The sequence below is a fragment of the Candidatus Pantoea bituminis genome, from assembly GCF_018842675.1.
Taxonomy (GTDB): Bacteria; Pseudomonadota; Gammaproteobacteria; order Enterobacterales; family Enterobacteriaceae; genus Pantoea; species Pantoea phytostimulans.
Genome location: NZ_JAGTWO010000004.1, coordinates 3,687,596 through 3,802,938, shown reverse-complemented (window position 1 = coordinate 3,802,938; position 115,343 = coordinate 3,687,596). Strand labels below are relative to the sequence as shown.

Sequence of the window (115,343 nt, the reverse complement as noted above, 5' to 3'; positions counted from 1 at the left end):
CGGTATCGAACGTGCCTGGCAGGAAATTGAACAGGCCGACCGCGTGCTGTTTATGGTCGATGGCACCACCACCGACGCCACAGAAGCCGCCGCCATCTGGCCCGATTTTGTTTCTCGTTTACCCGCTGAATTGCCGATTACCGTGGTACGTAACAAAGCCGATGCTACAGGCGAAACGCCGGGATTGAGTGAAGTAAACGGTCACTCATTGATTCGGCTATCAGCGCGCACCCGTGAAGGTGTTGATGAGTTACGTGATCATCTGAAACAAACCATGGGATTTGCTGGCAACGTGGAAGGCGGATTCCTTGCTCGTCGTCGCCATCTGCAAGCGTTGGAGTTAGCGGCGACGCACTTACTTCAGGGTAAAGATCAGCTGCTGGGTGCATGGGCGGGTGAATTGTTGGCAGAAGAGCTTCGTCTCGCGCAGCAGGCATTGAGTGAAATCACCGGCGAGTTTACCTCTGACGATTTGCTGGGGCGGATCTTCTCCAGTTTCTGTATTGGTAAGTAGCATTCAAATTCCTTCTCCGGCGGTAAACGGCCGTCGGAGACCCTCACTTGAGCGCTAGCCTTCCCCTATTCAACGTTTTTCCTACATTCTTGCGTAGCACTTATGACGCAGCGACAAGCCTAATGGCTTTGGTCAGTGTCTTGAGATGCCCCATCCTGCGCTCCTTCGCTGTGGCTTAATAGCCCTTTCTCTGCATGCATTATTGCGACAATGTTATTTGGCTGCGCCGAAGCATTGCAGTATAACGATCAGTGCCTTGGGCGGTTATTTGTTCACTGCGGCTGTCACTGTTCTTATTGCTGCTTACGCATAGCGCGTGAAGTCATGATTAAAAGCAAAAGCGCACCGGCTAACCTCGGCGAGCCATTTATTGTCGTAAACATGGGTCTTAATTTTGCTGTTAATAAGGAATGTAGAATGAGTACACCGCTTGATACTGCTGCATTAGACACGCTGTTTAACCAAGCCCGCACACACAGTTACTGGCAGGATAAGCCGATAGACAGCGCCTTGCTGGAGCAGCTTTATGCGCTGACTGCGCTGGGCCCGACTTCGGCCAACTGTTCACCGGGACGCTTTGTGTTTGTTACCTCGGCTGAGGGTAAAGAGAAGCTCAAACCTGCACTCTCTTCCGGCAATCTGGAAAAAACCCTGGCTGCGCCCGCGACAGTCATCGTTGCCTGGGACAGCGAATTTTATGACCAACTGCCCACGCTGTTTCCACACGGTGATGCGCGCAGTTGGTTTACCAGCAGCCCGGATTTAGCAAAAGAAACGGCATTTCGTAACAGCAGCCTACAAGCAGGTTATCTGATTCTGGCGGCGCGTTCGCTGGGGTTGGATGCAGGTCCAATGTCTGGTTTTGATCCAGCAAAAGTTAATGAAGCCTTTTTCTCCGGCAGCAAATGGCAGGTTAATCTGCTGATTAATCTCGGTTATGGTAATGACAGCAAACTGCATCCGCGTTTACCACGCCTGAGTTTTGAACAAGCCTGTAAATTCGCATAATGAGCAGGGCGTCGCGGTAGACTTCGCGACGCAATATTAGCGGCTTAACGCACACCTTGCTTTTCACTTCGCCTGTTTTGATCCTCTGTTTCGATAGCGCCAGGCACGTTTCTTTAATGTCATCATGATCAAGCGACACGGTTATTTGATGACAACCGTGCGCAAAAACAGGCCGTAGCCTTCGTCCTTTTCCTAATTTGTTCTATTCCGGCTTGTGCTGGATGCAATCAGCTCAGAAAATTCTTACAATGTAATTGATGATTATCTGACCATTTTCACGGAGCGACAGATGGCGGGACATTTTGTTCGTTGGACCGGCGACCCCGGATTTTTAGCCGAAGGGTTGCGCATTTCTCAAGACGTATTCGATACAGCACAACATTTTGCCGACAAGCGTCGTGGGCGGTTTCTTGCTGCCCGTGCGCTGTTAGCGCAATTAATGCTGCGGGTTTATGGCATTAATGAACTTCCAGCTTTGATCACCAACAGCAACGGTCGCCCCGCCTTTGCCGACCGGGATTTGCCTGATTTCAGCATCGCCTATGCGGGAAATATGATTGGCGTACTGTTGGCGGAAGAGGGTGGACGCGCAGGTCTGGACATGGAAATTGTGCGTGCTCATAGCCGACAAACACAAGAACAGCTCATGCAGGAGTTAACCTCCGGCGAAGTTGCCTGGATCAATGCCCAGCAAGATTTTATGGAAGCGGTAACGCAAATCTGGACGCTGCGTCAGAGCATCCTTAAATTAACCGGCGCAGGTGAAAGCGGGCTGGATTCGTTGCGCCTCCTGCCCGGCGCGGGTCGTTTGCGCTCAACGCTTTATCCCGACATTCAGGTGGTGTGTGATGCAGAACCGACGCTGGTTTGGGCCTGTGCATTATCGCCAGCCACACAGCGTTTGCATCTGTGGGAGATGGACAGCTCGCATCAATGGTGCGCGCTTCGTGAAGTCGAGATGAGCAAACCCAATATCGGTCCGCATACGTTGCGTTTGACCAGTTTGCCGCACGAACGAAGCTTGCATCCTGAAATGTAAAAAAGGCCGCTATTGCGGCCTTTTTTCATTAAACGTGCAGCGATTTGTGGTTAATGTGCGTCGATAAAAGCTATTTTCAACACAAAAAGCAGTGCGACGATAACCACACAAGGGCTGATTTCACGCCAGCGTCCGGTGCCCAGTTTCATCACGCAGTACGCAATAAAGCCCAGCGCAATGCCTTCGGTGATGGAGAAACTGAACGGCATCATTGCTGCGGTCACAAAGGCAGGAACGGCTTCCGTTAAATCATCCCAACGCACGCGTGAAAGGCTGGATGTCATCAATACGCCAACGTAAATTAACGCGCCTGCGGCGGCATAACTGGGCACCATTGCCGCCAGCGGTGACAAGAACATCACCAGCAGGAATAAAATACCGGTCACCACCGCCATCAACCCGGTGCGCCCGCCGATCGCTACGCCGGAGGTACTTTCAATATAAGCCGTGACCGAGGATGTCCCGATCAATGCGCCGCTTACTGAGCTGATGCTGTCGACATACAGCGCCTGCTTCATGCGCGGAAAAGTCCCTTTTTCGTCGGTTAATCCGGCTTTGTCCGTGACGCCAATCAGCGTGCCGGAAGAGTCGAACAGATTCACCAACATGAAAGAGAAGATCACGCCCGCCATGCCAATGTTAAAGGCACCTTTGATATCCACCTGGCCGACCACCGAGGTGACTGATGGCGGAGCAGAAAACAGACCAACAAATTTCACGTCGCCCAGTATCCAGCCAATGGCGGTTGTTACCAGCATTGAAATCAATACCGCAGCATGAATATTACGTGACGCAAGGATAGCGATAATAAAGAAACCGAGCGCGCCAAGCAGCACGCTGTGCGAGGAGAGATTCCCCACCGCCACTAACGTATCAGGATTCGGCACGATGATGCCGGCGTTTTTCAGCCCCATCATGGCGATAAACAGGCCGATACCTGCGGTGATACCTACGCGTAAACTCAGCGGGATATTGGCGATCATCCAGTAACGTACACGCAGCAGCGTCAGGATCAACAGCCCCAGCGCACCCCAGAAAATGGCGCCCATGCCAATCTGCCACGAATAACCCATCGCACCTACCACCACAAAGGCGAAGAAGGCGTTCAGGCCCATCGCCGGCGCCAGCGCGACGGGCAGATTTGCAAATAATCCCATCAAAATACTGCCAAAGGCAGCGATCAGGCAGGTCGTTACAAACACCGCCTGGGTATCCATGCCCGCCACCCCTAAAATCTGCGGATTGACGAAGACGATATAGACCATGGTCAGAAAAGTGGTGATACCGGCAATCACTTCGGTACGCACCGACGTGCCGTGTTCCTGCAGCTTGAAGATGCGCTGCAAAAGGCCTTGTTTGTTCATTTCATCCATTCCAGAAGAAAAACTTTCGGCGCGTATCCTGGCGATTTTAACAGCGCAATACAATGATTTTTCGCAACCGATTGCCAATGGTAGAGTGTGAAGGTACCCACAAATCAAAGGATAGAGTCTGATGTCTATAGAATGTGTATTTTTTGACTGCGATGGCACGCTGGTAGACAGCGAATTGCTCTGTACGCAAGGCTATGTAAACACCTTTGCCCGCTACGGTATTACGCTTTCACTGCAGGAGATGTTTGAGAAGTATAAAGGCATCAAGCTTTACGACATCATTCGCGACGTGGGAGACGCGCATCAGGTGACGTTGCCCCTGGAAGAGGTTGAAACTGCCTACCGGGCTGAGGTTGCGCGGCTGTTCGATCTGGAGCTGAAACCGATTCCCGGTGCGAAAGCGTTGGTTGATCAGGTGAAAGTGCCGATGTGTGTGGTATCGAACGGTACGGTGAAGAAGATGCAGCACTCGCTGGGCCTGACCGGCATGCTGGCGCATTTTGAGGAGCATCTCTACAGCGGCTATGACATTTTGCACTGGAAGCCCGATCCCGAACTGATGTACCACGCCGCTGAACAGATGCAAGTACCGATTGAACGCTGCATTTTGGTCGACGATTCTGAAGCTGGCGCACGCGCGGGCATTGCGGCAGGTATTCCGGTATTTTACTACTGCGCTGATGCGCACAATCCTGAACTTGACCACCCGCTGATTACGCGATTTGAGGATATGGCACAGCTGCCCGCGCTGTGGCGCGCTCGCGGTTGGAACCTGGTTTAACCTTTAACATCAGAGACAATGGATGCCGCAAACCGTCTGGTTCTTAACGCTGCCCGGTGTCATGACGCTGGATGTTGCTGGCCCCGCTGAAGCTTTCACGCTGGCGGACGGCAACTTTACGCTGCGCTACATCGGTCCGCAGGAAAACGTGCTCTGCTCAACGGGTATGACGATTGGCAATATCGAGCCGCTGCCCGACACGCTGCCGCCTGAAAGTTTGCTGGTGGTACCCGGCGTCTACGATTCACGCAGTTGCTACGACACGCCGCAAGCGAAGCAGGCGCGTGACTGGCTGCAACGTCAACAGGCGGCAATTCAGGCGCAAACGCTTATGCTGGTTTGTGTCTGCTCGGGGGCTTTATTGGCGGCGCAGGCGGGTTTGCTCAATGGCATTCAGTGCACCACGCATCATGACGTGTTGGAACGCATGAAAGCCACCGCGCCTCAGGCAGTGATCAGAGAGAACCGTGTCTTCGTTGAAGATGGCAGCATCTGGACCAGCGCGGGTATCACCGCAGGCATCGATCTCGCTTTGCACTTGATCACCCGTTTATGTGGGGCACAAACCGCGCTAGCCGTGGCGCGTGAAATGGTGGTGTGGTTTCGCCGTTCTGGTGATGACCCGCAACTTTCACCGTGGCTGCGTTACCGCAATCATCTGCATCCGGCGATTCATCGAGCGCAGGATGCGATGATGGCTCACCCGGAACATAGCTGGTCGTTGGGGGAACTCGCGATGCGTGTCCATGTGAGCAGCCGGCATCTGGCGCGGCTGTTTCGTCAGCATTTGGGTATCAGCGTGCGGGAATATCACGAGCAGCTGCGGGTCGGCATTGCGCGTCAGCGCCAGCAGCAGGGCGAAGCGGCAGAAAAAGCCGCGCTGGCGGCGGGATTTTCCTCGGCGCGCCAGTTGCGTCGTGCGCGCCAGCGCTGGGACGATCAGCTCACCAAATGATGTTTATCGACACGTTTTAATACCATTGCCAGCAACAAGCTGCCACCTAAGGTCACGCCAAATACCCACGGCAGATCCAGCCACGGGCGCGACATATCGTCATAGTGATGAGTGCGGAGATAATGAATAAACAGCGCGTGGAAACCATAAATCGGCAGTGAATAGCGCGCAATCATCGCCATGCCGGGCACTGTGCGACTATTGAGGACATTTTTAAACAAAACCAGCAAGCTGATGGCAGCGATAAATACCAGCGGGCCACAATAGAGATACCAGGTGTCGTTGAACGCGCCGTTGATCTTCAGTTCTTGCTTAGTGCCCAATGCAATGCCAATCACACAGGCGATGAATCCGCCCGCAGCCAGCCAGCTTGCGCGGCGCCCTTGGGTTTCCATTGTGCCAATCGCGCGACCCAGCAGCGCATAGAGCAAATAATAAATACTGTCACCGCTGACATATAAATTCACCGGTAGCCAGTGAAATCGACCCAACGACTGACTCGCGGTGTTGGGATTAGCCAGCACCGCCAGAACCACTACCAACAGCACGACGTAGCGCGCCTGCACCGCTTTCACCTGAATCAGTGGCGAAAGCAGATAAATACCAATCAGCGCGAAGAAAAACCACAAGTGGTAGAACACCGGCTTTTGCAGCATTTTCAGCAGCGATCGGCCTTCACTAATCGGCGTTAACCAAGTGATATAGGCCAGCGCCACCGCGCTGTAAAACAGCAAACAGAGCACCAGCCGCAGCATATGACGCGGTTGCGCACTGCGCTCACCGAAGAACAGATAACCCGAAATCATAAAAAACAGCGGCACGCAGACGCGCGACGCAGAGTTCAAAATGTTAGCAATATCCCAGTGAAAGCCCGTCACCGCTACCGGGCCGGTGATGTACCAGGTTGTGGTGTGAATCACGATCACCATCAAGCAGGCAATGGCGCGTAAATTATCGATCCAGTAAATCTTTTGCTGCATGGTTTCCTCTTGCGCGGCGCTCCGTGCGAAGAAGGTTAGCCAGTCATCGTCGCGCCAACAACCTTTGGCTCAAGGATTCAGAGCCATCCGGAACGTAGTTACCTAAACGTAGTCACGAACGACGAATTTCTCGATCACAGTGTCATCGGGTTCGACACCTAAACCCGGCTCACTCGGCAGCCAGGCATAGCCGTCTGTGATGCGCACCGGATTTTTCGCCAGCGATCGACTGATTTCGCCCGGCTCGACGCAGTATTCCATTACCAGCGCATTCTCGATTGCACAGAGAAAATGCAGCGAGGCGGCGGTATTAATATCCGTGGTGAAGTTGTGATTGCAGACTTTACGGCCACGGCTGTGGGCGTAGCTGGCAATTTCCATCGCCTGCGTAAAGCCGGTGCGCGTCAGGTCGATCTGCACGATATCAATGCCGCCTTCGTCGATCAGGCGCTGGAAACCTACCACCGAGCACTCTTGCTCACCGGCAGCAATGTGCTGCTGACAGGCGGTGGAAACCTGGCCATAGCCGGCGTAATTGTCTGGATGCAGCGGCTCTTCTATCCAGAATAAATTGAGATGTTCATAGCGCTGACTGCGACGAACGGTGGTTTTCGCATCCCAGACGTGGCCCACATCTAACATTAAATCAATGTCGTCGCCCACGGCTTTACGCAGTGCTTCAAGGTAACGTAAATCCTGAGCTTCATCGTGGCCAAACGGTTCCCAGCCAAATTTTACGCCGCTGTGTCCGGTATCGACGGCGTGACGCGCACGCGCCACCGTCTCTTCAACACTGAACTGAAACATGTTTGAAGAATAAACCCGCATCTTGTCGCGCATTGCGCCGCCGAGCAGTTCTACGATCGGCTTGCCAAGTGCTTTGCCTTTGATATCCCACAAGGCGATATCAATGCCCGCCATCGCCTGCAATACCGCACCGCTGCGACCGTAATAGATAGTGGCTTTGTGCATCTTCTTCCACAAACGCGTCGTTTCCAGTGGATTTTCGCCAATGAGCAGCGATTTCAGCCCGGTAACCATCGTGTGTGAATAGGGTGCTTCAATAATGGCTTTGGTGACGTAAGGGCTGCCATCCACTTCACCCCAACCGGTGATGCCCGCGTCGGTGGTAATTTTGATCAGCAGCGCATCCTGAGAACTGTCGGTACGCGCTTCGATCACGGGAAGCCGCAAATAAAAGGCTTCAACATTGGTGATTTTCATCGTGCTTTTCCTGGTGTTAAAAGGTCAAACAAAGGCGTCAACTGGCGGAAATACGTTGCTGTCGGCGCTGAGTAATAATCGATTCGTAGTCCACATCCAGAGCCTGAATGCGCACGTGGTTTTCAATTTCGGCTGTCATTTTGTCGATATCGCCTTCAGCGAAGACGTTAATCAGCCGTTGGTGCTCTTCAATGATGTCGCTCATCGACTTGCCCATAGTGGAAAGGCCAAATATCACCGTTAGCTGGCGAGCAATCGACTCCCATAAATTGCTGAGCACCGGATTGTGGCCAAAGCTGCACAGCGTGCGATGAAAGTCAGTGTCGGCTGAGGCGAAACCGTAGACATCGTCGCGCTGCATCATCATCTGCATATCAGCCACGGCCTGATAAAGACGGGTTAACTGCGGTTGACCGTTGCGACCAGCCTCAATTGCACGGCGGCAGGCCAGCGTTTCCAGTGGGATGCGTACATCGATAATCTGTTCCAGCCGCTGATGAGAAATCTCCATCAGGCGAATGCCTTTATAGGGTTCGCTGGTCACGATGCCTTGGCTTTCCAGGATGCGCAGCGCCTCGCGAATCGGCACGCGGCTCATGCCCAGACGCGAGACCAGGTCCGGCTCGGCGATGCGATCGCCAGGTAAAATTAATCCACGCGAGGCGGCGGCAAGAATAGCGTCCACCGCGTGATCGACCAGCGTTCGTGGGCGGGCGACACGCCATTGATCTGGCGACTGCTCTTTAAGCGCGAGCGGTGCGATATTTTTTTGCTGCGGCCCGTCTGGGTAGTCGACTTTCCTGCCATGGTGTTGTCCTGTTAAGCCTGCCGGGTCAGAAACTGGCCGAAGCCGGGTTCAACCTGTATGTGATTGTCGTGATAAACCGTCACGCCGCGAATGAGTGTACGCATCACTTTACCCTGACAGTGCATCCCTTCAAATGCGCTCCATTTGCCGAGACCCTGAAAATCAGCACCGCGCACCGTCCAACTGACACTGGCATCGTAAAACACCAAATCCGCATCAAAACCCAGGGCGATGGCGCCTTTACGGCCCCATAACTGAAAAGCTTTCGCCGGGCCGCTGGCGGTCAGACGTGCAAACTCGCTCAAAGAGACGCCGTGTTTGACGTGTGCTTCGCTGAACATCATTGGGCTGAGTGTTTCAATACCGGTCAAACCCATGCCGGCATCCCAAATACTGTCGAGTCCCGCCCGTTTTTGTTCAGGTGTGTAAGGACAATGATCTGAAGCCACCATGTCGATATCGCCGCGTTCCAATAGTTGCCACAATGCATCGACAACCGAACGTGGACGAAACGGCGGCCCGCATCGTGCGTTCGGCCCGATGCGTACCAGATCTTCTTCGTCGAGAATCAAATAGTGCGGACAGGTTTCAAAGGTGGCGCGTACCTTTGGTTTGGCGGCGATGATGGTTTCAGCGGCGCGGGCCGAGCTGACATGCACGATATGACAGCGTGCGCCGGTCTCTTCGGCAATCGCCAGCACCCGACCAACCGCTTCTATCTCAGCAATTTCTGGGCCTGCCAGCGCATGAGCACGAATATCTTTGCGGCCTGCGCGGCGCAATTCGCCTCCCGCGCCGATCAAAATGTCATGATTCTCGGCATGTACGCCAATCAGTCCGTCAAAGGTTTTGAGTTCGCGCATGGCGCGCAGCAGGCCATCGTCGTCCAGCCGTGGCAAACCCTTTTCATCGGTAGCTTCGCCATTGGGCGCGCCGCTACACAAAAAGGCTTTAAAGGCGAGGGCACCTGCGTTATCCAGCGCGGCTAACTGATCGACGTTGCGCCCGTCTAATCCGGCCCACATCGCAAAATCCACCGAGCAATTTTGTGTCAGCCACTCACGCTTGGCGACAAAGTTATCTAGCGTGGTAGCGGGCGGCAGCGAATGGGGCATTTCAATAATCGTGGTCACGCCGTGCGCAGCGGCACCCGTGTTCCTTCGCGTAATTCTTGCTGCGGAAAGTCATGCGAACCGGTGAAATGGGTGTGCACATCAATGGCGCCTGGCACGATGATCATATCGCTGGCGTCGATCACTTCATCCACCGCAGGGCGGTCGCTGCCACGAGCCATAATGCCGCTGATCTTTCCTGCGTCAATCAACAGGTCGGCGGCCAGTTCGCCCTGCTCGGTAATCACCCGACCATTGATAATCAAGGTTTTCATTGGATCTCCTCTGGTGAAACCACCAGCGTGGCGTAAGGCACGGGCAGCTTGGGATTGAGCCAGCCGATGGCACTCAGCAGCTGGCTGAAGTGTTCAAATTCGCTGCGAGGAATTTGCGGCTTGCGGGCAAAAATATTCGCCTGTTGGTAGGCGTTAATCCCAATAATCAATGCGTCAAAAGCGTAGTCGGGATAATACGCCTGGACTTTTTCTGCTACCTCACGCGCATCAAGCTTTTCCAGCAAGCACAGTGCGTGAGCAATGGCGCGGGTAAAGGCGTTGAACGCAGTGGCTTTGTTTTGCATGACATTAGCGCGGGCGATATAGGCGCTCCACGGCACGTTGCCGCATAAAGCCGCCAGGCTGGTTATGCTAAAAAGTTGACCTTGTGCAATGGCCGGTGCCAGCGCATGCATGGCGTGTAGCGCGTAATCGGCCTCGCCATTCGTAATGGCGGCGTAATCGCGTTCAGCGTCACCGCTGCCAGGAATGAGAGTGACCGCATCGGTCAAATTCTGTTGTGCTAGCAGCCAGCGGAAAGTCAGGGTAGCGGTGCCGACATTGCCGACGTCGATCACCCGTTTGCCACGTAATTGCGAGAACACAAAGTCAGGTTGGGGCTGTGCGGCGGCTAAGAACCACGGATTTGCCGCCACCGAGGCACAAAAGCAGCGTAAGTCAGGGCCGTTTTCCTGGAAATTTTTCATCACCACCATCGGACCACCCAACGTGAGATCGGCTTCGCCGTTCATCACTGCCGGAACCTGGCCACCCTGAACGGTATGTCCACCGGATTCGCTGGTGGTAAAGGTGATGCTGAGACCTTCATCGGCAAACAGGCCCATGCTGTCGGCCAGATAATGTGCGCAGTAATATATGCGTGATTCGCTGGCGTCGCCTTGGTTAAAAATCAGATGCATACGCGCGCCTCCGTCAAATAGCTGCCGTTCAGCTCACACATATTGCTGACGCCACACCAATGGCTAACAGCCGCGATCTCGTTCTTCCAACCCTTCAGTAACGCGAAAACGGCCTCTTCACCGCCCGCGACCAACGCACTGATCACCGGACGTACGCTGAGAGAAAGCTGTGCACCGAGGCAGCGCGCCACCACCGCGTCACTGCCGCTGCGAACGCTACCATCTAACAGCAGCGGCAATCGCGTTACCGCCTGAAGATCGGGTAATTGATCGACGGGGGTGGACCAGCGTGCGCTCTGTCGCAGTCCAATATTTGAGGCGATCAGCCCGCTGACGCCGTGCTGCGCGGCGGGAGCCGCATCGTCATGATGCAAAATGCCTTTCAGCAGCAGCGGCAGATCGCGGCTGGCGCAAAAGGCGGCGACTTCATCAATCTGTGTCCAGTTCCAGACCGGAAACGCAGGCAGAGGAAAAACGCCAGGCTCAGTGCCGCCAAGGGTGATCATGCCGCGCTTTTTCAGCGCCTCGCCGATGGAAAAACCGCCCGGTTGCAGGCCAGACACCGGATGCACTGGCGCAAGCACCGTGAGCACAATGCCTTTAAATCCAGCGTCTGCGGCCTGGTCGATCAAATCCTGAATGCGGCTAACGTCGCCAGCGGCTCGCAGTTGTAACCAGCAGCGGTCATATTCAGCGCCAATATCGCGCATCGGCGTGACGGTTTCTTCCGAGATCACTAATGGCAGTTGTAGGCGTTTACAGGCGCGAGCAATCGGCAGTAAACCTTCTTCATGGAAAATCTGGTCGCCCGCAAAAGCGCCAACGCCAATCGGCGCGGCCCAACGTTGCTCGAAAAGCGTCACCTCGGTATTAATCTCTTCATTACCTTGCAACACCCGCGGCAGCAGACGAAAGCGTTGCAGCGCGAGGTAATTGCTGTCGCTAACCTTGCCATACGCATCGGCAGGCTGACCGATCATATAGCGAAACAGGTCATCGCCCAGTCGCTGTTGGGCTTCCTGCTGGAAAGGCAAATCAGGCATGGACATGGTGCGCCTCCTTTTCATGCTCCAGAAAGGTGGCAAACTCAGGTGTGCTGGGGTGTTTAAGGATGGAAGGTGGGCCTTCTTCAATCAGCGCACCGTTTTGCAGAAACACGACGCGATCAGCCACACCCGCCGCAAAGGCGATGTCGTGCGTACTGATAACCATAGTAATGCCGGTTTGCGCCAGGCTGCGCATGGTCTGATTTACTTCACGCACCAACTCTGGATCGAGTGCTGAAGTGGGTTCATCAAACAGCAGGATTTGCGGTTCCGCCGCAAGGGCACGCGCAATACCAACGCGCTGTTTTTGACCGCCTGACAGTTCGTGCGGCAATGAAGCGAAGAAATCACCCAATCCAACCATCTTCAAAGCCCGCATCGCTTTTCCACGCGCGATTTCTGGTTGAGCACCCTGTACGCGCAGAGGAATGCTCATGACGTTTTCCAGCGCGGTCAGATGATCGAATAACGCAAAGTGCTGGAATACAATGCCAATCCCGGAACGTGCCCGGTTGACAGGCAAGTGACGCGCCGCCAGTGGTCGACCCCGGTCATCGCTGCCCATAAAATGGCCTTCGGTCTGAATAGTGCCCGATTGGCGTGGCGTTAAGGCGAGAATCGATTTCAGCAGCGTACTTTTACCTGAGCCAGAGCGACCCAGCAGCACCACCACTTCACCCCGACGCACGCTGAGCGACAGCGATTTCAGCACTGGCTTGCCCGCGTATTCAACGCACAGCTTGTCAATCTCCAACACCGGCGCGGCTGTTTGTGTTTCCCAACGACGTTTCGGTAGCTGCATTTGCACCACCGAGACATCGGGCACCATTTTCGCTATGCGCAGCCGGGCGCGGCGTGCACGCTCATCAAGGTTATAAAATTTTTCCAGCCACCATTGTCCGGCAGCCAGCAGCGTCGACAGAATCAGGTAAATGCCGCCCGAAGCGACCAGCACCGGAATAAACAAGAAGTTTTGCGACACAATGGCCTGACCGCGCATGGTCAATTCATTCACACCCACCACGGAAGCCAACGACGTAGATTTAAGCAGGCCAACCGTTTCATTGCCCATGGTGGGTAAGATGGCGCGCAACGCTTGAGGGATGACAACGTGGATCATCTCTTTGGTGCGTGAATAACCAAAAGCTTGCGCTGCCATACTCTGATCGCGATCGGTCGCCATAATCCCACCACGAATGATTTCGGCACAGAAGGCGGTTTCGTTGATCATCAACGCTAACATGGCGCTGGCGAATGGGCTGAAGCGCAGGCCAAACTCCGGCAGCACGTTGTATAACAAAATCAATTGCAGCAGCACCGGCGTGCCGCGCAGGGTGTAAATATAAATCTGCACCGGCAAGCGGATCATTCGATGCTTAGAGGTGCTGGCGAGCGCCAGGAAAAAGCCAATAAAAATGCCACCCGCTAATGCGCCGACCAGCAGTTGCACTGCGATTACGGCACCTTGCCAAAGATAAGGCAGGGTTAAATATTTTAGAAAATCATCCAAGGTGCTCTCTCCGGCAGGAGGTTAATACCCGTCATTTTTCGGGTTGCGGATGCGTTGGCGGCATCGGTTTGCCGCCTTCCTGCACGCCAAATTATTCAGGGTATTGATAAAAACTATCAGCCACGTGAAACCGCTGGTCGCTCAGCGCTGCTGCCCTGGCCCCAGTAATCCAATAATTTTTTCTGTGCGCCGCTTTCCTGAATCACTTTCATGGCATCCAGTACCGCGCTGCGCATGGTGACGTTGTCTTTAGCGATCGGGAAACCGACCATGATCGGCAGATCAACAGTAAAGGCGCTGGCGAGTGTGGGATCGGCTTTCGCGATAGCGCGGGCGGAGCCTGCTTCAGTGAGATAAATATCCGCACGACCGCTTTTCACTGCCTGAATGCTGTTATCGGTGTTCTGCACCATCAGCATGCTGACTTCTGGCTTACCAGCAGCGCTGCATTTCTGACTTTGCTCAGGCACCAGTTTGGTGGCTTCGTAGGTGCCTGCAGCAGCGGCAACGGTTTTGCCACAAAGATCATCGACACTATTAATTTTCTTAGGATTACCTTTGGCGACCACGGAACCATCCTGCACTTGCACGGAGGCAACGAAAGCGATCTGCTTCAGGCGCTCATCAGTGACGTATAACATCGGGCCAATATCAGCACGACCGCTGGTGATAGAGGTCAATAACACGTTGAATGAGCCGTTTTGATAGGTATGTTTGAAGCCAAGGCAGCTGCTGATGCGCTCAAAAAGGGACGGATCCAAGCCTTCTATAATACTGGGATCTTTTTCAGATGGCGCTTCGAAGCCTTTGGTGTAGCCCCAAGGCCGACAACCACCTCTTTACCAACCAAAGAGGTGTATTTCGTTTGCAACGTTTTGCACTGCGTCATGGCGGCAAAGTCGCTGGCGGTGGGTGTAACAGGATCGGTGGCAGCGTGTGCGCTGGATAAGCCAGTAAGTAACGTACCGGTGATACCGGATAACAACAACGCGAGACGAGCAAATTTCATAATAAGGTTCCCTGGTGCTGATGAATGAGTAAGCGATGACCTTGATACTTATGAACGTTTAGGGCTTTTTCTTGATGGGTGTGTGCTATCCCCCATCCCAACCTTCCCCTGCATGGGAGAGGAATGAAGTCGGGGGCGGTCAGCACAATGTTGCTAAACAGCCTGCACAATCTAATATCCGCGCACCGTATCAACCTGATTGCGCAGTGGCGTTTGCTGGCGATAGCGCGCCAGGTTATCAATAAAAACGTCAAGACAGCTTTCGAGATAGGCGCTGTGATCGTCCAAACTGCAATGTGGTGTCATGATTACGCCCGGCGTGCCCCACAACGGATCGTCCTGCGGCAGCGGCTCTTGCGGATAAACATCCAGCACTGCACCGGCTAACTCGCCTGCGGTCAGCATTTCGCGTAGTGCGGTGTAATCAAACACATCTGCACGACCCACAATCACCACACCAGCATGCGCAGACAACAGCCCCAAACGACGGCGATCAAACAGCTGATGTGTTTGAGGTGTCAGTGGCAGCGTCGAAACCAAGACATCGACCTGCGGTAAAAAATCGTCCACGTCATCAATGGTGATGCAGCCCGCTACGTCAGCCTCACACTTGCCGCTGCGCGTCACGCCCAGCACGCGATAACCTTGCGCGCTTAGCAAATTAGCGGCGGCCGCACCGATGCCACCAACACCTAGCAGCATCACGGTTTTACCCCGTGCGCAGCCGCCAAAGCTGGGACGCCACAGACGCAACGTCTGATCCTGTAAAAACCCCGGCATGCCAAAATTGAACATTAGCGACGCCATCAAAATAAATTCAGCGCCTTTATCGCCATGCACACCTGAGGCGTTAGTCAGCGTGATGCCGTCGCGCCAATGCGCCAGCCATTGCTCTACACCGGCTGACATGACCTGTACCCAGCCGAGGCGCGGCGTGTCGAAGCTATCAATCTCCAACTTGCGTCCAGACCACAGAATGTCGCTCTCGACAAGAAAAGAGGCGGTTTGTGTGGGATCGCTGTTTTCGGTCAGGGTAAATTGATCTTTCAACTGCGGATGATCGTCCAGCGCCTGACGCAGACGCGCGAGCGTCAGCTGTAATGCACTGACAGCGTTAGCATCGTTTTCAATATGAATATTCATTAGCGCATCGCCGTGACTTCCATCTCGACCAGTAGGTCAGGATGGTTGAGTTGAATACCCACAGTGGCGCGGGCCGGGAAAGGGAACGTGAAAAATTCGCTGTAAGCGGCGTTCATCTCGCTGAAGGTGGTGAGATCGGTTAGATAAATGGTCACGCGGACGACGTTATCGAACGACATCTTGGCTTCGCCTAACAAATCGCCCACGTTTTTCATGACCTGACGCGTCTGGCTGGTAATGTCGTTACCGACGATGCTGCTGCTGTAAGGATCGATAGCAACCTGTCCCGAAATAAACAGCATCGGTTCGTGAAGGACGGCTGCAGAAAGCGGCGCTGGACCCATCGGACGGTCGGCGGCGTTCATACCTGGATAAGTAATCGCGGTTTTCATGGTCGTTTTCCGAACAAAACTGTTTCACCGCAATTTCGTATACGATCATACCGGTGTCAATGTTCGATTTTTGACCATAAGGTCAAAAAGGTGATTTATGTCACATATCAAGGAAGGGTGTGTTTAATTTTAATTGTTTGAAAATATTGTATTTAATCTGAATTCGGATGCTGAAGAGTCGAGTGGATTTATTTCGTATACGATTTTCTTATCTTAAACCTATCGACACCGGGGAAGGGTTCCAGGCCGCTCAGGATTTCCGGCTGCACAACACGCGGTCAAAGGGTATACTGGCGCACTCTTTTTCATCTAGCCGAATCGCGTGCGAATTCAACATGCAAAAGTTTGATACCAAGACCTTTCAGGGCCTGATCCTGACCTTGCAGGATTACTGGGCGCGTCAGGGCTGCACCATCGTTCAACCGCTGGACATGGAAGTGGGCGCTGGCACATCTCATCCAATGACTTGCCTGCGTGCTATCGGCCCGGAGCCGATTGCTACCGCTTATGTGCAGCCGTCACGCCGTCCAACCGACGGTCGCTACGGTGAAAACCCGAACCGTTTACAGCACTATTACCAGTTCCAGGTGATGATCAAGCCTTCTCCAGACAACATTCAGGAGCTTTACCTTGGGTCGCTGAGAGAACTGGGTCTGGACCCAACGGTGCACGATATTCGCTTCGTTGAAGATAACTGGGAAAACCCAACGCTGGGCGCATGGGGATTGGGCTGGGAAGTCTGGCTCAACGGCATGGAAGTGACGCAGTTCACCTACTTCCAGCAAGTGGGTGGCCTGGAATGCAAACCCGTTACCGGTGAAATCACCTACGGCCTTGAGCGCCTGGCGATGTATATCCAAAGCGTCGACAGTGTTTACGATTTGGTGTGGAGCGATGGCCCGCTGGGTAAAACCACTTACGGCGACGTGTTCCATCAGAACGAAGTAGAACAATCTACTTACAACTTCGAATACGCCGACGTCGATTTCCTGTTCTCCTGCTTCGAGCAGTATGAGAAAGAAGCACAGATGCTGTTAGCGCTGGAAAAACCGCTGCCGCTGCCCGCTTACGAACGCATTCTGAAAGCCGCACACAGCTTTAACCTGCTGGATGCGCGCAAGGCGATCTCAGTGACCGAGCGTCAGCGTTATATTCTGCGTATCCGCACCCTGACCAAAGCCGTGGCTGAAGCGTATTACGCTTCCCGCGAGGCGCTGGGCTTCCCGATGTGCAAAGACAAAAAGTAAGAGGCAGCCATGACAGATAAAACCTTCCTGGTGGAAATTGGCACCGAAGAGCTGCCACCGAAAGCCCTGCGCAGTCTGGCGGAAGCCTTTGCTGCTCAGGTCACCGCTGAACTGGATGCAGCGAATCTGGCTCACGGCGAAGTGAGCTGGTTTGCTTCGCCGCGCCGTCTGGCGCTGAAAGTCGCCACATTGAGTGCTGCACAGCCAGATCGTGAAGTTGAAAAACGCGGCCCGGCGATTGCCGCCGCTTTTGATGCCGAAGGCAATGCCACTAAAGCGGCTGAAGGCTGGGCGCGTGGCAACGGCATTACCGTTGATCAAGCAGAACGCTTGAGCACCGACAAAGGCGAATGGCTGGTTCACCGTGCGCAAGTTAAAGGTGAAACGGCGCAAGCGCTGCTGCCGGCGATGATCGCCACGGCGCTGAGCAAGCTGCCAGTACCAAAGCTGATGCGCTGGGGTGCGAGCGACGTACAGTTCGTGCGTCCGGTGCATACCGTGACGCTGCTGTTGGGCGATGAGCTGATTCCAGGCACCATTTTAGGCATTGAGTCTGCACGCATTATTCGCGGGCACCGCTTCATGGGCGAGAAAGAGATCACGCTTGAGAATGCCGATCAGTATCCAGAAATTTTGGAAAAACGCGGCCAGGTGATCGCAAATTATCAGACGCGTAAAGCGATGATCAAAGCGGATGCCGAAGCGGCGGCACGTCAATTGGGCGGCGTCGCGGATCTGAGCGATAGCCTGCTGGAAGAGGTGACTTCGCTGGTGGAGTGGCCGGTGGTGCTGACCGCAACCTTTGAAGAGAAATTCCTCAAGGTTCCGGCTGAAGCGCTGGTTTACACCATGAAAGGTGACCAGAAATATTTCCCGGTTTACGACAATGACGGCAACCTGTTGCCGAACTTCATTTTCGTCACCAACATCGAATCCAGCGATCCACAGCAGATTATTTCCGGTAATGAAAAAGTGGTTCGCCCACGTCTGGCGGATGCGGAATTCTTCTTCAATAACGATCGGAAAAAGCGTCTGGAAGATAATCTGCCGCGCCTTGAAACCGTGCTATTCCAGAAAGATCTGGGCACGCTGCGTGATAAAACCGATCGTATTCAGGCTTTAGCAGGCTGGATTGCTGCGCAGATTGGCGCAGACGTTAATCATGCGACGCGCGCCGGTTTGCTGTCGAAGTGTGACCTGATGACCAATATGGTGTTTGAGTTCACCGACACGCAAGGCGTGATGGGCATGCACTACGCGCGCCATGATGGCGAAGCCGAAGACGTCGCGGTGGCGCTGAACGAGCAATACCAGCCGCGTTTCGCGGGTGATGAATTGCCATCCAGCCCTGTTGCTTGCGCATTGGCGATTGCTGACAAAATGGACACGCTGGCAGGTATTTTCGGTATTGGCCAGCATCCGAAAGGTGATAAAGATCCGTTCGCGCTGCGCCGTGCCGCGCTGGGCGTGCTGCGTATTATCGTCGAGAAGAACCTGCCGCTCGACCTGCAAACGCTGACCGAAGAAGCTGTGCGTTTATATGGTACCAAGCTGAGCAATGCCAAAGCGGTTGATGATGTTATCGACTTTATGCTGGGACGTTTCCGCAGCTGGTATCAGGAAGAGGGTCACAGCATTGATACGCTGCAAGCGGTGTTGGCGCGTCGTCCAACGCGTCCGGCTGACTTTGATGCGCGCATGAAAGCGGTATCGCATTTCCGTACGCTGGAAGCTGCCGCAGCGTTGGCAGCAGCCAACAAGCGTGTGTCTAACATTCTGGCTAAATCGACGGAAACCCTGAACGACAGCGTGCAGGCTTCGCTGCTGAAAGAGAATGAAGAGATCCAGTTGGCGACCTTCGTGACCGCTTTGAGCAGTAAACTGCAACCTTACTTCGCGGAAGGCCGTTATCAGGATGCGCTAATTGAACTGGCGCAACTGCGTGAAGCGGTAGATAACTTCTTCGATAAAGTCATGGTTAATGCAGAAGATCCCGCCGTGCGCGTTAACCGTTTGACGCTGCTGTCGAAATTGCGTGAACTGTTCTTACAGGTCGCGGACATTTCACTGTTGCAGTAAGCTGAATTCATAATCTAAAAAGGGAGACGAAGATCATCGTCTCCCTTTTTTATGGTGCATTCTGGCTTTAATCATTTTTAAAAAAGCTTTCCTGTCCCACTCTTCTGGCTCACCACTTTCCACCCCTTCTTTTAATCGCGCTTTTAGGGTGTCCAGTTGCGTATTAGCCTGCTTTTCACGTCCCGTCCCGCACCATTTCGCTTTGCGTACGGCAGTCGCCTGATTCATTCAGTGATTCAACAAACTTACGAAGTTCATCAGCTAAATCAAACGCCTGGTACGCACCACTATCGTTATCTGATGTAAGAGTATTTCTTACATCCTGGCTTATTTTTGGGCAAGGCTGAACAGGCGATGTGTTATGGATCAGGCTGAAGGTGGCGTAGTGCGCGCGAAACTTTCGCGCTTAAACAGCGTTTCGGCCAGCTTGACCAGCGCCGGGCGATTCACGCACCAGTTAGGCACCACACGGCGGAAGTTGAGATAACCAATCATGCAGCCCACAGCGATATCGGCGAGGTTAACCTGCTCACTGTTGAGGTGTTTTTTCTCGGCGGCATTTTTTCCAGCATATCGAGGCCACGCTGAATTTTCTCACGGTTGCGCAACAGTACCTCTTCAGATTGCAGATCGCCGGGACGCAGTTGTTCCCGCACGATCACCAAAGCTGCATCGCTGACACCGTCCGCCAGCTTTTCCAGTTGGCGAATGTGTAAGGCTGCAAGGGGGTCATCAGGTAATAACGCAGGTGCGTCGCCACGGAGTTCGAGGAATTCGGCAATGATTGAGGAATCAAACCAGATCTGATGATCGTCAGCTACCAACGCAGGCACTTTCCCTAACGGATTGTATTGAGGAACGTGGCTTTCATCGCTGTAGGGCGATGCATTTACGAACTCAAATATGATGCCTTTTTCCAGCATGATGATGGAAATCTTACGTACAAACGGGCTGGTATAGCTGCCAATCAGTTTCATTAAGGGCCTCCAATAGACGTTTAACTACCTACACGACTTGCCTGAAAATTACTGTTCACCCGGAAATAAGAACGGATTGAGGCTGCTACGAGCAAAACCTTCCTGTTCCATGCGTGCATCTAACACCAGCGAGGCGAGATCGTCCGCCACGGGGTCAACCGCAGGATTTTTTCCTGATACAACAGCTTGAGATAAGTGCCGCAATCACCACAGCTTTCCGCTTTCACTGCCGCTCGCTCGCTGTCCAGCGACCAGTAATGCAGATCGCGTGTTTGCTCGCAATAAGTACATTTGTTGTGCGTAACATACCATTCGCTTTCGCACAGATTGCAGTGCAGATAGCGTGAACTGTCGTTAGGGTCCATGTGAACGACGCTGGCAACGGGCTTGCTGGCGCAAACCGGGCAGAACTGACGCTGTTCGCCATATTCGGCACGCGCTTTGCCAGGGATCAGCGATGCCATTTGCGCCCAGTAAATCGACAGCGCTGCCCAAATAAACGGGGATTTGTCGCTGCTGACCTGCGCAAATTCACCGGCAAACAGCGCGCTGGCAAGCGTTTCCAGCTCGCTTGCCGACGCCTTTTCCAGATTCTCCAGCACCGCCAGCGCCTGACCGCTCATCTCTGGTTTAAGTTCGGCAATCAGCGAGTGCAGCAAACGGTGCCAGTGCAGGTCACGCGGCAAAGTGTGAATATCCAGCGGCGGTTTCTCTTCGCTGGCGCTTTGTACCAGTCGGGCATGCAAATCCATGTGGAGCGGATGATCATAAAGGACAATCTCTTGCGCCTCGGCAATGACCGCGGCAAAGCGCAGATAGTCACCCAGTGGATTTTTTGCCGCCAGATCGCGCAATCGCGCCGCGCGTCGACTGTATAAATTTTTCAGCCTGGGGAAAAGTAATGGCGGAATCATCTCCGCCGTCGTTTTATCGCTCTTCTCCGGCTGGTCTTGCGGGATTATGCGAATACTCATCAGGGGCGTATTTCCTGTTTTTTGGCCGATTACGCTGCTTACGATACCCGCGAGGATGCTGCTGTCTCGCCCAGTTTAACGAGACCCAGCCTTCCGTCATCGCAGTAAGGGTGCCTTTGACCCAAAGCGCGGCATAAATGTGCACCATAATGACGATAATCAGTGCCGCTGCCGACACCGAATGCACCACCAACGCCAGGCGAATCAACGGAATGGCAAACGCGCCAGCAAAGCAAGGGCGTCAGATGACAATGCCGCTGACAAGCAGCAGGACTAAGCTGATGATAGCAGCCCAGAACCGACCTTTCTGACCAAAGTTATCTCTACCGGTGTCACCGTCCTCTTCGTTCAGGACGATTTTATCGATGTTTTTTGCCCAGAACCGATCTTTCCAGTTAACCGGGTTATGTTTCCAGTAATACATAAACATCAGTATGAATGCAGTAAATATCACGACACCAACACCAAGCAGAACGCCAGAATTTAGTGATTAATGCGCGGTGTAGCGTACAAAGCGATCGCGCTTTTTCATGACGGGTTTCTTTATCGTTACCGCTTTGTGCTGTTAGCTTGTCGCCGTTGCGGTGTGGGTTCAGAATAAGCGGTGGCTTGAAAAGCGACGCGATAATGCCTTTTATTCATTGTGGTTTTAGTCGGACAAAGACAAAGTGAAACGAAACGAAGCGGAAAGTGACATGAACGAGATCGAGATCGTGGGGCTGCAAAAAACCCAGGTCTGGCAGCGCAGCGATTTAGCGCAATCACAAGCCGATTGGTTAGCGGAAGAGGTGCCGATAGCGCTGGTCTACAACGGTATTTCGCACGTTGTGATGATGGCGACACCCAAAGATCTTGAGGCATTCGCGCTGGGCTTTTCGCTTTCAGAGGGCATTATTGATGCGCCCAACGAGATTTTTGGTCTGGATGTGGTGCCGAACTGCAACGGCATAGAAGTGCAGATTGAGCTTTCCAGCCGCCGTTTTATGGCGCTAAAAGAGCAGCGCCGAGCGTTAGCTGGCCGCACGGGCTGCGGCGTGTGCGGTGTCGAACAGTTGGATCAGATTGGTAAACCGGTCACGCCGCTGCCTTTCACGCAGACTTTTGAACTGGCTAATTTGGATCGGGCGTTAGGGCAGCTGAAAGATTTTCAGCCGGTTGGCCAGAGAACCGGCTGTACGCATGCAGCGGCGTGGATTCAACCCAACGGCGAACTGGCGGGCGGGAGTGAAGACGTTGGACGTCACGTGGCGCTGGATAAGCTGTTGGGCTATCGCAGCCAAACCCACTGGAATCAGGGCGCGGTGCTGGTTTCCAGCCGCGCCAGTTATGAGATGGTGCAGAAGTCAGCGATGTGCGGCGTTGAAATCTTGTTTGCCGTTTCTGCGGCAACACGCCTTGCCGTTGACGTGGCGGAACGATGCAATTTAACACTGGTTGGCTTTAGCAAGCCGGGTCGCGCGACCATCTACACCCATCCACAGCGGCTGATTTAAACCATTAACACCTGCGGCAAAACCTGGTGTAGCGCCTCAAGCGCCGCAGGTTTGTCGCCGCCATTATCGGTAATCAACAGATCAATCTCTTGCGGTGGCGCGTACACCGTGCGGCTAACCACGCCTAACTTGCTGTGATCGGCCAGCAAATAGCACTGTTTTGACTGGTTTACCATGGCGCGGGCAATGGCGGCTTCATGGGGATGAAAGCTGGTTGCCCCGCTTTTTGCGTCAATGCCAACCGGTGAAAGCAGGGCGACATCGGCACGATAACGCATGATCTCGCCAACGGTAATCTCACCGCGCGTTTGATGTGCGCCTGCGCTCATATTTCCGCCCAATAAAATAATCTGATTATTCAGGCTCTCATGCTCTTCTCCCGCGCTAAGCGCCAGCGCGGCTTGCAAGCTGTTGGTCAAAATGGTCAGGCCGGACATGGTGCGTAACGCTTCTGCCAGTAACGTGGTGGTGCTGCCAGCATCCAGAAACAGCGTTTGGCCTGGCTGTAATAATTGCGCTGCCGCTTGAGCTATCGCCTGTTTCTCTTTCGCTTGTGCTGCTCGACGCACGGTTAGCGGCGGCTCCGGCTGCGTAGCAATGGCCACTAAACCACCATGTACCCGGCGCGCCAGCCCTTGGGCTTCCAGCTCAATGATGTCGCGCCGCGCCGTCTCACGTGAAATGCCCAGCTCTTTGATGATGCGCTCAGTACTGACTTGATTGAGCGTACTCAACAAGGCGCGAATACGGTGAAGGCGCGTTTCCTGCAACATGAAAAATTCCTTATGAAGCGTTCAGAGATACCTTGAACATCTGCCTAAGCTTACCTGAGCGCACTAACGGCGTCATGTGTATTTAGTTGTATTTGTGTATTTGGTTGCATTTAAAATAAAAGCAGGCAAGATGGCTTTATCAGCTGCATCCCTTTTACCTTCGCAACGGGAGTGATCATGGTTACGCGTTCTACCATCATGGATACCAACAGTTTTCGGGCAGAAGATGCTGAGGCGCTGGACGTCGATACGCGAAAGCTAACCGATAAACGCAGCAAAGTGCTGGGCGAATCGTATCGCCTGTTCTACCGCAAACCGGTGCATCTGGTGCGCGGCGAAGGGCAATATTTGTGGGATGCGGCGGGTGATAAATATCTCGACGTTTACAACAACGTGGCGAGCATCGGGCATTGTCATCCCGCAGTGATTGACGCGGTCACGCAGCAGATGAAAATGCTGAATACCCACACGCGTTATCTGCATGAAAACATTCTCAACTACAGCGAAGAATTGCTGGCGACCACCCCGGATGAGATCGATCGCGCCATGTATATGTGCACGGGTTCAGAAGCCAACGATTTGGCAATTCGCGTAGCGCGTGCCTTTAGCGGCGGAACTGGCATCATTGTTACCAAAGAGGCGTATCACGGCACCAGCGAACTGACATCAGGCGCGTCGCCCGCGTTGGGAAGCGGTCAACCTTTGGCAGCGACCACGCGTTTAGTGATGCCGCCGGATGCGTATCGTGTCGATGCGCCAGATTTAGGCGAATGGTTCGCCACGGAAATTCAAAAGCAAATCGATGACATGAAAGCACACGGCATTAAATTTGCTGGCTTCCTCGCGGACTCGATTTTCTCCTCAGACGGCGTGTTGCCTAACCCGCGTGGCTTCCTGAAAAAAGCGGTCGATGTGGTACATGCCAACGGCGGTATTTTTATCGCTGATGAAGTGCAGCCAGGCTTTGGGCGAACCGGTGATGCGTTCTGGGGCTTTGGTCGTCATGATGTAGTGCCAGATGTGATTACCACCGGTAAACCGATGGGCAACGGCATTCCTGTTTCTGGCTTGCTGGCGAAAAGTGATGTGCTGGCGGCGTTCAGCGACGAGATTCCTTACTTCAACACCTTTGGTGGCAATCCGGTGGCGATGGCGGCGGCGCAGGCGGTGTTGAAAGTGATCAAAGAAGAAGGGTTACAGGAGCACAGCCGTATAGTGGGCGCGAAGTTACACGCTGAGTTGAGCAAATTAATGGCGCGATTTGAATGCGTCGGTGACGTGCGCGGTGCCGGATTGTTTATCGGCTTTGAGCTGGTAGAAGATCGCAGCAGCAAAAAGCCGGACAAAACACTGGCATTGAACGTGATTGAGAAACTCCGTGAGCATCGCGTGTTGACTTCAGTAGCCGGGCCTTACGGCAACGTATTGAAGCTGCGCCCACCGTTGGCATTTCAGGAAAGCGATATTGACTGGCTGGTTGGCGCATTAGACAAATCACTGCGCGAATTAGGCAAATAACAGAAAAATGTAAACCGGCGGCGTAATTGCTGCCGGTTTACTGTTACGCCGCCGTCTCGCGGGCGAAAATCGATTCCATCTTCTGCCAGGCTTCCGCGACATCATTATCCAGATTGAATAAGCCGGATGTCCCCACGATAAACACCTCTACGCCAGAAGCGGCGACCTGTTTAAAGGTTTTGGCGTTGCAGGAACCGTCTATCTCAGTCAAATAGTGGAAGTCATGTTCTTTACGCATTTCAATCAATTTGCGAATTTTATCCAGCGTTTCCGGGATGAATTTTTGTCCGGCAAAACCGGGATCAACTGACATTACCGTCACTTTATCTAATAAATGTGCATATTCTCGAATGCTATCAGCGGGTGTTGCCGGGTTTAATACCACGCCGCAGCGCCGACCCGCCTCTTTGATCTGCGTTAATAAGCGAAATATTTTATTGTTCGCGGTTTCCGGGTGAAAGCTAATGATATCTGCACCGGATTCAATGCACAGGGGAATAATATCTTCTGGATGATTAACCATTAGATGTACATCAATCGGGACGTCTGTGATTTTTCGCAGATTCTCAATAAAGAAGGGGGACAGCGTAATATTTTTAACGTAGCTGCCATCCATAATATCAACATGATAAAAAGCTGCGTGATTATTCATGGCTTCAATCTGTTCGCGAAAGCGGGTTAAATCCATGCACATCAGCGAAGGGGAAAATTTGGCGATCATAGTGATTCCTCATTATATGAGCGGCTTAGGGCCGCTCATCACCTCAATGGAAGAAAGAGATAATGTGGCCGAGAATAATGCCGACAATACCGAAGTCTGCATCACCAAACGTGGTGGAAGCGAAACCGAGATCGCCCATGAGCGGCAGCAAAATGGCGGGCAGGAATGAGATCAGTAACCCCTGAACGAAGGAGCCGATTACCGCACCACGGCGTCCACCGGTAATATTGCCGTACACGCCTGCAGTGGCTCCGCAGAAAAAGTGCGGAACAAGGCCGGGAACAATGACGCTCAAACCAAATAGCGGGCAGAGAAACATGCTGATCAGGCCAGCGGCAAAGCTACACAGAAAGCCAATAATCACGGCGTTTGGCGCAAACGGGAATACCGTTGGGCAATCCAGTGCGGGTTTCGCGTCTTTAACCAGTTTGTCAGCAATGCCTTTAAAGGCTGGCACGATTTCGGCAATTACCATGCGTACACCAGCAAGGATGATATAGACGCCTGCGGCAAAAGTGATTGACTGAATGATGGCGAAGACAATGAAGTTCTGCCCGTCACTGACTTGCGTTTCCGTGAACGTTTTGCCTGCCACCAGCACCAGCGCGATAAACAGAATCATCATGGTCAGCGAGATGGCAACGGAAGAGTCACGCAGGAAGTTCAGGGTTTTCGGTACTTTTAGCTCTTCAATGGAAGGGCTGCCTTTACCCACCACTTTGCCGACCAGCGCAGCCAGCAGATAGCCGCTTGAGCCAAAGTGACCCAGTGCCAAATCATCTGAATTGGTAATTTTACGCGTAAACGGCTGCAAAATGGCGGGAGAAACCACCATCATGGTGCCGAGAATCAGCGCACCTATAAACACCAGCCAGAAACCACTGATGCCGCCCACCGACAAAATCACCGCCAGCATCGCTGACATATATAAGGTGTGATGGCCGGTCAGGAAGATATATTTCAGCGGCGTAATGCGCGCCAGCAAAATGTTCACCAGCATACCGAATACCATGATCATTGCGGTTTCAGTGCCGTAATTCTTCTGCGCCAGCGCCGCCATTGCATCGGTATTTGGCACCACGCCCTGAATCGAGAAGGAGTGTTCAAACAGTTGGCTGAAAATGGTGAGCGTGGCGGCAATTAAATTGGCCCCGGCAATAAGAATAACAAAACCCATGATGGTTTTTAGGGTGCCTGAAATAACATCGCTGATCGGTTTCTTTTGCAATAATAAACCGATCAGTGAAAACAGGCCGACAAGTATTGCAGGTGTTCCAAGAACATCCTTAATAATAAATTGCAGCATAAGCGGCTCCATGCAATATCCATCATAATTTACGTTGCATGTGCATTGGCCTCGCCCATTTAGCGCATTAACACGTTTGTCTGTGTGATAAGCAGCGATGGGCTTGCCGAATTATTGCAGCGAAAAAGAGTCAGGATTTTGAAAATAAGGTAATTACAGGTTTTCAGCCAGGATCTCTTTAATACGTGCGTTATCCAATAAATTGGTTAAACCAAATAGGGGGCGCTGTGGCCTGCGAGTTGTTCGGCAATATCCTTGGCAGCAATAATCAGATCAGCCTGTTCTGATTTGGCCGAGGTTAAATCGGTATGGCTGACGTCAGCTTCTTTACCTAATTCCGCCACAATCTTTTTCACGTTCATTTCAACAATAAAGCTGCTGCCTAAACCGTTGCCACACACAATCAGTACTTTTTTCATGTTCGTTATCTCTGGTGATTTACGAGTGAATAACCGCCTGAATGGCGGGTAAGGTATTTGCCGACAACAGCTGTTGCAGGCGTGAATCATCGCTGAAGAGTTCAGCCAACGCGGTAATCATCTGGATATGCTCTTCGCCAGAGAAGGCGCACAGCATAATCACCACGTAGACAGGATCGTTTTCATCCGCATCAAAATTAACGCCGTTCTTCACATGCAGCAGCGACAGGCCATTTTTATGTGCGCCCTGTTCTGGTCGCGCATGCGGCATGGCTAATCCTGGCGTCAACACGTAATAGGGGCCGATTTCAGCATGTGACGTAAAGATAGCGTCGAGGTAAGCGGGCGTAATCGCGCCTTGTGCCAGCAGCGGTTCAGCAGATTTACGTACCGCGTCTTGCCAGTCGATAACATCGTCAACGATATGAATCGCATCAACGTTAAGCCATTGAGTAAGCATCTTGAGTTTCCGTTGGTGGCTGAATGACCTGCATTCTGGGTGATTTAGTGAACGACTTTCTGTGATGGTAGTCGCAAAAGTTAGCGCTAACACGAATATTGTTAAAAACTGTGTTATCGCTAACATTTTCTGTGATCGTGATTGCGTTGTTTGCAGCACGCTGACAGGCTGAGTTTTTCTGATTTCCTGTTACTCACTCAGGGATAACCAAAAGTGTGGCTTTTAACATGGCGCGACGCCCTAATTAATCTTAAGCTGCGTCCAGTTGAAAAAGGCTAGCCAGTCAGGAGAACGCATGGCAGAGAAGCGACGGCGCAGTACTGGCAAAAGTACGTTAGCCGATGTTGCCCGTTTAGTGGGTGTGAGTACGATGACCGCCTCGCGTGCGTTGCGCATGCCAGAAAAAGTCTCTGCTGATATCCGTGAAAAAATCGATGCGGCAGTAATTGAGTTGGGCTATGTGCCTAACGTGCAGGCACGTAATTTGGCTTCAGCATCCTCACGATTAGTCACGATGGTGGTGCCGTCTTTTGCCACGCCAGGCTGCGCGGCGGTATCCGAAGCCTTGCAGGAAGTGCTGCGTCCGCAGGGATACAACATGATGTTGGCTGAAGCGAACCATTCGGCGGCCGAAGAGAGCGAGCTGATAGAGATGCTGCTTTCCTACAACCCAGCGGCAATGGTGCACTTTAACTTTGATAACGCTTCTGACGCGCATCGGCTGCTGAGTAATTCCGGTTTGCCTGTGATTGATATTGGCGGTGTACATCATGATTCCACCGGGATCAGCGTCGGCGTTGATTACGCTAAAGCGATTCGCCAACTGGTGCAAAATCTGGTTGATCGCGGCTATCGCAACTTAGGTTTACTCTGCACCCAAACCAACAGTACCGTTTTCAGACAACTGCTAAATGGCTGGCACAGCGGAATGTTGGCGATGAATCAGGCACCGCATCGTGTTGTTACCTCACCGAAGCCGCCAACCTTCGCCACCGGGCACGCACTGCTGGCGGAGATTCGTTTGACGTGGCCTGAACTGGATGTGCTGATTTGCACCACTGAAGAGGTGGCTTGCGGCGCGATGATGGCTTGCCACGCGGCGGGCATCGCCATTCCCAGCCAGCTAGCGATCGCCAGTATTGGCGGCGGACAGTTATCTGCGGTCTGTTCGCCACCCCTGACCAGCGTAGCGCTGCCCTATGAAGAGATGGGGCGAATGGCGGGTAAGCGTCTGTTAGCTGCACTCAACGGCGACGAACCGCCCGTTTTCAATGAACTTCCCGTGACGCTAAAAATGCGCGCCAGTACCGGCAAGCCTTAAAAACAAGGGATTGCTTTTGCCAGCCCATTCAAATCCTTATGCTTAATGGGGCATTGATTACCCTTTTATGGATCATGAATTTAACTATAATGATTCGACTGCTTACGCGGCACGCTCACAATCAAGTGCTGCTCAAACACTAAATGGAGAGGAAGAACATGAGTTATTCACTGCCATCCCTGCCTTACGCATACGACGCACTGGAACCGCATTTCGACAAGCAGACGATGGAAATCCATCACACCAAACATCACCAGACTTATGTCAACAACGCCAACGCGGCGCTGGAAGGCACTGAATTTGCCGATCTGCCGGTGGATGAGCTGATCACTAAACTGGATCAGCTGCCAGCAGACAAAAAGGTCCACTGCGTAACAACGCAGGCGGCCACGCCAACCACAGCCTGTTCTGGAAAGGCCTGAAAATCGGCACCACGCTGCAGGGCGACCTGAAAGCCGCCATCGAAAAAGATTTCGGTAGCTTTGAAAAATTCCAGGAAGAATTCGAGAAAGCGGCAGCGACCCGTTTCGGTTCTGGCTGGGCGTGGCTGGTTAAGAAGGGTGATAAACTGGCTGTGGTTTCAACCGCAAACCAGGATAACCCACTGATGGGCGAAGCGGTTGCCGGCGTGTCTGGTTTCCCAATCATCGGTCTGGACGTGTGGGAACATGCGTACTACCTGAAGTATCAGAACAAACGTCCTGATTACATCAAAGCATTCTGGAACGTGGTTAACTGGGACGAAGCAGCAGCACGCTTCGCTTCAGCGAAGTAATTTAACCTTAGGTTAAATTCGCCATGATGAACCGGTGGAAGAAATTCCATCGGTTTTTTTATGTTCTTTATCGGGCTAAAGCCTGCCATAACCTCTGTGCATTGCATTTTACGCCGACAAAATGCCCATCCAATCCCGCTGCGCCAATTAAAGTCTTGTCCCGTCCCAACCGATAGAAGATTTCAGCAGCAACTATTATCCGCCTCAGTAAATTTTTGTGCGGAACTGCCAACACTATCCTCATCATGCAATTGAGCAACGGGACTTCAGATCATCATGATTAAGGCATTCAGACGACGTATCGAGAATTTACGAGTAGGGAAGAAGCTAGGCGTTGGCTTTGGATTGGTTTTGATTTTAGCCGCAGTCATTGCAGTGGCTGGCATCGACCAGTTTCGCGACATTCAGGACCGGAATGCGAAGATCAATTACAGTCTGGAGATTAGCGCTGCTGTTAACCAGGCATTGGCTGCGCAGCGCCATTATCAGGCTGATTACGCTGAAGAAAATATCGCGCAAAGCCAGAAGTATCTGCAACAAGGCCTGGCGTCTTTCAATGAAATGGAAAACACCTTGTACTGGAACGCGGAGATGCGTGCCTGGCTCGACACGTTTCCTGGCCTGGTCAAGGCGTATCAGCAATCACAGCAGCAGTTCGTTGCGGCTGTTAATGCACGCCAATCGATCAGAGAGAGTTGGAATTTGTCGAAAAGCGAAGCCGCTTTTCAGGACATAAAGCAGGAATTGAGCCTGGGCGCTGACTTGATGTTGCAGTTGCAGATGAGCAAGCTCGATCACGCGTTGCTTGATGTCCACTATACGGTGCGCGGTGTTGCGGCCGACCCAAATGAAAACAGCGCTGCGAGGCTTTCCACTGCAGCCGATAACGCCGCCGTGATGCTGGACACGTTTGCCAGCCTGGTCACACCGCAGCAGGAGCAGGCGCTGCAGCCGCTGAAAAGTCAGCTCATTCGCTATAAAAAAGCGTTCTCTCCTATGTTCCTGCTTCTGCTCAGCAGCAAAAAGCCGCAGCGGACATGTCGCAGCAGGCGAAAAAGATGAACGATTTAGTCGAGCAACTGGTGAAGCGGGAAGTGGACATCGCCTCCAGCAGCGTTAAAAAAGGCATCAATATGATGGTATTGGTGGCGTTAATTGCTTTGCTGATCGGCTGTATCATCGCTTTTTGGATCTCCCGTCAAATTACCCGGCCGCTGCGCGATACGTTGCAGGCAACCCAGCGCATTGCCGAAGGCGATTTAACCCAGCAACTCACCACCGATCGACGTGATGAGTTAGGATTGCTGCTCGCCGCCGTAGGTGCGATGGGAGACAGTTTGCGCACCATGATCGGTGAGATTCGCTCGGGTGTATTGGAGGTGTCTCACGCTGCAACGGAAATCAGCGCGGGCAATATTGATCTCTCTTCGCGTACCGAAGAGCAGGCCGCGGCTGTGGAACAAACCGCTGCCAGCATGGAACAGCTGAGCTCAACGGTGAAACAAAATGCTGATAATGCTCATCAGGCCAGCAAATTAGCGGCAGAAGCGTCAGACACGGCGCAAACCGGTGGGCGTCAGGTGGCGGCGGTTGTCGAAACCATGCAGCAAATTACCCAAAGTTCGAAACGTATTGCTGATATCACCAGCGTTATCAATGGCATCGCTTTCCAGACCAATATTTTAGCGTTAAACGCAGCGGTTGAAGCTGCGCGCGCAGGCGAGCAAGGGCGTGGATTTGCCGTGGTGGCCAGCGAAGTCCGTAATCTCGCCCAGCGTTCAGCCCAGGCGGCAAAAGAGATTGAAGCGTTAATCGCCGAGTCGGTTGAACGGGTTAATAGCGGTGAGAAATTGGTAGAAAGCACCGGTAGCACCATGCAAACCATCGTGACGTCGGTAAGTCACGTGCGTGACATCATGGGTGAAATCGCGTCTGCCTCTGATGAGCAGAGCCGGGGAATCAGTCAGGTTTCGCAAGCGGTAGTGGAAATGGACAACACCACGCAGCAGAACGCCGCTTTAGTCGAGCAATCGGCGGCTGCGGCCAGTTCGCTGGAAGATCAGGCTGCGGCATTGGCGCGTGCAGTTTCTGTTTTTCGCCTAACAGAGCAGCCAGAACCGGTATCCGCACCGCGCAAGATCGCTACCCCGATATTAAAGCGAGCACCCGCTTTGCCTGCGCACGTCGCCGCTGATGAAGGTTGGGAACAATTCTAATTTTATAAACTAAACGTAAACAAAAGGGAGAATCTTACTTCTCCCTTATTAACTTCGCCTGGCATTAACTCGCCGTTGATAATTCTCGCCGTACTCTTAGCGACATTGCCATTTAAAGGTGTGACGCTACCATGTCTATTATTACCACGCATGAGGCGAATAAAAGTTCGTCCGCTTCGCTGTTTTTTCCGTTAATCAGTGGGAAATATATTCCAAATAAACTGTGGCTGAGTAAACGCTTCCGTTTTAAATTTGCCTTAAGGTCGTTAATTTCACCGATAACAACGTTACGTTATTTACATCAGCTTTCACATTTGCCACAGATCGATCAGATGATGAACCTGCAAGGCCTGTTGCCCGCTAAGCTGCATCGTCCTTATTTGCGGGCGGGATTCAGCGTGGCGGCGCGTGCGCAGGCTATCCTTGATCATTATCAGTTTATTGAACAGCTGAAAAATATGCCATTGCGTCAGCTGCTGCAAAGTGCCGGAGATAATGTTATCGCGACGTTTTTGGGCAAAACTGGCGAGACGTTTTTAATGACTTGTAGCCCAGGTTATTACGATCGTGAAGGTGAAGTCACGCTAGTGTTGCGCTATCAACAGCAGGTGATTGCCTCGCTCTCGTTTTCAATTATTAATGAAAATCAACAGCGAACCTTATTAATTGGCGGGTTGCAAGGCCCACGAAAAAATATCAGTAATGAGGTTATTCGTGAGGCGACTAAAGCGGCACACGGCGTATTTCCTAAACGTTTATTAATGGAGGCGGTGTTTATTTTTGCAGAACAATGTGAGGCGAATAAAATAGCCGCTGTCGGAGAAAATACGCATGTCTTTAGCAGTATGCGTTACCGTCACAGCAAAAGTGGCCATTTTTTTGCCAGCTACAGTGAGTTTTGGTTATCACTCAATGGCGAGGCGCGCGCAGATGGCTTGTTCACGCTGCCGTTAAACTTGCCGCGTAAATCTTTAGAAGATATTGCCAGTAAGAAACGTGCCGAATATCGCCGTCGCTACGAACTGTTAGATGGTCTGGCGGTGCAGGTTTATGCCGCCGCCGGACAGTGCAAAGTCGATCAGGCCGCAGCCTGATCCAAACTCAGAACGCGTTTTTAGCGAAACCTGTCATGACTTTCAGGTCCATTTCACGTCCCAGCGCGGTCATTGGATGCACCACAACCAGGCCGCGCACGCTTTTCTTCAGCGCGCCTAAGTTCGCCTGCTCTTTCTTGGTAATTTCGCGGCTGAACGGCAGCTTTTGCAGCTTCTGTGCTTCCACACTCAGCTTCTCGACGCGCTGGTTACGCAGACGCTCGATCTCAATAACCAGGGTTTCTTTCTCTTTTAACAGCGCACCCAGCTTCTCTATATCACCCGATTCCAGCAGCAGCGGCTCTTTACGGTTCAGGGCGTCCAGCTGATCGCTGAGGCGTTTGATTTCGTTCTTTTCTAGCTCTTTCATGACCACAACTCGTTGAGGAAAACAGGCAAAGGATACACCAAATTCGGCGCATATTCTCGGTGAGGTTAGGGTGATAACAGGCGGCAATGCGCCTGTTGAGGTTTAGCCGTTGGGCTTTTTAAACGCCTGCTTCAGGCTGATGCGGGAAATCAGCTCGGTGAGCGACAGCACCATGGTGGAACGCACCATCTGTAAATAGCGCTGCTGCTGCATGGCGCGAAGCTCCGCGTCATCGGGATGAAAGGCCGGTACGGGCGGCCACGCCGTTACGCAATGCAGCTCGCCAAAAGGGCCGAGAATCTCATCGTCAGTGAAGCGATAATCACCCATGTCGTGATTCAGCTCTTCACGTAAGGCGATCAGCAGTTCACAATCTTCATACTCATGGCGATTGATCACGCCAAGGCCGTAAATCAACTTGAGCCGCACCGGCAACTCACCCAGCGGACCATTGCCGAGCAGCAACGGTTCAACTGCGTATTTTACGGCGTAGTCGTCTTTACGAAATACCTGTAATACCAGCAGATTAACCGCTTCGGCCAACAGCTCGACAGCGGCGATCAGAAAGCTTCTCACCGAGCGACCGGCGTTCAGGCGCTCTAGCACCCGGTTTTCAAAAGCTTGCTTCTCTTCCATTATTGCCTGCATGGGTTCAATACTGCTGTTGGGCGCAGGCGAACTGCGCCCGACTTGCTTCGCTAACACGCGTGCATCATGCCATAGCGTTATAGGCGCTCACCACCGAAGCCACCACTTCGCTGTCGGCCTCAAGGCCTGAAATCTCTGCCAGCGTAGTTTGCGGACCTTTCTCCTGCAACAGCGCGGTTAATTCTTGCGCCTGCGGATCTTGCTCGCTGCGATAGTGCATGGCAGCAGCAATGCCCTGAACCAGATTGGTGTGCGGCAGTTGATATTCCAGCGTGCCCAGTGTGGGCTTGATCAAACGATCGCCTGCGCTTAGTTTACGCAGCGGTTGGCGACCTACGCGTTCAACATCATCTTTCAGATAAGGATTTTCGAAACGCCCAAGAATTTTCTGGATATAAGCGGCATGTTTGTCGGCTTCAAAACCGTAACGCTTGATCAGCACCGCACCGCTCTCTTCCATCGCACCTTTCACCACGGCGCGAATTTTTTCATCCAGAATGGCATCGCGAATAGTTTGGTGGCCGGCTAACTGGCCGAGATAGGCGGTAATCGCATGTCCGGTATTCAGGGTAAAGAGTTTGCGCTCGACAAATGCCATCAAGTTGTCGGTCAGTTCCATACCGGGAATAGTAGGCAGATCGCCTTTGAACTGGGTTTTATCAACAATCCACTCGCTGAAGGTTTCAACGGTGACTTCCAGGGGATCGTTGCTGCCCGCTTCTGAAGGCGGCACGATGCGGTCTACCGCAGAATCCACGAAGCCGACATGCTGCTCCAGCCATGCATGATATTGCTCTGGCAGCGCCTTGAGCACATGCTGTTTCAGCTGGCTGGTGCCGCGCACCATATTTTCACAGGCGATAATGTTTAATGGACGGGTATTACCGTTGTCGCTGCGCTTGGCCAGGCCTTTCGCTACGCTGCCGGCGATACGCTCCAGAATCTGTGGGCCAACCGCCGTGGTAACGATATCAACCTCTGAAATCAGCGTAATGATCTCATCACTGGTGCTGTTGACCGCGCTTACGCCCTTGACGATTTCGACTTTAGCCTGCTCGCCTACAACATGAACGGGATACTCATGACGCGCGTTTAGTGCATCCAGCACCGCCTGATTCACATCTGCAAACACCAAGTCGATGCCTGCATCAGCTAACAGTTTGCCAATGAAACCACGGCCAATGTTTCCTGCTCCAAAATGTAACGCTTTCATAATGTTGACCCATTTAAAAGACGATGGGGCGAGCATGTCCACCCGGAATTCGGGGCGGGCTTACCCACCCCAGGGAAAATAATCTGTCAGAACGCTGCGCTAACTATACGGTTGCCGTGCTGCCGGAAAGCAGATCCAACACTTCCTGGACGCTGGTCGTGTTGGCCAGCTTCTCGATCACCGTGTCGTCGTCCAGCGCATTGGTCAGGCTGGTAATCACCTGGATGTGCTCGTTATTGCGGGCTGCAATGCCGATGACTAAACGCGCAATATCTTCTGGCTCTTCACCAAACAGCACACCCGCCGGATATTGGCAGAACACTACACCGGTTTTCAGTACGCGATCTTTGGCTTCCACGGTACCGTGCGGCACCGCAATAGATTCACCCAGATAGGTTGGCGTCAGTTTCTCACGCTCCAGCATCGCTTCAACATATTCAGGCTCAACATAACCGCCTTTCACCAGCTGTTCACCCGCAAAGCGAATGGCCTGCTCTTTGTTGGTCGCGCTTTTGCCAAGGAACACGTTGTCTGCGCCCAGTTTGAACAGATGCGCATTGCCTTCATCGTAGCTATCAGCCAACGTTTTTTGCACAGTACCGCGATGGGTTTCGCTGCGATTAGCTGCAACCAATCGCTCAGTCAGCGTGGCGTACAGCGCGCTGTCGAGGAAGTTATTCAGCGAGATATGCTGCGCATGCGGCGCCTGACGAATGGCACGTTCAGTTAGATCGCGGTGAGTAATCACCAGATCCACATCGCCCGGCAGGGCGTTGATCGCGGTATTCGTTACCGACACACTGCTCAGGCCAGCGTCCTGCACTTTCTTACGCAGTACACCTGCGCCCATGGCGCTTGAACCCATTCCCGCATCACAAGCGACAATGATTTTACGTACGTGGTTCAGGTCAACGCTCATGGCATCGCTCGCGACAGCCGCTCCGGCTGCACCCGCAGCGCCCTGGCCTTTAGACTGCGCTTTCATGTCCTGCATGCGCTGGGTTGCCGCTTCAATGTCGTCGTCTTCTTTCACTTTGCTGGTTTTCAGCAGAATGGCCGATACCACGAAGGAAACAGCAAAGGCAGCAACGATCGCAGCGATGTTAGCGAAGTAGGCTCCTTTTGGCGTCATGGCTAACACCGCCAGGATAGAACCGGGTGAGGCGGGAGAAACCAAACCGCCATTCAGCAGAGTCAGCGTGAACACGCCAGTCATACCGCCGAGGATGACCGCTAACAGCAGGCGCGGCGCCATCAACACATACGGGAAGTAAATTTCGTGGATACCACCGAAGAAGTGGATGATTGCCGCACCGCCCGCAGACTGTTTAGCACTGCCACGACCAAAGAACATGTAAGCCATAAGCACACCCATTCCTGGGCCTGGGTTCGCTTCAATCAGGAAGAAAATAGACTTACCGGCTTCACTGGCCTGCTGGATACCCAGCGGCGAGAAAATACCGTGGTTAATCGCGTTATTGAGGAACAGGATTTTCGCCGGCTCAACAAAGATGGAGGTCAGCGGTAGCAGGTTATTCTGCACCATCAGATTCACGCCAGCGGCGAGAATATGCGACAGACCTTCAACCAACGGACCAATAGCCATAAACGCCAGCAGCGCCAACAACATACCGATGATACCGGCAGAGAAGTTGTTAACCAGCATTTCAAAGCCGCTTTTGATCTTACCGTCAATGGCGCGGTCGAATGATTTGATCGCCCAGCCGCCCAGTGGACCGGCAATCATTGAGCCGAGGAACATCGGCATATCCGCACCAACAATCACGCCCATGGTGGTAATTGCACCGACCACACCGCCGCGATCGCCGCCAACCAAGCGTCCACCGGTAAAACCGATCAACAGTGGCAGCAGATAGGTGATCATTGGGCCAACCAGCTTGGCCAACGTTTCGTTTGGAATCCAACCTGTTGGAATAAACAGCGCGGTGATGATGCCCCAGGCGATAAACGCCCCGATGTTTGGCATCACCATATTACTCAGAAAGCGACCAAAGCTTTGTACTTTGACCTTCACCGATGAGGACATAAACCCACCCCTTATTGAGACGCGCTGCAATAGGAGAGCGCGTTTGTTTTTGTTAAGTGACCACGGCGGGGAGCCGTTGGTATTACTGTATGCACGCGGACTCTATCACGCGAATATGACGCTGCGTAGCACAGGGGAAAAGTGTGATTCATATCACGCAATTACGGTGGCGTCAGGGGTGATTTAAGTGATGGCGATCACAAAAAAGTGCTGTAAGAAAAGTACGATGGCGATTATTTGAACGGAAACAGGGTCGTTATGTGAGTTGTGTCACCTTTTGGGTGGTACGGTTTGTTGCTGTTATGTGATTCAGATCACAAACAATCGTTGGTCGAAAATGCGTCAGTTCACACTTTGTGGGGGAGTCATTTTGAAGAGAGGAATTTGGAAAGAAAGGACAGAAAAGAGAGCAGGGCAAACCTCAAGATTTGCCCTGCTTGATATCTTATTGCGGGCTGCCCTGCACAGCATTTTGTGCCTGGGTCAGTGCTTGTGCATTCGCTGACAAATTGCTCATTAATGTATTGTATTGCGTGGCCTGATCCTGCGTTGGGAACTGGACGCCGCCATCGTTGAAGCTCACGCGATTACCTTGTGTCTGCAAGAAGTCACCGGTTTGCACCGCGCCCTGGCTCAACGCTTGCAGTTTCGGCAGTAACGGAATCAGCACATTAGCGGGCTGCGTTACCACTTTGTCATAAGCGCTGTCGTAAACTTTCTTCAAGTCGTCCGACTGTTTCAGCGAGGCTTTGCTGCTGTCAGCTTGCATCTTAGCGCTTTCAATCTGCTGCGTAACAATCACTAACGCGCTGTTAGCCTGACGCAACGAATCACGGCGAGTGAGATAATCTTGCGGCACGCGAATCGCAGATAACTCATCAACCACGGGGCGCATGCCTTGTTCAACCGCTTTGTTCGCCTGCTGAGAGAAACCATAAATGATGGCGTAATCGCTCGCGAATTTACCGAAGGTCTGCTTTTGGTTTTCGCTCAGGCTCGGTAAGTGCTCACCGCTGCGCATCACGGTATTTTGGAGAAAATCGCTGAAGGCTTTGCGCTGATCGCCTTCTTTATCACCACATGCGGTGAGTTGCAGCACGATAAGCGCGCCAGCAAGCATTATGCCGCTGCGCGTCCAAAGGCGGGAAAGTCCTGAAGCCATTCGTTCAACTCCTGTCAGTAAACGGGCTGATGTCTATGTAACAATGGCCTAAAGAATAGAACAAACAAGGGAGCGCACACAACGTGAAACCCGCGCGGTTGATCAGGAGAGAGCCACACTTCATCCCTTCCTTGTCTAATGCGCAAAGGAAGGGATGCTTAAGGTGCTTAATAATCAGCGTTAAAGATGCAATGCTGGGCGCTTTTCAGAGCAGCACACCAGACGATTAATAAACCAGCGCTTGACCATCTTTACGGCTTTCGGTTGCGGCAATATAGAAACCTTGCGGATCGCGCACAATCACTTGCGCACCGCCAAAGTTATAGCTGCTCAGCGGATCTTCCAGCACCACGTTGTGTCCCATGCGGCGTAGCGTACTTAACGTATTGCGATCGATGGTCGATTCAAACACCACTTCACGCCCTTGCACCACACGCCAGCGCGGCGCATCAATCGCGGCCTGCGGGTTTTGTTTATGTTTCATAATGCGTAACGCCAGTTGCAGATGTCCTTGTGCCTGCATCGGTCCACCCATCAGACCGAATGACATCAGCGGTTGGCCCTCAGCATCCAGCGCAAAGGCGGGAATGATGGTGTGGAACGGACGTTTATTTCCTGCCACCACATTAGGATGATCGGCATCCAGCGAGAAGCCTGCGCCACGGTTTTGTAGGCTAATGCCGGTTCCCGGCACGACTACACCTGAACCGAATCCCATGTAGTTTGACTGAATAAACGACACCATCATGCCGCTGGCGTCGGCGGTTGAGAGATAAACCGTGCCGCTCTGCTGCGGTGATCCAAAGGTGAAGTCACCCGCTTGCCTTGGATTAATCAACGCCGCACGCTGTTTAAGATAACCTTCGCTTAACAGCAAATCGGCTGGGAATTCGAGGTGATCTTCATCAGTGACGTAACGCTCTAAATCCACCAATGCCAGCTTCATCGCTTCAATGGAAAGATGCAGCCACTGCGGCGAATCGGGGGCATATTGTCCAATATCCCACTCTTCCAAAATGCCGAGCGCGATCAGTGTCGCAATGCCCTGGCCGTTTGGCGGCAGTTCCTGTACAGAACCGCCAGCAAAGGGATGCGACAGCAGCTTCACCCAATCAGCACGATGATTTTTTAAATCTTCCAGCGTCAGCGCGGCGTTGTGCTCGCGGGCAAAAGCAGCAATCTTTTCCGCCAGCTCACCGCGATAAAAACTTTCACCGTTGCTTTCGGCGATCTTTTGCAGCGTCTCAGCTTGTGCTGGATTACGGAACAGCTCACCGATGCGCGGCGGGCGGCCTTCCGGGGCAAAACACGCGGTGAAGCCTGGCTGGTCTTTCAGTTTTTTGTAGCCGCGCTGCCACAGCTGACCAATCAGCGGCGAGACCGGAAAACCGTCGCGCGCGTATTCAATTGCCGGTTGTGCCAGTGTGGTCAGCGGCAAGGTGCCAAAACGTTCAGCCAGCGTAACCCAAGCCGAAACAGCGCCGGGCACGGTGACGGCATCCCAGCCGGTTTCGGGCATTTGGCTGTGACCCGCAAATCGTTCTGGGCTCCACGCCGCTGGAGCGCGTCCTGATGCGTTTAATCCGTGCAGCTCTTTGCCGTCCCAGATAATCGCGAAGGCGTCGCTGCCAATGCCGTTGCCGGTTGGCTCCAGCACCGTCAACGCAATGGCGGTGGCGATCGCGGCATCGACTGCGTTGCCGCCTTGCTGCAACATGCGAATACCCGCTTGCGCCGCTAGCGGCTGCGAAGTGGCAACCGCATTGCGGCCCATCATTGGGGCGCGATGAGAGGGATAGCTGACATCAAAATCTAATGCTTCTTTCATAATGATTCCTTTTATTCAGTCGTTACGCGGATCAAGCGCATCGCGCAATCCGTCGCCGAGCAGGTTAAAGCCCTGCACGATCAGAAAGATGGCAAGCCCAGGGAAAATCGACATCCACGGCGCTTGCTCCAGATAGCCTTTGGCAGTGTTGAGCATCGCACCCCACGAAGGCGAGGGCGGTTGTTGTCCCAGCCCGAGAAAGGAGAGGCTGGCTTCAGTAATAATGGCGGAGGCGATGGCTAAGGTAGCCTGCACCAAAATCGGTGACATAACGTTAGGCAGCACGTAGCGCAGGATAATCCAGCGATCCGGCAAACCAATCGCTCGCGCGCCGTCGATATACTCTTCATGACGAATGGCGATCACCTGACCCCGCGTCAGACGGGCAAAGATCGGCATCGCCGACAAGCCAATGGCGATCATCGCATTAGTCAAACTCGGCCCAAGAAACGCGCCCAGCGCAATGGCCAGAATCAAGAACGGACAGGCCAGCAGCGCTTCGATAAAGCGTGAAATAATGCCGTCACACCAGCCTTGCCAGTAACCCGCGATCAGCCCAAGCGGCACGCCAATCAAAATAGCGATCAGCACCGAAATACAGCCCGCCAGCAATGAGGTACGTGCGCCCCAAATCATACGCGACAGAATATCGCGGCCCAATTCATCGGTGCCAAGCCAAAACAGTTCCGACGGCGGTTTGCGCACCGCCAGAAAGTTCGCCTTGATCGGATCGGCGGGTGCCAGCCACGGCGCGAAAATGGCTATCGCGACAAACAGCGTGACGATCACCGCGCCAATCAGCGCGCTTTTGTTACGCAGAAACTTCTTCAGCACCCGGCTGTTAGCACGTAGCAGCGGTTTTGCGGCGCCTGCCGTCAGCACTTCGCTCATGATTAGCCTCGCATTTTCGGGTTGATTAACACATACAACACATCGGCGAGCAGGTTGAGCAGCAGGAAGCCAATCGCCACCACCAGCACCACGCCTTGTACTACCGCGTAGTCGCGGTTAAACACCGCATCGACAATCATTTTGCCAAAGCCAGGCAGGGTAAAAACTTGCTCAGTCAACACCGCGCCGCCGAGCAACTCGCCGAACAGCAGCGTGGTCAGCGTAATCACCGGCACCAGCGCATTACGAAAGGCGTGTTTCAGCACCACCTTCTTGCCCAATAATCCTTTGGCGCGCGCGGTGCGGATGTAATCCGCTTTCAGCACGGCAATCATCGAGGCGCGCGTATGACGCATCAACGTAGCGGCTAAACCGGTGCCCAACACCAGCGCAGGCAACAGCAGCGTTTTCAGGTTTTGCGGAATGCTCTCACTCAGCGGGACATAACCGGATGCGGGTAACCATTGCAGGTGCACCGAAAACAGCAAAATCAGCAAGATACCCAGCCAAAAGTGCGGCACTGAAATCCCCGACAGCGCGACAAAATTGCTGGTGTGATCCACCCACGTATCTTTGCGCACCGCCGCGATAATGCCCATGCTGATGCCAATCACCAGCGCGATAATCATCGCCATCAAGGAAAGCTCCAGCGTGACCGGCAGCTTGCTGGCAATCAACGACGTTACCGGCTCTTTGGTGCGCAGTGATTCACCCAGATCGCCGCGTAACGCATTGCCCATCCAGTAAAAATACTGGCTGGGCAGCGGATCGTTGAGATGATAAGCCTCACGCAGTTGGGCGATAACTTCCGGGTCGCGCTCTTCGCCCGCCATCGCCAGCACCGGATCGCCCGGCAGCAGTTTCTGCAGGGCGAACACCATGATGCTCACTAACAGCAGCGTTGGGATGGCGAGCAGCAGGCGTTTAACGATCAGTTCCAGCATCTTTATTCCTCAAAGCATTTACTGCGCCATGCTGACGCCAGCCAGACGCACTAAGCCGTCCGGCCAGGCTTTAAAGCCCTGCACCTTTTTCGACAGGCCAAATATACGTGGCTCGAAGTAGAGGTAAGCAATTGGCATGTCGGTTTGCAGCTGTTTCACCACGTTGTCGTACAGTGTCTGACGTTGTGCCGGATCGTTGGTAAGACGTGCCGCATTCAGCCATTCATCAACCTGCGGATTGCTGTAGCGTCCGTCGTTGAGCGTGCCTTTGCTGTTAATAAACGAATAAATGCTGCCATCGGGATCGGGACGACCCGACCAGCCAGACAGGCTGAGCTGGTAATCGCCGCGCTGCTGGCGATCCAATAAGCTGGCAAATTCGCTCATTTGCAGATTCACGTTGAAGCCCGCTTCGCTCGCCATCGCCTGAATGACCTGCCCAACCTGCTGTGAAGTCGGGTTATTCGTCACCAGCAATGTCACGTTAAGCGGTGTAGTGACGCCTGCTGCTTTCAGCAGTGAAGCGGCTTTTTCCACATCGCGGGCTGGGACCGGCAACTTGACGTGATACGGGCTGACCGGTGACAGCGCCTGATTAGCTGGGGTGTAAAGCCCTTCAAACGCGACCTGATTCAACGCATCGCGATCGATAGCCAGCGAGAAAGCTTCACGTACGTGTGCATCTTTGAAGGGGCTTTTCGGATCGACTTTGCCGTTATTGATGTTGAAAGTAATGCCCTGATAACCCAAACCGGTGACTTTGGCTAAGGCGAGTTTGCTGTCGCCCTGCACGGTTTTCACGTCGCTGGCTGCGATACCCTCGGTCAGATCGAGATCGCCAGCACGCAGGTTAGCCAGACGGACAGAAGCATCAGGAATCGGCAGGAAAATCACTTTATCGAAGTGATAAGCCGCTTTGTTCCAGTAATTGTCATATCGTTTCAGCACAATACGATCCTGCTGTACGCGACTTTCGAACTGATACGGGCCGGAACAGACCGGATGGGTAATGAAGTCCGGTTTTTTCGCCGCTTCTGGCGCTAACATTGCGCCAGCGCGATCGGTTAACTGGCTGAGCAAGGCGGCATCAGGGTTTTTCAGATGGAACTTAACCTGGAGCGGGCCGGTGACTTCCACGCTTTGAATCGAAGAGATCTCACTTTTACGCAGTGAACCCGGCAATGTCAGGGCGCGTTCGATATTGAATTTCACGGCGTTGGCATCAAATTTTTCACCATCATGGAACGTAACACCGCTGCGTAGGTTCATGGTGAGGATTTTCGCGTCGTCGCTCCATGACCAGTCGGTCGCCAGGCCTGGGATCACTTTCAGATGTTCATCCACATCCACTAAGCGATCACACATCGCAGCAAACACAAAGCGGCCATAGTAGGTTCGCGCCAAATGCGGATCGAGCATGTCTGGATCGGCACCTAAACCAATGCGAATCACGCTTTCAGCCTGGCTGTGCGCGCTGGCGCCGAGCAGCATCAGGCCGCCGAGTGCCGTTAATAACGTCTTGCGGGCTTTCTTCACGACATATCTCCAGAGATTAGGACGGTTGATTCACCGCGTGCTCGAACAAGGCACGGCGGCGTAAAAAAGCGGCAGACGGCGGCGCGATAAGAATGGCGCTGCGATCGCGATTAATTTCCTGCCAGCGGTGGCAGGCGACCTGACGTCCGCCGGGTAAAACCTGATTGATCGGCTCTAACTGGCGGCACTCATCGGTGACATAGGGGCAACGGGTATGAAAGCGGCAGCCGCTCGGCGGGGATGCCGGATTAGGCAAATCGCCCTGCAGCAGCGGCTGCGTGCGTGGCACGCCTGGCTGCATTTGCGGTGCCGACGCAATCAGCGCTTGGGTATAAGGATGCAAGGGCGCATCAAAAATTTCGTCAACGCTGGCAAGCTCAACGATTTGCCCGAGGTACATCACCGCAACGCGATCGCTCATGTGGCGAATCACCGCCAGACCGTGCGCGACGATGATCATCGTCAGACCAAACTGCTGTTTCAGGCTCTCCAACAGATTCACCACCTGCGCCTGCACTGAAACGTCCAGTGCCGAAACCGGTTCGTCGCCAAGTAACAATGTCGGTTCAGACGCCAGCGCGCGCGCGATGCCGATGCGCTGGCGCTGACCACCAGAAAATTCATGCGGATAACGTTGCGCCCAGGCGGGCGGCAAACCCACGGTGCGCAACAGCTGATGCACTCGCGCCTGGCGATCGTCACGTGTGAGTTTGGTGTGCAACCACAACGGTTCACCCACAATGCTTTCAACCGTCATACGCGGATTCAATGAAGCAAACGGATCCTGAAAGATGATTTGTAACTCGCGGCGCAGCCGATTGAGATGCGCGCCATTCGCATGGGTAATCTCTTCACCCTGATAAAAAACCTGACCCTGACTGGCGGCCAGCAGGCGCAGTAGCAGGCGGCCCAAAGTGGATTTGCCCGAGCCAGATTCGCCCACGATCGCCAGAGTTTCACCCGCTTTTACCTGCAACGAGATGCGATCCACCGCTGTCACCTGTTTATTACGTTTGAACAGTTGAGTGGGGCCAGCAAAGGTTTTGCTCAGGTCGCGGCATTCCAAAATCGGTTTCATGCAATCTCTCCCAGCGTGACGTGCTGTTCCAGCGGCGCGCGAAAGCAGGCCACCTGATGGGCGGGTGCCAAAGCGTGCAGCGTAGGACGCGTTTGATGGCAACGCGTTTCAGCGAATGGGCAGCGCGTCGCGAAGCGGCAGCCGGCAGGCATTTGCTCGGGTAAAGGCACGTTGCCCGGAATGGTGGACAGCGGGCCGCTGCGGGCAGCAAGACTGGGAATCGAGCCCATCAAGCCAATGGTGTACGGATGTTGCGGATCGTTGAAAATCGCCTCGACTGAACCGGTTTCCACCACTTGTCCGGCGTACATCACCGCCACCTGCTGCGCAACTTCCGCCACCACGCCAAGGTCATGGGTGATCATCAGAACCGCAGTGCCGGTTTCTTTTTGCAGGCTGTTTAACAGCTGAAGGATTTGTGCCTGAATAGTGACGTCGAGCGCGGTAGTCGGTTCGTCAGCTACCAGCAGCTTGGGATTGTTGATCAGCGCCATGGCGATCATCACGCGTTGACGCATACCTCCCGAAAGCTGATGTGGATAGGCTTTGAGTCGCATTTCCGGTGCGGGAATTTGTACTTTTTTCAGGATTTCCAACGCGACGTCCATCGCTTCACGACGACTGACGCGGCGGTGCCTTAATACCGCCTCGCTGAGTTGATCGCCAAGCGTAAACGCCGGATTGAGTGAGGTCATTGGCTCCTGAAAAATCATTGCCAACTGATTGCCGCGTAAACTGGCGTAATCGGTGTTGCTGAGGTGACGTAATTCACAATCGTCGAAGCGCATTTCACCTTCAAGAATCTGCGCACTGGCAGGCAATAAACCCATTAGCGCCAGCGAGGTAATGCTTTTACCGCATCCTGATTCACCCACCAATGCCAGCGTTTCACCGGCGTTTAGCGTAAGCGAAATGCCATCCAGCACCGTGACCGGCGAGCCGCGAAACTGCACGCGTAAATTACGTACCGCCAACACCGGGCGGCAAGAACCGTCACTCATAACGTCTCCTGATCGGGCTGATGAAGGGCTTCCATTAACGCTTGTTGCAGCGCTAATAGGTGCTCGCGCATGGCGGCGGCGGCTTCTACAGGCTGACGCTGCGCGATATGCGTGACCAGCCGCAAATGATGCACATCGTAGGTATCCAGCCGCGCAGGGTGCGCGCTTGTACTCGCAGATGCTGCCAGCCGGGATCGCGGCGAATGGCGTCAATGGCATCGAATAAACCCAGCATCAAGCGATTGCCCGCAGCTTCAGCAATCGCACGATGAAAGGCGCTGTCCCATAACTCATGTTGATCGCCATCACCGGGTGCGACCTGATGCATGCGCTCCAGTAAGCGATGCAGCAGCGAGATCTGCTCTTTGCTGGCGCGTAGCGCAGCTAATCTCGCCAGGCCGGGTTCAAGCTGCAAGCGCGCCTCCATCACTTCCAGCAAATTCGATTGCTGCGGCAAAGCGTGCAGCACCAAGGGCTGAACCGGCGCGGATGGGCCAACAAACGTACCTTTGCCTTGCTTACGCCAGATGCGACCTTCTTCTTCCAGCACATCAAGCGCTCGGCGGATTTCACGTCGGCCTACGCAAAAACGCTCCGCCAGCTCTCGCTCGGTGGGTAAAGCGAGTTCAGGTGTGCTGTCGTGCTGCTGAAGCAGCTGCCGCAGTTTTTCCAGTGCTGAACTGGAGTTGGCTGAGGTTTCGGGCGTATCACTCATTATTGGTTCGCCTGTCATCTATCAGAAAAAGATGGGGTAAAGCCGGTTTTCATAAGTTTTTGTTTATGAATTAAACAGTTGGGCTCTATGTAGCGTAGGCAAGAACTGAACCAATTTTTAATTGGTTCAGTATGATTAAGGGTAAAAATGAGGTATTCCATTGATTAATAACAATGAAATAATTGCAGTGATCCCTGTTGTTTTACTTACCCTGGCGAATAACGACCAGGTGAGGAAAAGCGCATTGCGCCAGAACAGTGCGTGATTGCTGTAAAAGTGTGCAATACTGCGCGGGTTTACGTCAGTGCGCGCGACAAAACTTCGCTTAATCCGTGAAGCATTGAAACGAATAACCGCCCGCGCTGGGAGCAACATGCGACAGCCTGTTGATGCGAGCGCAGGCGTCGTGGAGATGGCGTGGAAATTGCAGTGACTTCTGTGAACAGGATGAATGCGAGCCTGCAATGCTATTGCAATATTGACTCGCCACAATGCGTAAGACGATCTTTGAATGCGACGGTGTTATGAACGCCGTTTAGTGTCTTTTGACGTGGATGATGACATTTGCCTGAAAAAAGCTGCATTCATAAGCATTATTTTTCAATTTAAGCCAACAGAAACCCTCTTTAAATCGTATTAAATTCAATCGGTTAGTGAATTTTGGCCGAAAGTGGCAAAGCATAGATAAAAAAATTATAAATTGCGCAGCAAATCGTCAGGACTCTATCCATACTTAGCTTCCCGACTTTTGTTGCATTGTTCTGACACCTTTTAAAAGCAGTGCACAACAGGCTGTGTCCCGTAATGGTTTTACTCATAACAAAAACAAACCCTTGCGGGATGCAGCCTGAACAGGCCGGTTTCAGAACCTGACTTCAGGTTCGTACCTCTCTACTTTCACGTGATTCATAGTGAGTTTTTAAGGAGTTCTCTATGGAATTAAAAGACCCAATGTTTGAATTGCTCAGCAGCCTTGAGCAGATTGTATTGACACGTGATAAACGTCCTGCTGATTTGGAAATTCAACTCCAGCCTACGATGCCCGAACCACAACGCTTACGCGAAATGACCGGTATGCAGCTTGATGAATTTGCCAAAGTAATGGGCGTTAGCGTTTCTTCTGTGAAAAGTTGGGAGGCACGTCGTACGCGTCCTTCAGCCACGGCGCAGAAACTAATGAAGTTGCTTCATGCCAACCCGTACCTTGGAAGGCAGTTGCTTGAGTAAGCACTGATAAGACGAGAAGAACAAAAGAACCCGCCGCTGGCGGGTTTTTTCAGCTTAAGCCGCCATATTTAGCGGCTTGTTTAACGAACCAACTCTCCGGCACGCTATAGGGCGGCTCACCTAACTGCGCAATGCCTGCTTCGATAATGGTTGAGGCCTGCTGCCACAATTGAGCGTCACCTTGCTTCAGCAATTCGATTTGCACCTTTTTCTCTACCAAATAGATACGAGCAAAGTGCGGATCAAACCGCACAATTGAGCGCGTATTGTCGATGATATCTGCAAGTTTAATGGTTTGCGCTTCCGGCGCTGCGTTAGCCGTGTGCTGAAAATGTGCCAGCTTGCGGGCCGCTCGGTTTTTAGCGGTCGGCTGGGCACTGTCTGTTAACATTTCTACCAGCTCGGCGACTCGCGGGCCAAAGTGAGTGTTGATATCGTTTAGTGTGGTCGCGGTATCTTCTACCGTGTCGTGTAACCAGGCTGCGGCCAGCAAATTTTCATCACTCGTAATGCTGCGAACCAATTCAACGACTGCCGCCGGATGCACAATATAGGGTTCATCAGTGTATTTGCGTCGCTGACCCGTTTCGGCATGGGCTTGTGTTGCATAGCGTCGCGCCTGATCTTCAAGAGAATCCATCATGCTTTTACTCCTTAGCATAATATGTTGCTTGCAATTGTGTAGCGCGCTATCTATATTCTAGCCATGAACAGTAATCAAGATGACAAAAAGTGAAAGCAGCGCCACTGTTGCTGGATCAGCAGCTCTGCTTCGCGCTCTATTCTGCCAATCTGGCGATGAATAAGGTGTATCGCCAGCTGCTTACGCAACTCGACGTGACCTATCCACAATATCTGGTGATGCTGGTGCTGTGGCAAAAAGATGATGTCACCGTCTCGGAGATTGGTGAGCAGCTCTTTTTGGATTCCGCCACGCTGACACCGCTGCTTAAAAGGCTGGAAAGCGCCGGACTCATTAATCGTCAGCGTTCGCGTCAGGATGAGCGGCAAGTAGTGGTGACGTTGACCGAAACAGGTCGAGCCTTGCGTAGCAAGGCAGAAAGCATTCCCGACGCCATTCAATGTGCGGCGGCCTGTGATGAATCCGCTTTGAATGCGCTGAAAACGCAGCTGGACGATCTTCGCAATAATCTGAATCGTTCGCGATAAGAATTCATAATGTGGGTGCCACGCACCCGCTAAATTTCACCCGTTCGACTACGCTTATTTAAGTAGTGGGCGATTAAATAGCATATAGCGAGGAATTTATGTCATTAGAACAAGTGGTTTACTGTGCAAAAGCCAAAGCAACCGGCGGTCGTGATGGTCGTGCAACCTCTTCTGACGGTGTGCTGGACGTTAAATTAGGCGTGCCGAAAGAGATGGGCGGCGCAGGCGGCGAAGTGACCAACCCAGAGCAGCTGTTCGCAGCGGGTTATTCAGCCTGTTTCCTCGGCGCAATGAAGTTTGTAGCGGGTCGCGACAAGATTTCTATGCCTAAAGATGCATGGATTGAAGGCGAAGTCGGCATTGGCCCAATCCCGAACGGTTTCGGCATTGAAGCCACCCTGAATATCCATCTGCCTGAGATGGATGAAGCGGAAGCGAAAAAATTGGTTGATGCAGCACACATCGTCTGCCCTTATTCCAATGCAACCCGCAACAACATTGACGTGACGCTGAACATCGTTCGCTAAACGTTTTTACGGGCCTGCAAAGCGGGCTCGTAATGTTTCAATACACTCTTTTTCCTCGATTTTCCCACACTATTTATCCAGACCTCTTACGCTTAGTTAGTCTGCTAACTTCTTCTGGAGAATCCCCTATGACTTCACGCCTGCGCGCCTTACTGCCTGGCTTATTACTCAGCGTCGCCTTTACTGCGGCAGCCGCTGACAATGTGATTACCCCTATGCGCGGCACCATTGATGCCATCAGCGGCAACCAGCTGGATGTCACCACGCGTCAGGGCGATAAAATTAAAGTCGAGATCAACGACAAAACTAAAGTTAACAGCGTCAGCAAAGCGCAGATGAGCGACATCAAACCAGACAGCTTTATCGGTACCGCCGCGGTACCGCAAGCGAATGGCGAACTGAAAGCGCTTGAAGTCCACGTATTTGCGCCAAGCCTGCGCGGCAGTGGTGAAGGCTTTAATCCTTTCGAATCAGCCGATGGCAAAATCAATACCATGACTAACGGTACGGTCGGCAAACTGGTTAACAGCAATGGCCGCACCATGACGGTTAAATATGGCGACAAGCAAAAAACGGTGCAGGTTCCTGATGATGTACCGGTGGTGCTGATTGAGCCGGGCAATAAAAGTTTGCTGAAGCCGGGCGGCAAAGTAGTGCTGTTTGGCAGCAAAGCCAGCGATGGTCACATCGTGGCTCGCGGTATTTCTGCTGGTAAAGATGGTCTGACACCACCGATGTAAATCATGAAAAAAGCATCGGGTTCACGTCATCCCTGGCCGATTCGGCTTTGTCACTGGACAAATGTGCTGGTGATGATTGGCATGCTGATGAGCGGCTGGGGCATTTACAACGCCTCGCCGCTGTTCAATTTCACTTTTCCCGCATGGATGACGCTCGGCGGCTGGCTCGGCGGCCACATTGCCTGGCATTTGGCGGTGATGTGGTTGCTGTTTGCTAACGGGGTAATTTATCTGGTGTGGGGCATCATCAGCGGGCAATTTCGTGGCCGCTTTTTACCGCTAAGTGGGCGCGCGCTCTGGCAAGATCTTTTCTCGGCATTGCGGCTGCGGCTGCATCATCGCGGCAGCGACTACAATGCGGTACAGAAATTGATGTACCTGTTTGTGTTGGTGGACGGCGTGCTGCTGGTGCTATCGGGTTTATCTATCTGGAAACCGGTGCAGTTTAGCGGGTTGGTGGCGCTGTTCGGTGGTTTTGATATGGCGCGTTATGTGCACTTTTATGCCATGAGCGGCTTGGTGCTGTTTACAGTGATTCACGTGGTGATGGTGATCCTGGTGCCGCAAACGTTGTGGCCGATGATTACCGGTGGCAAGCGGAGTGCAGATCGTGAGTGAACAACCCAAAAGTAAAATCATCCTGAAACCTGATCAGCACAAACAGCTGATCAATCTACAACGCCGCATGCTGCTGCGCAGCGGATTAACGCTGGGTGCCGTTTCGCTGCTCAGCGGTTGTAACTTACAGGATGGCGATAGCGTCGATAAAGTTTTATGGGCGATGTCACGCTGGAACGATCGGGTACAAAGCTGGTTATTTAATGGTGAGAAGCTGGCACAAACCTATTCTGCCGATCAAATCACCCGTCCGTTCCGGTTTAATGCCTTTTATCCCGAATACAATGTGCCGGAGATAGATCTTGCGGATTACCGGCTGGAAGTGTCGGGCAAAGTCTCGAACAAAGCGTCCTGGACGCTGGAGCAATTGCAGCGCTTGCCGCAGACCGAACAAATTACTCGCTTGATTTGCATTGAAGGCTGGAGCGCGATTGGCCAATGGCGCGGCGTTCCACTTAAGACCTTTCTGCAACACATCGGGGCCGATTTAACCGCACGCTATGTCGGTTTCAAATGCGATGATCGTTACTATTCCAGCCTGGATATGCCCACGGCTCTGCATCCACAAACTATTCTCGCCCTGGATTTTGACAACAAACCGCTACCGCCAGATTTCGGTTATCCGCTGCGGCTGCGCGTGCCCACCAAGCTTGGCTTCAAGAACGCCAAGCATATCGGCGCGATCTTTGTTACCGATCAGAATCCAGGCGGCTATTGGGAAGATCAGGGCTATAACGGTTTTAGCGGGATTTAGTGAACAAAAAGTGTGCAATTGTTCACAGTTTTGATTATTTTCTGGTCTAACCATTTCTTGCATGTTCTACTGTGCCACCTCGCAGTAACGCGTTCAGAATCCTCCTGCATCTTGTCCGATGCGCTTACTAATCGAACTCTACTGCAATCTGATAGTCACACTAACGTTCGATAAAGCGCATCACTCCAGGGAAACACCATTTTTCATGAATTATATTAAGAGTTTAACCCAGCAAAAGTTGTCGCTATTGCTGGCGTTGTACATCGGTATCCTACTGAATTTACCAATTTTTTATCGCCGTTTTGACGGTTTCTTGACGCATTCCACACTGATAAATTGGGTGACTGCAGCCACAGAAGTCATTGCGATTGTCATACTGACTTTTTCCTCATGCGTTTGTTGTCGCTAGGCGGCAAGAAAATCTATCGTGTGCTCGCCACCTGTATCGTGCTGATCTCTGTTGCTTCAGCCTATTACATGGCTTTTTTCAATGTGGTGATTGGCTACGGCATCGTGGCATCGGTGATGACCACCGATATGGATTTGTCGAAAGAGGTCATTGGGTTTCACTTCGTGGCGTGGATGGTGCTGGTTAGTGCATTGCCGCTGCTGATGATTTGGCGAAATAACCTTCGCCTGACGCTCAATGAACAGCTGCGTACGCCGGGTCATCGCCTTAAACCGACGTTAGTCATGTTAGTTTGCGTCGCGCTGGTTTGGTTGCCGATTCGCTATTTCGACAAGCTGCAAAAAGCCAATGAAGAGATAACCAACATCGATCTGCCAAGCTACGGCGGCGTGGTTGCACACTCTTATCTGCCTTCTAACTGGCTGGCCGCGGTTGGACTGTTTGCCTGGACGCGACTGGATGAAACCCTGGAGAGTCAGGAACTGCTCGATCCCGCGAAGAAATTTACCTATGTTGCGCCGCAAGGTTTGGATGACACCTATGTAGTGTTTGTCATCGGTGAAACCACCCGTTGGGATCACATGGGCATGCTCGGTTATGAACGTGATACCACGCCAAAACTCTCTAAAGAGAAAAACCTGGTCGCGTTCCGTGGCGAATCCTGTGATACCGCGACGAAGCTTTCTCTGCGCTGCATGTTTGTGCGCGAAGGCGGCACAATGGACACACCGGGACGCACACTGAAAGAGCAGAACGTCTTTGCAGTGATGAAAGAGCTGGGCTTCACTTCTGAGCTGTTCGCAATGCAGAGTGAAGTGTGGTTTTACGATAACGTCAACGCGAACAACTTCGCTTTCCGCGAGCAGATTGGTTCCGAGAAGCGTAATCAGGGTAAATCGGTCGACGACATGCTGCTGGTGCCTGAGTTAAAAACGTCGCTGGAGCGTTTCCCGAAAGGCAAACACTTAGTGGTTTTGCACACCAAGGGTTCGCATTATCTTTATTCGCAGCGTTATCCACGTAGCTTTGCGCGTTATCAGCCGGAATGTATGGGCGTTGACGAGACGTGCAGCAAAGCACAATTGATCAACGCTTATGACAACTCTGTGTTGTATGTCGACACCATGCTCGACAGCGTTTTGGATCAGCTGCGTGATAAGAAAGCGATTGTTTTCTATGCAGCCGATCATGGCGAATCGATCAGCGAAAACATGCACCTGCACGGTACGCCACGTGAAATGGCACCACCAGAGCAGTTCCGCGTGCCGATGATTGTTTGGGCATCAGATAAATATCTGGAAGACCCCACTAATCGTAGTAACTTTGAGCGCCTGCAGGCGCAGCAGCGCGTAGGTAAAACGCACCGCCACGTTGAGCTGTTTGATACCATTCTGGGATGTTTGGGTTATACCTCGCCAGATGGTGGCATTAAAGCGGCCAATAACTGGTGTCAGGCACCGGCTTCGAGCCAGACGAGTTCGCTATGATTGCTGCCTGGAACTTATTGACGCGTGGGTGTTTTTTTCATGCTGCATGCTTTCCAGGCGATTAACGGTCAAAGTGTAAAAAGCGGTTGACGCTCCCGGTGGGTCGCAGTAACATGCGCCCCCATCGGCGAGTAGCGCAGCTTGGTAGCGCATCTGGTTTGGGACCAGAGGGTCGGAGGTTCGAATCCTCTCTCGCCGACCACATTTAGAAAATCTGCTTTAAAAGCAGGTTTTTTTCGCCTGTAGTAAACAGAGGATGAGAACCTCCGAAGGAGGTTTGAGCCGAGCGCAGCGAGACCACGTTGCTTCAGCAACGGCCCGCAGGGCGCTTCTCAGCGAGAAGCGTAATCCTCTCTCGCCGACCACATTTAGAAAACCTGCTTTTAAAGCAGGTTTTTTTCGTCTGTAGCAAACAGAGGATGAGAACCTCCGAAGGAGGTTTGAGCCGAGCGCAGCGAGACCACGTTGCTTCAGCAACGGCCCGCAGGGCGCTTCTCAGCGAGAAGCGTAATCCTCTCTCGCCGACCACATTTAGAAAACCTGCTTTTAAAGCAGGTTTTTTTTCGTCTGTAGCAAACAGAGGATGAGAACCTCCGAAGGAGGTTTGAGCCGAGCGCAGCGAGACCACGTTGCTTCAGCAACGGCCCGCAGGGCGCTTCTCAGCGAGAAGCGTAATCCTCTCTCGCCGACCACATTTAGAAAACCTGCTTTTAAAGCAGGTTTTTTTTCGTCTGTAGTAAACAGAGGATGAGAACCTCCGAAGGAGGTTTGAGCCTTGGCAAAAGAGTTATCCCCCTAAAAGCCGTTTAATCAAATCGCTTAAACCAAACCTTCCGATAACTTCCTAATAATCCTCATTCGCCGTTGTTAATTATCCTGGCTGTAATATCGCCCGCTTATCCTTTCAAGCCCTTGCTGCATCGGGCCTGCGTAGTTAATTTGCGACACATTCTTCTTATGACCGAAAGCTGCATATTGCTGATTTCTTATACCATTGAGACAGCATATTTCGCTGGTTGAACGTCATAACGCACGGTGAATCGTTCAGTTATTCAACATTTGCCGGTAAAAGTTTTTTGTTTTTTAGCGGTGAGAATCACTAGCGTCAAAGTTAAGAGCCAGCACAAAGCACGGTTTTTAAGCTAATGACACTGTGTAATGTGTGGCATTTCAGCGGAAACTGTTTTTTTTAGCGTTGCTTGCTATCCCTCACACTCTGTGTAAATAACTAACCGTTGTATTGACGTTCTTTGCAACTGTTGACAAATTGATGCGTCAATAAAGAAGCAGAAGCGGCGTTGTCTGGCAGATTCCATGGTGTCAGAGAAATCAAAAATAACGTTTCGCTCTTTTCCACCGAAAAGGTGGGTCGCCTGAACCGCATAAAAAAATCAGAGGTCAGGTAATGCACACAACATCACATCACAATGGAGCAAAAGCATGATCAACTCCCTGGCTAAATCCAGGATGCTGAAGGTCGGTCTGAGCCTGATTGCCATGACTGTAGCCGCCGGTGTTCAGGCAAAAACCCTCGTTTATTGTTCTGAAGGTTCCCCGGAAGGTTTTAACCCGCAGCTGTTCACCTCTGGCACCACCTATGACGCCAGCTCACGCCAGATTTATAACCGTCTGGTTGAGTTCACTATCGGCACAACCGAGTTGCACGCTGCTTTGGCAGAAAAGTGGGACGTCAGTGAAGATGGCAAAACCTACACTTTCCACCTGCGTAAAGGTGTGAAGTGGCAAACCACCAAAGACTTCAAACCGACGCGCGATTTAAACGCCGACGATGTGGTGTTCACTTTTGAACGTCAGCTGGATACAAACAACAAATATCATGGTGTTTCCGGCGGCAGCTATGAGTATTTCCAGGGCATGGATATGCCTAATCTGATCAGCAAAATCGAAAAAGTGGACGAGAATACCGTGCGCTTTGTGCTGACACGTCCTGAAGCGCCGTTCCTTGCCGACCTTGGTATGGACTTCGCCTCAATTCTGTCAAAAGAGTACGCCGATAACATGCTGAAAGCCGGTACGCCGGAAAAAGTGGATCTTAACCCAGTGGGTACCGGTCCGTTCCAGCTGCTGCAATACCAGAAAGACTCACGCATCCTTTATAAAGCTAACCCGGATTATTGGGGAACCAAGCCAAAAATCGATCGTTTAGTCTTCTCGATTACGCCAGATGCATCGGTTCGTTACGCAAAACTGCAGAAGGGCGAATGCCAGGTAATGCCGTATCCAAATCCGGCAGACATTGCGCGCATGAAGCAGGATAAGAACATCAACCTGTATGAGCAGGCTGGCCTGAACGTCGGCTATCTCTCCTATAACGTTGAGAAAAAACCGCTGGATAACCTGAAAGTGCGTCAGGCACTGACCATGGCGGTCAACAAAAAAGCGATCATCCAGGCGGTTTATCAAGGTGCGGGCCAGCCGGCTAAAAACCTGATTCCACCAACGATGTGGGGCTATAACGATGCCGTTGAGGATTATCCTTACGATGTTGAAAAAGCCAAAGCACTGCTGAAAGAAGCGGGTATGTCGGATGGTTTCTCCATCGATCTGTGGGCAATGCCGGTTCAGCGTCCTTACAACCCGAACGCGCGCCGTATGGCGGAGATGATTCAGTCCGACTGGGCGAAGATTGGCGTAAAAGCCAAAATCGTTACCTATGAGTGGGGCGAGTATCTGAAGCGTGCCAAAGCGGGTGAACATCAGACTGTGATGATGGGTTGGACGGGCGACAATGGGGATCCGGATAACTTCCTCGCTACGCTGTTCAGCTGTTCAGCGGCGAAAGATGGCTCTAACTACTCGCGCTGGTGTGATAAATCCTTTGAGGATCAAATCCAACCGGCACGTGCGACCGCCGACCAGGCGAAGCGCATCGAGTATTACAAGCAGGCTCAAGTTGTGATGCATGACCAGGCACCGGCGCTGATGATCGCGCACTCAACGGTATTTGAACCGGTCAGCAAAAAAGTCACCGGCTATAAAGTCGATCCGCTTGGCGGACACTACTTTGCTCAGGTAGACATTCAAGAGTAATCATTGCCCTTTTCCGGGGTGGCTACGCGTCACCCCGGCTTTATCTCCCTGTTTTACTGGAAACGGTAGAGGCGCAGCCAGTCTGCGTCGCGGTCGAGGCTACTCGATCGTCAGATGTAAGCAATAACTAACCTCGCGACGACGGTCGCGTGGGCAAGAGAGAACCCGGAATATGCTGCAGTTCGTACTCCGACGTCTGGGACTTGTCATCCCGACATTTATCGGTATTACCCTGTTGACCTTCGCGTTTGTTCACATGATCCCGGGCGATCCGGTGCTGATCATGGCGGGCGAACGTGGTATTTCCCCTGAACGCCACGCGCAGTTAATGGCGATGTTTGGCCTCGATCAACCGCTGTGGAAACAATACCTGCACTATATCAATGGTGTGATGCACGGCGACTTAGGTATTTCGCTGAAAAGCCGCATTCCGGTATGGGATGAGTTCGTGCCACGCTTCCAGGCCACGCTTGAGCTGGGTTTCTGCGCCATGCTTTTCGCTGTCGCTGTAGGCATTCCGGTGGGTGTGCTGGCTGCGGTGAAACGTGGCTCTATCTTTGATCACACGGCGGTAGGCATCGCACTGACCGGCTACTCCATGCCGATTTTCTGGTGGGGCATCATGCTGATCATGCTGGTATCGGTGCAGCTGAACCTGACGCCAGTATCAGGGCGCGTTGGCGACACGGTGTTTCTTGATGACACCAATCCGCTGACCGGTTTCATGCTGATCGACACCCTGATTTGGGGCGAGCCAGGCGATTTCAAAGATGCTGTGATGCACATGATTTTGCCAGCCATCGTGCTCGGCACCATTCCGCTGGCGGTGATTGTGCGTATGACGCGCTCCGCCATGTTGGAAGTACTCAGTGAAGATTACATCCGTACCGCGCGCGCCAAAGGGCTAACGCGTATGCGCGTGATTGTGGTTCACGCCCTGCGTAATGCTATGTTGCCGGTCGTGACGGTGATTGGTTTGCAGGTGGGGACGTTGCTGGCGGGTGCGATTCTGACCGAAACCATCTTCTCTTGGCCGGGCCTTGGTCGCTGGCTGATCGAAGCACTGCAGCGCCGCGATTATCCGGTGGTGCAGGGCGGCGTGCTGTTGGTCGCGGTGCTGATTATCGTGGTCAACCTGCTGGTTGATTTGCTGTATGGCGTGGTTAACCCGCGCATACGTCATAAGAAATAAGGGGGGAATCATGTCAATTGTTGATCCCGCGAGCGTAACCGCTGCACCGAAGCCGATGACCCCAGTTCAGGAATTCTGGCACTACTTCAAACGTAATAAAGGTGCAGTGATTGGCCTGGTTTACATCGTTATTATGCTGCTGATCGCCATCTTCGCTGATGTGCTGGCGCCGCATGCGCCTGCCGAGCAGTTCCGAGACTCACTGCTTCATCCGCCAGTTTGGCAGGAAGGCGGTAGCTGGAGTTATATCCTTGGTACGGATGACGTAGGCCGCGACGTGCTGTCGCGTCTGATGTACGGCGCGCGCCTGTCGCTGCTGGTCGGGTGTCTGGTGGTGGTGCTGTCACTGATCTTTGGGGTGATCTTCGGCTTGATGGCCGGTTATCTTGGCGGCGTGGTTGATAATACGATCATGCGTCTGGTGGATATCATGCTGGCGCTGCCAAGTCTGCTGCTGGCGCTGGTGCTGGTGGCTATTTTCGGACCGTCGATCGTCAATGCCTCTATCGCACTGACTTTCGTGGCGCTGCCGCACTACATTCGTCTCACGCGCGCGGCGGTATTGGTCGAAGTGAACCGTGATTACGTCACCGCGTCGAGCGTGGCAGGTGCCGGTACGCTGCGTCAGATGTTCGTTAATATTCTGCCTAACTGCATGGCACCGCTGATCGTGCAGGCATCATTAGGTTTCTCCAACGCCATTCTGGATATGGCGGCGTTGGGCTTTCTCGGTATGGGTGCGCAACCGCCAACGCCGGAGTGGGGCACCATGCTCTCCGACGTATTGCAGTACGCGCAAAGTGCCTGGTGGGTGGTGACTTTCCCTGGATTAGTCATTCTGCTTACCGTGCTGGCATTTAACCTGATGGGCGATGGTTTGCGTGATGCACTCGACCCGAAACTCAAGCAGTAAAGAGGCACCGAGATGGCGTTATTAAATGTAGACAAATTGTCGGTGCATTTCGGCGACGATAAAGCACCGTTTCGTGCGGTAGACCGCATCAGTTATCAAGTTGAGCAAGGCCAGGTTGTTGGGATTGTGGGTGAATCCGGTTCAGGTAAATCGGTAAGCTCGCTGGCCATTATGGGGCTGATCGACTTTCCCGGCAAAGTCATGGCTGAGAAGCTCGAGTTTAATCAGAGCGACCTGAAGCGCATCTCCGAGAAAGAGCGCCGCCAGCTGGTGGGTGCGGAAGTGGCGATGATTTTTCAGGACCCGATGACCAGCCTGAACCCGTGTTACACCGTGGGCTTTCAGATTATGGAAGCGATTAAAGTGCATCAGGGTGGCAACAAGAAAACGCGACGTCAGCGTGCCATTGATCTGCTGAATCAGGTCGGCATTCCCGATCCCGCTTCGCGTCTGGATGTTTATCCGCATCAGCTGTCGGGTGGGATGAGCCAGCGCGTCATGATTGCGATGGCAATTGCCTGTCGCCCAAAACTGCTGATTGCCGATGAGCCAACGACCGCGCTCGACGTAACCATTCAGGCGCAAATCATTGAGCTGCTGCTGGAGTTGCAGCAGCAGGAAAACATGGCGTTGATCCTGATTACACACGATCTGGCGCTGGTGGCTGAAGCTGCACATCACATTATTGTGATGTATGCCGGTCAGGTGGTGGAAAGCGGGAAAGCGACGGACATCTTTAAAGCGCCTCGCCATCCTTATACGCAAGCCTTGCTGCGTGCGCTGCCGGAGTTTGCGGCGGATAAAGCGCGTCTGGCGTCATTGCCTGGCGTGGTGCCGGGTAAATATGATCGTCCGCTCGGCTGCCTGCTCAATCCACGCTGTCCTTATGCCACCGATCATTGCCGTCAGGTAGAGCCTGAATTACGCGATATTCCAGGGCGTCAGTCCAAATGTCACTATCCGCTGGACGATGCCGGGAGACCAACTTATGAGTCTTGAGAAAACCAAGCAGGATTACCTGCTGCAGGCCATTGACCTGAAAAAACACTACCCCGTGAAAAAAGGACTTTTCGGTCAGGAACGTCTGGTTAAAGCGCTGGATGGGGTTTCATTCAATCTCGAACGCGGCAAAACATTGGCTGTGGTGGGCGAATCGGGCTGTGGTAAATCCACGCTGGGCCGCTTGCTGACGATGATCGAGACGCCAACCGAAGGGCAACTTTACTGGCATGGCCAGGATTTGTTGAAGCACGATCCGCAGGCACAGAAGCTGCGTCGACAGAAAATCCAGATTGTGTTCCAGAATCCTTACGGTTCGCTCAATCCGCGCAAAAAAGTCAGTCAGATTCTTGAAGAGCCACTGGTGATCAACACTTCACTGACTAAAGCGGAGCGCCGCGAAAAAACGCTGGAGATGATGGCGAAGGTCGGCCTGAAAACAGAACACTACGATCGCTACCCGCATATGTTCTCGGGCGGCCAGCGTCAGCGTATCGCCATTGCGCGTGGCTTGATGCTCGATCCCGATGTGCTGATCGCTGATGAACCGGTTTCGGCGCTCGACGTTTCAGTGCGTGCTCAGGTGCTGAACCTGATGATGGATCTGCAGCAGGACATGGGTTTGTCATATGTCTTTATTTCGCATGATTTGTCAGTGGTGGAGCACATTGCTGATGAAGTCATGGTGATGTACCTCGGACGTTGTGTCGAGAAGGGCAGTAAAGAGGCGATTTTCTCAAACCCGCGCCATCCGTATACCCAGGCGCTGTTATCGGCGACGCCGCGTCTCAATCCAGACGATCGCCGCGAGCGCATCAAACTGACCGGTGAATTGCCAAGTCCGCTGAGTCCGCCGCCGGGCTGCGCCTTTAACGCGCGCTGCCGTCGTCGTTTCGGCACTTGCGTACAGTTGCAGCCGAAGCTGAAGCTGTATGGCGAACAGCAAATTGCCTGCTTCGCTGTCGACCAGGATGAAAATCAACCGGTCGGCGCGGCTGAAAAAGTCAGTTAATCAAAGTAATAAGGCTCCTTCTGGAGCCTTTTTTTAAGCCCGTTTTCCGCCAAAACCCTCAACAGAGCTGTTTCCCGCCCGACATGACAAGCCAAAAGCCGTGAAAATCATTTATGAAGATTAACCCTTGGTAAACTTGCCGGCAAAACAGCGAAAGAGTTAACCTGCCATAACGCAGTCAATCTCAGCTAATAACGTCTGTTTAACGTTAAGAGTCAGTCTGAATTTAGTCAGTATTTGGGACTAAAAGCGCTGTTAACAACGTTGGTCGTGCCAGCTCAAGGTCGGATGAATGACTACACAGTTTTGTTAATGTTATGTTGCTTGATTTAACTTAAGGCTATCTTATTAATTTCCAGGCATAAACAGTTAACAACCGCGTTTTATCGTTAAATTTCAATCTATCTGATTAAACTCTTTTATTGAATGTGCTGTTTTTGTAATCAGATTTATCTCACTGTGTTTAAAGGGATGTGATATATTCCAGGATAATTCCCCCTTGTTGTAGGCCACGGCCAATGAAGAATTACGATGATTTACAGCGTTTTAAAGAGAAGACGCAGACGCTCGATATCGCCTTTAAAGATATGTCTGGCCAGACGCAGGAAGCGGCGGAACAGAGTAAATGGGCATTGATTCGCCAGTTGGCAAAAGATGACCAAACCACCCCTTTTGATAGCAATCAGCGTATCGATCTGCCGCAGCCGCAGCCGATTCGTGGTGACGAATTCAGCGATCCCGCGCAAGGCGTGACGTCGCGCCCTGCTGGATTGGCGACGCCTTCCTCGGCACGTGGCTCAATTCTGGATAGCCTAACGCCTAACGCGTCGGTTGCACCTGTTGCCGCGCCCACATCGGGTTTGTCTTCACTGTTTCCACCACCGCTTGCTCAAGCTCAGCCGGTTGCAGAGCCTGTCACTCAACCTGCGCCCGCCGCTTTTCAGCCTGCTCCGGCTATGATTCAACCCGTGGCTGTTCCCGCACAAGCTGCACCTGTTGCTCAACCTAAGCCTGTGTTTGCCGCAGCGTCTGCGCCTGTGGCGGCACCTGCCGCTGTTTCCAGCGCCGAGCCCGGACGTTTCGGTGCGCTGTTCCGTTCACGTAATAGCGAACCGGTCAGCCTGTCCAAAGAGACTTTACTGAAACCGTTATTGGAGAAGATTGCGTTATGCCGTTAGTTTGTGTGTGCTCGCCGAAAGGGGTGTTGGAAAAACCACGATGGCGGCCAACCTGGCCTGGAGTCTGGCGCGTTCAGGTAGCAAAGTTCTGGCAATCGATTTCGATGTGCAGAATGCGTTACGTCTTCATTTTGGTGTGCCACTTCACGATGGGCGCGGCTTTGTGGCGCGTTCAGAAGAGCAGGCAGACTGGAGTCAGTCGATTCTCACCACTGGCGGCAACATTTTTGTGCTGCCGTATGGCGATGTTACCGAACCACAACGTGAACGGTTTGAAGAGAATCTGTCAAAAGATCCGCATTTCCTCCGCCGCGGTCTCGATACGGTACTGAATTACCCTGGCTTGGTGATCGTCGCCGATTTTCCGCCCGGCCCAGGCCCGGCGCTTAAAGCAATCAGTGCATTAGCCGATATGCATTTAGTGGTGATGTTAGCGGATACCGCATCGGTCTCATTATTGCCGCATATTGAGGAGAACCGAATGATTGGTCAGCCCCTCAATACTAAACAAGGACATTATTTCGTCCTGAACCAATGCGACAATCGCCGCAATATTAACCGTGACGTTACGGCATTTATACAGCAGCGCCTGGGCGATAATTTGTTAGGTGTGGTTCATCGTGATGAAAGCGTGGGTGAAGCAAATGCCTCACAGCAATCTGTTTACGATTTCAGTCCTGCTTCCGCTGCAGCGTTTGATATTGAACTGATTGCTAAACGCGTCGCCAATATTCTGGATATCACCGTAGGTAACGGCGAAGTTCAGGCCCCCATTCGCACCAGCCACTATTAATCGCCTGGCCTCGCCAGGTGCGTTAAAAACCAGAGCTCTTTTAGGGTGATTCATGAGTAAAATCGGGTTTTACCTGCTGCTGCTGGTGCTTGCACCGGTCGCTGCGGTGATCATCATCACGCCGATGGATAGCCAAAAGCAGTATATTTTTGGCTTAATCAGCATCGTTATGATGTTTTTATTGGGTTTCAGCAAAAGCCGCAAAATAACTGTGGTCATGGTGATTCTTTCCGCGCTGATGTCCACCCGATATATTTGGTGGCGCACCACTGAGACGCTGCATTTTAATTCAGAAATTGAAGCCATCATGGGCATCGGCTTATATTTAGCGGAGCTTTATGTCTGGCTGATATTAATTTTGGGCTTCCTGCAAACCACCTGGCCATTAAAGCGCACCATTGAACCGCTGCCGGATGATACTAGCCTGTGGCCAACGGTCGATATTTACGTGCCGAGCTATAACGAAAGTCTGGACGTCGTGCGCGACACCGTTCTGGCCGCACAGTGCATCGACTATCCGCGCGACAAGTTAAAAGTCTATTTGCTGGATGATGGCAAGCGCAGCGAGTTTGCGGTATTCGCCGCCGATGTTGGCGTGGGTTACATCACCCGTGACAACAATAATCACGCAAAAGCCGGCAACCTCAACCATGCGATGAAAATCACCAAAGGTGAGCTGATTTGCATTTTTGACTGTGACCACGTTGCGACCCGCACCTTTTTGCAGGCGACTGTGGGCCCGTTCCTGAAAGATCCCAAGCTGGCGCTGTTACAGACGCCACACTACTTCTATTCTCCCGATCCATTTGAGCGCAACCTGCGCGCAGCGCGCAGCATTCCCAACGAAGGCTCGCTGTTTTACGGCCCGGTTCAGCAGGGTAACGACAACTGGAACGCAACCTTTTTCTGCGGTTCTTGTGCGGTGATTCGCCGTTCAGCGCTGGAAGAGATTGGCGGCTTTGCGGTTGAAACCGTGACCGAAGATGCGCACACCGCATTGAAAATGCAGCGTCTGGGTTGGGGATCGGCATTCCTGTCGATTCCACTGGCGGCGGGCCTCGCGACAGAGCGCCTGGGTTTGCACATTGTTCAGCGTACCCGCTGGGCGCGTGGCATGACGCAGATCTTTCGCGTCGATAATCCACTGTTTGGTCGTGGGCTGAAATGGCAGCAGCGTTTGTGCTATCTCAACGCCATGTTGCACTTCCAGTTTGGTCTGCCGCGCGTTGCCTTTCTAACGGCACCGCTGGCTTACTTGCTGTTTAATCTCAATATTATTCACTCCTCTGCCTCGTTGATCTTTGCCTATGTTTTGCCGCATCTGGTGATGTCGCTTTACGTCAACTCGCGGATGAATGGCCGTTTCCGTTACACCTTCTGGGGTGAAATCTATGAAACGGTGATGTGTTTCCATCTGATTATCCCGACGATTTTGACCATGCTGTCACCCAAGCACGGCAAATTTAACGTGACCGATAAAGGCGGTGTGCTGGATCAGGGCTTCTTCGATTTCCACATTGTGCGTCCTCACGTCATCGTGGCGGTGCTGCTGACCGTCGGCATCGTTGCTGGCGTGGTGCGTGCGGTGATGCATGATTATTTCGGTGTCGATCCTTACGTTATTGCCCTCAACGTAGGTTGGGCGGTGTTCAGCCTGATTATCCTAATGGCGGCGATTGCGGTGGCCCGTGAAACCAAACAGGTCCGTAAAACAATCCGTATTGAGGTGCAGATCCCGGCGATTATTCACTACGCCAGCGGAATTTCCTCGCGCACCATGACCAGCGATATGTCGATGGGTGGCGCGCAGTTGGATGCACCCGATAATCGTCATGAGACGGATGAAATCGAAGAGATCGATCTGTTGCTGAAGTCCGGCACCATTACCATTCCCGTGAGTAAAATTTCCGGCGATGAAAAAACCATTCGCCTGCGTTTTGGCGCCATGCCGCTGTCACGTCGCCGCGAGTTGGTTCGCGTGGTATTGGCGCGTGCCGATGCCTGGATTCAGCCGGAGTATAAGAAAGATAATCCGCTGGTTTCGCTCGGCACTATCGTTCGCACGGTATTTGAACTGTTCTGGCTGACCTGGAAAGGCCGCCACGACAAGCGGAAACACGCCGAACAGGCCGCCGCCGCGAAAGAGGACAGCGCAGCATGAAAACCTTGACGCAAACTCTGCTGGCAAGCTCGCTGGCAGCTGCGCTGTTGCTGACGCCCGCCTGGGCAGAAACGCCGCCCACAGAAAACAACGGCTATGATGCGCCGGTGAACAGTGCAGCGCCCAGCGACCAACCCGTTAACGATGCCGCGCCTGCGGTGACGCAGGACAGCAATGCGCTTTCACAAGTGCCGCCGCCAGAAGGGCTGCAAAATGCCGATCCGCAACTGGAAGCGGCAGCCAGCGCGCTGCCTTACGCACCAGGTCAGGAAATCACTGCGCCTGAGCCGCTGCCGGTGATCAGCGCGGCCCTGAATCAGCCGATCAGCAGTGCCATTACCGTGGCGCAAATGGGCCAGACTCAAGGCATCACGCTGACTGGCGGTCAGCTGCAATCCGGTATTGTCTTTACGCTGCCAAATGATGAAGTCATCACCAATGCGCATCTCAATTTGTCTTTGCGCGTGTCGCAAGCGCTGGCTGCGCGTAACACCTCGCTGCAACTGATGCTCAATGGTCAGCCGCTGGGGACACTGCCGCTGGGTTCCAGCGACAGCGATGTCAGCGACTACCAGCTGGATATTCCCGCAGCGATGGTGGTGTCGAGCAATAATCTCAGCTTTAAAATCAACGATGCAGACAAACTGCTGTGCGAGAAAGAGAGCGCCGAGCAGTATCAGGTAACGATTCTGCCGAAAACTACGCTGACGCTTGAAGGGCAACAGCTGAACATTGGCACTGCTCTGCGTAACTTCCCGCGCCCGTTCCTCGATCCGCAACGTATGACGGCAAGTGCCGTAACCATGGGATTTGCCAGCAACGTTGCGCCAGATTCGATTAGCGCGGCGGCGTTGGTGGCGTCCTGGTTGGGCATTCAGAGTGATTATCGCGGCATCCGTTTTCCGGTGATGCGCGGTGAACTGCCAGAGAAAAACGGCATTCTGTTCGGTCATCCGGGCGACAAGATCGGCACGCTGACCTTTCCGGCGGTCACTGGCCCGCATCTGCAGGTAGTCGATAATCCGAACAACCCGGTTTACAAGCTGTTGCTGGTGAGCGGCGAAGATGAGAAGCAGCTGCGTCAGGCGGCTTACCGTTTGACTTCACAGCCTCTGACCACCGATGGCAGCGCGCTGCAAGTGCAGCCGCAGTCAATCGCCAACCGCCAGCCTTACGATGCCCCACGCTGGATCAACACCAGCCGCCCGGTGCGTCTGAGTGAGCTGTTGCGTAAAGATCAGAGCCTGACCAGCACCGGAATCTGGCACGATGCGATGCGCGTTAACTTCCGCGCCGCGCCCGACCTGTTCCTGTGGGATGGCGACACTGTGCCGGTTAATCTGCACTATCGCTTCCCGTCAGAAAGCTGGATTGATGAAAACGCCTCGTTACTCAACGTGACGCTGAACGGCACCTTCCTGCGTAATCTGACGGTAAACAAAGTCGGCCTGCTGGAAAATGCCTGGCATCGTTTGGGCGGTGATGCGCGTCAGGAGCAGTATCAGCTCAACCTCGATCCTTACCTGATCTACGGCGACAACCAGTTGGCGCTCTATTTCAACATCAAGCCAAAGGCCGATGCGCCATGCGGTGTACTGCTGAATAACAACATCAAGAGCCGCATCGAAGAGGATTCGTGGATTGATTTAAGCCATACGCGCCACTTCAGCATGTTGCCGAATCTCTCCTACTTTGTTGGTGCATCATTCCCGTTCACGCGGCTGGCGGACTTTGGCCAGACCACACTGCTGCTGCCAGAAAAGCCCACCGATGCGGAGATCTCTACCCTGCTGGATCTGGCTGCGCGAGCCGGTAACGCAACGGGTGTAGCACTGGCTCAGAATCAGGTGCTGTTTGGCCTGCCAAACGGCGGCACCAACCTGGCGCGTTTACAGCAGAGTGATGTGCTTGCCATTAGCACCACCGGCAACAGCGCGTTTAATCAGGCGATGCTGGCAAATTCACCTTACGAAGCCAGCGGCAGCACCTTTGGCGTGAAAGAGCCGAGTGCGTTGGAAAAAGCCCGCGCCTGGCTGATGGGGGATTGGTATCGCCAGCAGCTGGACGCCGATCGTTATTTCTCTTCGAATGAGTCGTGGCGTGGCTTCCTGAGCTATCGCTCACCCTGGAACCCGGATCGCCTGGTGGTGATGACGGTTGCAAGCAGTGACGATCAGCTGCTGCGTCTGCATAACGATTTAAGTTCAGCGCGCATCAATGCCGGCATTCGTGGCGATACCGCCATCATTACTGATGAAAACGGTATCCGCAGCTTCCGCGTCGGGCCGCAGTTCCCGAGTGGGGAAATGCCGTGGTACATGATGGTGGTGTGGTATGCCAACCAGCATTCTGTGCTGTTGGCGATGACGGCGCTGTTGCTTTCGGCATTGGTGGGAAGCGCGGTGTGGGTAATGTTGAAACGTCACGCAGGACGCCGCCTCAACTACAAAAATGATCGTGATTCCGGCAAGAAGTAAGGAACAATAATGAAAAAAATCTGTTGAGTGCCGGCATACGTCACGCGCTGTTTCTGGGCGGCGCACTGACACTTTCTCAGCCGCTGTTGGCGGCTGAGTCCACCAATCCTGCGTTACAGGCCCTGTTTGATCAGGCGGCTTACTGGCATCAAAAAGCGCATGACGATCTGGCTAAGTCCTCGCTGCAAAAAGTATTGATGGTTGAACCCAACAATACGCAGGCGCTCTATTTGCTGGCGCTCTATTCGCAGCAGGGCGGTGATAACGCCAGCGCGGCGCAGTATCGCGCACGCCTGAGTCAGGTTTCACCCAATGATGCCCATCTGAGCGAGCTGGATAACGCTCGCCAATTGCAAACCATTCCGCAGGCGCAGCTGTCACTGGCTCGCCAGCAGGCGCGCAGCGGCAATATCGCGGCGGCGTTGCAAACCTGGCGCAACACCTTTAGCGGCAATGAACCCCCTGCCAGCGTGGCGGCAGAATATTATCTGACCATGGCGGGCGATCGCACGCTGCTGCCGCAGGCAGTTGAAGCGCTGCGTCAGTTCTCCGCACAACACCCGCAAGATACCGGCGCTAAGCTGGCGCTGGGTAAAGCGATGACTTATCAAGAGTCGACACGCCGTGAAGGGGTTGATGTGTTGGGATCGTTGGCGGACGGCAATAAAGATGCCGATCGATCGCTGCGTCAGGCGCTGTTGTGGCTCGCACCACAAGCCACGGATGCGGCGATCTATCAAACCTGGCAGCAGCGTCACCCGCAGGATGCTGAGGTACTGGATTATTACCGTAAAAACGTCGGCGGTGCTGAGAAAGGCGCAGGTTTCACCGCGCTGAACAGTGGCGACGTGAGCGGTGCCCAAAGTAACTTTGAAAAAGTGCTGACTGCTAATCCGCAAGATGCCGACGCGCTGGCGGGCATGGGGTATGTCGCGCAGCGTGCAGGACGTTATCAGGACGCCGCAGATTATCTGCAACGCGCTGCTCAGATGGGAGGCGATCAAGGTGCCGAGCGTCAGAAACAGGCAGCGGATGCTCGCTTCTATGCGCAGTTGGCTAACGCACAGCAAGCGCTGAAAAGCGGTGACAGCGCGCAGGCTTTGGCTTTGAGCGAGCCGTTAACGCAGGCCGAAGGCGAAAAAGGGATTTCTGCAAAACTGTTCCGCGCCGATGTGCAGCGTCGCAGTAATCAGCTGGAGCAGGCAGAACAAACTTATCGCGCTGTTTTACAAAGCGATGCGGACAACCGCAGCGCGAAAGAGGGCTTGTTCTACGTGCTGCGTCAGCAGAATCGCAGTGCAGAAGCCAATACCTTGCTCTCTTCTTTACCGGACAGCGTGCGTCAAAGCGTGACGCCGCGTGGCAGCAGTATCGATCCGATTCGTCAGCAGGCCAAACGCCAGCTGGCGGCGGGCAATACCCGTGCCGCAATCGCTACGCTGCAACAGGGCATTCAGCGTTATCCAAACGAAGGCTGGTTGCGTCTCGACCTGGCGCGTCTCTATCGCCAGCAGGGCGACAGCCTACAAGCGGCTAACGTGATGCAGCCGGTGATGCGTAACGGCGCCAGCAGCAGCGAGCTTTACGCGGGCGCACTGAACGCCAGCGAAAGTGGTGCCTGGCAACAGGCCAGCGTGCTGCTGTCGCGGATTCCGTCCAACGCACAAACGCGTGAGATGCGGGAGCTGGCGCAGCGTGTGAACTTCAATTTGCAGATGAACACTGCCGATCAATATCTGGCGCAGGGTTCGAACGCGGCAGCAGCGAATACGCTAAAAGCGCTGGCGGCCCATCCGCCAACTAATCCAGTGGATGCGGGCAACCTGGCGCAGAAGCTGGCGAAAGCGGGCGATGTCACTACGGCGGTTGCTGTGGTGCGCGGCAACATGCAGCGCGGTGTACAGGGCAATGCAGGCGATTACGCCGCGCAGGTTAACGTGCTGAATCAGGCGGGTTTGGGCAGCGAAGCGCAGAGCTTCCTTAGCAGCCCAGAACTGCAGGCGCGCAGCACGCCAACCCAGCTGGCCGGTATTCGTAACGGTTATTTGATCAATGAAGTAGATCGCTTGCGTCAGCAGAAACAGTACGCGGCCGCTTATGACAAGCTGATCGGCGCGCTGCAACACGATCCGCAAAACCGCGATCTGATGTTCGCTATGGCACGTCTCTATCAAGACGGCAAGATGAACAAAGATGCGGGCGTGGTGTATGACTATCTGATGACGCAGGACACGCCAACACAAGATGCGCGAGTCGGTGCCATCAATGTTGCACTGGCGCAGAACAACGTCCAGCGTGCCAACGATTTGTCACGCGGCCTGAACAGCGTGCAGACGCCCGATCGGCAACTGCTGATGGCACGCGTGGCTGAAGCCAACGGTGACCATTCACAAGCGATGGTTTATCTGCGCTCGGCGCGTGGGCAGCTGATTGGTTTGCAAGGTGCACAAGGCGGCACGCCAACCGTGGGCGGCCTGGCCTTAGCGGATAATCCGTTTATCAACCGCAGCACCTCGCCAGTAGGGCGCTCGCCGTCCAGCTACGGCACCGTGTTGCCGTGGCAAAGTGCACCGGCTGCTACCAGCAGCGCTGAAGGCGTCACGCTGGCGAGCGGCGCGAGTATGCCGTCACCGCAGACGCAGATGCTGCATCAGATCGACACCATGATGGACGATCTGCAAGAAAAAACCGGTACCTGGGCGCAGGGCACGGTGCAGGTGCGTGGACGTGATGGTGAATCGGGCCTGAGCAAACTGACCGAAGCCAAAGCGCCGCTGACCTTCTCTACCGTGCCGTTTGGTGAGTCGCGCTTCGACTTCACCCTGACGCCTGTTTCCCTGACCGCAGGCAGCGCATCGGGTGATGCATGGCGCCGTTTCGGCACCAACGCGATCACGCAAGGCAACGTCGTGGCGGCAGGCGGGGCAACCGTAACCGATCAGCCAAGCGCCACCACCGATTCACAAACTGCATCGGGCGTTGAACTGAACCTCGCCTTGAAAGGCGACAGTTACAAAGTTGATTTAGGCAGTACGCCATTGGGCCAGGATCTCAGCACGCTGGTGGGTGGCGTTCAATGGTCGCCGAAGCTGACAGACTTCCTGACGCTGATCTTGACGGGTGAACGTCGCGCAATGACTGACAGCCTGCTCTCCTACGTGGGTTTGGAAGATAAAACCAGCGGCAAGAAATGGGGTCGTGTCACCAAGAACGGCGGCAACGCTTTGCTGAGTTACGACAACGGCGATGCGGGTTTCTATGTCGGCGCGGGCGGCTACAGCTATATTGGTGAAAACGTGGCCAGCAATACCAGTATGCAGGCAACCGCTGGCGCGTATGTGCGTCCTTATCATTACGACGACCGCGAGCTGAAAGTGGGCATGAGCCTGTCGTGGATGGATTTTTCGAAAAACCTGAGCTATTTCAGCTACGGTCAGGGCGGTTACTTCAGCCCGCAGAACTATGCTTCGGTGTCGTTCCCGGTCGATTTCTCACGCAAGTTTGATGACCTGAAAGTCAACGTTGGCGGTTCGGTCGGTTATCAATCCTACAGCCAGGATAAGAGCGCCTACTTCCCGGACGATCCAAACCTTCAGTCACAAATGGAAGCGCTGGCTGCCTCGGGTAGCGCGAAGAGCGCCTTCTATTCGGGCGACAGCAAAAACGGCATCGGCTATAACCTGCATGCTGGCGCGGATTACAAGATCAACAAAGACGTGACGATTGGTGGCCAGCTTGGCTATGACACCTTTGGTGATTACAACGAAAGCACGGCGCAGTTGAACGTCCGTTACATGTTCGGAGAAAAGTAATGAGTGAACATTTCGCTGGGGCATCGCACCCGCATCAACCCGGTTGGTTTGATCTGGTCAGCGTATTGCTGGAAGGCATGGTCGCCAACGCCGGTCAGGCTGAAGCTGAAGCCTTTTTACAGAATAGGGGTGAATCACTGGCTGCGCGCTACCCTTTGCCAGAAGCACGCACTGTCCAGGATCTGGAGCGCGAAATTAACCTACAACTGGCACGTTTTAACTGGGGTTTTGTGCAGCTGCAACCGCAAGATAACGCGCTGCTGCTGAAGCATCATGCGTTGCCAGCCGGTGATAATGCGCAGGCAGTAGCAGACTGGCAATCTGCTTTTGGCGCGGTACTGGCCGGATTATATTCGGGCTGGCTGCAAGGCCAGGGCGGTAGCGCAGCAGTACAAATCGTACTTGAACTGAATGACGGCAATACGCTGCATTATCGATATCAATAGGACGTTGGAATGAGAGCGAAGGTCTGCCTGAGATGGCTATTTTGTTGTTTGTTAATGGCTTTTAGCGTGCAAGCTAGTGCAAGTGGCTGGGATACGTTCAAAAGCCGCTTTGTGATGCCAGAAGGGCGCATCATTGATACCGCGAATAATAACGTCAGCCATACCGAAGGTCAGGGTTATGGCATGTTGCTGGCGGTAGCTAATGATGATCGCGCCACGTTTGACCAGCTTTGGCTGTGGACGCAAACGCATTTGCGTAATGCACAAAACGACCTGTTTTACTGGCGCTACACACCGGGCAACGACAATCCTGTTGCGGATAAAAACAATGCTTCAGACGGCGACGTCTTGATTGCCTGGGCGCTGCAACGTGCAGCGCAGAAATGGCAGGCAAATGAGTATCAGCAGGCTTCGGATCGCATTCAGCGCGCCATTGTGAAGCTCAATGTGATCACCTTTGGCGGCCATACCGTGATGCTGCCGGGTGCGCAGGGCTTTAATAAAAACAGCTATGTGGTGCTGAATCCGTCCTATTTCCTGTTTGCGGCCTGGCAGGCGTTCGCACAGCGCAGCCATCTTCAGGTCTGGAGCAAACTGATCGATGATGGTAATGATTTGCTGAGCGAAATGCATTTCGGCAAAACCGGCCTGCCGCTGGATTGGGTAGCCTTGAACGCGGATGGATCGCTGGCACCCGCATTGGGCTATTCCAACCGCTTTAGCTATGACGCGATTCGTATTCCGCTCAATATCTGGTGGTACGATCCGCAAAGCCTGGCATTGGGGCCGTTCCAGCGTGTCTGGCAGGGTTACAGTCGTCAGCAAACGCCTGCCTGGTTTGATGTGTTGGCCAATACGCCAGCACCTTATAACCTCGAGGGTGGATTGTTAGCGGTGCGGGATTTGACGATGAATCAAACCGGTTACATCAGCGATACCCTCGCCCCGGATCAGAACTACTTCTCCTCTAGCCTGCAGTTATTGACGTGGCTGGCGCTTCAGGATAAGCACTGAGTTAAGTGCTCTGCGCATGTTTTTGTCCTCTGCGCGTTTTTTTGTTCTCTGCGCGTTTTTTTGTTCTCTGCGCGCTGTCCCCCATCCCGGCCTTCCCCGCGACGCGGGGAAGGAGACGCTGCCACATGCAGCCTCATCACTAACATATGGCAGCATCTTCCTCCCCCATTTATGGGGGAGGACTGAGGTGGGGACAAACGACCCCGCACTCAAGAGGATTGAGGTGGGGGACAAACGACGTCCTCTGCGCGCTGCCCCCATCCCAGCCTTCCCCCGCGACGCGGGGAAGGAGACGCTGCCACATGCAGCTTCAATACTCGCATATGGCAGCATCTTCCTCCCCCATGTATGGGGGAGGACCGAGGTGGGGGACAAACGACCTCGCACTCAAGAGGATTGAGGTGGGGGACAGACGACCTCCTCTGCGCGCTGTCCCCCATCCCGGCCTTCCCCGCGACGCGGGGAAGGAGACGCTGCCACATGCAGCCTCATCACTAACATATGGCAGCATCTTCCTCCCCCATTTATGGGGGAGGACTGAGGTGGGGGACAAACGACCCCGCATTCAAGAGGATTGAGGTGGGGGACAAACGACCTCGCACTTAAAAAGGTTGGGACTAGCATCCCTACTGCGGATAAGCCACCCAATCGCCGCCATTAAGGCGAATCCAGGGTTTGCCCTGATACATCACCACCACCGCATTATCATTTTCAGAGACCACAGGCGTTTGCGGCAGATTGTCGGTCAAAGCTGACATATTCACATTCGGCGCATTAAATACCTGGCCATCAATTACCCGCGAAACCAGCGCTGAAATCGCCTGCAAGCTGGTGGGCGTATCAATCGTTAACGGCTGCCCCTGATGGGGTGCTTTCATGCCGACAAACTTAATGCCTACCGGCACATGTGTGATGCTGGGGCTGGGAATGTCGCGTAAACCTGACATCTGCATTTTGTCGCCCTGCAACGCTGCGCCGTGCTCTGGCACCACCACCACCATGACTCGACGGCCAGATTTCTCCAGATTATTCAGGAAGCTATCGAGTTGGTTAAACAGTTGCTGCGCACGCGGTTTCCAGGCGGCGGTTTGGCTACTGCCCAGTTCACGCGTGCCGTCATGCAGCGGAATCAGGTTATAAAGAGTCGCGCTGCGGGCATCATTACTTTTGCTGCGTTCATCTAACCAGCGCTGCATAAGCTGCGCGTCATTGAACACTGTCGACCCTTCAAACGACGTCAGCGCAGGTGCGATACCCACTTGCGACATCAGCGGTGCCTGCAAATCACCATAATCACGCAGCTCTTTAAGATAGCCACCAAACACGCCGGTGTGATCCATCATCAACTGCTGTTTAAAACCGAGCTTAGCGAGATTATCAAACAGATAGCAGCGCTGATCGGTGGGCTTATAGAGATCGCTGTGCGAGGTTTGCCCACAGCTGGCGCGCAGTAAACGCAGGCCGGCCGGGCCGCTGTAACCGGTTGCCGAGTTATAGTTATTCAACACAATATCAAAGTGCTGCCACAGTGGATGATTACGCAGTTGAGCGGCATCAACATCTGACCAGGCCAGCGAGCAAATGTTGACGATTAAAATATCAAACGGCTGCGAATCCGCCGGAAGCGCGGCAGGGAATTCTGTCACACGCTGGCGTTCACTGTCGTAAAAACGGTTGAGCCAGGCCGTCAGGTTAGCGCTGCTGGGCGGTGCAGACTGATCGAGCGGGTCTGACGAATTAACGACGGCTTTTTCGCCTGGTGCAACGTTACGTACCACGTCCGGCGTGGCGGCTTTCGTCGGCAGTAACGCGAACGAGGGACCGGCAAAATTCATGACATTGAGCCAAATCAGCATCAGCGAAACCAGCACTGAAATGCGAACCCACTGCGAAACAAACAGATACAGCACCAGTAACACGAAAGCCGCACCGATCATCTGCCAGTTAATAAACCGGTTAGTCAGATCAAGCAGATACGCGCCAGAGAATCCCGCCAGCTGATCGCCCTGACTGAGCAGGGAATGCATGCCTGGCAACCAGGTATCGTGCCAGAACAGCGCAATACTCAGCGGAATTGATAGCCCATTGCGCAGACGATGCAGGCGTAAAGAGGGCAGCGGAAACAGCAGCCAGGCAAGGAAGACAAGATTAGTCAGCGCATGAAAATTCAGGTAGCCGTACCATAACAGGCCAAACTTGAGCAGAAAGTAGAAATTCCAGCCGCCCAGCCCACGCCAGTTGTTCCACAGCAACGTAGAGGAGGCGGAATCATGTGTGTGGTGATGCATTAACGTTTCACATCCTTTTTCGAGGATTCTCGCTGCCAGTAACCGTGAGACTTCAACGCACGTGCAGGCAACAGGCGGTTCAGGAATCCGTTCCAACGGCGTGGCAACCAGTGGCGATATAACGGCTTCAAAAATAACAAAAGAAACAGAACAAGCAGCGCAATCTGCACGCTATCCATCAAGTTCATCAGCGTCTTTTCCCCTCAAGATTGAGCGAGACGGGTTGCGGTATGCGGCGCAACGGCATACGCGTCGCGCCAGTCGTGGTTTTTTCAACAGTCGTCGATTCCGCCGACAGCGGCATTTCGCGCAGGGAATCAGGCACGACATTTTTTATCTTGCCAACCTCAGCGAGGATTTGATGATCTTCAAACCACAGCACCCGATTAGCAAAAAGCTGATCGTGCGGCAGCGAAAAGATAAACGTCAGCGCGGTATCGAGATCGTTGAAACGGCAAGACGACAAAAACAGATAGACGCGATCGTCCAGCGTGGTGACTAAATCACCGTAGCGGCGCGGCTTACACAGCGTCAGAATCTGTTCCGTCTTTAACTCTGGGACGGGACGCAGCGCGACCAACAAGCCTTTATCGTTTTCTGGCAGCAGCGTATTCGACATCAACTGCGACACCGCCAGGCAAAAGGCATCCAACCGGAGATACCCCTTTTGCTGTAAGGGCTGCAATGCGCTGATCAACGCGTCAAGATTGCCCGGAACGTGTCGGCTGAATTGCAAACCCTGCAAGCCTTCCAGCGTCGTCAGGAAACGTGACATCGGTGCCGTTGACGGCACGATGGCATTGACACCGCACGCCAGCAGCAGGCGTTCATCGCTGTAGCGCAGGCTGGTTTTCATCTCACGTATGACAATCTTTAAGCCGTTACCGCGTGAACGGCGCAGGCTATGCACACGTTTTGCCAGCGAGTTGATCTCTTCTGTGTGCGTCAGGCTAAAAATGACCGTTGCCGCACTGGCTTGTTGCGCGCGGGAAAAAACCTGCTCATTATCCGCGAATAAAACCCACTGTTTTGATAGCGGCGGGGCCCCTTCCAGTACAATTTTATCGGCCAGATAATGGGTTACATCATCTCGGCTTAAAGGTTCAGGCTGTTCTTTTTCATTAACAGCAATAAAAGATTCATTATGCTGATTTAAGCGCAATGCACGATCTGCCAACAATCTATCGGTCGAATACCACCAGTTAATTCGATATTGCCAACTATCTTGCTGAAATTCTAAATGTGCGACGCCGTCAATCTGCCGAAAATACCGTTGAAGATTGTCACGAAGGTTAATAATTGTGGAGCCAAAGGTGATGATTAAAAAGGTGAATGCTTTTTTTGTTATTACCCTACGGATACGTTTCATCCATAGCGTCAATTCTTCAGCGGATAATTTATCCCATAGAAGCGAATCCGTATAAAACAGTACCAGGCCGCTTTTATTATTAAGAGTTCGCGCTAAATCGCTGTCGAGTTTTAGCAGGCTTTTTTATTTTTTGGTAGCGAAAACAGCGGAATACGATCGGGGCCCGCTGCGGGTGCGGGTGTCAGTAAGGCGCGAGGTGCTTCATCAGCACTGATTAGCGTTGCTGACTGTTGAGCACTGATCACCTGACGAATAAAGTGTCGGGCATCTTCCTGACGCTGGCAGGTGACCCAATAACATCCCGGTGATTGCATTGCCATTAATTCTGGCTGAACCTGTTGCAGGCCCAGTAGAGAGGAGTTTTTCATTTAAGTATCGCGATTCATTCAGTCAGCGCTAGCTTATTATAGAAAGCGGCGAATGTAACCGAAGATATTTAAAAATACGCTATGACAGAATACCTCTGAATGATTTATGATCGGCGTAACGCAGCATGCCTGTATTAAATTTAAATAATAAAACTGCACATTAACTTGCGTCGCTTATTTGTGACAAAAAGTTCTGTGGCGAACGCTTTGTGACAAACTTTTTGTAGTGAAGAGTAATGAATATTGAAAACACCTTTTCAGTGGTGACCTCTGCCAGTGAGCAGCAAGATGATATCAGTGCCTTGAGAGAAGCTTTTGCGATCAAGACTTTTCACTATATTGATATTGCGCGTGAAGAACGGCTGGCGGGCATCGTGGCGCGCTGGCCATTGCTGACGGAATTAGCGTCTGTTGTCGCGGAGCAGCAGCGCTAATGCCAACGGTGGTGATTCAGGGTTTGCGCGGCGGGACTGGCGCGACGTCACTCACTGCGGCGCTGAGCTGGGCGCTTTCCGCGTTGGGCGAATCGGTATTAGCCATTGATGGTGATGCTGAAAACCAGCTGGCGGCGCATTTCAACGCGCCGCTTACCGCGACACGCGGTTGGATGCAGGCAATCCGCGACGGGCAACGCTGGCAGGAGAGCGCACTGCGCTATCAGGCTGGCCTTGATCTGCTGCCGTTTGGTCAGCTCATTCATCAATCTGACTTAACGCTTTTACAGCAGGATGGCGAGATCGCCGCCGAACTGCTCAACGCCATTCCGGTCCTGAAACGCAACTATCAATGGCTTTTTTGGATATCCCAGCCATCAGCTTGCCCTGGCATCACACTCTGCTGGCGCAGGCTGACTGCGTACTTAAGGTATTAACGCCGGATGCCAATTGCCATTTGCGTTTACATCAACATACCTTTGCGGCCAATACGCGTTTTTTACTCAACCAATTTAATGCTAACAGCAAATTGCAGCAGGATTTGCATCAGCTGTGGCTGGCATCGCTCACCCACCTGATCCCGGTGCTGATTCATCGGGATGAAGCACTGGCAGAATCACTAATGATGAAGCAGCCGCTGGGTGAGTATCGTCCACACGCCTTGGCGAGCGAAGAGATCACCACGTTAGCGAACTGGCTGATTTTGCATATAGCGGGAGTGCGTCAGTGAATCCGCTGCGCTGGCTATTGATCCCTCAGGTTTGTCAGGCGCTGCAACGGCGTTATAGCGGCGCACGTCAACATGACGCGTCTGTCATTGCCAGCGTGTTGCAGCTGTTATGGTGCACGCTGGGCTGGGCCTTTTACGCTTTGAAACGCCAGCCTGGCAACGTGTGATTCAGGATCGCCGTCGTCTTTATCCACATATCTCGCCCGAACGGCCGCGGCCGCTTGATATTCTGCGTTATCTGCTACAAAGCTTCTGGCTGCTGCTGTTTTTGCCGCTGGATAGCAGCGTCCGCAGCGAACGTCTGCGTCTTAACGCGTTTCAGCCGCTGTTCCGCTGGCGTCAACGTTTGTATCAATGGTTGGGACAATTGCCTGAACGCATGGATGCGCAAGGCGTTAGTCAACGCGCAGAAAAACGGTTACGCCGTCTTTCACCCACCCTGCGTCGCGTGTTGTTTATCATCGTTGCTATGGGTACGACACTGCTGGCGCTGCTCTGTATCTCTCAGCCGTTTGGCTTGATGACGCAATTTATTTTTGTGCTATTGCTGTGGGGATTGGCGATGCTGGTGCGTCGTGTACCGGGCCGTTTATCCACCATCATGTTGATTGTGCTGTCGTTAACCGTTTCCTGCCGCTATTTGTGGTGGCGCTATACCTCAACGCTTAACGGGGACGATCCGCTGAGTCTGAGCTTTGGCTTGTTGCTGATTGCGGCGGAAACCTATTCGTGGACGGTGCTGGTGCTGGGTTACTTCCAGACGCTTTGGCCGCTCAATCGTCAGCCGATGACAATGCCGATTCCTGTCGATCAGTGGCCGAGCGTGGATTTGCTGGTGCCGACGTTTAACGAACCCTTGAGCGTGGTGAAGCCGACGATTTATGCCGCGCTGGGTATCGATTGGCCGAAAGAGAAGCTGAATATCTACCTGCTGGATGACGGCACGCGCGACGATTTTGGCGAGTTTGCGGCCAGCGTTGGCGTGCATTACGTGGTACGTCCAACCCATGAACACGCCAAGGCGGGCAACATCAATCATGCCTTACAAACCCGCTGTCAGGGTGACTACGTTGCTATTTTCGACTGCGATCACGTCCCAACCCGCTCGTTTTTACAGATGACGATGGGCTGGTTCATAAAAGAAGAAAAAATGGCGATGCTGCAAACGCCGCATCACTTTTTCTCTCCCGATCCGTTTGAACGCAATCTGGGTCGCTTTCGTCGTACACCTAACGAAGGTTCGCTGTTTTATGGCCTGGTACAGGATGGCAACGATACCTGGGACGCGACATTCTTCTGCGGTTCCTGTGCGGTGTTGCGCCGTAGCGCGCTGGATGAGATTGGTGGCATCGCCGTTGAAACCGTGACAGAAGATGCTCACACGTCGCTGCGTTTACATCGTCGCGGCTACAAGTCTGCGTATATTCGTATTCCGCAAGCGGCGGGGCTGGCGACAGAAAATCTCTCTGCGCATATTAGTCAGCGTATTCGCTGGGCGCGTGGCATGGTGCAAATCTTCCGGCTGGATAATCCCCTGTTTGGCAAAGGGCTGAAACTGGTACAACGCCTCTGTTATGCCAACGCGATGCTGCATTTTCTGGCGGGGATTCCACGGCTGATCTTCCTGCTCGCGCCGTTAGCGTTTTTGCTGTTCCACGCCTACATCATTTATGCGCCCGCACTGGCGATCGCCCTCTATGTCTTGCCGCACATGCTGCACACCAGCATGACCAACTCACGTATTCAGGGCCGCTGGCGTCACTCTTTCTGGAGCGAGGTCTATGAAACCGTGCTTGCCTGGTATATCGCCCGGCCAACGACGGTGGCGCTGTTTAATCCACACAAAGGTAATTTTAACGTCACGGCCAAAGGTGGGTTGGTGGCGGAACAGCATCTCGATTGGGTCATCACGCGTCCTTATATGTGCCTGGTGCTGATCAACCTGGCGGGCATTGGCATGGCGTTTTGGCGCATGGCAAATGGCCCAACCACAGAAATCCTCACCGTTTGGGTCAGCTTGATCTGGGTGATTTACAACATGGTGATTCTGGGCGGTGCGGTCGCGGTATCGGTAGAGGCGCGGCAGATACGCGAAGCGCACCGCGTAGAAATTGCCATGCCCGCTGCGATTGCCCGCAAAGATGGTCATATGGTGCCGTGTACGCTGCGCGACTATTCGGATGGTGGCGTCGGCGTTGAACTGCGCGAAGCCGACGCGCTGGTGGAAGATGAAGCGGTGCACTTACTGTTACGGCGCGGACAGCAGGAGTTCAGTTTCCCCTGCCACGTACAGCGCGTATTTGGGCGTCGTGCCGGGATTCGGCTGCATCAACTGAGCACCGAACAACATATCGAATTTATCCAGTGCACGTTTGCTCGCGCCGATACCTGGGCGTTGTGGCAGGACGGTTTCCCCGAAGATAAACCGGTGCAAAGTCTTGCCGATATTATGGTGCTGGGCTTCAAAGGCTATCTGCGCCTGGCAGAGTATGGGCCGCCGCAATTACGTCAGCTGTTTACGCTGCTTACCGGACTACTGAGTTGGCTGGCCTCGCTGCTGCCAAAAAGCGTCAGTGCGCGCCAACAGGCGTGACAGTTCAACACATTGATTGAGATAACCATGACAAGATTAACCGGTTGGTTCACCGCCCTGCTGATGGGCACCGCGACGCTGAGCTGTTTAGCAGTCCAACCCGCGAGTCCGATGATGCCAACTTACGCTGCAGCAGCACCGATTGCGTTGTCAGCGACAGCCAGCGATCCGAATGCGCCACTGCGTGACAGCCTACTGAATTTTGCTCAGGTTGCCCCGTCGCCAGGCAGCATGGCGCTACGCGGTACCCAGCCCACCAGCCAGATTGAATTTGGTGTGCGCAGTGATGAAGTGGTAACGCGAGCCTTGCTGAATCTCAGCTATCGCCCGTCTCCCGCGCTGATCCCGACGCTATCACAGCTGAAAATTTACCTTAATGATGAGATGGTGGGGCTGGTGACGCTAACAGCCGACCAGCTGGGAAAACGCAACCAAACGCAGATTTCACTCGATCCGCGCTTCATTGCTGATTTCAACCGTATTCGGCTTGAGCTGGTAGGCCATTACGCGAACGTCTGCGAAAACCCGGCCAACAGCACCATTTGGCTGGATATTGGCAAAGAGAGCCGCCTTGATTTAACGCTGCAAAAACTGCCGTTAAAAGATGATCTTTCGCATTTCCCGGAACCGTTCTTTGATGCCCGCGATGCGCGTCCGCTGACGTTGCCGATGGTATTCAGCACCCAACCCACGCTAAACCAACAGCGCGCTGCGGCAATGCTGGCCTCGTGGTTTGGCAGTAAAGCTGCGTGGCGTGGTCAAACGTTTCCGGTGTTGTATAACCAGCTACCCGAGCAGCAGCATGCGGTGGTGTTTGCCACCAACGCGCAGCGCCCAGATTTCCTCAACGATCATCCGTCAGTCAGCAAGCCAACGGTAGAGATTGTCAGCCAGCCCGGCAATCCTTATGAAAAAATGCTGCTGATTCTGGGGCGTGATGACAATGATTTGATCACGGCCGTGCAAGGGATTGCGCAGGGTGAATTGCTGCTGCGTGGCGACACCTCCACAATCGACAGCGTTAAATTACGTGAGCCGCGCAAAGCGTATGACGCGCCGAGCTGGGTGCGAACTGACCGACGCACTACGTTTGCGGAGCTCACGCAGTATCAAAATCAGCTGCAATCTGACGGACTGCAGCCCAATCCGATTAGCCTGACGCTTAACCTGCCGCCCGATCTCTTTTTAGTGCGCGCACGCGGCATCGATATGGATCTGATTTACCGCTACAGTGCGCCGATCCAACAAGATGGATCGCGGCTGGCGGTGCATCTTAACAACCAGTTTATGCAGGATTATCCGCTGCAACCCAAAGATACTGCGGATAAACAGATCCTGCGCCTTTCATTGATTCAGGGTTTGCAGGACAGCAGTCGCCAGCTCACTATTCCGGCGCTGCGGTTGGGCGTAGTGAATCAGCTGCGTTTTGATTTCGATTACGCCAACACCTTTATTGGCGGCACCGCCGACGGACGCTGCGAAACTGTCGCGCCGGTTGGGCATCATGTGGTAATTGACGAAAGTTCAAGCATCGATTTTTCCGGTTATCGCCATTACATCGAAATGCCGTCGCTGCGCGCCTTTGCCAATGCCGGTTTCCCGTTCAGCCGATACGCTGACTTATCACAAACGCTGGTGCTGGTGAATAAAAATCCCGGTCAGCAACAGATGACCACGTTGCTCGATGCGCTAGGCAATATGGGCGCGCAAACCGGTTATCCGGCGCTGCGGGTGCAGTTGACGGACGACTGGCGCAACGCGAAAGAGCAGGACAAGGATCTTCTGATGATCGGCACTATTCCGGCGGATCTGCAGGATGAACGCACGATCAATACGCTGGTTAAAGCCGCGCAGGGCTGGATGAACAAGCCGATGCGCCAGCCGCTGTCGGATATCACGGCGCAAAACAGCAGCGATCGTCAGGTCGAAAGCACCACCACGATTGGCTCACGCGGCCCGCTGGCAGCGATTATCGGCTTCCAGTCGCCGTTTAATGCGCAGCGTAGCGTGGTGGCTTTGCTGGCGGATGGCAGCCCGCGCGCCTGGGATTTGCTGAACAGCGCCATGCTCGACAGCAGCAAGCGTGGCGACGTGTTTGGTTCAGCCGCCATTATTCGTGAATCGGGAGTTGATAGCCTGCGCGTTGGCGAAAGTTATTACGTTGGGCATCTGCCGTGGTGGGAACGTTTATGGAACGCGCTGGCAACGCATCCTTTCTGGCTGGCTTCCTGCGCGGTGATTGTGGTGGTGCTGTTTGCGCTGATGGCATGGCGCCTGATGCGAATGGTGAGCCGCCGCCGTTTAGCTGAAGATGATGATGAATAATATTCGTCTGAGCCTGCTGCTGAGCGGATTGCTGGGCGCGTTAACCGCCCAGGCTTCGGGCCCACAGGTTTCGCCGGTGGCGTGGTTGCTTACGCAGATTCGCACCGGTGAATCGATCAACAAGTACGACTTAGTTCAGCAATCGCTCTATCGACTGGAAAAAATCGACCCTGAAAATCCGCAGGTGCTGGCGGCACGCCTGCGCGTGTCACTGCATCAGGGCGATTTGACGCAGGCGCAGAGCCTGATGGCGCAACTGCGTCATGTCGCGCCAGATTCTGAAGCCGCACGTGAGTCGGCGGCGGGACTGAAGATGATGTCAGGCGAGGGGCGGCAAAAATTGCAGGAAGCACGCTTGTTGGCGGCGTCGGGAAGGCTGGCAGAAGCCAAAGCCGCTTACGATGCGCAATTTGCCGGGATTTTTCCTGATGTCAGTATGGCACTGGAATATTGGCGTTTGGTGGCGCGCTTACCCAGCAATGAAATGACGGCATACCAACAGTTGCAGGCGCTGGAAAAGCGTTATCCGGGCAACATCAGCGTTGAACTGCAGTTGGCACGCATGGCGTTTGAACACCAACAGCCTGCTGAAGCGGTGACGCAACTGCGTCGTCTTGCCAACATCAATGAAGGTCGCGTGGCCGCAGCAGAGCTGTGGCTGACGCAAATCCGTAATCAGCCTGTCAGCGACAGCAGCGTGGCTGCATTGCAACACTATCTCAGTCTCTTCAACAGCGGGGACGAGCAGCGGCAAGGTGAAGAAGAGCTTACGCGCCAGCAAACGTTGCTGGCCGATCCCGCTTATCGCCAGCGCGTACGTGGTTTGGCATTAGTCGAGGCTGGCGGCGGCGCGAATGCTATTCCCTCGCTGACGGCAGCGATCAAAGCGCATCCCGACGATGCCGAATTGCTGGGTGCAATGGGTCAGGCACAGGCGCGAGTCAATCATCGTGCCAGCGCAATCAGCTGGCTGGAACGCGCAGTAAAAGCTGGGCAGCAAAGTACACAGCTTGGCAAATGGCAATCGCTGCTGCAAACCAACCGCTACTGGCTGGCGATTGAGAACGGCGATCAGGCGCTGGCAAAACAGGATATCGACAGGGCAGAGCAGTACTATCGTACGGCGCAGGCGCTTGATGATCGCGACAGTTATGCGCTGATTGGCCTCGGTGACGTGGCGCTGGCGCGTAAAAATAGCCAGAAAGCAGAGCAGCTTTGGCAGCAGGCGTTGACGCGTGATCGTAGCAATATCACCACCATTCGTCGCTTGATTGGGCTTTATCAAAGCGAATCTCCGGCACGTGCGCTGCAATATATGAGTAGCCTGCCCGCCGCGCAGCAGCCTGCATTAGCAGAAACATTACGTGATTTACATAGCGATACCTTGCGTGCAGAAGGTGATGCGCTGGCGCAGCAAACCCATTGGGCGCAGGCTGCGGTGAAGTATCAACAGGCGGCACAGTTAACCCCGAATGATGTCTGGCTTAACTATCGCCTTGCGGGTGCGCTGCACAACGGCGGCGAGAAGAAGCAGGGCGATGGCATCATGCACGCGCTGCTGAATCATCATCCTGACGATGTGACTGCTCATTATGCCGCTGCGCTTTATCTTTCCAGCCATGACGATGGCGATGCCGCGCTTTCCACCATGCACCGGCTGCCGTCGGCAAAATGGGACGATAATATGCGGGCGTTGGCGGCTCGGTTGATGCAGGACAAGCTGCTGGCTGAGGCGCGTGCGCTGCGTGAAAAGGGCCAGGAAGAGGCCGCAACGGCTTTGCTGCTTCAGCAGCCTGTATCAACGCGCCGCGACATGCTGTTAGCGGATTGGGCGTTGGAGCGAGGCGATGCGCGACAGGCGCTGGATACCTATCAAAAAGTTTTAATAAAAGAACCGGATAACAGCGATGCCAGATTAGGCCGTATCGACGCGCTAATTGCTTTAAAACATAAGTCGGAAGCGTACAAGGCGTTGCAAAAACTGCCTTCTACTGAACGGCAAACCAGTAACAGCGAACGTCGTATCGCGCTGGCCTGGCAGCAGGTGGGCGAAACAACACGCGCGCAGCAGTTGCTTCAGGCGCTAAAGCTTCGCGTGGCTTCTGATCCGCCTTCACCCGATAAGGCGTTGATTTACCGCGATGCGGCACGCGTTGAACTGACGCAGCAGCAGTCCACGGCGGCGCTTAATGATTATCGTGACGCGATGGTCGCCAGCGGCATCACGGCAACACGGCCGGAAAATAGCGAGAGCTTAACGGCGTTAACGCGCAATGAATTGCAGGATGACTGGCTAAAACGCAGCATTCGCCGCGATGCCGCCGATCTTTATCGTCAGCAAGAGACGACGCTGACGCTGGAACAGGATTATTCACGTAATAAAGGCAGCGGCGGACTTTCTGATTTCACCGCGCACACCACCTTGTTGCAGGCCGACACGCCGCTGGCAGCAGGACGCACTTTTGTCCGGCTCGATCATGTACAGCTCTCGGCGGGGAGCTTTGCTCACGCGAACGGTACGCATGACGCCCTTTTCGGCAGTTGTAATGACGCCAACTCTGGCGGCTGTAGCCGAGACTTTACCCAACGCGACGAAGGCACGGCTGTCGGCATCGGTTGGAAGAGTGATCGCTGGTCAGCGGATGTTGGCACCACGCCGCTGGGCTTTGCGGTGACAAATTGGGTCGGCGGCATCAGCTGGAAAACCGATCTGAAAGAGGTTGGCATTGTTATCAATGCCTCACGGCGTCCCATCTCCAGTTCGTTACTGGCTTTTGCGGGTACGCGTGATCCCTCGGCGCAGGGCGGAAAAACCGTTGGCGGCGTGGTCGCCACCGGCGGGGAATGGGGTTGAGTTACGATCGCGGCGGCGCACAAGGCATATGGGGCGATGTCAGCGCGCACCAGATTAGCGGTGAAAACGTTGCGGATAATAGCCGCGAACGTGTAATGGGCGGCTATTACTACAAGCTGATTAATGAAGACAATCGCCGCGCTACCGTCGGATTGAACAGCATGCTGTGGCATTACCAGAAGGATCTCAGCGGTTACAGCTTTGGTCAGGGCGGTTATTACAGCCCGCAGCGCTACCTCTCTTCTCGCTGCCGGTGAGCTGGTGGCAGCGCATGGAAAACTGGTCGTATGAACTCGGCGGTTCAGCTTCATGGTCGCAATCTCATCGCGATGCGCAGCGGCGCTATCCGCTGAATCCGGGCTTTATGCTGGCCTCGAATCCCCTGTCAGAAAGCAGCACCAGTCGCGGTATCGGTTACACTTTGCAGGCGCTGCTAGAGCGACGCGTGACCGCAAACTGGTTTATTGGCGCGGGCATTGATATCCAGCAAGCTGAAGATTACACGCCAAGCCACGGTTTGATTTATCTGCGTTATTCAGCCGCAGGATGGCAAGGCGATCTGGCGATGCCACCGCAGGCGTTGGTGCCTTATGCCGATTTTAAATAGCGCACCTTGCCTGAGGAGAATCTGGCGCGCTGGTCTGATTCTGCGTCGACTTGCCGCATAAGCATCAAAAAAACATTGCGTTGGGATATACTTGCTGCGCATTTTCCTGTCTGATATCTGAGCTTTTTTGTAGTCGGGAGAGAATTTTTGCGGGTAAGTCGGTCACTTACGATAAAGCAGATGGCGACAGTTTCGCTGGTTGCCGTTATCACGGTCAGCATTTTTATCGTCATTCAACTGTTTCATTTTGTGCAGCAGCGCAGGATTGACTACGCCCAGCAAATGGAAACGATTGCGCATAGCGTGCGTCAGCCGCTGTCGGAAGCGGTACTGCGAGCCGATATACCGCAAGCTGAACACATTTTACATTCGCTGAAACCTGCCGGGATTTTATCCCGCGCGGATGTGGTATTACCCAACGCTTTTCAGGCGCTGCATGCGGATTTCGAACCCGAAAAACCGGTGCCGCGCTTAGTGGCGCGCCTGTTTGAACTGCCGGTGCAAATTACACTGCCGCTCTATTCCGTTGAAAATACCGGTTCGCCTAAACCGCTGGCGTATCTGGTGTTGCAAGCGAACTCCTCGCGCGTGTATCAATTTATTCTCAGCACGCTCTCGACCATGATCATCACCTATTTGCTGCTGGCGCTGATTCTTTCGGTAGCGATCAGCTGGTGTATCAACCGTTTAATCATTCATCCTCTGCGGAATATCTCCCGCGAGCTACAGGAACTGCCGCCGCAATCTATTCTGGCGCACAAGCTGACGCTGCCGCAGGGACATCGCGATGATGAAATAGGCATGCTGATCCGCAGTTACAATCGCAATCAGCAGGTGCTGGAGTCAGTGCATGATGAAATGAGTCGCCTGACGACCCACTTTGCCGTGACTGATTTACCGAATCGCACCCTGTTTCTCGCCCTGGTTGATCAACACATGCGTCATCCTTGTCGACCGTTTGGTTTGATGGTGATCCGCGTAGAAACGCTACAGGAAGCCAACGGCGTGTTGAGTGATGAACAGCGCGACACGCTGATGCTGACGCTGGTGGAGAAAATACGCAGCACACTCGACGATCACACCTTACTGGCGCAAACCGGCCCCAGTGATTTTGCGCTGCTCATGAAGCGCGCCAATAATCCGTTCCGGGCGATACGACTGGCGCGCAACCTGATCATCCGACTTAATCAGCCGGTGAATTTGCAGCAGCTGCAATTACGCCCCAATGCCAGTATCGGATTGGCATTACGCGATGATGAGCCGTTGGGCGCCAATGAACTGCTGGACCGCGCGACCTCGGCAATGATGTCGGCACGCCATCAAGGCAAAAACCAAATCCTGTTCTTTGATGCTGCCTTAACGGAGCGGGCGCAAAAGCGTTTAACCCAAGAGCACGATATTTTGCAGGGCCTGCATGACGAGCAGTTTGCGCTCTACCTTCAGCCGCAAATCAACATGCAAACCGGTGAATTGGCAGGTGCGGAAGCGCTACTGCGCATGCGCCAACCGGATGGCAGCTACGGATTGTCGGAAGAATTTATTGCCAGCGCCGAAGAGATTGGCGTGATCTCCGCCATTGGCCGTTGGGTATTCGAAGAAGCCTGCCGCATTCTGGCGGGTTGGCAAAAGCATGGCGTGATGATTCCACTCAGCGTGAACATTTCAGCCGTGCAACTGCGTGATGCCAGCATGGTGACGCATCTCCAGTCGCTGTTAGAGCGCCATCGTATTGCGCCCGGCACTTTTGTGGTGGAGATTACCGAAACGGCACAGATTGGCGATGCAGAACAGGCGATTTCGCTATTGCGAATGCTTCAGCAAACCGGCGTGGCCGTAGCGCTGGATGATTTTGGCATGGGCTATTCCAATCTGAATTACCTGCATCAGTTCAAAGCCCTGCCTGTGAATAAACTGAAGATGGACCGCAGTTTTGTCTCAGCTTTGCCCGATGATGACACCATGGTACGTATTGTGGCGGCAATCGCGGAGATCATTAATCTGGATGTCATTGCTGAGGGTGTTGAAACGAATGAGCAGCGCGACTGGCTACTGGCGCGCGGTATTCATATTGGTCAAGGCTACCTCTACTCTGAAGCTGTGAATCTGACACGTTTCAATCAACAATGGATTGTGAAACCGTCACGAACAGAATAATCACCTGATACATTGATTTTGCGAGAATTTTAGTTACAAAAGTCGCAGCTGAAGCGTTTCAGTTCAGAATTATGTCTGTATCATTTCCCTGGGCTTTGTCAGCCTGTATTAATCACGTAAACAGAGTGTTATTTTTCGGCTACCGGTTGATGTCTGGTTTTTCCAGCCTGACGGTCATGATAACGAATACGACAATATCGTCATTTCTGTCGCTAGTGGACTCCTGTTTATGAAAACCTCGCTATTTAAAAGCCTTTACTTCCAGGTGCTGGTTGCCATCGGCATCGGCGTTTTGATGGGTCATTTTTATCCCGAGTTAGGTACTCAGATGAAGCCGTTGGGTGATGGCTTCGTAAAACTGATCAAGATGATCATCGCTCCCGTAATCTTTTGTACGGTAGTGACCGGCATTGCTGGCATGGAAAGCATGAAAGCAGTTGGACGGACTGGCGCAGTCGCGCTGCTCTATTTTGAGATCGTCAGTACCATTGCGCTGATTATCGGGCTGATCGTGGTCAACGTGGTTCAGCCAGGTGCAGGAATGAATGTTGATCCGGCCACGCTGGATGCCAAAGCCGTGGCGGTTTATGCGCAGCAGGCTGAGCAGCAAGGTATCGTCGCCTTCTTATTGGATGTGATTCCTAATAGCGTGATCGGTGCGTTTGCTGGCGGCAATATTTTACAGGTGCTGCTGTTTGCCGTGCTGTTCGGTTTTGCGCTACATCGTATGGGCAACGCCGGTACGCTGATTTTCAACGTTATCGAAAGCTTCTCGGGTGTGATCTTCGGCATTATCAATATGATTATGCGCCTTGCGCCAATCGGTGCTTTCGGTGCGATGGCCTTCACCATTGGTAAATATGGCGTTGGCTCGCTGGTCCAGCTTGGTCAGTTGATCGTCTGCTTCTATATCACCTGTGTTCTGTTCGTGGTGATAGTTTTAGGGCTAATTGCGCGCGTAGTGGGCTTTAACATCTTCAAGTTCATCGCCTATATCAAAGAAGAGTTGTTGATTGTGCTGGGCACGTCTTCTTCCGAATCAGCGCTGCCGCGCATGTTGGATAAGATGGAACGTCTCGGATGCAAGAAATCGGTAGTGGGGCTGGTTATTCCAACGGGTTACTCGTTTAACCTTGATGGCACCTCTATTTATCTCACCATGGCGGCGGTATTTATCGCGCAAGCAACCAATGCGCACATGGATATTTTCCACCAAATCACCTTGCTGGTGGTATTGCTGCTCTCCTCAAAAGGAGCGGCGGGCGTAACGGGCAGCGGATTTATTGTGCTGGCAGCGACGCTTTCAGCGGTGGGGCATTTACCGGTAGCAGGCCTGGCGTTGATTCTCGGTATTGACCGCTTTATGTCCGAAGCGCGTGCGCTGACCAATTTGGTCGGCAACGGTGTGGCAACGGTGGTAGTCGCGAAGTGGGTAGGTCAGCTGGATGAAAACCAGCTGAAGGAGACACTTTCAGGTAGCAATAAGACGAAAAAAACGTCTGAATCCTCTGTTTAATCACTGATTTCCATTTAAATCCCCACAAATGCCCGCTGTCGCTTGCCCTGACAGCGGGCATTTGGATAATGAACCCCAGTTAATGTTTTTCACTTCGTTGCGCGACATCATGACCTTCCTGTGGTCAAAGACTTTGTTGTTGGATAACAGCGCGGTCCGGCGCCTGCCGGTTCGTTAATAACAGCGGCAGTATGCGCCAGTGATAACGATTTTTTGAATTGTTTGAGTAGGGGTTCACATGCAGGGCACCAGAATTCGGCTTTTAGTTGGTGGATTAGTGCTGGCGGCAACCAGCTATGGTGTACAAGCAGAAACGCTGCAACCCGATCCTGCCTGGCAGGAAGGGAAACTGGATAACGGTTTCAACTGGCAGTTGCTGGCGACACCACAACGCCCCAGCGATCGCATTGAACTGCGTATGGTGGTAAACACCGGTTCGCTGGTGGAAGGGACGCAACAGGCAGGTTTCAGTCATCTGCTGCCGCGCCTTGCCATGGTGCACAACACTGCGCTCGACACTAATCAACAACGCACCTTATGGCAGCAAGCGATGGACCCGCAGCATCCGCTCCCGCCGGTCATCGCATCTTATGATTACACCCAATTTAACCTTAGCCTGCCCAATAACCGGCCAGAATTGTTGAAAGAAGCATTGAACTGGTTGGCGGCAACGGCAGGTAATATGGCCATTACCGATCAAGTGGTTAACACCGCGCTTTCCGCTTCCGATCCTATTGCGACCTGGCCAGCAAACACCCAGGATGTCTGGTGGCGCTTTCGTCTGAAAGGGTCGGCGCTACTGGCACATGACCCCGCCGAGCAGCCACGCGCGCCGGTGGATTTGGCTCAGCTGGAAACCTTTTATCGTCAATGGTATACACCCGATGCAATGACGCTCTATGTGGTTGGCAACGTCGACAGCCGCAGTCTGTCGGAACAGATCAATAAAGCTTTCTCACCGCTAAAAGGCAAGCGCGATGCGCCTGCGCCGTTGCCGACGCTTTCTCCGTTGCCGCATGAGCCGGTGAATCTGGTCAATGGCAAGATGAGCCAGGATCGCCTGTCGCTGGTGTGGGATACGCCATGGCAGCCGATTCGTGATTCGCAAAATTTGCAGCGTTACTGGCAAGGCGATCTGGCACGTGAAGCGTTGTTCTGGCATGTGCAGCGTGCGCTAAGCGACAGCAAAGCGCAGGGCGTACAGGTTGGTTTCGATTGCCGTGTGCTATACCAACGTGCGCAATGCTCAATCAACATGGATGCGCGCAACGACACGCTGTCCCAGAATATGAATCTGGTGGCGCGTGAGCTGGCGAAAGTGCGTGATAAAGGTTTACCGCAGGAAGAGTTTGATGCGCTGATGGCGCAAAAACTGTTGGAGCTGAACAAACTGTTTACCACCTATGCCCGCACCGATACTGACGTGTTAATCAGTCAGCGTCTGCGTTCGCAGCAAAATTCCGTGGTGGATATTGCGCCTGAACAATATCAAAAACTGCGTCAGGCTTTTTGGCTGGATTAACGCGCGAGCAGCTGAATCAGGAACTGCGTCAGCAACTCAGTCAGGAATTGATGATGGTGTTGATTCAGCCGGAAGGCGAAGCGGAAACCAACGTGAAAATGTTGCAAAGCGACTGGGATAAGGTGATGGCTCCGCCGGCAGCGCCTGCAACCAGCAGCGATGCCAGCCAGCCGGACAGCAGCACTAGCCAACCGGATGGTAGCGCCAGCGACGTTGCGCCGCCGGCTTCTTAACGACTCAGGTTTTTGCCCTGAGCCATTCGGTCACTAACATTGGCCAACTGGCGAGGGGCAAATCTGCCACACCTCGGATACCAAAGCCGTGTCCGCCTTTCTGATAGAAATGCACTTCTGTTGGAACGTTGTGTTCCCGTAATGCGCTAAAGAACACCATGCTGTTATTGACCGATACCGATTCGTCATCAGCAGCGTGGATCAATAACGTCGGCGGGACTTGCGCATGGACGCGTGTTTCCATTGAATAAGCATCAATGGTTTGCTGATCTGGCCAGGCACCAAGCAGGCGAGTACGAGAGCCTTCATGAGCCAATCCTTCACGCATACTGATTACCGGATACACCAGCACCATGGCATCTGGGCGCGGCGAGTGGTTTTCAGCGTTGTCCTGCACCGGATAAAGCTTTTCCGCGAAACGTGTGCCCAAGCTGGCAGCTACGTGACCTCCCGCTGAAAAACCCATCATCACGATATATTTACCGTTCAAGCCGCGCTGCGCACGTTCACGCAATACGCGTACCGCACGCTGCGCATCTGCCAGCGGTGCATCCGGGCCTTCATGATGCCCATCGTAGGGCAGGCGATACGTCATGACCGCCAGCGTATAGCCCATGGAAGTGAAAAAAGTGGCAAGCGCGCTGCCTTCACGATCAATCATTACGCGGTGATAACCACCACCGGGCGCAACAAGCAATGTAATGCCGTTGGACTCAATCGGATGCCAAATGGCCATTTCTGGACAGCGCACGCCCGAAGCGGCACGATCAAAAGGTTCATACGGCTTCGCCATATCAACAATCTGAGGCTGAGCGCGCGAGTCGCTCGCACCTGGCGCATCACCTTGCGGCCAGATATTAATAATTTCTGTGTTCATAAATAGGTCCTGATGCGAGAGCTGTTGTAATTGTTTTGTTCGCGGCCGGGTAAACAGCGTCCTGCTGTTGTTGATTAAAAGATGGTCTTTTTTAGCAGCGACGTCCATCCGAAAACGGTAAAAATAAGCAGATTAGGACTATGCCTGGTGGCAAGGTGATTTTGTAACTTAATGATTTTTAAGATTATTAATAATAAATCTATAACGGGGTTTTATATGTTGAAGAGAAGAAAGGGTAGAACCGTTGAAATTTGAGTTAATAACTAAAATACAAAGCGTAAAATTTTATCGACACTGAAATTTTTAGTTTTTTTAACTCGGCAATTATCAATGTTATTGATGTTTCAGACCTTGAAAAAAGGCAGCACAGCGCTGCCTGATTTATTAAGGTTGCCTTGATTTTCCGTTATACCAATCAAGTGCGCGGAAAATTGCAGCAAAAAAGCTATAAACGCCAACAATCATAAAAAACCACATTAAAAGATCGTAAGGGTTTTTTGTAACTGAAAAACGACATAAGCTGGTGTTATAAGCAATATGCATTGCTATAAATAATGAAAGCAGACTGATTATTGTTCTACGGGTGCGTGGATCGTTTAAGCGCATTTTCATCACCGCAACGGCTTATTCAAACGTTACCAGGAACATTGTCCGCCAATCCCGCTGTTGTTATTACTATTATTATTTTTGTTGCCACCGTACGGGCTATTATTGCACCCTAAAGACGCACCCAGTGCGCCCGCAGTAGCACCCATTGCCATTCCCGCCGGGCCGCCAGGAATACCACCGATTAATCCTATGATAGCGCCTGCGCCGACGTCGTTAGCGCAACTTTTTGGCGCGCCACCCCTTTTGCCGCCGTTGTAGCCACTGGAGATGGTTCCACCGCTGGATTTGTCTGCAAAGTTGCCCGCGCCAGAGATGATCTCGACTTCTTTTAAAGTCAGTTCACGCATGGAAATTTCCTTATTTTAGTGGTCAGATTTATAGATTTGTCTTTCTCAAGACCAAAAAAATATAAAATAAATGGGCTGCAGAGTAAATCTAAAGCAGGAAGTTAATTATTTTTTTCAGACGTAGATCTACTATTTTATTGAAAATGACAGATTATATTATTCATATATTTAACGTGTTCAGATAACAGTAATTATTAATATTATTGTCGGAGGACGCAATTTAATGAATGGATTTTTTAACGCGTTTTTATAATAACGCCCCAATAAATGGGGCGGAATATTAATTCGGCATGGCATTTAGCGGAATGATGGCACCGCGATGTTGGATCACCGTGCTGGCAGTGAGATGGCCTCGCTCGGCCGCCGCCTGAGGCGATGCACCGACCAAACGTTGAGAAAGGTAGCCCGCGCTGAATGAGTCACCTGCTGCCGTCGTATCAATGATTTTTTCTTTCGCCAGACGTACCGCAGCGACATCAATCAAAGGATCATCACCGATAGCAACCAGGCAAGATTCTGCGCCGCGTTTGATGACGATTTCACTGGCACCAGCCTCGCGCGTTCGGGCAATAACCGCTTCAAGCGTCTGTTCACCCCATAGCAAATGCTCATCATCCAGAGTCAAGAAGGCGATATCAGTGCAATTTAGCATGGCGCGATAGGCCGCTTGTGCCTGGGATTTATCAGCCCACAAGCGTGGACGGTAGTTGTTATCAAATATCACCTTGCCGCCGTTGGCGCGACAACGCGACAGCAGATCCATTAATTTCTCACGGCTGGCATCAGGCAAAATCGCCAGGCTGATGCCGCTTAAATAGAGGTAATCATAATTTTCGAGCTGCTGGCAAACCGCGTCGCTGTTTGCACTGTCGAGCCAATACCGTGCGGCAGCATCGCTGCGCCAATACCAGAAGGTGCGTTCGCCGTGTGGATCAGTTTCAATCACATACAGGCCCGGCATTTTGTTATCTAGCCGCTGAATCAGATCGGTTTTAACCTTTTCCTGCTGCCAGGCGGCGATCATTTGATCGCTGAACGAATCTGTACCCAGCGCGGTAACGTAATCTACGCTTAGCTGCGCGTCATCAACCTGGCGGGCGATATAAACTGCGGTGTTGAGCGTATCACCGCCAAAACCACGTTTAATGTTCTCACCCTTTTCGGACAGCTCAATCATGCATTCGCCAATAACGGCGATTTTTTCTGCGTCATGGTTTTCGGCCTGTAGTGAAATATTGCATTAGTCTCGCGTCTGGTATGGCAGACGTCAACGATTTTTAAAACGCCGTTTTGATTCCACTTAAGTCGCGATTAGGGTGCGATCTGATTGATAAAGCGAATAAATGCAGGCTTTTTTCGCCGATTGTTTAGGTAGGTGGGTTGGTACACTCTTCGCTTTATTGCGGCCCTAAAAAAAGTAATTACCAAAATTGCCGTTAGGTTGCCGCATTGAGGCGCTCGCCACCAACCAGGAAAATACCATGGTGATGGAGAATATTAGTCCCAGACTACCTTCTTCGACTGACATCAATCCCCCGCAGGAAACGCGCCTTTTCTGGCAGCAATGCCAACGGTTTTATACTTTTCAGCCGATCTATCAGACCACGGGTCGGCTGTTAGCGATTGAATTGTTGACCGCCATCACCCATCCGTCTACGCCGGAGGAAAAGTTATCGTCTGAAGCCTATTTCGCGGCGCTCGATATTCCTCAACGTCTGTATGTTGTGCATGAACAGCTGGAACTCTTAACGCAGTGGGCCACTTTTTTCGAACGCACCGGCATTGTCGCATCCGTGAATATTGACGGCCCTTCGCTGCTGTCGATTCAAAATCATCCCACCATTCGCAATTTAATTGCGCGCTTGCCTTGGGTGCGATTCGAACTGACCGAACACCATGTTTTGCCGCAGGAAGAGATGGTGGCGCAGATGCCGGAACTCGGCCCGCTTTGGCTGGATGATTTCGGTTCCGGCATGGCAAATTTCTCTGCTCTGACTGAACTCAAGTACGACTACATCAAGCTTTCGCGTGAACTGTTCATCCTGCTGCGCGCCAGCGAAGAGGGATGCAGCTTGTTTTCTATGTTGTTGGCTTTGATTAACCGTTACTGCAATGGCGTGATTGTTGAAGGTGTAGAAACAGAAGAGGAGTGGCAACAAGTGCAATCTTCTCCTGCTATGGCGGCGCAAGGCTATTTTTTTCGCGCCCAGTGCCCTTTTCTGAATTGAATCATCTTCCTATCCAGCTTCCCTGATGCCGTTCCCCACGCTCTCGACTATCTTTAACGGAGACCGGGGAAGGGCAAGGAGAATGCAAAATGTCACGTACGGGAAAAATAGTAAGCTGGATTATTGGGATTTTTTATTGTTGGTTGTGGTGATCATCGTGGTGATTGCCACGTTTGACTGGAATCGCCTGAAGCCAACCATCAACCAGAAAGTCTCCACTGAACTGAACCGTCCTTTCGCCATTCGCGGCGATTTAGGCGTGGCCTGGGAGCGCAATCGCGACGAACCGGGCTGGCGCAGCTGGGTGCCGTGGCCGCATCTGCATGCGCAGGACATCATGCTGGGCAATCCGCCCGAAATTCCAGAAGTGACGATGGTGCATTTACAACGCGTGGACGCCACGCTGGCACCGTTGGCTCTGCTGCATAAAGAAGTTTTTATTCCGTGGATCAAACTGGAAGCGCCCGATGCACGCCTGATCCAAACAGCGGATAAGAAAAATAACTGGACCTTCAATCTTGCCAACAGTGACAGCAAAGATGAAAACGCGCCGCCGTCAGCCTGGTCATTCCGTCTCGACAATATCCTGTTTGATCAAGGTCAGATTCGTTATCGCGACGCCGTCAATAAAGCCGATGTCACGGTAAAAGTGAATCCGCTGGGTAAACCGTTACCTTATGCACAAATTGCTGGCGGCGATGACAAGCAAAAAGGCGCGGGTGATTTTGTCTTTGGCTGGCAGGCGAACGGCACCTACAACAATGAGCGGCTGGTTGGCGAAGGCAAAATTGGTGGCATGTTATCGCTGCGCAGCCAGACAACGCCATTCCCTCTCCAGGCAGATATTCGCAATGGCAGTACACGCGTGCAGGTCACGGGCGGGTTGCAAGATCCGATGAATCTTGGTGGATTGGATGTGCGTCTGCGCTTCTCGGGTGACACCTTAGCCAACTTGTATGGTTTAACCGGCGTGTTGCTGCCTGATACCCCGCCGTACGAAACCGATGGTCATTTGATCGCCAAGTTTGCGGGTGAGAAGGGGCCGGTTTTCCACTATGAGAATTTTAATGGTCATATTGGCGACAGCGATATTCATGGATCGCTGACTTATACCCAAGGCAAACCGCGGCCTAAACTGGCTGGCGAACTGACATCTCGTCAGCTGCGCATGGCTGATTTGGGGCCGCTGATTGGGGTAGATTCCGGTAAAGGCAGTGAAAAAACTGTGCAGGCTAAAGCGCAGCGCGGTGAAAAATCGACGCAGCCTGCCGATCGTGTCTTGCCGCATGACAAGTTTGATACCAAAAGCTGGGATGTCATGGACGCTGATGTGAAGTTCAGCGGAAAGCGCATCGAACACAGTAATTCGCTGCCGTTAAGCGATCTTTATACCCATTTACAGCTTAAAAACGGTGATTTGCTGTTAGATCCGCTGCGCTTTGGTATGGCGGGCGGCAGTCTGAACAGCACCATACATCTGGAAGGCGATCGAACCCCGATGCGGGGACGCGCGGATATACATGCACGTAAACTGCATCTGCGTCAGTTGTTCCCGGATGTAACTGCCATGCAAAACAGCATGGGTCAGCTAAACGGTGATGCCAGCTTTACCGGCAACGGCAACTCAGTGGCGGATTTGCTGGCGACCAGTAATGGTCAACTCAAGTTGCTGATGAACGATGGTTTAATTAGCCGCAGCCTGATGGAAATAGCCGGGCTGAATGTCGGTAATTACGTGGTGGGTAAACTCTTCGGTGATGATGAAGTGCGTATCAACTGCGCTGCGACCGATATCAAACTGCAAAACGGCTTAGCAACGCCGAACCTCTTTGTGTTCGATACCGAGAACGCGGTGATTAATATTACCGGCAACGCCAACTTTGCCAACGAACGCATGGATCTCACCGTTAATCCTGAGAGTAAAGGTGTGCGTATTATCACGCTGCGATCGCCGCTTTACGTGCGCGGCACGTTTAAAAGCCCGGATGCGGGGGTGAAAGCGGGGCCGTTAATTGCACGTGGCGCGGCAGCGGTAGCATTGGGCGCGGTGGTTGCGCCTGCCGCCGCATTGCTGGCACTGATTTCTCCAAGTGATAATGAAGACAATCAGTGCAGCACTATTTTGCAGCAGATGAAGAGCAAGAAGTAATCAGTTACGGTAGATCACTTTGATGATGTGATAACCAAAAGCGGTTTTCACCGGTCCGTAAGGTTTCAGCAGCGGGCAGGTGAAGACCGCTTTATCAAAGGTCGGCACCATTTGCCCCTGACGAAACTCCCCTAAATCACCGCCGTTACGCCCTGACGGGCAGGTTGAATGTTTCTTCGCCAACTGCTGGAAGTTTTCGCCTTTTTCCAGTTTTGCCAGTAACTCTTTAGCCAGCGCTTCCTCTTTCACGAGGATGTGTAAAGCCGCCGCGGTTTTCGCCATGATAGTGTCTCGTTGTGTATAATCGTCGCCCATTATAACCCTATCTTTCGAACTGTAGGTGCGTTGCTCACCGCTGTGGTTCTGGTTCGAGATTGGGTGTCTGCCGTCTTTTTCATTTTCTACTGAGTGATATTCCGTTATGCGTTTAAACCCCGGTCAACAACGTGCTGTCGAATTTGTCACCGGACCTTGCCTGGTGCTGGCGGGTGCGGGATCGGGAAAAACCCGTGTTATTACCAATAAGATTGCGCATCTGATTCGTGAGTGCGGCTACCAGGCACGCCACATTGCGGCGGTAACATTTACCAATAAAGCGTCTCGCGAGATGAAAGAGCGAGTGGCGCAGACATTGGGCCGCAAAGAAGCTCGTGGCCTGATGATCTCAACGTTCCATACCTTGGGGCTTGAGATCATTAAGCGCGAATACGTCGCGTTGGGCATGAAATCAAACTTCTCGCTGTTTGACGACCAAGACCAGCTCGCCTTGCTGAAGGAGCTGACCAAACAGTGGCTGGAAGAAGATAAAGCGCTGGTACAGCAGCTTATTTCAACGATCTCAAACTGGAAAAACGATCTTGTCGATCCGCCTCGGGCCGCCGCTCTGGCGCGTTCCGAGCGAGATACTATTTTTGCGCACTGTTATAGCTTGTACGACCAGCACCTTAAAGCCTGCAACGTGTTGGACTTTGATGATTTGATTCTGCTGCCTACGCTCTTGTTGCAGCGCAACCAGGAAGTGCGTGAACGCTGGCAGCAGCGCATTCGTTATCTGCTGGTCGATGAGTATCAGGACACCAACACCAGTCAATACGAATTGGTGAAATTGCTGGTAGGGGCGCGGGCGCGTTTTACCGTCGTTGGCGATGACGACCAATCGATCTATTCGTGGCGTGGCGCACGTCCACAAAATCTGGTTCTGCTGAAAGAAGATTTTCCCGCGTTGGAGGTCGTCAAGCTGGAGCAAAATTACCGCTCCTCGCAGCGCATTCTGAAAGCGGCGAATATCTTGATTGCCAACAATCCGCATGTGTTTGAAAAACGTCTTTTTCCGAGCTGGGCATCGGCAATGAATTAAAAGTGCTGAGCGCGAATAATGAAGATCATGAAGCAGAGCGCGTGGCGGGTGAAATGATTGCGCATCACTTCATTAATAAAACGGCCTACAAAGATTACGCCATTCTTTACCGTGGCAATCATCAGTCGCGCGTGTTTGAAAAGCAGCTGATGCAAAACCGTATTCCTTATCGTATTTCAGGTGGCACTTCATTCTTCTCGCGCCCGGAAATCAAAGATTTATTAGCCTATTTGCGCGTGTTAACCAATCCCGATGACGACAGCGCTTTTCTGCGAATCGTCAATACGCCACGCCGTGAAATTGGGCCGGCCACGCTGCAAAAGCTGGGTGAATGGGCCAATTTGCGTAATAAAAGTTTATTTAACGCCAGCTTCGATGTAGGGCTGGGACAAACGCTGACGGGGCGCGGACTGGAGCATTTGCAGCGTTTTACCCAATGGTTGAATACGCTGATCCAACTGACCGAACGTGAACCGGTGAATGCCGTGCGCGACTTGATCCGCGGTATCGATTACGAAAGTTGGCTGTTTGAAACGTCAGGCAGCCCTAAAGCCGCTGAAATGCGCATGAAAAACGTCAATACGCTGTTTCAGTGGATGACTGAGATGCTTGAAGGCACCGATCTGGATGAGCCAATGACGCTGGCGCAGGTTGTTACGCGCTTTACCTTGCGTGACATGATGGAGCGCGGTGAAAGCGATGAAGAGCTGGATCAGGTGCAACTGATGACGCTGCATGCTTCGAAAGGGCTGGAGTTCCCGTACGTTTATCTGGTCGGCATGGAAGAGGGTTTGCTGCCACATCAGAGCAGCATCGATGAAAATAATATCGAAGAAGAACGCCGCCTTGCTTACGTGGGCATCACCCGTGCGCAAAAGGAGCTGACGTTCACTTTATGCCGCGAACGTCGCCAATATGGCGAGTTAATGCGCCCAGAACCTAGCCGCTTCTTACTTGAGCTGCCGCAAGATGATGTGGTGTGGGAAACCGAACGTAAAGTGGTAAGTGCGGAAGAGCGCATGAAAACCGGCCAGAGTCGCGTGGCAGGATTAAGAGCGATGCTGGAAAAGGCGAAGAAAGCGTAGTTGAAACCGAGTGATCAAGAGGCCAAATCTGGCCTCTGATCGCTAAATCACATTGAATGCAGGCTTAAGGTTGCTTTGACAAGTTCAGCGGCTGCGATCAGGAAATCGTTAACAGCCAGTGGACGTAAGATTGATAATGGCTTTCCTGCTCGAGCAACTCAGCGCGTAGCGGATGCAGATCAAGCCAGCCCGCTGGCAACGTAAGGTGCAGGGCATCATCATCGGCCCGTAATCGCACCGCTGGCAATGTGTCGTCGCGTCGGCGGCTCGAAAAAATAATCGCTAAACGCAGTAAGCGACACATGCGCTCCGCCAGGCGCGGCGGTACGGCATTTTGCTGCGTGAGCAACGCTAAATCGATGCTGCCACTTTGGTTTTGCAACAGGCAAGCCAGCAATTTTTTCTGAGCAGGTGTAAAACCGGGAAGGTCGAGATGGCGAATCAGATAAGCAGCGTGTTGCGGAGCATGGCGGAAATCAACGCTCAGGCCTATTTCGTGAATGGCGCAGGCGCTAAGCAGTAAATCGCGACAGCGCTGATCGAGCTTCCACAGCGCGCTGACCTGACGGAAAAACGTTTCCCCAAGCTGACGTACGCGGCTCGCCTGTTCGACGTCAATGTTGAAGCGGCGCTGAACATTTTGCAGTGTGCGGGTACGAATATCGCGATCGATGGGCAGATGCAGCATGCCGTAAACCAACCCTTCGCGCAGTGCGCCGCCCGCCAGCGTCATGCTTTCGATATGCAGCTCCTGAAAAATGGCGATTAAAATCGACAGGCCGCTGGGGAAAACCAGCGCACGCTCCAACGTCAATCCTTCAATCTCCAACTCTTCCAGCTTGCCGCATTGAATTGCACGCTGTTTTAGTTGCTGCAATTTGCTTAAGGTGATGCGCTCGTCCATACCTTGCGCCACCATAATCTCTTGCAACGCCTGAACGGTGCCTGATGCGCCAACACAAGCTTGCCAGCCTTGTTCGCGCAGCCGAGACGCCACAGGGTGAATCATTTCACGCGCCGCTTGTTCAGCCTGATCAAAATTTTCTTTTGCCAGATGGCGATCGCTGAAAAAACGCTCCAGCCATGTGACGCAACCCATTGATAAGCTAAATAACACCGTAGCGTGGGACCCGTCGCCGGTTGCCAGTTCAGTGCTGCCGCCACCGATATCGACCACCAATCGTTGATCGGAACCCCTGTGGTGTGAGCCACACCTTGATAAATCAGGCGGGCTTCTTCTTCTCCGCTGATCACGTTGATGTCACAGCCGAGAATTTTTTGGGCGGTTTCAAGGAATTGTTGCGCATTGGACGCAAGACGCAGCGTGGCAGTTGCCACGACGCGAATTTGATCAAGAGGAATATCTTGTAGCTGTTCCGAAAACAGTTTGAGACATTGCCAGCCACGCGTCATCGCTTCAGCTGACAACTGGTTGCTCTTATCCAGACCTGCAGCAAGGCGTACCTTGCGCTTAATTTTCGCAACGGTCTGAATACTGCCAGACACTTCGCGCACCACCAACATATGAAAGCTGTTAGATCCTAAATCAATCGCAGCATAAAGTGACGATGCGCTTAGCATGGTGAGCTTAACTCGAACGTTTACGGTTATTGTTGCGTGGTGCACCGCGACGGTTGGCGTTGTTACCGCCACGACGTGGACCGTTGCCCGTGCGGCTACGCGCCAGACGTTTTGGTGGCGGCAGATCGCTCATCAACGCGTCACTGTTGTATTTACTGACCGGAATGCTGTGACCAATGTACTCTTCAATGCCAGGCAAATTCAGTGCGTATTCTTCACACGCCAGGCTGATTGAATGGCCGCTGGCACCTGCGCGTCCGGTACGACCAATGCGGTGAACGTAATCTTCACGATCGTCCGGCAGGTCATAGTTAAAGACGTGAGTTACCGCAGGAATATGCAGGCCACGTGCGGCAACATCGGTAGCGACAAGAATGTCAACATCACCTTTGGTGAAGTCATCCAGAATGCGCAGACGCTTCTTCTGTGCCACATCACCCGTCAACAAACCAACGCGATGACCATCGGCAGCCAAATGGCCCCAGATATCTTCACAACGATGCTTGGTGTTGGCGAAAATGATCGCGCGGTCTGGCCACTCTTCTTCCAGCAAAGTCTGCAGCAGGCGCATTTTCTCTTCGTTAGACGGATAGAAAAGCTCTTCCTGAATGCGGTGACCGGTTTTTTGCTCGGGTTCTACTTCGACATATTCGGCGCTGTTCATGTGTTCGAACGCCAGTTCACGCACTCGGTAGGAGAGCGTGGCGGAGAACAACATACTCAGACGTTGGGACGCAGCCGGCATGCGGCGGAATAACCAGCGAATATCTTTAATAAAGCCGAGATCAAACATGCGATCGGCTTCGTCCAGCACCATGACCTGAATAGCACCGAGGTTAACGTGATTTTGCTTTGCGTAATCGATTAAACGACCGGTGGTGGCGATAAGAATATCAACGCCGTTTTCCAGCACTTTAAGCTGTTTATCATAGCCGTCGCCGCCATATGCCAGGCCAAGTTTCAACCCGGTTGTGGCTGCCAGCGGTTCTGCGTCGGCATGAATTTGCACCGCAAGTTCACGCGTTGGGGCCAGAATTAATGCGCGTGGCTGATTGACCTGACGGCCTTCCGCCGCAGGATTTGAGAGAAGATGATGAAACGTTGACGTTAAAAACGCCATCGTTTTGCCGGTACCGGTTTGCGCCTGACCTGCGACATCACGCCCTGAAAGCGTAAAAGGCAGTGCTAACGCCTGAATCGGCGTGCAATGCTGAAAGCCTTTAATATCAAGGGCTTCCACCACCGTAGGGTGCAGGGCGAAGTCGGAAAACTTCTGTTCGGTTAAGTGTGTTTTGCTCATAGTGTGGTAGAATATCAGCTTACTATCGCTTTACGAAAGCGTATCCGATGAAATAAAGTCAACCTACATTGGTATATTTTACGCCAATTCGCCAGGCATAATCTTGTGGAGTAAAACATGAGCAGCGATAAAATCGTTCATCTGACCGATGACAGTTTCGACACCGACGTGCTAAAAGCCGACGGCGTTACACTGGTAGATTTCTGGGCTGAATGGTGTGGTCCTTGTAAAATGATCGCCCCTATCCTTGATGAAGTCGCAGAAGAGTACGATGGCAAATTGACCATCGCTAAGCTGAACATCGACGACAATCCGGGCACTGCACCGAAATACGGTATTCGTGGTATTCCGACGCTGCTACTGTTTAAAAACGGTGAAGTCGCCGCGACCAAAGTGGGCGCCTTGTCCAAAGGTCAATTGAAAGAGTTCCTGAACGCTAATCTGGCTTAATCAGGACTGAACGTTCAGCATTGGTGAATTTTTTGCCTGCTGCTGGACGTTCTCTTTCAAGCATGCTAAGTTACCAAGACTGCATTACGCACTTACCTTGTAGTTAGCATCTAAAAGTTTTCCCTTGTTAAACCCTGTCGCACTGTACCTATAACAGCGGTTTTGCAATCTGACGGTTAGCTCCAACTTTGGCATAGCAATCGAACCCTCTCCACGCTTCCAGTCGCCATCCCTGACGATGATCGTCGAGAAGAGTCGAAAAAAGCCATTAACAGGCATGGATTAATTGCCATACCACTCACGACAAACATTCCGAGTATTACCCCGAGTTTAAGAACCCATCACTATGAATCTTACCGAATTAAAGAACACGCCGGTTTCTGAGCTGATTACCCTCGGCGAAAATATGGGGCTGGAAAACCAGGCTCGCATGCGCAAGCAGGACATTATTTTCTCAATCCTGAAGCAGCACGCGAAAAGCGGCGAAGACATCTTTGGTGATGGCGTGCTGGAGATATTGCAGGATGGATTTGGTTTCCTCCGCTCTGGAGACAGCTCCTACCTCGCCGGTCCCGATGATATCTACGTTTCCCCTAGCCAAATCCGCCGCTTTAACCTTCGCACTGGTGACACCATTTCTGGCAAAATTCGCCCACCTAAAGAAGGTGAGCGCTACTTTGCCCTGCTGAAAGTTAACGAAGTCAACTATGACAAGCCGGAGAACGCGCGGAACAAGATTCTGTTCGAAAACCTCACGCCGCTGCACGCTAACAGCCGTATGCGTATGGAGCGGGGTAATGGCTCAACTGAAGATTTGACAGCTCGCGTACTGGATCTGGCTTCGCCAATTGGTCGCGGTCAACGTGGTCTGATCGTCGCACCGCCGAAAGCCGGTAAAACCATGCTGCTGCAGAACATTGCACAGAGCCTGGCGTATAACCATCCCGATTGCGTGCTGATGGTGTTGCTGATTGACGAACGTCCAGAAGAAGTGACTGAGATGCAGCGTCTGGTTAAAGGTGAAGTTATCGCTTCGACCTTTGATGAGCCAGCCTCTCGCCACGTTCAGGTTGCTGAAATGGTGATCGAAAAGGCCAAGCGCCTGGTCGAACACAAGAAAGATGTGATCATTCTGCTCGACTCCATTACGCGTCTGGCGCGTGCCTACAACACCGTGGTACCCGCTTCTGGTAAAGTATTGACCGGTGGTGTGGACGCTAACGCCCTGCATCGTCCGAAGCGTTTCTTCGGTGCAGCACGTAACGTAGAAGAGGGCGGCAGCCTGACCATCATCGCGACCGCTCTGGTTGATACGGGCTCGAAGATGGACGAAGTGATTTACGAAGAGTTTAAAGGCACCGGTAACATGGAATTGCACCTCTCACGTAAAATCGCTGAAAAACGTGTCTTCCCAGCGATTGATTACAATCGTTCAGGTACGCGTAAAGAAGAGCTGCTTACCACTCAGGAAGAGCTGCAGAAAATGTGGATCCTGCGCAAGATTATTCACCCAATGGGCGAAATCGATGCCATGGAATTCCTCATTAACAAGTTGGCGATGACCAAAACCAACGACGAATTCTTCGATATGATGAAGCGTTCCTGATTTTATAAAAAATAAGCCGAACGCGAGTTTCTGCTTTTTTAGTAAAATGAGCAGGAAATCGTAACAACGCCACGTCTTAACGTGGCGTTTTTCATTTCTGGGCTATAGGATTGAACTCTGACAGGAGCATTTATAATGACTGTGGTAGCGGTGGTGAATTATTAAGCATTCACGCACCTCTTCATGCAGAATTCGGATTCTGGAGCAGCAGTAAAAGTGGATTTTCGCGTATTGTTGCCCAAGATGTTAGCTGAGAGCGTTTAACGTGAATTTACTCACTATGAGTACTGAGCTTGGTTTAATTTTTCTCTTTTCTTTAGTCTTCCTCTTTTTTGCTCGTAAAGCAGCTAAAAAAATTGGTTTGGTTGATACGCCGAATTCGCGTAAACGTCATCATGGGGCGATTCCGCTGGTTGGCGGCATATCCGTATATGCAGGGATCTGTTTTACCTTCGCGATTACAAATTATTATTTGCCGCACGCGCTGCTGTTTTTAGCCTGCGCGGGTGTTCTGGTATTGGTAGGCGCGCTAGACGATCGCTTTGATATTAGCGTGAAAATTCGCGCCGTGGTGCAAGCCATTGTTGCTGTTGTGATGATGGTAGGTGCCAAACTCTACTTACTCAGCCTTGGGTTTATTATCGGTCCGGTTGAGTTGATTGTTGGGCCGTTTGGCTATGTGCTAACGCTGTTTGCCGTATGGGCGGCCATTAACGCCTTTAATATGGTGGATGGCATTGACGGCCTGCTGGGTGGCCTTGCGTCTGTTACTTTTGCGGCGATGGGCATCATCCTCTACTTCGATGGTCAGTTCAGCCTCGCCATGTGGTGCTTTGCGATGATCGCCGCCACGCTGCCTTATATCCTGCTTAATCTCGGTTTTCTGGGGCGCCGCTATAAAGTCTTTATGGGCGATGCCGGCAGTACGATGATTGGCTTCACCATCATCTGGATTTTGCTGGAAACGACGCAAGGATTAAGCCATCCCATCACCCCTGTTACCGCGCTGTGGTTAATCGCCATTCCTCTGATGGACATGGTTGCGATCATGTATCGTCGCCTGCGCAAAGGCATGAGTCCGTTTTCTGCTGACCGCCAGCACATTCATCACCTGATCATGCGGGCCGGTTTTAGCTCGCGTCAGGCCTTTATGTTGATCACCGTTGCTGCCGCGATTCTCGCGGGTATTGGTGTGTTAGGCGAATATCTCGCCTTTATCCCCGAATGGGTGATGCTGGTGCTGTTCCTGTTTGCCTTTATGGTTTACGGCTATTGCCTGAAGCATGCCTGGCGTGTAGCGCGACGTATTCGACGCATCAAGCGCCGTATTAATAGCGCCCGAGACGCGAAGAAAAAATGACTCTGATAAGACCTTACAAAGGATAACCCTGTTATGCCCTCTGACGTTGTGGAGAACGAACTGGATATTCGCGGCCTGTGCTGCTGCTTATGGCGTGGAAAGCGCTGGATTATTGGTCTTGCGTTGCTGTTTGCCGTGATCGCCTGGCTAGCCACGCTGTTGATGAAACAGGTATGGAGCACCACGGCGATGACTGAACGCCCAACGGTGAATATGCTGGGTTCTTACTACGCTCAGCAGCAGTTTCTCAGTAACCTGGACGTGCATAACAATGCGCTGACGCTGAGTGCACCGTCGCCTACGATCATGGATGAGGTTTATCAGGAATTTGTCATGCAGCTCTCATCCTGGGATACGCGCCGGGAGTTCTGGCAGCAAACGGACTATTTCAAAAGCCGTAAAACGGGGAATGCGCATAATGATGCGGCGCTGCTGGACGATTTAATCGGTAATGTCCAGTTTACACCCGCTGACACCGCGCACAGTACCTTCGATAACGTCAAATTAAAGGCGGAAACGGCCAGCGATGCTAACAATCTGCTGCGGCAATATATCGCCTACGCCAGCGAACGTGCTGCACGTCATCTCAACACTGAACTTACCGGAGCATGGCAAGTGCGCAGTACACAGCTGCAAGCCCAGGTGAAACGTCAGGAAGATGTGGCAAAAGCGGTGTTTCAGCGTCAGGAGCATCGCCTGCAACAGGCGTTAAAAATTGCAGACCAGCAAGGTATTCGTGAAAAGCAGCCGCGTGATATTGGAGAAAACCTGGCGGACAGCGATCTGTTTTTGTTAGGTCAACCGATGCTGCAAGGTCAGCTAGAGACTTTGCAGGCAACGGGCCCGACCTACGATATAAGCTATGATCAAAACAGAGCAATGCTTACCACGTTGCAGGCAGGTCCGGCGCTGAACAGCAAATTTCAAACCTACCGCTATTTACGCACACCGGAAGAGCCGGTCTCGCGTGACAGCCCGCGTCGTCTGTTTATGATGATCATGTGGGGCGCCATTGGCGCGTTGGTGGGTGCAGGTGTGGCGCTGATGCGTCGGCCGCGTCCGATGTTAGAACCGCGTCATTGAGAGAAACAGAGTGAAAGTTCTGACAGTATTTGGTACTCGCCCCGAAGCCATCAAGATGGCGCCGCTCGTGAAAGCATTGGCGCAGGATCCCGCCTTTGAATCACGTCTGTGCGTGACTGCGCAGCATCGTGAAATGCTTGATCAGGTGCTGCGTTTATTTCAACTGCAACCCGATTACGATCTCAACATCATGCGCCCTGAACAGGGGTTGACTGAAATCACCTGCCGCATTTTGCAGGGCATGAAAACCGTATTGCTCGATTTCAAACCTGATGTCGTGCTGGTACATGGTGATACCACCACCACGTTGGCGGCAAGCCTGGCCGCATTTTATCAACAGATTCCCGTCGCGCATGTTGAGGCGGGACTGCGTACCGGCGATTTATCATCGCCGTGGCCGGAAGAGGCTAACCGCAAGTTGACGGGGCACCTCGCCAGTCTGCATTTCACGCCAACGTTACGTTCACGGCAGAATCTGCTGCAGGAGAACCTGCCGGATGCGCGCATCTTTGTTACCGGCAATACGGTTATAGATGCGCTGCTGTGGGTGCGCGATCGGGTGTTAGATGACAGCGATCTCAATGCGCAATTAACCGCACGTTACCCTTTCCTTGATGAAAGTAAAAAGCTGATTCTGGTTACAGGCCATCGTCGTGAAAGCTTCGGTGAGGGTTTTGAGCGCATCTGTAGCGCGCTGGCACAAATCGCTCGTCAGCATCCTGATGCGCAAATTGTTTATCCGGTTCACCTTAATCCCAACGTCAGCGAACCGGTAAACCGTATTCTCAGCGGTATTGAAAACATCATTCTTATTGAACCGCAAGAGTACTTGCCTTTTGTCTGGCTGATGAATCGTGCCTGGCTGATTCTTACCGATTCGGGCGGTGTTCAGGAAGAAGCGCCCTCGCTGGGTAAACCGGTGCTGGTAATGCGTGATACCACTGAACGACCTGAAGCGGTGGAAGCGGGAACAGTAAGATTGGTTGGCACCGATATTGAAAAAATCGTTAATGAAGTGAGCCAGTTGCTGACGGATGAAGCCGCCTGGCAGGCAATGAGCCGCGCCCATAATCCCTATGGTGATGGCGCCGCCTGCGGACGCATTTTGCAAGCCTTAAAAGATAACAGAGTCGACTTATGAGTTTTGAAACCATTTCCATCATTGGACTGGGTTACATTGGGCTGCCAACCGCAGCCGTTTTTGCCTCTAAAGGGAAAAAGGTGGTAGGCGTAGATATCAATGCGCGTGCTGTTGAAACCATCAATCGTGGTGAGATTCATATTATTGAGCCCGATTTAGATCGCGTAGTGCATGACGCTGTGGCGCGCGGTGATCTACGGGCAACCACAAAACCCGAAGCCGCAGAGGCTTTTCTGATTGCCGTACCCACGCCGTTTAGGGATGAGCACCAACCCGATTTACGCTTCGTCAAAGCGGCCGCAGAATCCATCGCACCGGTGCTTAAAAAGGGCGATTTAGTGATTCTCGAATCGACTTCGCCCGTCGGCAGCACCGAACAAATGGCGGAATGGTTAGCCGCAGCGCGTCCTGATTTGCGCTTTCCGCAGCAGAGTGAAGCACCTGATATTTTTATTGCCTATTGCCCGGAACGCGTCTTGCCCGGGCAGGTCATGGTTGAGCTTATCAATAATGATCGCGTCATTGGTGGCATGTCAGCCGCCTGTTCTGCGCGCGCCAGCGAGTTGTATCGCATTTTCCTTAAAGGTGAATGTGTTGAAACCAACGCCCGCACCGCTGAAATGTGCAAGCTAACGGAGAACAGTTTCCGTGACGTCAATATCGCCTTCGCCAACGAGCTATCGCTGATTTGCGCCGATCAAGGGATTAACGTGTGGGAACTGATCGCATTGGCAAATCGCCACCCGCGCGTCAATATTCTCCAGCCCGGACCCGGCGTAGGCGGTCACTGTATCGCTGTCGATCCTTGGTTTATCGTGGCGCAAAATCCTGAACTGGCGCGGCTGATTCGCACTGCGCGCGAAGTCAATGATGCCAAACCGCAGTGGGTATTAGATCAGGTGAAAAAAGCCTTAGCCGATTGCCTGGTGCAAACCGGTAAACGTGCCAGTGAGCTCACCATCGCCTGTTTTGGTCTGGCGTTTAAACCGAATATCGATGATTTACGCGAAAGCCCGGCGATGGGCGTAGCACAGCTGATAGCCGAATGGCACAGCGGCGCTACATGGGTTGTTGAGCCCAATATTACCCAGATTCCGTCTGCGCTGGCTGAACATGCCACGTTAGTTGCCTGCGAAGAGGCGCTTAACCAAGCTGATTTGCTGGTGATGCTGGTTGATCACCGTGCTTTCCGTGCCATTGATGCTGCGCAAGTTACGCAATCCTGGATTGTAGATACCAAAGGCGTGTGGCGATGAAGCAGTTTTGTCTGTCTGAAGCCTTAACTAAGACTGGCTACGGCCAGTATTTGCTGGATTTATTGCATGCCCGTCCTCGTCAATATTAATCCCCTTGCATGGGAGAGCCAGTTCTTCGGCCTTGATACGGTACGGCTGGAGCTTGATGGTGAAACGCCGTTGGCTACTGCCGTGCAACATCCCTGCGCGCTGCAACACATTAAAGTGCCTGCAGAACAAGCGGAAGTGATTGATGCGCTCGGCCAACACGGTTTTCAACTGGTGGAAGGCGAGGCAGATTTAGCGCTCACCCTTAAACACACTGAACGCCAAACCGGCATTCGCATTGCCCGGGAATCTCAGATCCCTGCGCTACGCGACGCAGCAATGCAGGTTTTTAATCAAAGCCGCTTTCGTGCGCCTTGGTATGCCGCAGATGACAGTGGCCGCTTCTATGCTCAGTGGATTGAAAATGCCGTGCGCGGCACGTTCGATAATCAATGCCTGGTTGCCAGCGATGAAGCCGGTGCTTTGCAGGGATTTGTCTCGATGCGTGAAGTTGACGGGGATGCGCGTATCGGTTTGCTGGCGGTGCTACCGGAAGCGCAAGGCAACGGCGTTGGCCTGCGCTTGATGCTCGCTGCCGCCGATTGGGCGCGGGTTCGGCAATTAAAGCAATTACGTGTTGCCACCCAACTTAGCAATCTCACGGCGATGCGCCTTTATTTACGCAGCGGTGCGCGGCTGGAAAGCACGGCGTACTGGTTCTACAGGAAAGGTCATGATTCCATTTAATGCGCCCCCGATTGTGGGCACTGAAATCGACTATATGCAGTCGGCGATGAGCAGCGGCAAACTCTGCGGTGATGGCGGTTTTACACGTCGTTGCCAACAGTGGATGGAACAACGCTTCAGCAGTAAAAAGTCCTGCTAACGCCGTCCTGCACCGCATCACTGGAAATGGCTGCGCTGCTGATTGATATTCAGCCCGGCGATGAAGTGATCATGCCGAGCTATACCTTTGTTTCAACGGCCAATGCGTTCGTACTGCGTGGCGCAAAAATCGTCTTTGTCGATGTCCGGCCTGATACGCTGAATATTGATGAAAACCTGATCGAAGCGGCAATTACAGATAAGACCCGGGCTATTGTGCCGGTGCATTACGCGGGTGTGGCTTGCGAAATGGACACCATTATGGCGCTGGCGACTCAACACCGATTATTCGTGATTGAAGATGCAGCGCAGGGCGTGATGTCGAGTTACAAAGGTCGGGCGCTCGGCAGTATTGGTCATATTGGCTGCTTTAGTTTTCACGAAACCAAAAATTACACGGCGGGCGGTGAAGGCGGTGCCACGCTAATCAATGATGCGAGTCTGGTTGAGCGCGCTGAAATCATTCGTGAAAAAGGCACCAACCGCAGCCAGTTCTTTCGTGGTCAGGTAGACAAATATACCTGGCGCGATATGGGGTCCAGCTATTTGATGTCTGACCTGCAAGCAGCCTATCTCTGGGCGCAACTGGAAGCCGCGGAACGCATTAACCAGCAGCGTTTGCGTCTGTGGCAGCGTTATCATGATGCCTTGCAACCGTTAGCCGCTAAAGGCCGTATCACGCTCCCTACCATCCCAGCTGACTGTAAACATAACGCGCACATGTTTTATCTGAAATTGCACGATCAAGACGATCGCCAGGCGTTGATTAACTGGATGAAAGAAGCGGAAATTCTCACTGTTTTCCATTACATCCCACTGCATAGCTCGCCTGCTGGAGAACGTTTTTCACGCTTTTTTGGCAACGATCGCTTTACGACCAAAGAAAGTGAACGCCTGTTACGTCTGCCGTTGTTCTACAACCTGTCGGACAATAACCAAAACACAGTGATCAGCTCTCTGCTGAGCTTCTTTTCCTGATGTCATTAGCTAAAGCCTCAGTGTGGACGGCATCGTCTACGCTGGTAAAAATTGCTGCGGGCTTGTTGGTGGTAAAACTGCTGGCGGTGAGTTTCGGGCCAGAAGGCGTAGGGCAGGCCGGGAATTTCCGTCAGTTGATCACCGTCCTGGGCGTCTTAGCGGGAGCGGGAATTTTCAATGGCGTGACGACTTACGTCGCGCAATCACAGCAGGAAACAGAACGGTTACGCGCGGTGGTGGGCACGGCGTCGGCGATGGTGTTGGGTTTTTCGACCCTGGTGGCGCTGATATTTTTACTGGCCGCTACGCCGATCAGTGAAGCGCTGTTTGGTCACGATCGCTTTCAAAACGTGATTCGCGTTGTGGCATTTTTGCAGCTTGGTATTGCCTGGGCCAATTTGACGCTGGCGTTAATCAAAGGGTATCGCGACGCGCGCGGCAATGCGCTGGCGTTGATACTTGGCAGCTTAATCGGCTTGGCGGGTTACGTGTTGTGCTGGTGGCTTGGCGGCTATCAGGGCGCGCTTATCGGCCTGGCGCTGGTGCCTGCATTACTGGTTTTACCGGCAATGATTATCCTAAAGCGGCGCGTACCGCTACCGCTGAGTTGGCTGCGGCCACAATGGCAACCCGATATTGCCCGCAGGCTGGCGAAATACACTGTCATGGCGCTGATCACCGCTGTCACATTACCAGTTGCCTGGGTGATGATGCGTAATTTACTCGCCGATCAGCAAGGCTGGGCTCAGGTTGGGCTCTGGCAAGGCGTTACCAGCATCTCAGATGCCTACCTGCAATTTATCACCGCGACATTTAGCGTCTGGCTTTTACCCACGCTGGCACGTCTGGAGCACAAGCGGGATATCGCCCGCGAAATAGGTCGTGCGATACGTTTTGTTTTACCTGCAGTAGCCGCTGCCAGTTTCTGCGTTTGGCTGCTGCGCGATATGGCGATCAGTTTACTGTTCTCTGATGCCTTTCGTGGTATGCGCGACCTGTTTGTCTGGCAACTTTGTGGTGACGTATTTAAAGTCGGCGCTTACGTTTTCGGATATCTGGTGATCGCCAAAGCTTCGCTGCGCTTCTATATTTTGACCGAAATCAGCCAGTTCACATTACTGACGCTTTTTTCGCGTTGGCTCATACCGCTTCACGGTGCCACCGGCGCTGCGCAAGCCTATATGTTCACTTATGTGGCCTATTTCGCCCTTTGCTGTGGCGCTTTCATTGTTTATTGTCGGAAAAAATGATTTTGATTCACGTTTTGGGATCCGATATTCCCCATCACAATCTGACGGTGCTGCGCTTTTTTAACGACGTTATGCACGTTGAACAGCCAACCGCATCGCCACGCCATTTTATGGTGGTCACGCAGCAGCCTGAACACTTTCAGTCCTTTAACGCACTGCAGATAGAAACATTCAGCAGCAAGAAAGCGCTGGCGCAAAAACTGATTGAGCGGGCGAAACATCGTCAGCAGCGCTTCTTTTGTCATGGGCAGTTTAATCCCTGGATCTGGCTGGCGCTGCTAAGCGGCAAAGTGCGTCGTTCGCAGTTGTTTTGGCATGTGTGGGGTGCTGACTTATATGAAGACTCGCGCAGTCTGAAATTCCGCCTGTTTTATCTGTTGCGGCGTATCGCGCAGGGTAGGGTGGCGCGCGTGTTTGCCACGCGTGGTGATTTGCATCACTACCAACAACAGCATCCCAACGTTGCGACATCGTTGCTCTATTTCCCGACCAAAATGCCTGATGCGGCGGTAACAGCTGAACCAGAAGAAACGTTCACTCTCCTGCTCGGTAACTCCGGCGACGTCAGTAACCGTCATATTGCGGGTTTAAACGCCATTCGTGAGCAGTTTGGCGAACAGGTAAAAGTAATGGTGCCGCTCGGCTATCCGCCCAATAACGATCTTTATATTGAGCAAGTACAGGCCACCGCAGACAGGTTGTTCCCGGCTGGGCAAGTGCGCTTGCTACGCGATAACCTGGCCTTTGATGCCTATTTAAATCTGCTCTCACGCTGCCATTTAGGTTATTTTATGTTCGAGCGTCAGCAGGGCATTGGCACGCTATCTTTACTGATACAGGCCAATGTGCCCTTTGTGTTGAGTCGAAAAAATCCTTTTTGGCGCGATGTCAGCGAGCAGCAACTGCCGGTGTTGTTTAGTGAAGATGCCCTCAATCCAGCCGTTGTGGCGGAAGCGCGACGTCAATTGATGGGATGTGATAAACAGGCAATCGCCTTCTTTGCTCCCGGTTATCTGACGGGCTGGCGTGAAGCGTTATATTTTTGCGAAGAGGAATCTTCATGAGCCTGATGCAGTTTAGCGGTCTGCTGGTGGTTTATCTGCTCTCACTCGGTTTTATTCTTACCCTGACCTGGCGGGAATTTAAGCGTGTGCGTTTCAATTTCCATCTGTTTTTTACCTTGCTGTTTTTACTGACTTTTTATTTTGGTTTTCCATTAAGCTGCGTGCTGGTGTTTCGTTTTGATACGTCGGTGGTGCCCCCTCAGTTTCTGTTGCAGGCGCTGCTGTCGGCGAGCGCTTTTTACGCAATCTATTACGTCAGTTATAAAGTGCGGCTCAAACCGATTAATGCGCCGCCAGCGAAACCCTGGCTGCAGATGAATCGAGTAGAAACACATTTAACCTGTGTGATCCTGGCGCTGGTGGCGTTGGGCACCGTGACAGTTTTTTCCTGCACAATGGTTTTCTTCTGTTCCGTCTGACCGCTTACAACCAGATTTTCTCCAGCGAAGTCTCTGGCGTTGCGCTTAAGCGTTTCTTCTATTTCTTTATACCCGCAATGCTGATCCCCTATTTCTTGCGCCCAACCCAGCGCAACTGGATGCTGTTTCTGATTATCACCGCAGCCTTCGGTTTGCTCACCTATGCGCTGGTGGGCGGCACGCGAGCCAATATCATCATTGCCTTTGCACTGTTTCTTTTTATAGGCATTACGCGTGGCTGGATTACGTTATGGATGTTGGCGGCGGCAGGTGTAATGGCCATTTGCGGCATGTTTTGGCTGGCGTTGCGGCGTTACAACCTGGACGTGATGGGTGCAGAAGCGTTTTACACTTTTCTTTACCTGACGCGCGATACGTTCTCGCCGTGGGAAAATCTGGCCTTGTTGCTGGAGAATTATCACA

The 115,343-nt window shown here is 52.9% G+C and carries 78 protein-coding genes, 1 tRNA gene, 3 other RNA genes and 22 pseudogenes (2 of these 104 running past the window's edge); 59 read left to right on the top strand and 45 right to left on the bottom strand.

Annotated features, from left to right (window positions below; translation table 11 throughout):
* From mnmE to KQP84_RS21560, 3 genes are all read left to right on the top strand, one after another.
* Positions 1-514: the end of a tRNA uridine-5-carboxymethylaminomethyl(34) synthesis GTPase MnmE gene (gene mnmE / locus KQP84_RS21570; RefSeq protein ID WP_215848060.1), read on the top strand. Its footprint begins 851 nt before the window's first position; only the last 514 of its 1,365 coding nucleotides appear in the window; its start codon lies off the left edge, out of view; its stop codon occupies positions 512-514.
* Positions 515-931: 417 nt separating this feature from the next.
* Entirely contained in the window at positions 932-1,522 is a 591-nt protein-coding gene (locus KQP84_RS21565; protein ID WP_215848059.1) for a malonic semialdehyde reductase, read from the top strand.
* A gap of 289 nt (positions 1,523-1,811) precedes the next feature.
* Positions 1,812-2,561, top strand: a complete 750-nt coding sequence (locus tag KQP84_RS21560) for a 4'-phosphopantetheinyl transferase family protein (protein WP_215848058.1) — start codon at positions 1,812-1,814, stop codon at positions 2,559-2,561.
* A 50-nt stretch (positions 2,562-2,611) separates the two neighbouring features.
* On the opposite strand, the gene KQP84_RS21555 is transcribed toward KQP84_RS21560, so the two are convergent.
* Complete coding sequence (locus KQP84_RS21555) at positions 2,612-3,925, bottom strand: NCS2 family permease (RefSeq protein ID WP_215848057.1); 1,314 nt, start codon at positions 3,923-3,925, stop codon at positions 2,612-2,614.
* Positions 3,926-4,055: 130 nt separating this feature from the next.
* Here KQP84_RS21555 and yieH point away from each other — a divergent pair, with 130 nt between their 5' ends.
* Both yieH and KQP84_RS21545 read left to right on the top strand, forming a co-directional pair.
* Complete coding sequence (gene yieH / locus KQP84_RS21550; protein ID WP_215848056.1) at positions 4,056-4,715, top strand: 6-phosphogluconate phosphatase; 660 nt, start codon at positions 4,056-4,058, stop codon at positions 4,713-4,715.
* A gap of 22 nt (positions 4,716-4,737) precedes the next feature.
* Entirely contained in the window at positions 4,738-5,670 is a 933-nt protein-coding gene (locus KQP84_RS21545; RefSeq protein WP_215848055.1) for a GlxA family transcriptional regulator, read from the top strand.
* Here the strand turns inward: KQP84_RS21545 and KQP84_RS21540 are convergent.
* The 12 genes from KQP84_RS21540 to KQP84_RS21495 all read right to left on the bottom strand — a co-directional run bounded on the left by KQP84_RS21540 (position 5,655) and on the right by KQP84_RS21495 (position 16,089).
* Positions 5,655-6,650, bottom strand: a complete 996-nt coding sequence (locus KQP84_RS21540; protein WP_215848054.1) for an acyltransferase — start codon at positions 6,648-6,650, stop codon at positions 5,655-5,657. The genes KQP84_RS21545 and KQP84_RS21540 overlap by 16 nt on opposite strands.
* A 102-nt stretch (positions 6,651-6,752) precedes the next feature.
* A complete protein-coding gene (locus tag KQP84_RS21535) occupies positions 6,753-7,874 on the bottom strand; it encodes a mandelate racemase/muconate lactonizing enzyme family protein (RefSeq protein WP_215848053.1) in 1,122 nt (373 codons plus the stop codon).
* A gap of 37 nt (positions 7,875-7,911) precedes the next feature.
* The gene (locus tag KQP84_RS21530) at positions 7,912-8,559 is read right to left on the bottom strand and encodes a GntR family transcriptional regulator (protein ID WP_309140169.1); all 648 of its coding nucleotides are present in this window, start codon (positions 8,557-8,559) and stop codon (positions 7,912-7,914) included.
* A gap of 134 nt (positions 8,560-8,693) precedes the next feature.
* Positions 8,694-9,815 (bottom strand): dihydroorotase, encoded by a 1,122-nt coding sequence (locus tag KQP84_RS21525; RefSeq protein WP_309140168.1) that lies wholly within the window; start codon positions 9,813-9,815, stop codon positions 8,694-8,696.
* On the bottom strand, positions 9,812-10,069 hold the full coding sequence (locus KQP84_RS26005) for a hypothetical protein (protein WP_309140167.1): 258 nt from the start codon (positions 10,067-10,069) through the stop codon (positions 9,812-9,814). The genes KQP84_RS21525 and KQP84_RS26005 overlap by 4 nt, the downstream gene beginning before the upstream one ends.
* Positions 10,066-10,989, bottom strand: a complete 924-nt coding sequence (locus KQP84_RS21520; protein ID WP_215848052.1) for an ABC transporter substrate-binding protein — start codon at positions 10,987-10,989, stop codon at positions 10,066-10,068. The genes KQP84_RS26005 and KQP84_RS21520 overlap by 4 nt, the downstream gene beginning before the upstream one ends.
* The gene (locus KQP84_RS21515) at positions 10,980-12,038 is read right to left on the bottom strand and encodes an alpha-hydroxy acid oxidase (protein ID WP_215848051.1); all 1,059 of its coding nucleotides are present in this window, start codon (positions 12,036-12,038) and stop codon (positions 10,980-10,982) included. The genes KQP84_RS21520 and KQP84_RS21515 overlap by 10 nt, the downstream gene beginning before the upstream one ends.
* On the bottom strand, positions 12,025-13,545 hold the full coding sequence (locus KQP84_RS21510; protein WP_215848050.1) for an amino acid ABC transporter permease/ATP-binding protein: 1,521 nt from the start codon (positions 13,543-13,545) through the stop codon (positions 12,025-12,027). The genes KQP84_RS21515 and KQP84_RS21510 overlap by 14 nt, the downstream gene beginning before the upstream one ends.
* A 116-nt stretch (positions 13,546-13,661) precedes the next feature.
* Positions 13,662-14,306: a transporter substrate-binding domain-containing protein gene (locus KQP84_RS21505; protein WP_252515323.1), complete on the bottom strand. Its 645-nt coding sequence runs from the start codon at positions 14,304-14,306 to the stop codon at positions 13,662-13,664.
* Positions 14,307-14,311: 5 nt separating this feature from the next.
* On the bottom strand, positions 14,312-14,554 hold the full coding sequence (locus KQP84_RS25565; protein ID WP_252515322.1) for a hypothetical protein: 243 nt from the start codon (positions 14,552-14,554) through the stop codon (positions 14,312-14,314).
* A 171-nt stretch (positions 14,555-14,725) separates the two neighbouring features.
* Positions 14,726-15,697, bottom strand: a complete 972-nt coding sequence (locus KQP84_RS21500; protein WP_215848049.1) for a D-2-hydroxyacid dehydrogenase — start codon at positions 15,695-15,697, stop codon at positions 14,726-14,728.
* Positions 15,697-16,089: a RidA family protein gene (locus KQP84_RS21495; protein WP_215848048.1), complete on the bottom strand. Its 393-nt coding sequence runs from the start codon at positions 16,087-16,089 to the stop codon at positions 15,697-15,699. Before KQP84_RS21495 ends, KQP84_RS21500 begins: the two co-directional genes overlap by 1 nt.
* 335 nt (positions 16,090-16,424) lie before the next feature.
* On the opposite strand from KQP84_RS21495, the gene glyQ reads away from it, so the two are divergent.
* Complete coding sequence (gene glyQ / locus KQP84_RS21490) at positions 16,425-17,336, top strand: glycine--tRNA ligase subunit alpha (RefSeq protein ID WP_215848047.1); 912 nt, start codon at positions 16,425-16,427, stop codon at positions 17,334-17,336.
* A 9-nt stretch (positions 17,337-17,345) separates the two neighbouring features.
* Positions 17,346-19,415 carry a glycine--tRNA ligase subunit beta gene (gene glyS, locus KQP84_RS21485; protein WP_215848046.1) on the top strand — a complete coding sequence of 690 codons (2,070 nt, stop codon included), beginning with the start codon at positions 17,346-17,348 and terminating at the stop codon, positions 19,413-19,415.
* 33 nt (positions 19,416-19,448) lie between these two features.
* Here glyS and KQP84_RS21480 read toward each other — a convergent pair.
* The 4 pseudogenes from KQP84_RS21480 to KQP84_RS21465 form a co-directional block, all read right to left on the bottom strand.
* Positions 19,449-19,647: pseudogene (locus KQP84_RS21480) on the bottom strand (ribbon-helix-helix domain-containing protein).
* Positions 19,648-19,781: 134 nt separating this feature from the next.
* Positions 19,782-20,392: pseudogene (locus KQP84_RS21475) on the bottom strand (glutathione S-transferase).
* Between the two features lie 126 nt (positions 20,393-20,518).
* Positions 20,519-21,306: pseudogene (gene fdhE / locus KQP84_RS21470) on the bottom strand (formate dehydrogenase accessory protein FdhE); the annotation flags it as partial.
* 13 nt (positions 21,307-21,319) lie between these two features.
* Positions 21,320-21,829: pseudogene (locus KQP84_RS21465) on the bottom strand (cytochrome b/b6 domain-containing protein); the annotation flags it as partial.
* Positions 21,830-22,061: 232 nt separating this feature from the next.
* Between KQP84_RS21465 and fdhD the strand changes: the two are divergent.
* Entirely contained in the window at positions 22,062-22,859 is a 798-nt protein-coding gene (gene fdhD / locus KQP84_RS21460) for a formate dehydrogenase accessory sulfurtransferase FdhD (protein WP_215848045.1), read from the top strand.
* Here fdhD and KQP84_RS21455 read toward each other — a convergent pair.
* Positions 22,856-23,632 (bottom strand): DeoR/GlpR family DNA-binding transcription regulator, encoded by a 777-nt coding sequence (locus tag KQP84_RS21455; RefSeq protein ID WP_215848044.1) that lies wholly within the window; start codon positions 23,630-23,632, stop codon positions 22,856-22,858. The genes fdhD and KQP84_RS21455 overlap by 4 nt on opposite strands.
* 177 nt (positions 23,633-23,809) lie before the next feature.
* On the opposite strand from KQP84_RS21455, the gene KQP84_RS21450 reads away from it, so the two are divergent.
* Positions 23,810-25,150, top strand: a complete 1,341-nt coding sequence (locus KQP84_RS21450) for an aspartate aminotransferase family protein (RefSeq protein ID WP_215848043.1) — start codon at positions 23,810-23,812, stop codon at positions 25,148-25,150.
* 43 nt (positions 25,151-25,193) lie between these two features.
* On the opposite strand, the gene alsE is transcribed toward KQP84_RS21450, so the two are convergent.
* From alsE to KQP84_RS21430, 4 genes and pseudogenes are all read right to left on the bottom strand, one after another.
* Positions 25,194-25,871, bottom strand: a complete 678-nt coding sequence (gene alsE, locus KQP84_RS21445; protein WP_215848042.1) for a D-allulose 6-phosphate 3-epimerase — start codon at positions 25,869-25,871, stop codon at positions 25,194-25,196.
* A 43-nt stretch (positions 25,872-25,914) separates the two neighbouring features.
* Positions 25,915-27,177, bottom strand: coding sequence for a PTS ascorbate transporter subunit IIC (ulaA, locus tag KQP84_RS21440; RefSeq protein WP_215848041.1), 1,263 nt, complete (start codon positions 27,175-27,177; stop codon positions 25,915-25,917).
* A 153-nt stretch (positions 27,178-27,330) separates the two neighbouring features.
* Positions 27,331-27,596: pseudogene (locus KQP84_RS21435) on the bottom strand (PTS sugar transporter subunit IIB).
* Positions 27,597-27,615: 19 nt separating this feature from the next.
* Positions 27,616-28,056: a PTS sugar transporter subunit IIA gene (locus KQP84_RS21430; protein WP_215848040.1), complete on the bottom strand. Its 441-nt coding sequence runs from the start codon at positions 28,054-28,056 to the stop codon at positions 27,616-27,618.
* A 295-nt stretch (positions 28,057-28,351) separates the two neighbouring features.
* Between KQP84_RS21430 and KQP84_RS21425 the strand changes: the two genes are divergently transcribed.
* The 5 genes and pseudogenes from KQP84_RS21425 to KQP84_RS21405 all read left to right on the top strand — a co-directional run bounded on the left by KQP84_RS21425 (position 28,352) and on the right by KQP84_RS21405 (position 33,462).
* On the top strand, positions 28,352-29,377 hold the full coding sequence (locus tag KQP84_RS21425; RefSeq protein WP_215848039.1) for a LacI family DNA-binding transcriptional regulator: 1,026 nt from the start codon (positions 28,352-28,354) through the stop codon (positions 29,375-29,377).
* A gap of 158 nt (positions 29,378-29,535) precedes the next feature.
* Positions 29,536-30,152 (top strand): annotated as a pseudogene (sodA, locus tag KQP84_RS21420) (superoxide dismutase [Mn]).
* Between the two features lie 276 nt (positions 30,153-30,428).
* Positions 30,429-31,214, top strand: coding sequence for a methyl-accepting chemotaxis protein (locus tag KQP84_RS26430; RefSeq protein WP_215848038.1), 786 nt, complete (start codon positions 30,429-30,431; stop codon positions 31,212-31,214).
* Positions 31,211-32,368: a methyl-accepting chemotaxis protein gene (locus KQP84_RS26425; RefSeq protein ID WP_305798595.1), complete on the top strand. Its 1,158-nt coding sequence runs from the start codon at positions 31,211-31,213 to the stop codon at positions 32,366-32,368. The genes KQP84_RS26430 and KQP84_RS26425 overlap by 4 nt, the downstream gene beginning before the upstream one ends.
* Before the next feature lie 131 nt (positions 32,369-32,499).
* Entirely contained in the window at positions 32,500-33,462 is a 963-nt protein-coding gene (locus KQP84_RS21405; protein WP_215848036.1) for a VirK/YbjX family protein, read from the top strand.
* A 7-nt stretch (positions 33,463-33,469) separates the two neighbouring features.
* Here the strand turns inward: KQP84_RS21405 and KQP84_RS21400 are convergent, their stop codons facing one another.
* From KQP84_RS21400 to KQP84_RS21345, 12 genes and pseudogenes are all read right to left on the bottom strand, one after another.
* On the bottom strand, positions 33,470-33,832 hold the full coding sequence (locus KQP84_RS21400) for a YibL family ribosome-associated protein (protein WP_215848035.1): 363 nt from the start codon (positions 33,830-33,832) through the stop codon (positions 33,470-33,472).
* A 102-nt stretch (positions 33,833-33,934) separates the two neighbouring features.
* Positions 33,935-34,480, bottom strand: a complete 546-nt coding sequence (gene mtlR, locus KQP84_RS21395) for a mannitol operon repressor MtlR (protein WP_215848364.1) — start codon at positions 34,478-34,480, stop codon at positions 33,935-33,937.
* A 64-nt stretch (positions 34,481-34,544) separates the two neighbouring features.
* Positions 34,545-35,693, bottom strand: coding sequence for a mannitol-1-phosphate 5-dehydrogenase (gene mtlD, locus KQP84_RS21390; RefSeq protein ID WP_215848034.1), 1,149 nt, complete (start codon positions 35,691-35,693; stop codon positions 34,545-34,547).
* Positions 35,694-35,796: 103 nt separating this feature from the next.
* Positions 35,797-37,740, bottom strand: coding sequence for a PTS mannitol transporter subunit IICBA (locus tag KQP84_RS21385; protein ID WP_215848033.1), 1,944 nt, complete (start codon positions 37,738-37,740; stop codon positions 35,797-35,799).
* 445 nt (positions 37,741-38,185) lie between these two features.
* On the bottom strand, positions 38,186-38,902 hold the full coding sequence (locus KQP84_RS21380) for a DUF3053 domain-containing protein (protein WP_215848032.1): 717 nt from the start codon (positions 38,900-38,902) through the stop codon (positions 38,186-38,188).
* 226 nt (positions 38,903-39,128) lie between these two features.
* Positions 39,129-40,730 (bottom strand): gamma-glutamyltransferase family protein, encoded by a 1,602-nt coding sequence (locus KQP84_RS21375; RefSeq protein WP_215848031.1) that lies wholly within the window; start codon positions 40,728-40,730, stop codon positions 39,129-39,131.
* Between the two features lie 15 nt (positions 40,731-40,745).
* Positions 40,746-41,621, bottom strand: coding sequence for an ABC transporter permease (locus tag KQP84_RS21370; RefSeq protein WP_215848030.1), 876 nt, complete (start codon positions 41,619-41,621; stop codon positions 40,746-40,748).
* A 2-nt stretch (positions 41,622-41,623) separates the two neighbouring features.
* Entirely contained in the window at positions 41,624-42,565 is a 942-nt protein-coding gene (locus KQP84_RS21365) for an ABC transporter permease (protein WP_215848029.1), read from the bottom strand.
* Between the two features lie 18 nt (positions 42,566-42,583).
* Positions 42,584-44,056: an ABC transporter substrate-binding protein gene (locus KQP84_RS21360; protein WP_215848363.1), complete on the bottom strand. Its 1,473-nt coding sequence runs from the start codon at positions 44,054-44,056 to the stop codon at positions 42,584-42,586.
* A 61-nt stretch (positions 44,057-44,117) separates the two neighbouring features.
* Positions 44,118-45,179 (bottom strand): ABC transporter ATP-binding protein, encoded by a 1,062-nt coding sequence (locus tag KQP84_RS21355; RefSeq protein WP_215848028.1) that lies wholly within the window; start codon positions 45,177-45,179, stop codon positions 44,118-44,120.
* Positions 45,176-46,180, bottom strand: coding sequence for an ABC transporter ATP-binding protein (locus KQP84_RS21350; protein ID WP_215848027.1), 1,005 nt, complete (start codon positions 46,178-46,180; stop codon positions 45,176-45,178). Before KQP84_RS21350 ends, KQP84_RS21355 begins: the two co-directional genes overlap by 4 nt.
* Positions 46,177-46,895, bottom strand: a pseudogene (locus tag KQP84_RS21345) (FadR/GntR family transcriptional regulator). Before KQP84_RS21345 ends, KQP84_RS21350 begins: the two are co-directional and overlap by 4 nt.
* A gap of 933 nt (positions 46,896-47,828) precedes the next feature.
* Here KQP84_RS21345 and KQP84_RS21340 point away from each other — a divergent pair.
* Complete coding sequence (locus KQP84_RS21340; protein ID WP_215848026.1) at positions 47,829-48,122, top strand: HTH-type transcriptional regulator; 294 nt, start codon at positions 47,829-47,831, stop codon at positions 48,120-48,122.
* A 49-nt stretch (positions 48,123-48,171) separates the two neighbouring features.
* Here KQP84_RS21340 and KQP84_RS21335 read toward each other — a convergent pair whose 3' ends face one another.
* The gene (locus KQP84_RS21335) at positions 48,172-48,765 is read right to left on the bottom strand and encodes an HD domain-containing protein (RefSeq protein ID WP_215848025.1); all 594 of its coding nucleotides are present in this window, start codon (positions 48,763-48,765) and stop codon (positions 48,172-48,174) included.
* Positions 48,766-48,828: 63 nt separating this feature from the next.
* On the opposite strand from KQP84_RS21335, the pseudogene KQP84_RS21330 reads away from it, so the two are divergent.
* From KQP84_RS21330 to KQP84_RS21225, 22 genes and pseudogenes are all read left to right on the top strand, one after another.
* Positions 48,829-49,292 (top strand): annotated as a pseudogene (locus KQP84_RS21330) (MarR family winged helix-turn-helix transcriptional regulator).
* Positions 49,293-49,390: 98 nt separating this feature from the next.
* On the top strand, positions 49,391-49,819 hold the full coding sequence (locus KQP84_RS21325; RefSeq protein WP_215848024.1) for an organic hydroperoxide resistance protein: 429 nt from the start codon (positions 49,391-49,393) through the stop codon (positions 49,817-49,819).
* A gap of 128 nt (positions 49,820-49,947) precedes the next feature.
* On the top strand, positions 49,948-50,559 hold the full coding sequence (locus KQP84_RS21320) for a DUF5666 domain-containing protein (RefSeq protein WP_215848023.1): 612 nt from the start codon (positions 49,948-49,950) through the stop codon (positions 50,557-50,559).
* Between the two features lie 3 nt (positions 50,560-50,562).
* The gene (locus KQP84_RS21315; RefSeq protein WP_215848022.1) at positions 50,563-51,177 is read left to right on the top strand and encodes a cytochrome b/b6 domain-containing protein; all 615 of its coding nucleotides are present in this window, start codon (positions 50,563-50,565) and stop codon (positions 51,175-51,177) included.
* Positions 51,170-51,931 (top strand): molybdopterin-dependent oxidoreductase, encoded by a 762-nt coding sequence (locus KQP84_RS21310; RefSeq protein WP_215848021.1) that lies wholly within the window; start codon positions 51,170-51,172, stop codon positions 51,929-51,931. Before KQP84_RS21315 ends, KQP84_RS21310 begins: the two co-directional genes overlap by 8 nt.
* A 205-nt stretch (positions 51,932-52,136) precedes the next feature.
* Positions 52,137-53,827: pseudogene (eptB, locus tag KQP84_RS21305) on the top strand (kdo(2)-lipid A phosphoethanolamine 7''-transferase).
* Between the two features lie 125 nt (positions 53,828-53,952).
* Positions 53,953-54,029, top strand: a tRNA-Pro gene (locus KQP84_RS21300).
* Between the two features lie 33 nt (positions 54,030-54,062).
* A non-coding RNA gene (locus tag KQP84_RS21295) (RtT sRNA) lies at positions 54,063-54,192 on the top strand.
* Positions 54,193-54,225: 33 nt separating this feature from the next.
* Positions 54,226-54,355, top strand: a non-coding RNA gene (locus tag KQP84_RS21290) — RtT sRNA.
* Positions 54,356-54,389: 34 nt separating this feature from the next.
* Positions 54,390-54,519, top strand: a non-coding RNA gene (locus KQP84_RS21285) — RtT sRNA.
* Positions 54,520-55,267: 748 nt separating this feature from the next.
* Entirely contained in the window at positions 55,268-56,878 is a 1,611-nt protein-coding gene (dppA, locus tag KQP84_RS21280) for a dipeptide ABC transporter periplasmic-binding protein DppA (protein ID WP_215848020.1), read from the top strand.
* A 172-nt stretch (positions 56,879-57,050) separates the two neighbouring features.
* Positions 57,051-58,070, top strand: coding sequence for a dipeptide ABC transporter permease DppB (dppB, locus tag KQP84_RS21275; protein WP_215848019.1), 1,020 nt, complete (start codon positions 57,051-57,053; stop codon positions 58,068-58,070).
* Positions 58,071-58,080: 10 nt separating this feature from the next.
* Positions 58,081-58,983 carry a dipeptide ABC transporter permease DppC gene (gene dppC / locus KQP84_RS21270; RefSeq protein WP_215848018.1) on the top strand — a complete coding sequence of 301 codons (903 nt, stop codon included), beginning with the start codon at positions 58,081-58,083 and terminating at the stop codon, positions 58,981-58,983.
* A 12-nt stretch (positions 58,984-58,995) separates the two neighbouring features.
* Entirely contained in the window at positions 58,996-59,982 is a 987-nt protein-coding gene (dppD, locus tag KQP84_RS21265; protein WP_215848017.1) for a dipeptide ABC transporter ATP-binding protein, read from the top strand.
* Complete coding sequence (gene dppF, locus KQP84_RS21260; RefSeq protein WP_215848016.1) at positions 59,972-60,994, top strand: dipeptide ABC transporter ATP-binding subunit DppF; 1,023 nt, start codon at positions 59,972-59,974, stop codon at positions 60,992-60,994. Before dppD ends, dppF begins: the two co-directional genes overlap by 11 nt.
* Before the next feature lie 518 nt (positions 60,995-61,512).
* Positions 61,513-62,172, top strand: coding sequence for a cellulose biosynthesis protein BcsO (gene bcsO, locus KQP84_RS21255; RefSeq protein WP_215848015.1), 660 nt, complete (start codon positions 61,513-61,515; stop codon positions 62,170-62,172).
* A pseudogene (bcsQ, locus tag KQP84_RS21250) lies at positions 62,163-62,965 on the top strand (cellulose biosynthesis protein BcsQ). The gene bcsO and the pseudogene bcsQ (KQP84_RS21250) overlap by 10 nt, the downstream one beginning before the upstream one ends.
* A 52-nt stretch (positions 62,966-63,017) precedes the next feature.
* Positions 63,018-65,126, top strand: coding sequence for a UDP-forming cellulose synthase catalytic subunit (gene bcsA / locus KQP84_RS21245; protein WP_215848013.1), 2,109 nt, complete (start codon positions 63,018-63,020; stop codon positions 65,124-65,126).
* Positions 65,123-67,603, top strand: a complete 2,481-nt coding sequence (gene bcsB / locus KQP84_RS21240) for a cellulose biosynthesis cyclic di-GMP-binding regulatory protein BcsB (RefSeq protein ID WP_215848012.1) — start codon at positions 65,123-65,125, stop codon at positions 67,601-67,603. Before bcsA (KQP84_RS21245) ends, bcsB (KQP84_RS21240) begins: the two co-directional genes overlap by 4 nt.
* 20 nt (positions 67,604-67,623) lie before the next feature.
* Entirely contained in the window at positions 67,624-71,415 is a 3,792-nt protein-coding gene (locus tag KQP84_RS21235) for a cellulose biosynthesis protein BcsC (RefSeq protein ID WP_215848361.1), read from the top strand.
* Positions 71,415-71,861 (top strand): cellulose biosynthesis protein BcsD, encoded by a 447-nt coding sequence (gene bcsD, locus KQP84_RS21230; RefSeq protein WP_215848011.1) that lies wholly within the window; start codon positions 71,415-71,417, stop codon positions 71,859-71,861. The genes KQP84_RS21235 and bcsD overlap by 1 nt, the downstream gene beginning before the upstream one ends.
* Before the next feature lie 9 nt (positions 71,862-71,870).
* On the top strand, positions 71,871-72,875 hold the full coding sequence (locus KQP84_RS21225; protein WP_215848010.1) for a family 8 glycosyl hydrolase: 1,005 nt from the start codon (positions 71,871-71,873) through the stop codon (positions 72,873-72,875).
* A 626-nt stretch (positions 72,876-73,501) separates the two neighbouring features.
* Here KQP84_RS21225 and bcsG read toward each other — a convergent pair.
* From bcsG to bcsE, 3 genes and pseudogenes are all read right to left on the bottom strand, one after another.
* Positions 73,502-75,163 carry a cellulose biosynthesis protein BcsG gene (gene bcsG, locus KQP84_RS21220; RefSeq protein ID WP_215848009.1) on the bottom strand — a complete coding sequence of 554 codons (1,662 nt, stop codon included), beginning with the start codon at positions 75,161-75,163 and terminating at the stop codon, positions 73,502-73,504.
* A complete protein-coding gene (bcsF, locus tag KQP84_RS21215) occupies positions 75,163-75,351 on the bottom strand; it encodes a cellulose biosynthesis protein BcsF (protein ID WP_215848008.1) in 189 nt (62 codons plus the stop codon). The genes bcsG and bcsF overlap by 1 nt, the downstream gene beginning before the upstream one ends.
* Positions 75,351-76,846, bottom strand: a pseudogene (gene bcsE / locus KQP84_RS21210) (cellulose biosynthesis protein BcsE). The gene bcsF and the pseudogene bcsE overlap by 1 nt, the downstream one beginning before the upstream one ends.
* Positions 76,847-77,136: 290 nt before the next feature.
* Here bcsE and bcsR point away from each other — a divergent pair.
* The 8 genes and pseudogenes from bcsR (at position 77,137) to KQP84_RS21170 (ending at position 91,868) form a co-directional block, all read left to right on the top strand.
* A complete protein-coding gene (gene bcsR / locus KQP84_RS21205) occupies positions 77,137-77,334 on the top strand; it encodes a cellulose biosynthesis protein BcsR (RefSeq protein ID WP_215848007.1) in 198 nt (65 codons plus the stop codon).
* Positions 77,334-78,064: pseudogene (gene bcsQ, locus KQP84_RS26300) on the top strand (cellulose biosynthesis protein BcsQ). The gene bcsR and the pseudogene bcsQ (KQP84_RS26300) overlap by 1 nt, the downstream one beginning before the upstream one ends.
* A pseudogene (gene bcsA, locus KQP84_RS21195) lies at positions 78,061-80,657 on the top strand (UDP-forming cellulose synthase catalytic subunit). The pseudogenes bcsQ (KQP84_RS26300) and bcsA (KQP84_RS21195) overlap by 4 nt, the downstream one beginning before the upstream one ends.
* A gap of 27 nt (positions 80,658-80,684) precedes the next feature.
* Positions 80,685-82,982: a cellulose biosynthesis cyclic di-GMP-binding regulatory protein BcsB gene (gene bcsB, locus KQP84_RS21190; RefSeq protein WP_215848006.1), complete on the top strand. Its 2,298-nt coding sequence runs from the start codon at positions 80,685-80,687 to the stop codon at positions 82,980-82,982.
* Positions 82,975-86,443: pseudogene (bcsC, locus tag KQP84_RS21185) on the top strand (cellulose synthase complex outer membrane protein BcsC). Before bcsB (KQP84_RS21190) ends, bcsC begins: the two are co-directional and overlap by 8 nt.
* Before the next feature lie 147 nt (positions 86,444-86,590).
* Positions 86,591-88,597: a biofilm formation regulator HmsP gene (hmsP, locus tag KQP84_RS21180; protein WP_215848005.1), complete on the top strand. Its 2,007-nt coding sequence runs from the start codon at positions 86,591-86,593 to the stop codon at positions 88,595-88,597.
* 229 nt (positions 88,598-88,826) lie between these two features.
* Complete coding sequence (locus KQP84_RS21175; RefSeq protein ID WP_215848004.1) at positions 88,827-90,113, top strand: dicarboxylate/amino acid:cation symporter; 1,287 nt, start codon at positions 88,827-88,829, stop codon at positions 90,111-90,113.
* 238 nt (positions 90,114-90,351) lie between these two features.
* A pseudogene (locus KQP84_RS21170) lies at positions 90,352-91,868 on the top strand (M16 family metallopeptidase).
* Between the two features lie 4 nt (positions 91,869-91,872).
* Here the strand turns inward: KQP84_RS21170 and KQP84_RS21165 are convergent.
* The 4 genes from KQP84_RS21165 to kdgK all read right to left on the bottom strand — a co-directional run bounded on the left by KQP84_RS21165 (position 91,873) and on the right by kdgK (position 94,935).
* On the bottom strand, positions 91,873-92,745 hold the full coding sequence (locus KQP84_RS21165; protein ID WP_215848003.1) for an alpha/beta hydrolase: 873 nt from the start codon (positions 92,743-92,745) through the stop codon (positions 91,873-91,875).
* Positions 92,746-93,129: 384 nt separating this feature from the next.
* Positions 93,130-93,351: a hypothetical protein gene (locus KQP84_RS21160; protein WP_215848002.1), complete on the bottom strand. Its 222-nt coding sequence runs from the start codon at positions 93,349-93,351 to the stop codon at positions 93,130-93,132.
* A 29-nt stretch (positions 93,352-93,380) separates the two neighbouring features.
* Positions 93,381-93,701: a hypothetical protein gene (locus KQP84_RS21155; protein WP_215848001.1), complete on the bottom strand. Its 321-nt coding sequence runs from the start codon at positions 93,699-93,701 to the stop codon at positions 93,381-93,383.
* Between the two features lie 280 nt (positions 93,702-93,981).
* Positions 93,982-94,935 (bottom strand): 2-dehydro-3-deoxygluconokinase, encoded by a 954-nt coding sequence (gene kdgK / locus KQP84_RS21150; protein WP_309140184.1) that lies wholly within the window; start codon positions 94,933-94,935, stop codon positions 93,982-93,984.
* A 247-nt stretch (positions 94,936-95,182) separates the two neighbouring features.
* Here kdgK and pdeH point away from each other — a divergent pair.
* Both pdeH and KQP84_RS21140 read left to right on the top strand, forming a co-directional pair.
* A pseudogene (pdeH, locus tag KQP84_RS21145) lies at positions 95,183-95,955 on the top strand (cyclic-guanylate-specific phosphodiesterase).
* Positions 95,956-96,018: 63 nt separating this feature from the next.
* Positions 96,019-98,078 (top strand): annotated as a pseudogene (locus KQP84_RS21140) (AsmA family protein).
* On the opposite strand, the gene ppiC reads toward KQP84_RS21140, so the two are convergent.
* Positions 98,079-98,360 carry a peptidylprolyl isomerase PpiC gene (ppiC, locus tag KQP84_RS21135; RefSeq protein WP_215847998.1) on the bottom strand — a complete coding sequence of 94 codons (282 nt, stop codon included), beginning with the start codon at positions 98,358-98,360 and terminating at the stop codon, positions 98,079-98,081.
* Between the two features lie 139 nt (positions 98,361-98,499).
* On the opposite strand from ppiC, the pseudogene rep reads away from it, so the two are divergent.
* Positions 98,500-100,520: pseudogene (rep, locus tag KQP84_RS21130) on the top strand (DNA helicase Rep).
* A 97-nt stretch (positions 100,521-100,617) separates the two neighbouring features.
* Here rep and ppx read toward each other — a convergent pair.
* Positions 100,618-102,101, bottom strand: a pseudogene (gene ppx, locus KQP84_RS21125) (exopolyphosphatase).
* A gap of 7 nt (positions 102,102-102,108) precedes the next feature.
* Positions 102,109-103,401: an ATP-dependent RNA helicase RhlB gene (gene rhlB, locus KQP84_RS21120; RefSeq protein ID WP_215847997.1), complete on the bottom strand. Its 1,293-nt coding sequence runs from the start codon at positions 103,399-103,401 to the stop codon at positions 102,109-102,111.
* 117 nt (positions 103,402-103,518) lie between these two features.
* On the opposite strand from rhlB, the gene trxA reads away from it, so the two are divergent.
* The 11 genes and pseudogenes from trxA to wzyE all read left to right on the top strand — a co-directional run.
* A complete protein-coding gene (trxA, locus tag KQP84_RS21115) occupies positions 103,519-103,851 on the top strand; it encodes a thioredoxin TrxA (protein WP_003851963.1) in 333 nt (110 codons plus the stop codon).
* A gap of 346 nt (positions 103,852-104,197) precedes the next feature.
* Entirely contained in the window at positions 104,198-105,457 is a 1,260-nt protein-coding gene (gene rho / locus KQP84_RS21110; RefSeq protein ID WP_215847996.1) for a transcription termination factor Rho, read from the top strand.
* Between the two features lie 280 nt (positions 105,458-105,737).
* Positions 105,738-106,817, top strand: coding sequence for a UDP-N-acetylglucosamine--undecaprenyl-phosphate N-acetylglucosaminephosphotransferase (gene wecA, locus KQP84_RS21105; protein WP_215847995.1), 1,080 nt, complete (start codon positions 105,738-105,740; stop codon positions 106,815-106,817).
* Positions 106,818-106,832: 15 nt separating this feature from the next.
* Positions 106,833-107,900, top strand: a pseudogene (gene wzzE, locus KQP84_RS21100) (ECA polysaccharide chain length modulation protein); the annotation flags it as partial.
* Between the two features lie 10 nt (positions 107,901-107,910).
* Entirely contained in the window at positions 107,911-109,041 is a 1,131-nt protein-coding gene (gene wecB / locus KQP84_RS21095) for a non-hydrolyzing UDP-N-acetylglucosamine 2-epimerase (RefSeq protein WP_215847993.1), read from the top strand.
* Complete coding sequence (gene wecC, locus KQP84_RS21090; RefSeq protein ID WP_215847992.1) at positions 109,038-110,297, top strand: UDP-N-acetyl-D-mannosamine dehydrogenase; 1,260 nt, start codon at positions 109,038-109,040, stop codon at positions 110,295-110,297. Before wecB ends, wecC begins: the two co-directional genes overlap by 4 nt.
* A gap of 66 nt (positions 110,298-110,363) precedes the next feature.
* Complete coding sequence (gene rffC, locus KQP84_RS21085; protein WP_215847991.1) at positions 110,364-111,071, top strand: dTDP-4-amino-4,6-dideoxy-D-galactose acyltransferase; 708 nt, start codon at positions 110,364-110,366, stop codon at positions 111,069-111,071.
* Positions 111,058-112,187: pseudogene (rffA, locus tag KQP84_RS21080) on the top strand (dTDP-4-amino-4,6-dideoxygalactose transaminase). The gene rffC and the pseudogene rffA overlap by 14 nt, the downstream one beginning before the upstream one ends.
* The gene (gene wzxE, locus KQP84_RS21075; protein ID WP_215847990.1) at positions 112,187-113,437 is read left to right on the top strand and encodes a lipid III flippase WzxE; all 1,251 of its coding nucleotides are present in this window, start codon (positions 112,187-112,189) and stop codon (positions 113,435-113,437) included. Before rffA ends, wzxE begins: the two are co-directional and overlap by 1 nt.
* The gene (gene wecF, locus KQP84_RS21070) at positions 113,434-114,501 is read left to right on the top strand and encodes a TDP-N-acetylfucosamine:lipid II N-acetylfucosaminyltransferase (RefSeq protein WP_215847989.1); all 1,068 of its coding nucleotides are present in this window, start codon (positions 113,434-113,436) and stop codon (positions 114,499-114,501) included. The genes wzxE and wecF overlap by 4 nt, the downstream gene beginning before the upstream one ends.
* A pseudogene (gene wzyE, locus KQP84_RS21065) lies at positions 114,498-115,343 on the top strand (ECA oligosaccharide polymerase) (it continues 496 nt past the right edge of the window). Before wecF ends, wzyE begins: the two are co-directional and overlap by 4 nt.

Coding starts and splice junctions, on each gene's coding strand:
- KQP84_RS21565 (WP_215848059.1), top strand. CDS start 932: ATGAGTACACCGCTTGATACTGCTGCATTAGACACGCTGTTTAACCAA.
- KQP84_RS21560 (WP_215848058.1), top strand. CDS start 1,812: ATGGCGGGACATTTTGTTCGTTGGACCGGCGACCCCGGATTTTTAGCC.
- KQP84_RS21555 (WP_215848057.1), bottom strand. CDS start 3,925: ATGAACAAACAAGGCCTTTTGCAGCGCATCTTCAAGCTGCAGGAACAC.
- yieH (WP_215848056.1), top strand. CDS start 4,056: ATGTCTATAGAATGTGTATTTTTTGACTGCGATGGCACGCTGGTAGAC.
- KQP84_RS21545 (WP_215848055.1), top strand. CDS start 4,738: ATGCCGCAAACCGTCTGGTTCTTAACGCTGCCCGGTGTCATGACGCTG.
- KQP84_RS21540 (WP_215848054.1), bottom strand. CDS start 6,650: ATGCAGCAAAAGATTTACTGGATCGATAATTTACGCGCCATTGCCTGC.
- KQP84_RS21535 (WP_215848053.1), bottom strand. CDS start 7,874: ATGAAAATCACCAATGTTGAAGCCTTTTATTTGCGGCTTCCCGTGATC.
- KQP84_RS26005 (WP_309140167.1), bottom strand. CDS start 10,069: ATGAAAACCTTGATTATCAATGGTCGGGTGATTACCGAGCAGGGCGAA.
- KQP84_RS21520 (WP_215848052.1), bottom strand. CDS start 10,989: ATGCATCTGATTTTTAACCAAGGCGACGCCAGCGAATCACGCATATAT.
- KQP84_RS21515 (WP_215848051.1), bottom strand. CDS start 12,038: ATGTCCATGCCTGATTTGCCTTTCCAGCAGGAAGCCCAACAGCGACTG.
- KQP84_RS25565 (WP_252515322.1), bottom strand. CDS start 14,554: ATGAAATTTGCTCGTCTCGCGTTGTTGTTATCCGGTATCACCGGTACG.
- KQP84_RS21500 (WP_215848049.1), bottom strand. CDS start 15,697: ATGAATATTCATATTGAAAACGATGCTAACGCTGTCAGTGCATTACAG.
- KQP84_RS21495 (WP_215848048.1), bottom strand. CDS start 16,089: ATGAAAACCGCGATTACTTATCCAGGTATGAACGCCGCCGACCGTCCG.
- glyQ (WP_215848047.1), top strand. CDS start 16,425: ATGCAAAAGTTTGATACCAAGACCTTTCAGGGCCTGATCCTGACCTTG.
- glyS (WP_215848046.1), top strand. CDS start 17,346: ATGACAGATAAAACCTTCCTGGTGGAAATTGGCACCGAAGAGCTGCCA.
- fdhD (WP_215848045.1), top strand. CDS start 22,062: ATGAACGAGATCGAGATCGTGGGGCTGCAAAAAACCCAGGTCTGGCAG.
- KQP84_RS21455 (WP_215848044.1), bottom strand. CDS start 23,632: ATGTTGCAGGAAACGCGCCTTCACCGTATTCGCGCCTTGTTGAGTACG.
- KQP84_RS21450 (WP_215848043.1), top strand. CDS start 23,810: ATGGTTACGCGTTCTACCATCATGGATACCAACAGTTTTCGGGCAGAA.
- alsE (WP_215848042.1), bottom strand. CDS start 25,871: ATGATCGCCAAATTTTCCCCTTCGCTGATGTGCATGGATTTAACCCGC.
- ulaA (WP_215848041.1), bottom strand. CDS start 27,177: ATGCTGCAATTTATTATTAAGGATGTTCTTGGAACACCTGCAATACTT.
- KQP84_RS21430 (WP_215848040.1), bottom strand. CDS start 28,056: ATGCTTACTCAATGGCTTAACGTTGATGCGATTCATATCGTTGACGAT.
- KQP84_RS21425 (WP_215848039.1), top strand. CDS start 28,352: ATGGCAGAGAAGCGACGGCGCAGTACTGGCAAAAGTACGTTAGCCGAT.
- KQP84_RS26430 (WP_215848038.1), top strand. CDS start 30,429: ATGATTAAGGCATTCAGACGACGTATCGAGAATTTACGAGTAGGGAAG.
- KQP84_RS26425 (WP_305798595.1), top strand. CDS start 31,211: ATGAACGATTTAGTCGAGCAACTGGTGAAGCGGGAAGTGGACATCGCC.
- KQP84_RS21405 (WP_215848036.1), top strand. CDS start 32,500: ATGTCTATTATTACCACGCATGAGGCGAATAAAAGTTCGTCCGCTTCG.
- KQP84_RS21400 (WP_215848035.1), bottom strand. CDS start 33,832: ATGAAAGAGCTAGAAAAGAACGAAATCAAACGCCTCAGCGATCAGCTG.
- mtlR (WP_215848364.1), bottom strand. CDS start 34,480: ATGCAGGCAATAATGGAAGAGAAGCAAGCTTTTGAAAACCGGGTGCTA.
- mtlD (WP_215848034.1), bottom strand. CDS start 35,693: ATGAAAGCGTTACATTTTGGAGCAGGAAACATTGGCCGTGGTTTCATT.
- KQP84_RS21385 (WP_215848033.1), bottom strand. CDS start 37,740: ATGTCCTCATCGGTGAAGGTCAAAGTACAAAGCTTTGGTCGCTTTCTG.
- KQP84_RS21380 (WP_215848032.1), bottom strand. CDS start 38,902: ATGGCTTCAGGACTTTCCCGCCTTTGGACGCGCAGCGGCATAATGCTT.
- KQP84_RS21375 (WP_215848031.1), bottom strand. CDS start 40,730: ATGAAAGAAGCATTAGATTTTGATGTCAGCTATCCCTCTCATCGCGCC.
- KQP84_RS21370 (WP_215848030.1), bottom strand. CDS start 41,621: ATGAGCGAAGTGCTGACGGCAGGCGCCGCAAAACCGCTGCTACGTGCT.
- KQP84_RS21365 (WP_215848029.1), bottom strand. CDS start 42,565: ATGCTGGAACTGATCGTTAAACGCCTGCTGCTCGCCATCCCAACGCTG.
- KQP84_RS21360 (WP_215848363.1), bottom strand. CDS start 44,056: ATGCTGCTCGGCGCCAGCGCGCACAGCCAGGCTGAAAGCGTGATTCGC.
- KQP84_RS21355 (WP_215848028.1), bottom strand. CDS start 45,179: ATGAAACCGATTTTGGAATGCCGCGACCTGAGCAAAACCTTTGCTGGC.
- KQP84_RS21350 (WP_215848027.1), bottom strand. CDS start 46,180: ATGAGTGACGGTTCTTGCCGCCCGGTGTTGGCGGTACGTAATTTACGC.
- KQP84_RS21340 (WP_215848026.1), top strand. CDS start 47,829: ATGGAATTAAAAGACCCAATGTTTGAATTGCTCAGCAGCCTTGAGCAG.
- KQP84_RS21335 (WP_215848025.1), bottom strand. CDS start 48,765: ATGATGGATTCTCTTGAAGATCAGGCGCGACGCTATGCAACACAAGCC.
- KQP84_RS21325 (WP_215848024.1), top strand. CDS start 49,391: ATGTCATTAGAACAAGTGGTTTACTGTGCAAAAGCCAAAGCAACCGGC.
- KQP84_RS21320 (WP_215848023.1), top strand. CDS start 49,948: ATGACTTCACGCCTGCGCGCCTTACTGCCTGGCTTATTACTCAGCGTC.
- KQP84_RS21315 (WP_215848022.1), top strand. CDS start 50,563: ATGAAAAAAGCATCGGGTTCACGTCATCCCTGGCCGATTCGGCTTTGT.
- dppA (WP_215848020.1), top strand. CDS start 55,268: ATGATCAACTCCCTGGCTAAATCCAGGATGCTGAAGGTCGGTCTGAGC.
- dppB (WP_215848019.1), top strand. CDS start 57,051: ATGCTGCAGTTCGTACTCCGACGTCTGGGACTTGTCATCCCGACATTT.
- dppC (WP_215848018.1), top strand. CDS start 58,081: ATGTCAATTGTTGATCCCGCGAGCGTAACCGCTGCACCGAAGCCGATG.
- dppD (WP_215848017.1), top strand. CDS start 58,996: ATGGCGTTATTAAATGTAGACAAATTGTCGGTGCATTTCGGCGACGAT.
- dppF (WP_215848016.1), top strand. CDS start 59,972: ATGAGTCTTGAGAAAACCAAGCAGGATTACCTGCTGCAGGCCATTGAC.
- bcsO (WP_215848015.1), top strand. CDS start 61,513: ATGAAGAATTACGATGATTTACAGCGTTTTAAAGAGAAGACGCAGACG.
- bcsA (WP_215848013.1), top strand. CDS start 63,018: ATGAGTAAAATCGGGTTTTACCTGCTGCTGCTGGTGCTTGCACCGGTC.
- bcsB (WP_215848012.1), top strand. CDS start 65,123: ATGAAAACCTTGACGCAAACTCTGCTGGCAAGCTCGCTGGCAGCTGCG.
- bcsD (WP_215848011.1), top strand. CDS start 71,415: ATGAGTGAACATTTCGCTGGGGCATCGCACCCGCATCAACCCGGTTGG.
- KQP84_RS21225 (WP_215848010.1), top strand. CDS start 71,871: ATGAGAGCGAAGGTCTGCCTGAGATGGCTATTTTGTTGTTTGTTAATG.
- bcsG (WP_215848009.1), bottom strand. CDS start 75,163: ATGCATCACCACACACATGATTCCGCCTCCTCTACGTTGCTGTGGAAC.
- bcsF (WP_215848008.1), bottom strand. CDS start 75,351: ATGAACTTGATGGATAGCGTGCAGATTGCGCTGCTTGTTCTGTTTCTT.
- bcsR (WP_215848007.1), top strand. CDS start 77,137: ATGAATATTGAAAACACCTTTTCAGTGGTGACCTCTGCCAGTGAGCAG.
- bcsB (WP_215848006.1), top strand. CDS start 80,685: ATGACAAGATTAACCGGTTGGTTCACCGCCCTGCTGATGGGCACCGCG.
- KQP84_RS21175 (WP_215848004.1), top strand. CDS start 88,827: ATGAAAACCTCGCTATTTAAAAGCCTTTACTTCCAGGTGCTGGTTGCC.
- KQP84_RS21165 (WP_215848003.1), bottom strand. CDS start 92,745: ATGAACACAGAAATTATTAATATCTGGCCGCAAGGTGATGCGCCAGGT.
- KQP84_RS21160 (WP_215848002.1), bottom strand. CDS start 93,351: ATGCGCTTAAACGATCCACGCACCCGTAGAACAATAATCAGTCTGCTT.
- KQP84_RS21155 (WP_215848001.1), bottom strand. CDS start 93,701: ATGCGTGAACTGACTTTAAAAGAAGTCGAGATCATCTCTGGCGCGGGC.
- ppiC (WP_215847998.1), bottom strand. CDS start 98,360: ATGGCGAAAACCGCGGCGGCTTTACACATCCTCGTGAAAGAGGAAGCG.
- rhlB (WP_215847997.1), bottom strand. CDS start 103,401: ATGAGCAAAACACACTTAACCGAACAGAAGTTTTCCGACTTCGCCCTG.
- trxA (WP_003851963.1), top strand. CDS start 103,519: ATGAGCAGCGATAAAATCGTTCATCTGACCGATGACAGTTTCGACACC.
- rho (WP_215847996.1), top strand. CDS start 104,198: ATGAATCTTACCGAATTAAAGAACACGCCGGTTTCTGAGCTGATTACC.
- wecA (WP_215847995.1), top strand. CDS start 105,738: ATGAGTACTGAGCTTGGTTTAATTTTTCTCTTTTCTTTAGTCTTCCTC.
- wecC (WP_215847992.1), top strand. CDS start 109,038: ATGAGTTTTGAAACCATTTCCATCATTGGACTGGGTTACATTGGGCTG.
- rffC (WP_215847991.1), top strand. CDS start 110,364: ATGCCCGTCCTCGTCAATATTAATCCCCTTGCATGGGAGAGCCAGTTC.
- wzxE (WP_215847990.1), top strand. CDS start 112,187: ATGTCATTAGCTAAAGCCTCAGTGTGGACGGCATCGTCTACGCTGGTA.
- wecF (WP_215847989.1), top strand. CDS start 113,434: ATGATTTTGATTCACGTTTTGGGATCCGATATTCCCCATCACAATCTG.